At 67.3% G+C, this 112,522-nt stretch carries 104 protein-coding genes (2 of these 104 cut by a window edge); 54 read left to right on the plus strand and 50 right to left on the minus strand.

Features of this window, described 5'->3' with window-relative positions:
- The 3 genes in view from MAY35_RS07245 to MAY35_RS07255 are tightly spaced (at most 42 nt apart) and all read left to right on the plus strand, a layout consistent with a single transcriptional unit that may run on beyond the window.
- Window positions 1–859 carry the 3' portion of a glycosyltransferase family 87 protein gene (locus MAY35_RS07245; RefSeq protein ID WP_238420252.1) on the plus strand. It extends 788 nt beyond the left edge of the window, so only the last 859 of its 1,647 coding nucleotides appear in the window; its start codon lies beyond the left edge, outside the window; the stop codon is at window positions 857–859.
- A gap of 42 nt (window positions 860–901) precedes the next feature.
- Window positions 902–1,846 (plus strand): hypothetical protein, encoded by a 945-nt coding sequence (locus MAY35_RS07250; protein WP_238420254.1) that lies wholly within the window; start codon window positions 902–904, stop codon window positions 1,844–1,846.
- Window positions 1,847–1,882: 36 nt separating this feature from the next.
- The gene (locus tag MAY35_RS07255; RefSeq protein ID WP_238420256.1) at window positions 1,883–2,302 is read left to right on the plus strand and encodes a hypothetical protein; all 420 of its coding nucleotides are present in this window, start codon (window positions 1,883–1,885) and stop codon (window positions 2,300–2,302) included.
- On the opposite strand, the gene MAY35_RS07260 is transcribed toward MAY35_RS07255, so the two are convergent.
- Together MAY35_RS07260 and MAY35_RS07265 are read right to left on the minus strand one after the other, a co-directional pair.
- Complete coding sequence (locus tag MAY35_RS07260) at window positions 2,299–2,880, minus strand: GNAT family N-acetyltransferase (RefSeq protein WP_238420258.1); 582 nt, start codon at window positions 2,878–2,880, stop codon at window positions 2,299–2,301. The genes MAY35_RS07255 and MAY35_RS07260 overlap by 4 nt on opposite strands.
- On the minus strand, window positions 2,877–4,388 hold the full coding sequence (locus tag MAY35_RS07265; RefSeq protein ID WP_238420259.1) for a hypothetical protein: 1,512 nt from the start codon (window positions 4,386–4,388) through the stop codon (window positions 2,877–2,879). Before MAY35_RS07265 ends, MAY35_RS07260 begins: the two co-directional genes overlap by 4 nt.
- Before the next feature lie 167 nt (window positions 4,389–4,555).
- Between MAY35_RS07265 and rpsF the strand changes: the two genes are divergently transcribed.
- The 4 genes from rpsF (at window position 4,556) to rplI (ending at window position 6,293) form a co-directional block, all read left to right on the plus strand.
- The gene (gene rpsF / locus MAY35_RS07270; RefSeq protein WP_058252882.1) at window positions 4,556–4,837 is read left to right on the plus strand and encodes a 30S ribosomal protein S6; all 282 of its coding nucleotides are present in this window, start codon (window positions 4,556–4,558) and stop codon (window positions 4,835–4,837) included.
- Between the two features lie 115 nt (window positions 4,838–4,952).
- A complete protein-coding gene (locus tag MAY35_RS07275; RefSeq protein WP_238420260.1) occupies window positions 4,953–5,477 on the plus strand; it encodes a single-stranded DNA-binding protein in 525 nt (174 codons plus the stop codon).
- Between the two features lie 83 nt (window positions 5,478–5,560).
- Window positions 5,561–5,818, plus strand: a complete 258-nt coding sequence (gene rpsR, locus MAY35_RS07280) for a 30S ribosomal protein S18 (protein WP_004020662.1) — start codon at window positions 5,561–5,563, stop codon at window positions 5,816–5,818.
- 19 nt (window positions 5,819–5,837) lie between these two features.
- Window positions 5,838–6,293: a 50S ribosomal protein L9 gene (gene rplI, locus MAY35_RS07285; RefSeq protein WP_238420261.1), complete on the plus strand. Its 456-nt coding sequence runs from the start codon at window positions 5,838–5,840 to the stop codon at window positions 6,291–6,293.
- Window positions 6,294–6,375: 82 nt separating this feature from the next.
- On the opposite strand, the gene MAY35_RS07290 is transcribed toward rplI, so the two are convergent.
- Window positions 6,376–7,053, minus strand: coding sequence for a hypothetical protein (locus MAY35_RS07290; RefSeq protein WP_238420262.1), 678 nt, complete (start codon window positions 7,051–7,053; stop codon window positions 6,376–6,378).
- Between the two features lie 567 nt (window positions 7,054–7,620).
- Between MAY35_RS07290 and dnaB the strand changes: the two genes are divergently transcribed.
- The 3 genes from dnaB to MAY35_RS07305 all read left to right on the plus strand — a co-directional run bounded on the left by dnaB (window position 7,621) and on the right by MAY35_RS07305 (window position 12,500).
- The gene (gene dnaB / locus MAY35_RS07295) at window positions 7,621–9,852 is read left to right on the plus strand and encodes a replicative DNA helicase (RefSeq protein WP_238420263.1); all 2,232 of its coding nucleotides are present in this window, start codon (window positions 7,621–7,623) and stop codon (window positions 9,850–9,852) included.
- A gap of 166 nt (window positions 9,853–10,018) precedes the next feature.
- A complete protein-coding gene (locus MAY35_RS07300; protein ID WP_238420264.1) occupies window positions 10,019–11,050 on the plus strand; it encodes a hypothetical protein in 1,032 nt (343 codons plus the stop codon).
- A 148-nt stretch (window positions 11,051–11,198) separates the two neighbouring features.
- A complete protein-coding gene (locus tag MAY35_RS07305) occupies window positions 11,199–12,500 on the plus strand; it encodes a nitrate/nitrite transporter (RefSeq protein ID WP_238420265.1) in 1,302 nt (433 codons plus the stop codon).
- 52 nt (window positions 12,501–12,552) lie between these two features.
- Here MAY35_RS07305 and MAY35_RS07310 read toward each other — a convergent pair whose 3' ends face one another.
- The 5 genes from MAY35_RS07310 to MAY35_RS07330 form a co-directional block, all read right to left on the minus strand.
- A complete protein-coding gene (locus tag MAY35_RS07310) occupies window positions 12,553–12,774 on the minus strand; it encodes a hypothetical protein (protein WP_238420267.1) in 222 nt (73 codons plus the stop codon).
- 234 nt (window positions 12,775–13,008) lie between these two features.
- A complete protein-coding gene (locus tag MAY35_RS07315) occupies window positions 13,009–14,403 on the minus strand; it encodes an SRPBCC family protein (protein WP_238420268.1) in 1,395 nt (464 codons plus the stop codon).
- On the minus strand, window positions 14,400–14,705 hold the full coding sequence (locus MAY35_RS07320; protein WP_004020683.1) for a hypothetical protein: 306 nt from the start codon (window positions 14,703–14,705) through the stop codon (window positions 14,400–14,402). Before MAY35_RS07320 ends, MAY35_RS07315 begins: the two co-directional genes overlap by 4 nt.
- Window positions 14,706–14,817: 112 nt before the next feature.
- Window positions 14,818–15,564 carry a ThuA domain-containing protein gene (locus tag MAY35_RS07325; protein WP_238420269.1) on the minus strand — a complete coding sequence of 249 codons (747 nt, stop codon included), beginning with the start codon at window positions 15,562–15,564 and terminating at the stop codon, window positions 14,818–14,820.
- A gap of 70 nt (window positions 15,565–15,634) precedes the next feature.
- Window positions 15,635–16,495, minus strand: coding sequence for a TetR/AcrR family transcriptional regulator (locus MAY35_RS07330; RefSeq protein ID WP_238420270.1), 861 nt, complete (start codon window positions 16,493–16,495; stop codon window positions 15,635–15,637).
- A gap of 292 nt (window positions 16,496–16,787) precedes the next feature.
- Here MAY35_RS07330 and MAY35_RS07335 point away from each other — a divergent pair, with 292 nt between their 5' ends.
- From MAY35_RS07335 to MAY35_RS07355, 5 genes are all read left to right on the plus strand, one after another.
- Window positions 16,788–17,318 (plus strand): TetR/AcrR family transcriptional regulator, encoded by a 531-nt coding sequence (locus tag MAY35_RS07335; RefSeq protein ID WP_281063109.1) that lies wholly within the window; start codon window positions 16,788–16,790, stop codon window positions 17,316–17,318.
- Window positions 17,319–17,422: 104 nt separating this feature from the next.
- Window positions 17,423–18,130, plus strand: coding sequence for a histidine phosphatase family protein (locus MAY35_RS07340; protein WP_238420272.1), 708 nt, complete (start codon window positions 17,423–17,425; stop codon window positions 18,128–18,130).
- A gap of 54 nt (window positions 18,131–18,184) precedes the next feature.
- Window positions 18,185–18,946: an SDR family NAD(P)-dependent oxidoreductase gene (locus tag MAY35_RS07345; protein WP_238420273.1), complete on the plus strand. Its 762-nt coding sequence runs from the start codon at window positions 18,185–18,187 to the stop codon at window positions 18,944–18,946.
- Between the two features lies 1 nt (window position 18,947).
- The gene (gene lpdA / locus MAY35_RS07350) at window positions 18,948–20,363 is read left to right on the plus strand and encodes a dihydrolipoyl dehydrogenase (RefSeq protein ID WP_238420274.1); all 1,416 of its coding nucleotides are present in this window, start codon (window positions 18,948–18,950) and stop codon (window positions 20,361–20,363) included.
- Window positions 20,364–20,380: 17 nt separating this feature from the next.
- Entirely contained in the window at window positions 20,381–21,148 is a 768-nt protein-coding gene (locus MAY35_RS07355; protein WP_238420275.1) for a ThuA domain-containing protein, read from the plus strand.
- 235 nt (window positions 21,149–21,383) lie between these two features.
- On the opposite strand, the gene MAY35_RS07360 is transcribed toward MAY35_RS07355, so the two are convergent.
- Window positions 21,384–22,160 carry an SDR family NAD(P)-dependent oxidoreductase gene (locus MAY35_RS07360; RefSeq protein WP_238420276.1) on the minus strand — a complete coding sequence of 259 codons (777 nt, stop codon included), beginning with the start codon at window positions 22,158–22,160 and terminating at the stop codon, window positions 21,384–21,386.
- A gap of 159 nt (window positions 22,161–22,319) precedes the next feature.
- Between MAY35_RS07360 and MAY35_RS07365 the strand changes: the two genes are divergently transcribed.
- Window positions 22,320–24,044 (plus strand): PEP-utilizing enzyme, encoded by a 1,725-nt coding sequence (locus MAY35_RS07365; RefSeq protein ID WP_238420277.1) that lies wholly within the window; start codon window positions 22,320–22,322, stop codon window positions 24,042–24,044.
- A complete protein-coding gene (locus MAY35_RS07370) occupies window positions 24,041–25,054 on the plus strand; it encodes an NADP-dependent oxidoreductase (protein ID WP_238420278.1) in 1,014 nt (337 codons plus the stop codon). The genes MAY35_RS07365 and MAY35_RS07370 overlap by 4 nt, the downstream gene beginning before the upstream one ends.
- A gap of 78 nt (window positions 25,055–25,132) precedes the next feature.
- Here MAY35_RS07370 and MAY35_RS07375 read toward each other — a convergent pair whose 3' ends face one another.
- From MAY35_RS07375 to MAY35_RS07390, 4 genes are all read right to left on the minus strand, one after another.
- On the minus strand, window positions 25,133–25,912 hold the full coding sequence (locus tag MAY35_RS07375; RefSeq protein ID WP_238420279.1) for a maleylpyruvate isomerase family mycothiol-dependent enzyme: 780 nt from the start codon (window positions 25,910–25,912) through the stop codon (window positions 25,133–25,135).
- A 104-nt stretch (window positions 25,913–26,016) separates the two neighbouring features.
- The gene (locus MAY35_RS07380; protein WP_238420280.1) at window positions 26,017–26,694 is read right to left on the minus strand and encodes a histidine phosphatase family protein; all 678 of its coding nucleotides are present in this window, start codon (window positions 26,692–26,694) and stop codon (window positions 26,017–26,019) included.
- A gap of 5 nt (window positions 26,695–26,699) precedes the next feature.
- Window positions 26,700–27,350, minus strand: a complete 651-nt coding sequence (locus tag MAY35_RS07385; RefSeq protein WP_238420282.1) for a histidine phosphatase family protein — start codon at window positions 27,348–27,350, stop codon at window positions 26,700–26,702.
- Between the two features lie 23 nt (window positions 27,351–27,373).
- Window positions 27,374–28,933: an AMP-binding protein gene (locus tag MAY35_RS07390; RefSeq protein ID WP_238420284.1), complete on the minus strand. Its 1,560-nt coding sequence runs from the start codon at window positions 28,931–28,933 to the stop codon at window positions 27,374–27,376.
- A 227-nt stretch (window positions 28,934–29,160) separates the two neighbouring features.
- On the opposite strand from MAY35_RS07390, the gene MAY35_RS07395 reads away from it, so the two are divergent.
- The 6 genes from MAY35_RS07395 to MAY35_RS07420 are packed head-to-tail and all read left to right on the plus strand — an operon-like array spanning window position 29,161 to window position 35,540.
- Window positions 29,161–30,198: a thiamine pyrophosphate-dependent dehydrogenase E1 component subunit alpha gene (locus MAY35_RS07395; protein ID WP_238420285.1), complete on the plus strand. Its 1,038-nt coding sequence runs from the start codon at window positions 29,161–29,163 to the stop codon at window positions 30,196–30,198.
- A gap of 18 nt (window positions 30,199–30,216) precedes the next feature.
- A complete protein-coding gene (locus MAY35_RS07400; protein WP_281063102.1) occupies window positions 30,217–31,272 on the plus strand; it encodes an alpha-ketoacid dehydrogenase subunit beta in 1,056 nt (351 codons plus the stop codon).
- 2 nt (window positions 31,273–31,274) lie between these two features.
- Window positions 31,275–32,720, plus strand: coding sequence for a 2-oxo acid dehydrogenase subunit E2 (locus MAY35_RS07405; protein ID WP_238420287.1), 1,446 nt, complete (start codon window positions 31,275–31,277; stop codon window positions 32,718–32,720).
- 5 nt (window positions 32,721–32,725) lie between these two features.
- A complete protein-coding gene (locus MAY35_RS07410) occupies window positions 32,726–33,106 on the plus strand; it encodes a Zn-ribbon domain-containing OB-fold protein (RefSeq protein ID WP_238420623.1) in 381 nt (126 codons plus the stop codon).
- A complete protein-coding gene (locus MAY35_RS07415; protein ID WP_238420288.1) occupies window positions 33,103–34,266 on the plus strand; it encodes a thiolase family protein in 1,164 nt (387 codons plus the stop codon). Before MAY35_RS07410 ends, MAY35_RS07415 begins: the two co-directional genes overlap by 4 nt.
- Before the next feature lie 11 nt (window positions 34,267–34,277).
- Complete coding sequence (locus MAY35_RS07420) at window positions 34,278–35,540, plus strand: acyl-CoA dehydrogenase family protein (protein ID WP_238420289.1); 1,263 nt, start codon at window positions 34,278–34,280, stop codon at window positions 35,538–35,540.
- A 17-nt stretch (window positions 35,541–35,557) separates the two neighbouring features.
- Here the strand turns inward: MAY35_RS07420 and MAY35_RS07425 are convergent, their stop codons facing one another.
- The 3 genes from MAY35_RS07425 to MAY35_RS07435 are packed head-to-tail and all read right to left on the minus strand — an operon-like array spanning window position 35,558 to window position 39,805.
- Window positions 35,558–36,628, minus strand: coding sequence for an acyl-CoA dehydrogenase family protein (locus MAY35_RS07425; protein ID WP_238420290.1), 1,071 nt, complete (start codon window positions 36,626–36,628; stop codon window positions 35,558–35,560).
- A gap of 10 nt (window positions 36,629–36,638) precedes the next feature.
- Window positions 36,639–39,182: a putative PEP-binding protein gene (locus tag MAY35_RS07430; RefSeq protein WP_238420291.1), complete on the minus strand. Its 2,544-nt coding sequence runs from the start codon at window positions 39,180–39,182 to the stop codon at window positions 36,639–36,641.
- Window positions 39,179–39,805 (minus strand): hypothetical protein, encoded by a 627-nt coding sequence (locus MAY35_RS07435; RefSeq protein ID WP_238420292.1) that lies wholly within the window; start codon window positions 39,803–39,805, stop codon window positions 39,179–39,181. The genes MAY35_RS07430 and MAY35_RS07435 overlap by 4 nt, the downstream gene beginning before the upstream one ends.
- A gap of 263 nt (window positions 39,806–40,068) precedes the next feature.
- Here MAY35_RS07435 and MAY35_RS07440 point away from each other — a divergent pair, with 263 nt between their 5' ends.
- On the plus strand, window positions 40,069–41,529 hold the full coding sequence (locus tag MAY35_RS07440) for an aldehyde dehydrogenase family protein (RefSeq protein ID WP_238420293.1): 1,461 nt from the start codon (window positions 40,069–40,071) through the stop codon (window positions 41,527–41,529).
- Between the two features lie 29 nt (window positions 41,530–41,558).
- A complete protein-coding gene (locus MAY35_RS07445; RefSeq protein WP_238420294.1) occupies window positions 41,559–42,047 on the plus strand; it encodes a nuclear transport factor 2 family protein in 489 nt (162 codons plus the stop codon).
- A 10-nt stretch (window positions 42,048–42,057) separates the two neighbouring features.
- Here MAY35_RS07445 and MAY35_RS07450 read toward each other — a convergent pair whose 3' ends face one another.
- Window positions 42,058–42,576, minus strand: coding sequence for a VOC family protein (locus MAY35_RS07450; protein ID WP_238420296.1), 519 nt, complete (start codon window positions 42,574–42,576; stop codon window positions 42,058–42,060).
- Between the two features lie 92 nt (window positions 42,577–42,668).
- On the opposite strand from MAY35_RS07450, the gene MAY35_RS07455 reads away from it, so the two are divergent.
- The 3 genes from MAY35_RS07455 to MAY35_RS07465 are packed head-to-tail and all read left to right on the plus strand — an operon-like array spanning window position 42,669 to window position 45,588.
- Window positions 42,669–43,556 carry a sugar phosphate isomerase/epimerase gene (locus tag MAY35_RS07455; protein ID WP_238420297.1) on the plus strand — a complete coding sequence of 296 codons (888 nt, stop codon included), beginning with the start codon at window positions 42,669–42,671 and terminating at the stop codon, window positions 43,554–43,556.
- On the plus strand, window positions 43,553–44,530 hold the full coding sequence (locus tag MAY35_RS07460; protein ID WP_238420298.1) for a TIGR03621 family F420-dependent LLM class oxidoreductase: 978 nt from the start codon (window positions 43,553–43,555) through the stop codon (window positions 44,528–44,530). The genes MAY35_RS07455 and MAY35_RS07460 overlap by 4 nt, the downstream gene beginning before the upstream one ends.
- Window positions 44,531–44,538: 8 nt before the next feature.
- Complete coding sequence (locus MAY35_RS07465) at window positions 44,539–45,588, plus strand: zinc-binding dehydrogenase (protein WP_238420299.1); 1,050 nt, start codon at window positions 44,539–44,541, stop codon at window positions 45,586–45,588.
- 26 nt (window positions 45,589–45,614) lie between these two features.
- Here the strand turns inward: MAY35_RS07465 and MAY35_RS07470 are convergent, their stop codons facing one another.
- The gene (locus MAY35_RS07470) at window positions 45,615–46,295 is read right to left on the minus strand and encodes a TetR/AcrR family transcriptional regulator (protein ID WP_238420300.1); all 681 of its coding nucleotides are present in this window, start codon (window positions 46,293–46,295) and stop codon (window positions 45,615–45,617) included.
- Window positions 46,296–46,358: 63 nt separating this feature from the next.
- Between MAY35_RS07470 and MAY35_RS07475 the strand changes: the two genes are divergently transcribed.
- Both MAY35_RS07475 and MAY35_RS07480 read left to right on the plus strand, forming a co-directional pair.
- Window positions 46,359–47,513 (plus strand): Rieske 2Fe-2S domain-containing protein, encoded by a 1,155-nt coding sequence (locus MAY35_RS07475; protein ID WP_238420301.1) that lies wholly within the window; start codon window positions 46,359–46,361, stop codon window positions 47,511–47,513.
- Complete coding sequence (locus MAY35_RS07480) at window positions 47,513–48,253, plus strand: SDR family NAD(P)-dependent oxidoreductase (RefSeq protein ID WP_238420302.1); 741 nt, start codon at window positions 47,513–47,515, stop codon at window positions 48,251–48,253. The genes MAY35_RS07475 and MAY35_RS07480 overlap by 1 nt, the downstream gene beginning before the upstream one ends.
- Before the next feature lie 87 nt (window positions 48,254–48,340).
- On the opposite strand, the gene MAY35_RS07485 is transcribed toward MAY35_RS07480, so the two are convergent.
- The 4 genes from MAY35_RS07485 to MAY35_RS07500 are packed head-to-tail and all read right to left on the minus strand — an operon-like array spanning window position 48,341 to window position 52,915.
- Entirely contained in the window at window positions 48,341–49,111 is a 771-nt protein-coding gene (locus MAY35_RS07485; RefSeq protein WP_238420303.1) for an SDR family NAD(P)-dependent oxidoreductase, read from the minus strand.
- Window positions 49,108–50,211 carry a zinc-binding dehydrogenase gene (locus MAY35_RS07490; protein WP_238420304.1) on the minus strand — a complete coding sequence of 368 codons (1,104 nt, stop codon included), beginning with the start codon at window positions 50,209–50,211 and terminating at the stop codon, window positions 49,108–49,110. Before MAY35_RS07490 ends, MAY35_RS07485 begins: the two co-directional genes overlap by 4 nt.
- Window positions 50,208–51,164, minus strand: coding sequence for a TIGR03619 family F420-dependent LLM class oxidoreductase (locus tag MAY35_RS07495; RefSeq protein WP_101819940.1), 957 nt, complete (start codon window positions 51,162–51,164; stop codon window positions 50,208–50,210). Before MAY35_RS07495 ends, MAY35_RS07490 begins: the two co-directional genes overlap by 4 nt.
- Window positions 51,164–52,915 carry a PEP-utilizing enzyme gene (locus MAY35_RS07500; RefSeq protein WP_238420305.1) on the minus strand — a complete coding sequence of 584 codons (1,752 nt, stop codon included), beginning with the start codon at window positions 52,913–52,915 and terminating at the stop codon, window positions 51,164–51,166. The genes MAY35_RS07495 and MAY35_RS07500 overlap by 1 nt, the downstream gene beginning before the upstream one ends.
- A gap of 254 nt (window positions 52,916–53,169) precedes the next feature.
- Between MAY35_RS07500 and MAY35_RS07505 the strand changes: the two genes are divergently transcribed.
- Window positions 53,170–56,559, plus strand: a complete 3,390-nt coding sequence (locus MAY35_RS07505; RefSeq protein ID WP_238420306.1) for a pyruvate carboxylase — start codon at window positions 53,170–53,172, stop codon at window positions 56,557–56,559.
- Window positions 56,560–56,622: 63 nt separating this feature from the next.
- Here the strand turns inward: MAY35_RS07505 and MAY35_RS07510 are convergent, their stop codons facing one another.
- A complete protein-coding gene (locus MAY35_RS07510; RefSeq protein WP_238420307.1) occupies window positions 56,623–57,123 on the minus strand; it encodes a nuclear transport factor 2 family protein in 501 nt (166 codons plus the stop codon).
- A gap of 146 nt (window positions 57,124–57,269) precedes the next feature.
- On the opposite strand from MAY35_RS07510, the gene MAY35_RS07515 reads away from it, so the two are divergent.
- Entirely contained in the window at window positions 57,270–57,860 is a 591-nt protein-coding gene (locus MAY35_RS07515) for a TetR/AcrR family transcriptional regulator (RefSeq protein ID WP_238420308.1), read from the plus strand.
- Window positions 57,861–57,927: 67 nt separating this feature from the next.
- On the opposite strand, the gene MAY35_RS07520 is transcribed toward MAY35_RS07515, so the two are convergent.
- From MAY35_RS07520 to MAY35_RS07535, 4 genes are all read right to left on the minus strand, one after another.
- Window positions 57,928–58,587, minus strand: a complete 660-nt coding sequence (locus MAY35_RS07520; protein ID WP_238420309.1) for a GntR family transcriptional regulator — start codon at window positions 58,585–58,587, stop codon at window positions 57,928–57,930.
- Between the two features lie 95 nt (window positions 58,588–58,682).
- Window positions 58,683–59,669 (minus strand): transketolase family protein, encoded by a 987-nt coding sequence (locus MAY35_RS07525; protein WP_238420310.1) that lies wholly within the window; start codon window positions 59,667–59,669, stop codon window positions 58,683–58,685.
- Window position 59,670: 1 nt separating this feature from the next.
- Window positions 59,671–60,567: a transketolase gene (locus MAY35_RS07530; RefSeq protein ID WP_374237932.1), complete on the minus strand. Its 897-nt coding sequence runs from the start codon at window positions 60,565–60,567 to the stop codon at window positions 59,671–59,673.
- On the minus strand, window positions 60,564–61,943 hold the full coding sequence (locus MAY35_RS07535; protein ID WP_004020485.1) for an MFS transporter: 1,380 nt from the start codon (window positions 61,941–61,943) through the stop codon (window positions 60,564–60,566). Before MAY35_RS07535 ends, MAY35_RS07530 begins: the two co-directional genes overlap by 4 nt.
- 168 nt (window positions 61,944–62,111) lie before the next feature.
- Here MAY35_RS07535 and MAY35_RS07540 point away from each other — a divergent pair, with 168 nt between their 5' ends.
- From MAY35_RS07540 to MAY35_RS07550, 3 genes are all read left to right on the plus strand, one after another.
- The gene (locus MAY35_RS07540) at window positions 62,112–62,993 is read left to right on the plus strand and encodes a sugar phosphate isomerase/epimerase (protein WP_238420311.1); all 882 of its coding nucleotides are present in this window, start codon (window positions 62,112–62,114) and stop codon (window positions 62,991–62,993) included.
- A 26-nt stretch (window positions 62,994–63,019) separates the two neighbouring features.
- Window positions 63,020–63,790 (plus strand): SDR family NAD(P)-dependent oxidoreductase, encoded by a 771-nt coding sequence (locus MAY35_RS07545; RefSeq protein ID WP_238420312.1) that lies wholly within the window; start codon window positions 63,020–63,022, stop codon window positions 63,788–63,790.
- Window positions 63,791–63,888: 98 nt separating this feature from the next.
- On the plus strand, window positions 63,889–64,467 hold the full coding sequence (locus MAY35_RS07550) for a sigma-70 family RNA polymerase sigma factor (RefSeq protein WP_238420313.1): 579 nt from the start codon (window positions 63,889–63,891) through the stop codon (window positions 64,465–64,467).
- Between the two features lie 43 nt (window positions 64,468–64,510).
- Here MAY35_RS07550 and MAY35_RS07555 read toward each other — a convergent pair whose 3' ends face one another.
- Genes MAY35_RS07555 through MAY35_RS07565 form a run of 3 tightly spaced genes read right to left on the minus strand, consistent with a single transcriptional unit; the run spans window position 64,511 to window position 67,576 of the window.
- Window positions 64,511–65,578, minus strand: a complete 1,068-nt coding sequence (locus MAY35_RS07555; protein ID WP_238420314.1) for an acyl-CoA dehydrogenase family protein — start codon at window positions 65,576–65,578, stop codon at window positions 64,511–64,513.
- A 7-nt stretch (window positions 65,579–65,585) separates the two neighbouring features.
- Complete coding sequence (locus tag MAY35_RS07560; protein WP_238420315.1) at window positions 65,586–66,800, minus strand: acyl-CoA dehydrogenase family protein; 1,215 nt, start codon at window positions 66,798–66,800, stop codon at window positions 65,586–65,588.
- A gap of 5 nt (window positions 66,801–66,805) precedes the next feature.
- Window positions 66,806–67,576 carry an enoyl-CoA hydratase-related protein gene (locus tag MAY35_RS07565; protein ID WP_238420316.1) on the minus strand — a complete coding sequence of 257 codons (771 nt, stop codon included), beginning with the start codon at window positions 67,574–67,576 and terminating at the stop codon, window positions 66,806–66,808.
- Window positions 67,577–67,814: 238 nt separating this feature from the next.
- Between MAY35_RS07565 and MAY35_RS07570 the strand changes: the two genes are divergently transcribed.
- A complete protein-coding gene (locus MAY35_RS07570) occupies window positions 67,815–68,564 on the plus strand; it encodes a FadR/GntR family transcriptional regulator (RefSeq protein ID WP_238420317.1) in 750 nt (249 codons plus the stop codon).
- Between the two features lie 4 nt (window positions 68,565–68,568).
- On the opposite strand, the gene MAY35_RS07575 is transcribed toward MAY35_RS07570, so the two are convergent.
- The 4 genes from MAY35_RS07575 to MAY35_RS07590 all read right to left on the minus strand — a co-directional run bounded on the left by MAY35_RS07575 (window position 68,569) and on the right by MAY35_RS07590 (window position 74,322).
- Window positions 68,569–69,957 (minus strand): wax ester/triacylglycerol synthase domain-containing protein, encoded by a 1,389-nt coding sequence (locus tag MAY35_RS07575; protein ID WP_245403809.1) that lies wholly within the window; start codon window positions 69,955–69,957, stop codon window positions 68,569–68,571.
- A 59-nt stretch (window positions 69,958–70,016) separates the two neighbouring features.
- Window positions 70,017–71,510, minus strand: coding sequence for an HAD-IB family hydrolase (locus tag MAY35_RS07580; protein WP_238420319.1), 1,494 nt, complete (start codon window positions 71,508–71,510; stop codon window positions 70,017–70,019).
- A complete protein-coding gene (locus MAY35_RS07585) occupies window positions 71,507–73,861 on the minus strand; it encodes a 1-acyl-sn-glycerol-3-phosphate acyltransferase (RefSeq protein ID WP_238420320.1) in 2,355 nt (784 codons plus the stop codon). The genes MAY35_RS07580 and MAY35_RS07585 overlap by 4 nt, the downstream gene beginning before the upstream one ends.
- 257 nt (window positions 73,862–74,118) lie before the next feature.
- Window positions 74,119–74,322, minus strand: a complete 204-nt coding sequence (locus tag MAY35_RS07590; RefSeq protein WP_004020476.1) for a cold-shock protein — start codon at window positions 74,320–74,322, stop codon at window positions 74,119–74,121.
- A gap of 287 nt (window positions 74,323–74,609) precedes the next feature.
- On the opposite strand from MAY35_RS07590, the gene MAY35_RS07595 reads away from it, so the two are divergent.
- Complete coding sequence (locus tag MAY35_RS07595) at window positions 74,610–75,443, plus strand: aldo/keto reductase (RefSeq protein ID WP_238420321.1); 834 nt, start codon at window positions 74,610–74,612, stop codon at window positions 75,441–75,443.
- Between the two features lie 296 nt (window positions 75,444–75,739).
- Here the strand turns inward: MAY35_RS07595 and MAY35_RS07600 are convergent, their stop codons facing one another.
- From MAY35_RS07600 to MAY35_RS07615, 4 genes are all read right to left on the minus strand, one after another.
- Window positions 75,740–76,516 carry a class I SAM-dependent methyltransferase gene (locus tag MAY35_RS07600; protein WP_238420322.1) on the minus strand — a complete coding sequence of 259 codons (777 nt, stop codon included), beginning with the start codon at window positions 76,514–76,516 and terminating at the stop codon, window positions 75,740–75,742.
- A gap of 74 nt (window positions 76,517–76,590) precedes the next feature.
- A complete protein-coding gene (gene xylB, locus MAY35_RS07605) occupies window positions 76,591–77,997 on the minus strand; it encodes a xylulokinase (protein ID WP_238420323.1) in 1,407 nt (468 codons plus the stop codon).
- A complete protein-coding gene (locus tag MAY35_RS07610; RefSeq protein ID WP_238420325.1) occupies window positions 77,994–79,469 on the minus strand; it encodes a mannitol dehydrogenase family protein in 1,476 nt (491 codons plus the stop codon). The genes xylB and MAY35_RS07610 overlap by 4 nt, the downstream gene beginning before the upstream one ends.
- Entirely contained in the window at window positions 79,466–80,530 is a 1,065-nt protein-coding gene (locus MAY35_RS07615) for an NAD(P)-dependent alcohol dehydrogenase (protein ID WP_238420627.1), read from the minus strand. The genes MAY35_RS07610 and MAY35_RS07615 overlap by 4 nt, the downstream gene beginning before the upstream one ends.
- A gap of 148 nt (window positions 80,531–80,678) precedes the next feature.
- On the opposite strand from MAY35_RS07615, the gene MAY35_RS07620 reads away from it, so the two are divergent.
- The 6 genes from MAY35_RS07620 (at window position 80,679) to MAY35_RS07645 (ending at window position 87,212) form a co-directional block, all read left to right on the plus strand.
- Complete coding sequence (locus MAY35_RS07620) at window positions 80,679–81,722, plus strand: sugar-binding transcriptional regulator (protein ID WP_238420327.1); 1,044 nt, start codon at window positions 80,679–80,681, stop codon at window positions 81,720–81,722.
- A complete protein-coding gene (locus MAY35_RS07625) occupies window positions 81,719–83,077 on the plus strand; it encodes a sugar ABC transporter substrate-binding protein (protein WP_238420329.1) in 1,359 nt (452 codons plus the stop codon). Before MAY35_RS07620 ends, MAY35_RS07625 begins: the two co-directional genes overlap by 4 nt.
- Window positions 83,078–83,079: 2 nt before the next feature.
- Window positions 83,080–84,033, plus strand: a complete 954-nt coding sequence (locus tag MAY35_RS07630; RefSeq protein ID WP_238420331.1) for a carbohydrate ABC transporter permease — start codon at window positions 83,080–83,082, stop codon at window positions 84,031–84,033.
- Window positions 84,033–84,920 (plus strand): carbohydrate ABC transporter permease, encoded by an 888-nt coding sequence (locus MAY35_RS07635; protein ID WP_238420333.1) that lies wholly within the window; start codon window positions 84,033–84,035, stop codon window positions 84,918–84,920. The genes MAY35_RS07630 and MAY35_RS07635 overlap by 1 nt, the downstream gene beginning before the upstream one ends.
- A gap of 106 nt (window positions 84,921–85,026) precedes the next feature.
- Window positions 85,027–86,133, plus strand: coding sequence for a sn-glycerol-3-phosphate ABC transporter ATP-binding protein UgpC (locus MAY35_RS07640; RefSeq protein ID WP_238420335.1), 1,107 nt, complete (start codon window positions 85,027–85,029; stop codon window positions 86,131–86,133).
- A 296-nt stretch (window positions 86,134–86,429) separates the two neighbouring features.
- The gene (locus tag MAY35_RS07645; protein WP_238420336.1) at window positions 86,430–87,212 is read left to right on the plus strand and encodes a sulfite exporter TauE/SafE family protein; all 783 of its coding nucleotides are present in this window, start codon (window positions 86,430–86,432) and stop codon (window positions 87,210–87,212) included.
- A gap of 197 nt (window positions 87,213–87,409) precedes the next feature.
- On the opposite strand, the gene MAY35_RS07650 is transcribed toward MAY35_RS07645, so the two are convergent.
- On the minus strand, window positions 87,410–88,363 hold the full coding sequence (locus tag MAY35_RS07650; RefSeq protein ID WP_238420339.1) for a DUF808 domain-containing protein: 954 nt from the start codon (window positions 88,361–88,363) through the stop codon (window positions 87,410–87,412).
- A 137-nt stretch (window positions 88,364–88,500) separates the two neighbouring features.
- A complete protein-coding gene (locus MAY35_RS07655) occupies window positions 88,501–89,811 on the minus strand; it encodes an MFS transporter (protein ID WP_238420341.1) in 1,311 nt (436 codons plus the stop codon).
- A gap of 120 nt (window positions 89,812–89,931) precedes the next feature.
- Here MAY35_RS07655 and MAY35_RS07660 point away from each other — a divergent pair, with 120 nt between their 5' ends.
- Together MAY35_RS07660 and MAY35_RS07665 are read left to right on the plus strand one after the other, a co-directional pair.
- A complete protein-coding gene (locus MAY35_RS07660; RefSeq protein ID WP_238420343.1) occupies window positions 89,932–91,611 on the plus strand; it encodes an AMP-binding protein in 1,680 nt (559 codons plus the stop codon).
- A gap of 295 nt (window positions 91,612–91,906) precedes the next feature.
- Complete coding sequence (locus MAY35_RS07665) at window positions 91,907–93,553, plus strand: acyl-CoA synthetase (protein ID WP_238420345.1); 1,647 nt, start codon at window positions 91,907–91,909, stop codon at window positions 93,551–93,553.
- A 112-nt stretch (window positions 93,554–93,665) separates the two neighbouring features.
- Here the strand turns inward: MAY35_RS07665 and MAY35_RS07670 are convergent, their stop codons facing one another.
- The 4 genes from MAY35_RS07670 to MAY35_RS07685 form a co-directional block, all read right to left on the minus strand.
- Window positions 93,666–94,940 carry a competence/damage-inducible protein A gene (locus MAY35_RS07670; RefSeq protein ID WP_238420347.1) on the minus strand — a complete coding sequence of 425 codons (1,275 nt, stop codon included), beginning with the start codon at window positions 94,938–94,940 and terminating at the stop codon, window positions 93,666–93,668.
- Window positions 94,941–95,045: 105 nt separating this feature from the next.
- Window positions 95,046–96,578: a catalase gene (locus tag MAY35_RS07675; protein WP_238420350.1), complete on the minus strand. Its 1,533-nt coding sequence runs from the start codon at window positions 96,576–96,578 to the stop codon at window positions 95,046–95,048.
- Window positions 96,579–96,651: 73 nt separating this feature from the next.
- On the minus strand, window positions 96,652–97,830 hold the full coding sequence (locus MAY35_RS07680) for a CaiB/BaiF CoA-transferase family protein (RefSeq protein ID WP_238420352.1): 1,179 nt from the start codon (window positions 97,828–97,830) through the stop codon (window positions 96,652–96,654).
- 32 nt (window positions 97,831–97,862) lie between these two features.
- Window positions 97,863–98,357, minus strand: a complete 495-nt coding sequence (locus MAY35_RS07685) for a MarR family winged helix-turn-helix transcriptional regulator (RefSeq protein WP_238420354.1) — start codon at window positions 98,355–98,357, stop codon at window positions 97,863–97,865.
- Between the two features lie 125 nt (window positions 98,358–98,482).
- Here MAY35_RS07685 and MAY35_RS07690 point away from each other — a divergent pair, with 125 nt between their 5' ends.
- Window positions 98,483–98,893, plus strand: a complete 411-nt coding sequence (locus MAY35_RS07690) for a DUF5313 domain-containing protein (protein WP_238420356.1) — start codon at window positions 98,483–98,485, stop codon at window positions 98,891–98,893.
- Between the two features lie 49 nt (window positions 98,894–98,942).
- Here the strand turns inward: MAY35_RS07690 and MAY35_RS07695 are convergent, their stop codons facing one another.
- Complete coding sequence (locus MAY35_RS07695; RefSeq protein ID WP_238420358.1) at window positions 98,943–99,779, minus strand: SDR family oxidoreductase; 837 nt, start codon at window positions 99,777–99,779, stop codon at window positions 98,943–98,945.
- A 159-nt stretch (window positions 99,780–99,938) separates the two neighbouring features.
- On the opposite strand from MAY35_RS07695, the gene MAY35_RS07700 reads away from it, so the two are divergent.
- A complete protein-coding gene (locus MAY35_RS07700; protein WP_238420360.1) occupies window positions 99,939–101,540 on the plus strand; it encodes a GMC oxidoreductase in 1,602 nt (533 codons plus the stop codon).
- 21 nt (window positions 101,541–101,561) lie between these two features.
- Here the strand turns inward: MAY35_RS07700 and MAY35_RS07705 are convergent, their stop codons facing one another.
- Window positions 101,562–102,206, minus strand: a complete 645-nt coding sequence (locus MAY35_RS07705; RefSeq protein ID WP_238420362.1) for a TetR/AcrR family transcriptional regulator — start codon at window positions 102,204–102,206, stop codon at window positions 101,562–101,564.
- Window positions 102,207–102,458: 252 nt separating this feature from the next.
- On the opposite strand from MAY35_RS07705, the gene MAY35_RS07710 reads away from it, so the two are divergent.
- Both MAY35_RS07710 and MAY35_RS07715 read left to right on the plus strand, forming a co-directional pair.
- Window positions 102,459–104,456 (plus strand): OPT family oligopeptide transporter, encoded by a 1,998-nt coding sequence (locus MAY35_RS07710; RefSeq protein ID WP_238420363.1) that lies wholly within the window; start codon window positions 102,459–102,461, stop codon window positions 104,454–104,456.
- Between the two features lie 3 nt (window positions 104,457–104,459).
- Window positions 104,460–105,071, plus strand: coding sequence for a maleylpyruvate isomerase family mycothiol-dependent enzyme (locus tag MAY35_RS07715; protein WP_238420366.1), 612 nt, complete (start codon window positions 104,460–104,462; stop codon window positions 105,069–105,071).
- Window positions 105,072–105,082: 11 nt separating this feature from the next.
- Here MAY35_RS07715 and MAY35_RS07720 read toward each other — a convergent pair whose 3' ends face one another.
- Window positions 105,083–105,652, minus strand: coding sequence for a type 1 glutamine amidotransferase domain-containing protein (locus MAY35_RS07720; RefSeq protein WP_238420368.1), 570 nt, complete (start codon window positions 105,650–105,652; stop codon window positions 105,083–105,085).
- A gap of 239 nt (window positions 105,653–105,891) precedes the next feature.
- Here MAY35_RS07720 and MAY35_RS07725 point away from each other — a divergent pair, with 239 nt between their 5' ends.
- Window positions 105,892–106,965 carry an alpha/beta hydrolase gene (locus MAY35_RS07725; protein ID WP_238420370.1) on the plus strand — a complete coding sequence of 358 codons (1,074 nt, stop codon included), beginning with the start codon at window positions 105,892–105,894 and terminating at the stop codon, window positions 106,963–106,965.
- On the opposite strand, the gene MAY35_RS07730 is transcribed toward MAY35_RS07725, so the two are convergent.
- Window positions 106,881–107,384 carry a hypothetical protein gene (locus MAY35_RS07730; protein ID WP_238420372.1) on the minus strand — a complete coding sequence of 168 codons (504 nt, stop codon included), beginning with the start codon at window positions 107,382–107,384 and terminating at the stop codon, window positions 106,881–106,883. The genes MAY35_RS07725 and MAY35_RS07730 overlap by 85 nt on opposite strands.
- Before the next feature lie 100 nt (window positions 107,385–107,484).
- On the opposite strand from MAY35_RS07730, the gene MAY35_RS07735 reads away from it, so the two are divergent.
- The 4 genes from MAY35_RS07735 to MAY35_RS07750 all read left to right on the plus strand — a co-directional run bounded on the left by MAY35_RS07735 (window position 107,485) and on the right by MAY35_RS07750 (window position 110,636).
- Window positions 107,485–107,907 (plus strand): helix-turn-helix domain-containing protein, encoded by a 423-nt coding sequence (locus tag MAY35_RS07735; RefSeq protein WP_238420374.1) that lies wholly within the window; start codon window positions 107,485–107,487, stop codon window positions 107,905–107,907.
- 95 nt (window positions 107,908–108,002) lie between these two features.
- Entirely contained in the window at window positions 108,003–108,422 is a 420-nt protein-coding gene (locus MAY35_RS07740) for a hypothetical protein (protein WP_238420376.1), read from the plus strand.
- Window positions 108,400–109,971 carry a cell wall metabolism sensor histidine kinase WalK gene (locus tag MAY35_RS07745; RefSeq protein ID WP_238420378.1) on the plus strand — a complete coding sequence of 524 codons (1,572 nt, stop codon included), beginning with the start codon at window positions 108,400–108,402 and terminating at the stop codon, window positions 109,969–109,971. Before MAY35_RS07740 ends, MAY35_RS07745 begins: the two co-directional genes overlap by 23 nt.
- Window positions 109,968–110,636, plus strand: a complete 669-nt coding sequence (locus tag MAY35_RS07750) for a response regulator transcription factor (protein ID WP_238420381.1) — start codon at window positions 109,968–109,970, stop codon at window positions 110,634–110,636. The genes MAY35_RS07745 and MAY35_RS07750 overlap by 4 nt, the downstream gene beginning before the upstream one ends.
- 26 nt (window positions 110,637–110,662) lie before the next feature.
- Here MAY35_RS07750 and MAY35_RS07755 read toward each other — a convergent pair whose 3' ends face one another.
- Together MAY35_RS07755 and MAY35_RS07760 are read right to left on the minus strand one after the other, a co-directional pair.
- Window positions 110,663–111,823, minus strand: a complete 1,161-nt coding sequence (locus tag MAY35_RS07755) for a hypothetical protein (protein WP_238420384.1) — start codon at window positions 111,821–111,823, stop codon at window positions 110,663–110,665.
- Between the two features lies 1 nt (window position 111,824).
- Window positions 111,825–112,522, minus strand: partial view of a phosphotransferase family protein gene (locus tag MAY35_RS07760; protein ID WP_238420386.1) — the 3' portion only. It continues 436 nt past the right edge of the window; the window shows 698 of its 1,134 coding nt (coding positions 437–1,134); the start codon falls outside the window, past its right edge; it ends in the stop codon at window positions 111,825–111,827.

Here is a 112,522-nt window from a genome sequence, read left to right on the forward strand (position 1 = left end):
CGCGACCGCCGCGGTCGCCGTGGCGCTGCTGGCCTGGTCGCGAGACCGGCCCTGGCTCACCGGGGTGTGTATCGGGCTGGGCGCCGCGGCGAAGCTGTATCCGGCTCTGTTGCTCGTCGTTCTGGGTGCCCTGTGCCTTCGCACCGGCAAGGTCCGGGAATTCGGCTGTGTCGCTGCGGCAGCGGTGGGTTCCTGGTTGGTGGTCAATCTGCCGGTCCTGATCCCGTACCCGACGGGTTGGTGGGAGTTCTTCCGCTTCAACGCCGATCGGTCGGCGGACCCCGACACGATCTACCGGATCGTCGCCGATGCCGCCGGTTTCACATGGAACATCGATCTACTGAACGCGCTCTCCGTCGGGTTGACGGTCGCGGTGATCGTCGCGGTGGCGGCCATCGGTATCTGGGCGCCGCGCCGTCCGCGGGTGGCGCAACTGGCATTCCTGGCGGTGGCCGGCTTCCTGCTGGTGAACAAGGTCTGGAGCCCGCAGTACTCGCTGTGGTTGGTTCCGCTTGCCGTGCTGGCGATTCCGCACACGCGTCTCCTGCTGGCCTGGATGACGGTCGACGCCCTGATCTGGATACCGCGGATGAGCCTGTTCCTCGACGCCGAACGCCGCTGGCTGCCCGACGAGTGGTTCACCGCGGGCGTCGTGGTACGCGGCCTTCTGGTCATCGCCCTGTGTGCGGTCGTCGTGTGGCAGATCTGGCATCCGCAGGACGACCTGATCCGGCAGGGAAACGACGGCCGCCGTTACGACGATCCGGCCGGTGGGGTTCTCGACGGCGCGCCGGACCGGATCGCCCGGCGGACACGACGGCACGACTCAGACCGACACGTCCCGGTCGGGGTCGGTTGATCTCGCGGGAACCGAACCCGCCTCCGGTGCGTCCAACGAACCATGACACCCACCGCAGTGGCCCTGCCCGAAGACCTGACCGCCTGGCTCGCGACGGGCGATCGCGCCGCCGAACTACGTGCTGATTCCGTCGCGGTCGACCACGAGTGGTGGACGTCTGCGCTCGACCAGTACGGACTGTCGGACCCCCTGTGCGGCAACACGATCAGCCGGGAGGACTTGTTCGCGCTGGGCGGCAGGGCGGTCGACTCGCCCGAGGGGGCGATCGCACTGCTGTGGAACGTCGTCGCCTTCTGCCTCGGCCGTCAGAACGCCGACGGCAAGAAACGGATCGCCGCGGTCGCCGCGGATCGCAAACGCCTCGGAGCGCTGCTGCGCGACGCCGCCCAGGCCAGTCGAGAGGACCCGGGCGCCGCCTACGCCATGCTTCGACCGGACAAGGGCAGCAACACCATCGACCGCCTGGGACCCGGCGGATTCACGTGGTTCCTGTACTTCGCCGGTGCCGGTGATCCGAGACATCCCAGCCCGGTGCTCGAGGCCAGGCCCGCCCGGACGCTGCGTCGCGCAGGGTGGCAGGACCTGCGTTCGACGACGTGGACCGCGGCCGACTACGTCGCCTACTCCCGACTCGTCGACCGCTGGCGCGTCGAGTCCGGGGCCGAGCGCAACGACGTCATCGTGCGCGGACTGTTCGCGATCGCGCCGCCGACCGGCTGGGATCACCCGTGGCAGGCGTGGGAGCGACAGACGTGGGAGCGGGAGAACTGGGTACGTGGTCCGCTCACGACCGACGACCTGAAGATCGTCCATCGCTGGTTGTCGACCCTGGCCTCGCTGACGCCGAGATCGGCAGCGGCACAGTCGGAGTTCCGCGACCTGGGGCACAAGATCAACACCGCGCTGGGCGGAGGCGTCGGCGAGATCTCCGCTGCCCGCTTCGGCGACGACCGGTACTCGCGATCTTATTTCGACGATCACTACTGAGGGTTGGACCCGACTTTTCGTGGGTACTGTCGGATCATGTCGGATACCGCACCACAGATCCCGGACAACACCGTCGATGCCGTCGGCAAAGTAGGGGAGGCGCTGGAGTACATCGAACGTGCCCGCGGCCACCTCTACGCTTTCCACCAACTCATCGGTCGGGGAGACCTTCTCCTCGGCGAAGCGGTCGACGAGTTGCGCGAGGCCGGTCATGCCGAGTTCGCCGACGAACTGTCCACCGACCTGGTCGGGCGCAACGTCCTCGACGGTCGGTGGACCTTCCAGGTGGTCGAAGAGTTCGACGACATCTACTGGGGACCCCTGCGCGAGTATGTGTCTCGAGTCCGATCGGACCTGACCGACGGGCAGCGGCACGTACACGAGGCGCGGATGAAAGAAGACCGCCGCACACACGGGCACGCCGAGCACACCAAAAAGCCCGGAACGGACGCCTAGCTCGAAAGACGCTGCAGCAGGTTCGCTTTCGCCGCCGGCCAGTCGTCGTCGGTCATGGCGTACAGGGCGGTGGTGCGCCAGCCGTCGTCGAAACGGCGATGCTTGCGCAGCAGCCCCTCGAAACTCGCACCGAGCTTGGTGATGGCCGCTCGCGACTGTTCGTTGCGCTCGTGCGTGTGCCAGGTGAGACGCACGGCGCCGCACTCCTCGAATGCGTGACGCATCAGCAGATATTTGGCGGTCGGGTTCACCGCTGTCCCCTGCACCCGTTCGCTGTAGAAGGTGTACCCGATGCACGCGGAGCGATGTGTCTCGTCGATCTCGTAGAAACTCGTCGATCCGAGCAGGGTGCCGTCGGTGTTGTCGACGACCGCGAACGCGACTCGTGACTCGAGGTCGGCGAGCGCCGCGTCGACGAAGCGTCGTGCGCTGCCGCTGTCGACCGGTATGCCGGGCACCCATCGGAATCGGTCCGGGTCACCGACGACCCGGTTGAGTGCGTCGATGTCACCGACGCCGAGGGGCCGCAGTGTGACCCGTTCGCCCACAAGGGGACCCGTTCCCAACCAGGTGCTCATGTCGACTCTCCCGCGCGTCGTCCGCCCCGGGCCGTCGGCACCCCGCTGTTCGGTCGAAGGTCGTCCGGACGGGGCTCGATCAGTTCGGGGTCGGACGCCTGGTGATGGAAGGGTTTGTGCGCATGCTTCCCGATCGAGGCGAGCGGCTCGCGCAGCGGGGTGCCGACGAAGGAGAAGATCAGGTAGGCAAGCAGCGCTGCGTGCACCCACACCGAACCGGCGACTCCGGTGAGAATCCACCACGGCAACGGGTCACCGGCGTCGCGGATGGGGAACAGCCGGAAGATGGTCAGGTCCAGGGCGACGTCGGCCAGCAGGTACGCCACGATCACCGGCCGGCGAACCTGCATCAGCACGAAGAACGGCAGGATCCACAGGGTGTACTGCGGGGAATGCACCTTGTGGAACAACATGAACCCGGCGAGCATCGCGGCGCTGACGCCGATCCACGGGAAGAACCCGAGCTGCTCGTAGCGTCGCCACCCGAGGTACATGGCGGTCGCGAACGCCGCCAGGATGAGCAGCGGCGACGCGACGCCGACGATGGAGTGATAGCTGTCGGTCGTCCCGGTGATGTACCGCAGACCCCAGTACCAGATCGAGTTGGTGTCGACGTCGGCGCGGCGTCGGCTCTGGAAGGACAGCGCCGCCTTCCACCCGTCGAACCCCAGCACCATGAAGGGCAGCTGGATCGCGACGACCGTGATGATCGCCGCGCCCGCCACCCACGCGGCCCCCACCCAGTCGAGACCGCGGCGCGCGACGCTGCGCGCGCCACCGAGACCGCCGGTGAGTACGTAAGCGGCCAGCGGCAGCACGAAGATCCCGGGATAGAGCTTGAGGCAGAACCCGATGGCGAGCAGGACCGCCGCCGCGACACCGGCCGTCCGGAGCTGGAGTCGATGCCGGCCCGTGACCGGGTCCGTGGACGCGCCCCAGGTCACCACGGCGATCGCGCCGACCGCGGTCGCCACGACCGGCAGCTCCCAGTTGTGAAACGAATAGAGCACCAGCGGCGGTGTCGCCGCCCACAGCAGTGCCCACCACCGCACCATCACCGCCAGGAGGATGGTGATCGCGATGCCGAACGGCGCGAGCAGCAGCGCCGACCGGACGAAGAACTCGGTGTCGTTGTCGGCGCCGGTCGCCCCGAAGAACATGAGGAGTCCCGAGAGCACCGGGTATTCGACGACGCCACCGAACAGTGTTCCGTCCGAGCCGATTCCGCCGTGGATGTACGGGAAGACGTGGTTGTTGATGTCGCGCCCGAGCCAGAGATACATCAAGTCCGAGTAGCAGGGGATCAGTGCCCCCGATTCGCCGGTCGGCCAGTTCTCACTGCGGCCGAGCGCGTCGAAAGGCGCACCGCCGCAGCGGAGCTTGGCCTGGAAGCTCCAGAACATCGTCACGGTGGTTGCCAACACCGACACGAGCACGATGAGCGCCGTCTCGCCACGGCCGGACAGCTGCGGAGACCTCCGGCGAGAGAACGTCCGCGGCTCCGACATGGCCAACAGACTAGGTGGTCGTGCGCCCCGCCGCCGAAGCGGCCCGTGACCGCGGATTTCTCTGCGAACGGCCAGGTCATGTATCTTGGACCGGTTGCCGACGCAGGCGACCCTCCTGCCACGGACAGTCCGTGGCCGACCTAGCCCATAGGAGGTGATGTGGTCTTATGCGTCACTACGAATTGATGGTCATCCTCGATCCGAATCTGGACGAGCGCACCGTCGCACCCTCACTCGATACTTTCCTCAATGTTGTCCGCAAGGATGGCGGCTCGGTGGATGGCGTCGACATCTGGGGCAAGCGCCGTCTTGCCTACGAGATCCTCAAGCACAACGAGGGCATCTACGCCGTGATCGATCTCAATGCCGAGCCCGCCACGGTCTCCGAGCTCGATCGTCAGCTCAAGCTGAACGAGTCGGTTCTGCGCACCAAGGTCCTGCGGAAGTAATCCACAGGGTTTCTTGATCGTCTGAACACGTCGGTACCGGGTTCTAGGGTTGGACCCAGAACACCCGGTGCATGTCGATCAGCGAGTGCCCACCAACGACCCAAGGGGAACACACATGGCAGGCGACACGGTCATCACCGTCATCGGCAATCTCACCGCCGACCCGGAATTGCGGTTCACGCCGTCCGGTGCAGCGGTTGCCAACTTCACGGTGGCTTCCACTCCGCGCACTTTCGACCGTCAGACCAATGAGTGGAAGGACGGCGAAGCGCTGTTCCTCCGCTGCAACATCTGGCGCGACGCCGCGGAGAACGTGACCGAAAGCCTGACCAAGGGTTCCCGGGTGATCGTGCAGGGACGGCTCAAGCAGCGGTCCTACGAAACCAAAGAAGGCGAACGACGCACGGTCGTGGAACTCGAGGTCGACGAGATCGGCCCCTCGCTGCGTTACGCAACCGCCAAGGTCAATCGGGCCTCGCGCGGCGGCGGCGGTGGCGGCGGCGGATTCGGTTCCGGTGGCGGCGGCGGTAGCCGCGGCGGCGGATCGAACCAGCAGGTTGCCGATGATCCCTGGGGCAGCGCGCCTGCCAGCAACAGCGGGGGATCGTTCGGCGGCGGGGACGACGAACCACCTTTCTGATATCGCTCGGGGCATGATCTCCGCCCCGAACAGCCCGGGAACGGTCCCGACCGTCCCGAAGCATTGACTGGAGCAACACACACATGGCAAAGGCAAAGCCGAGCCGGAAGCCTCGCGTCGAGAAGGTCACCAAGACCAAGGCGTGCAGCTTCTGCAAGGACAAGAAGGCCGTCATCGACTACAAGGACACGGCGCTGCTGCGTCGTTTCCTGTCCGACCGCGGCAAGATCCGGTCGCGTCGCGTGACCGGTAACTGCGTGCAGCATCAGCGCGACGTCGCTGTGGCAGTGAAGAACTCGCGTGAGGTGGCCCTGCTGCCCTTCACCTCGACCAGCCGATAAGCGGAAAGGATCAGTTGACATGAAGCTCATCCTCACCGCCGCTGTGGAGAACCTCGGCGAAGCCGGCGACATCGTCGTGGTCAAGGACGGCTACGGCCGCAACTACCTGCTGCCCCGCGGCCTGGCCATCAAGGCCACCCGTGGAGCCGAGAAGCAGGTCGAGGGCATCCGGCGTTCGCAGGAGGCCCGCGAGGTCCGCGGTCTCGAGCACGCCAACGAGCTGAAGCAGGCCCTCGAAGGCCTCGCCGACGTATCGCTGGACGTGAAGACCCACGACTCGGGCAAGCTGTTCGGTTCGGTCACCGCGGCAGACGTCGCCGGTGCCATCAAGACCGCGGGCGGCCCGACCGTCGACAAGCGCAGCGTCGAACTGCCCAAGGGGCACATCAAGGCCACCGGCAGCTACCCGGTCACCGTCAATCTGCATCCGCAGGTGTCGGCGACCGTCCAGCTCGCCGTCGTCGCCGCGAGCTGACCCACGCGTTCAACACACGAAGCCGGGTGGAGATCCTCCACCCGGCTTCGTGGTGTCTGCGGAAGTCCTACTCCGGGAATTCCTACTTGGGCGCCGGGGGAGTTGCCGGCAGCTGGTTCCAGTACTGGAGTCGCGGCGGCAGATACTGCGGTGCGGGGTTGGCGCTGTGGGCGACCGCGTTGTTCCCGGGCCCCAAGGTGTCCCAGGACGGGAAGAAGAACTTGTGCCAGGCAGGCGTGAAGATCAGCGCACGCTGACCGGTGCGGCACGCCACGGTGTCCCGCCTGGGCACTGTGCACGTGACGCCGGCGATGGTGACCCGTTTGCCCACTCCCAGCACGGGCGGGCGGAAGCCGGCGTTCGATCCGAATCGGTACGTCTGGGTGTTCCGTGCCCACCACGGCCCTTGCTGGTCGTCGGAGATGGCGGCGCCCAGGGCATCCGGAGGAGCGGTCGCGGGGCGACCCTGGCAGCCGACGTAGCGGTAGCCGGGGCCGACCTGACACATCCATCGTCCGGTTGTGAAGAAGGAGCGGCCGTTGTCGGCGTAGGCGAGCGAACGGAACAGCGTCGGGTCGACGGGTTGATACCGGGAGAGGTCGAACTCGACGGGCATGGACGGTCCGGGCGCGGCCACCGCGGGTGGCGCCGATGCGACGCCGGCCGCCACTGTCAGGGCAGCCAGCACGACGGTGACCCGTCGGCGCGCGACTCGTCGGATGACCCCGGAACCCAACCCCAACCTCGACACGCTCGACATTGCATCACACCGGACGCCGGGTTGTCGTCGATCAGCGGTAAGTCGGACGACTGATCAACTGGATCACCGCCTTGACGAGGTGTAACGCGGACCACACCGGATGTTCACCCGAATATTCGCCACGCGATGTTGAACACCGAGGCGCAACACGCCCGCAAGGCGACTCGCCGGAGAAATCCGAGCGATTTCCAATTAGTTGATTGTGGAAATTAGCCAGCGCGTTGACCTGCGTAAACAGGCTTGCTCACACCCGAATTCCTCAGGTTGTCCACAAAGGGTGCACAACGCGTCCCCGTGCGACTCACACTCCGTCCACAAGTGCTCCCCAGATTCATCAACAGGTCGGTTTGAGTCGCCGTCGCAGACGTCCTAGTGTCACGCTCCAGCGTCTCCGACCGTTTCTGCGCCCCGGCAATGTCGTATGCCGGTGCGACGATCGGCAGAGACTACCGAACACGACGTCGACACCGGGGACTCGCGACGTGGCCTACCGGGGCCGACACCACACTTCAAAGTCGTACTCATCGAAGTCGGGTGGGATCGAGCGTTGCGAGAGGTTTGACACGCGTGGCTGTTGTGGATGACCGCGGGCGCGGCCCCGCCGCCGGAGGCCGAGGCCGGGGAGACGACGAGCCCCCCGCCGAGGAGTTCGGTCGGCAGCCCCCGCAGGATCTGGCGGCCGAGCAGTCCGTGCTCGGCGGAATGTTGCTGTCCAAAGACGCGGTCGCCGACGTCGTCGAGAAGATCCGCACCGCCGACTTCTACCGACCGGCGCACCAAGCGGTCTTCGAGGCGATCCTGACCCTGTACTCCAAGGGCGAGCCCGCCGACGCCGTGACGGTCGCGGCCGAACTCGAGCGCGCGGGGGAGCTCAAGCGCATCGGCGGTGCGCCGTATCTGCACACCCTCATCTCCACGGTGCCGACGGCCGCCAACGCCGGTTACTACGCGGAGATCGTCGCCGAGAAGGCTCTTCTGCGTCGTCTCGTGGAGGCGGGCACCCGCATCGTCCAGTACGGCTATGCGGGCGCCGACGGCCAGGACGTGGCCGAGGTGGTCGACCGCGCCCAGGCGGAGGTCTACGAGGTCACCGAGAAGCGGACTGCCGAGGACTACGTCCCCCTCGAGGATCTGCTGCAGCCGACGATGGACGAGATCGACTCCATCGCGTCGCGGGGCGGTATCTCGCTCGGTGTCCCGACCGGGTTCGCCGACTTCGACAAGCTCACCAACGGGCTGCACCCGGGCCAGATGATCATCGTCGCGGCCCGCCCCGGTGTCGGCAAGGCGCTCGCCCTCGACACCCCGCTGCCGACCCCGTCCGGATGGACCACCATGGGCAAGGTCGCCGTGGGCGATCTCCTCCTCGACGCGCACGGCCGTCCGACGCGTGTCGTCGCCGCCACCGAGGTGATGACCGAACGTCCCTGCTACGAAGTCGAATTCAACGACGGCGCGATGATCGTCGCCGACGAACAGCACCAGTGGGCGGCGGAGATCGACGGCGAGCGTCAGGTGATCACAACCGCCGGGCTCCGCGCCCATGTGGGATGCGCCGTCGTGCGGAACACCGCGCCGCTCGAACTGCCGCGCAAGAGGTTCGCCTACGGCCCGTACACGGTGGCGGCGCTGGCCGGGATGGCCTTCGACGACCCGGAGATCGGCATGCGGATCGACGCGGAGGGGCCCGTCGACGTGATGACGTTGATGGCCGACCTCGGTGGACGCATCCCGTATGAGTACCTGCGGGGTTCGATCGCGCAGCGTCGGGCATTGCTCGCGGGGTTGCTCGACGCCCGCGCCACGGTCGACGACGACGGATGGATCACGGTGCCCGCGGCGACGCGGCACATGACCGCCGTCGTCGCCGACCTCGTGGCCGGACTCGGTTTCAACTACAAGCGCTCGGCGACCGGCTGGCTGCGGGTCGACGCCGACGACGACGTGTTCACCGTTCACCACAAAGCCATTCGGCACAAAGAACTTCGACGCAAGGCGGGTGTTCGACGGGTTGTCGCGGTCCGTCCGGTCGACCCGGTGCCCGTGCGTTGCGTCGAGGTCGACAACGACGAGCATCTCTACCTCGCCGGTGAGGCGATGGTCCCGACCCACAACTCGACCCTCGCCATGGACTTCCTGCGATCCGCGGCGATCGGGCACGGTCTCACCGCTGCCATGTTCTCGCTGGAGATGAGCAAGACCGAGATCGTCATGCGTCTGTTGTCGGCGGAGGCAAAGATCAAGCTCGCCGACATGCGTGCCGGCACGATGAGCGACGACGACTGGACTCGCCTCGCCCGCCGGATGGGGGAGATCTCGGAGGCGCCGTTCTTCATCGACGACTCGCCCAACCTCACGATGATGGAGATCCGTGCCAAGGCGCGGCGTCTCAAGCAGCGCCACGACCTGAAAGTCGTTGCGGTGGACTACATGCAGCTGATGACGTCGGGCAAAAAGGTCGAGTCCCGCCAGCAGGAGGTCTCGGAGTTCTCCCGCCAGCTGAAGCTGCTGGCCAAGGAACTCGAGGTGCCGGTCATCGCGATCAGCCAGCTCAACCGTGGCCCCGAGCAGCGCACGGACAAGAAGCCTCAGGTCTCGGACCTGCGTGAGTCGGGCTCGCTGGAGCAGGACGCCGACATGGTCATCCTGCTGCACCGACCCGACTCGATCGAGCGCGACGACCCGCGTGCCGGTGAGGCCGACATCATCGTCGGCAAGCACCGTAACGGCCCGACCGCCACGATCACCGTCGCGCACCAGCTGCACCTGAGCCGGTTCGTGGACATGGCGCGGGGGTAGTCCGGCCCTCTCCTGAGCGTGGGTTGAGAACTCACTGATAATCCCGCCACCTGCGCCTTCTCGATGAGGGATGTCGCCGGCCGGCCGGGTAGCGTGCGTCCGGGACGTGTCCACGAGGGTCGTGGCGGAGTTCGGATCGGTCGGCGTTGTGAGTGTGAAAAGCATTGTGAGCAAGCGTGTCCCGGCGTCGATGGTGCCGGTGGGTGCGCTTGCGGTGTTGTTGACGGCGCTGCTGGTCGGCGGGGCGGTCTACCTGGCCTTGCCCACGGGCACGGCAGACGCCGAGGACACCAGACCGCCCGCCGAGCAGATCGATGCCGCCAGTGACTCCGTGTCGTCGGCCAAGATGATGTTTCAGCTGATGTCGGCCGGCCTGAACAGCGCGACCGGCGGCATCGCGACAGCGACCGCGAGTGCACGCGACGTGTTCGACGCCGTCGACACCGCCGCCTCCGCATCGGATCAACTGGTGCGGGGTCTGGGCAACGCCCCGAATGTGTCGTCGGCGACCCGTCAGGTGAACGATGGTGCGCTTGCGGTGTCGTCGGTTCTCGGGCAGGTGTCCTCGCTGTCGAACTCGGTGACGCAACTCGATTCGCTCGTGACTCCGCTCATCGGCTATCTCGAGACGGCGCGGACTCCAGGATCGGCTGACGCCCTCGAACGGCTTCGTGCGCTGCAGGGGTCGAGTCGGGAGATCGGTGAGCAGCTCGGCTCCCTCGACTCGCTGCAAGGTGAGTTGGCGACGATGCGGAAGTCTCTCGACTCCTCCGCGAGCGGCATCGACTCCGCGATCACCCAGGCGCAGACCGCGGCCGGCCAGCTCTCGACGGGACTCAACCGTCTCGCGTCGGCGCGGGCGGACACCGTGAGCGCCACCGACAAGGTGAACGCCGGCGTGAAGCAACTCCAGGGCGTGCTCAACTCGATCAATGACGACCTCGACAACGCGTCGACCAATCTGACGCCCGCAACGTCCGACGCGGCCGCGCCCCCGGCGTCGAACGAGTCGGTCGGCAGCGTCGCCGAACGTGTGAGCTCGGCGGTCGTCGTCGGTTCGGGAGTGGGCGCGATCCTGTTGGCCCTGCTCCTGATTCGAGTGGCCCGGGCGCGGCACGACGGACCGGACGATGGTGCACTCGGCAACGAAGCCGATGACGCCGAACTGGTCGGGGCGTCGGCGGGCGCGGACCGCTGACAAGGCACTGCAGAGTGCGGGATCCGTCGCGGAATCCGGCATCGAGGCCGCACTCTGCGGGGCACTCGCAACGAAAGCGCACCGTGCCGGACAATAGTTAGGTGATCGAAAGAGTCTCTGCGATTCGGCCGCTCGGTGAGGCGCACCGATGACCTTGCCGTTCAATTCGCGGCAGGCGATGACCATCTGGGTCGTCGGCGTCGGGGTCTATTTCGTCGCAGTGCTGCAGCGCTCGTCATTGGCGGTCGCCGGCCTGTTGGCGGCCGAGCGTTTCGAGATCAGCGCCTCGCAACTGTCGACGTTCGTCGTGCTCCAGTTGCTGGTGTACGCGTTGATGCAGGTCCCGGTCGGTCTTCTCGTCGACCGATTCGGTCCGCGTCGGGTTCTTCTGACCGGCACGCTGATCCTCTCGATGGCTCAGCTGAGCTTCGCGTTCGCGGACAACTACACCTGGGCGCTGTCGTCTCGGTTCTTCGTGGGCGTCGGCGATGCCATGACGTTCGTGTGCGTGCTGCGCCTGGTCTCGAGTTGGTTCCCGGCCCGGCGTGTTCCGCTGATGACGCAGCTCACCGGCGTGCTCGGCCAGCTCGGCGCGGTCGCGGCCGCGATACCGATGACATGGGCGTTGTCCTCGTGGGGTTGGAGTCGCGCGTACACGGCAACTGCCGGGCTCGGCGTCGTCCTGCTCGTGGCCACCGTGTTCGTCGTGCGGGATTCTGCGACGGTCCGATCGATATCGGGCCCAGGGCTCGGGCCGGCCGGTATTCGGCGCAACCTCCGAGAGTCGTGGGAGCACCCGGGTACCCGACTGGGTTTCTGGATGCACTTCTCGACGCATTTCAGCGCGACCGTGCTGGGTCTGCTGTGGGGATATCCATTCTTCGTGGAGGGTCAGGGGGTGAGCTCCGCAGCGGCGGGATCGCTCCTGACGATCATGGTGTTCGCCATCATGGCCTTCGGACCGATCTTCGCGTGGCTGATCACCCGGTGGCCCTGGCACAGATCGACGGTGGTGTTGGCGGTGCTCGCTGGTATCGCGACCACGTGGACGGTGGTGTTGGCATGGCCCGGCGGTGCGCCGTTCTGGCTTCTCGTGCTCCTGGTGGTGGTCTGTGGGATGGGCGGCCCGGCGTCGATGATCGGATTCGATGTCGGCCGCACGTCCAATCCGGCCGCCCGCGCGGGCACTGCCACCGGGATCATCAATCAGGCGGGATTCATCGCGAGTCTGATCCTCGCGGGGCTCATCGGCCTCATCCTCGACTGGCGAACCCCCGACGGTGCTCAGGGGTATCCGCCCGAGGCCTTCACCTGGGCGATGTCGGCGCAATTCGTGCTCTGGGGACTCGGGGCCGCGCAGATCTATCGCTATCGACGCAAAGGGCGCGCACGTTTGGTGCGTGAGGATCCAGATCGATGGTCGAATCGCACGCGCAGAGTGCGGGACTAGTACTGGATTCCGTTACCCATCCCGCACTCTGCGATGGGCATCAGGTCTGGACTCAGCTCAGCAACAGCCATCCGAATCGCAGACAGAGCGCGGTGACACCGAAGCACGCGGTCGCGATCAGCCAGCGCCGCGCGAGTCGTTCAGCACGTACGTGATCGTCACCGGGCCGAAGGTAGACGTAGGCCGCCGTCATCGCGCACCCGGCAGCCGCCGCCCCGACGACCATCACCAGCGTCAACATCAACACATCACCCATCATGCCGAGGACCCACATGATGCGGAGTTGAGAACTGGACGTCCGCGACCCAGCGTGGCTGCACAGTCAACGAGTCAGACCGCACAGTCGACGGAATCGGACGCACGGTCGACGGAATCGGACGCACGGTCGACGGAAACAGCCGCACGGTCGACGGAAACTGCCGCACGGTCGACGGCGGAGGAACGAAATCGGCGCTGCGACCTCATCCGAAGTCGCAGCGCCGAGTCGAGACCATCGACGACGGGGGGATCAGTCGACGTCCTCGCCCACCCACTTCGCGAGCAGATGGTGCATGTGGCGGATCTTGAGTTCCTGGTAGCCCGCCAGCGGCAGGTACTTCTGCGTTGTCGTCTTCAGCCCGCGGTGCACCTTCGGCATGTTGTAGGCGTCCTGGTCGAAGACGCGGGCCGAGCTGCCGAGCACGGTCGCGTCGATCCAGGTCTGCTCCGGGGTCAGCCACTGGACCTTCGCCGCCGGCGGCCGCTCACCGGTGAACGGAGCGAGGAGGTAGACGTCCATGATGGAGGTGTCGTGGTCGTCGCCGTTGGGGCGGAACCGGTAGACGATCCGCTGATAGGCGCCCCACGGGTGGAAGTTCGGGAACACCGTGTAGTAGATGCTGTCCAGTGACTCGGCGTCGGACATGTTGTCCGCCTTGACATCACCGATGGTCTCACGAAGACCCTCACGGGCGAGCAGGCCGGACATCTCGCGAGCCGTGACGCCGTCGGGCAGTGTCACCATGGGGTCCTCGTCGATGCGCGCATCGACCATCGAGTCGAACATCTCCTGCTCGGTCGGGACGAACCTGATGTGCGGGCTCGGGACGCCGTTGGCGGTGATGCCGCGGTTGAAATTGCCCCAGGCGTCGTACTGACTGTTCGAATCACCCGTTCCCACAACGCGTTGCGGGTGGGTGGTCACGACGTGGAACGCCTCGGAGAATGCCTCCTGGGCGATCTTCCAATTCGCGTCGATCACCTTCGCCACGTGCGCCTGGATGTATCGGTCCTCCAGGGGCCAGGCCTCGAAGTGCTTGCCGAGGTCGCCGAGGAAGCTGGCGAGGGACTCCGATGCCGGGTCCATGTTGATGAAGACGAAACCGCCCCACGTGTCGACCTTGACCTGTGGGAGGTTCATGGTGCTCTTGTCGACGTGCGGGAAATCCCATTCGCACGTCATGGATTTCAGCGATCCGTCGAGATTCCAGCAGAAGCCGTGGAACGGGCACCGGAGGTCGTGTCCGGCGGGGCCGCTCTCCTCGCGGAGCGTGCGCCCGCGATGCAGGCACGAGTTGTAGAAGGCGCGGATCGACATGTCTTGTCCGCGTACGACCAGAATCGACTTCTCGCAGATCTCGTAGACGTGCGTGTCGCCGGGCTCGGGGATCTCCTCCTCGCGGCAAGCCATCTGCCAGACCTTGTACCACATACGATCTCGCTCGAGTTCGTGATACTTCCGGCTGATGTAGCGGGAGACCGGCACGAAGTTCTGGTCCTCGTAGAGGTCGTGGGTCTCCTCGCGCAGCACCTGGGGGACCGGGTGCGTGTCGGTGTCCAGCAGCCGCTGGTAGCTCTCGGCATAGTCGGACTGTTCATCCCGCGAAGCCGTCTGGTCGGCGGTACGAGTGTCGATCTCGGTCACAGTTTGCCTCCTTCGGCCAGGCGCGTGGCACGGGCTTCTTCGGCGAGTTTGTCCGCCTGCATCTTCTCGAGCAGCTTTGCGGCGCCCATGAATCGGCGGTTCTGGGTGATGGGCACGGGTTCGCGCGGCCCGAGGCCGACCCACCGGGCCATCTCCGGATCGACGGACTTCACCTCGCCGTGCAGGTAGCGGCCCTCCGGGTCGAAGGTGCCGGTCTTCCCGTCCTTGGTGGTGACGAGCACGTTGTAGTCCTCGTCGAATTCGTAGATGGCTCGACTCATCGGATGCCGGATCTGACGCATCGGGATCTCCTCGGTGGACTGGACTGTCGCCTCTTACTTGGCAACGTATGCACTTACTGTAGCACCGGGAGTGAGCAGCGACACATCGAACTGTATCGACTGTCAAAAAAGGTTAGCGTCGACGCGCGACCCAGGTCAGCGCGTTCGCGACCAGTGTGCGGTAGTGCGGGTCGCCGAGCGTTGCGGCGGTGTCGCCCGGTTGCAGGTAGACCAGTCGCGACCGTCCGTTGGTGCGGGACCATCCGACCAGCGACGAGCCGGGTTCGTGGTGCCAGCCCGCCCGCTCGTCACGCCGGCCGGACATGGCGAGTGCGGTGGAGAAGTGCACGTCCTCGGTCATCGGCGCATCAGTCCGCAGCAGCGGGGTCACCGAATCCTCGAACACCTCGCACAGATACGTCTCGTCGACGAGATCGAGATGAGTGGGCAGGCCGGCGACGACCGGGTGTTCGTCGTCGACGACGGAGATTCGCTGTGCCACAGCGTGCCGGTACCCCGAATCGGGGCGTTCTTCGCCGCGGACGGTCCCGGGCCAGTAGAGATAGCGTCCGCCGACGAACTCCGCCCACTCGTCCCAGGTCGCCCAGCTGGCGATGGCGTGGTGCAAGACCACATAACCGTGGCCGGTCCGGGGTGCGTCCCGCAGGCACGCGCGCAATGCATCCGGCGGTTCATGCGGCTCGGGCAGCGTCCCGGGCATGTCGTAGTGCAGGGATGCGTCGAAAACCGCGAGTCGATCCGGGCCGATCTCGGCATCGGGGTGTTCGAGCCAGGTGACCTCACCCGGCAGGGACTCGGCGAAGGCGGCGAAGGCCGTCCGGTCGAAGGAATGGCCGCCGGTGACCGCGAGGATGCGCATGAGGGACTCCAACCAGCATCGAAGTAACTGTGTCTTCGATCAAGTTACTGCAGTCCGGCTACCGGGGTGGTCAGCGTCCTTCGATCATCTTCGTGCAGACGTCGGTGGTCGCGGTGCGCAAGCTGGTCACGGGTATGTCCGACAACGGGCCGCCCTCGATACGCAGCGGCTGGATGGCGATGGTCATCGCGATCATGGTCCGGACCCGCAGCGTGCGGGCGGCGTGCTGGGCGGTTGCCGCGCGCCGGTTCGGCGGATCCTCACCGGCGGGGAAGTAGTCGAACGCACGCCGGATGTGGCGTTCCTCGTATTCCTTGGCCAGCAGTCGGGTGCCGGGTGTTGCACCGCCCGCCATCTGCAGGAACAGCATGCGTGCCGAATTCGGGTGCTCGGCGGTCCAGTCCCACACCGCGGAGACGACGTCCTTGAACGTGTCCGGGCCCGCCGACACATCATCGGGGCGGGCCGACTGGGCTGCCGCCGAACTCGCGTCCATGGCGTAACCCAGCGCGCTCTCGAACAGCTCCTCTTTGCTCGCGAAATGGTAGTAGACCGCGGTCGGCACCATCCCCGCCTCGGTGGCGATCTCCTGGATGGAGGCTTCGGCGAAGCCCTTTCGAGAGAAGACCCGCACGGCGGCCTTGACGATCAGATGCCGTCGCGACGGGCGATGTGCGGTCGTGCCGTTGCCGTTGCCGCCGCCGGTGGGCGCGGGTTCGGGGGAGGCTTCCGGCGGGGATGTCGACGATTCGTCAGCCGGCACCTCCCGGGCGGCGTCGGGCTCGACGCCATCGTCGAAGGCCACATCGTCGGCGGCCGGCGACGAGTCCCAGCCGAGCCAGTCCGCGTCCGGTCCGGTCGCGCCCGAATCCGGTGCCCCGGGGTCCGCCGCGCGGTCCGTCGTCGGATCGGTTCGCCTCGATCTCGCCACTCGTCCTCCTTCCCGTTACCTGGTGGTCGTCTGCCCGCGGTACGACCTCTGGCGTCGACAACGGGGTGCCAACAGGATGGCACAGCGGTTTGCAGGTCCCGATGCTGTCATGATCTATCGCATGGCGGGCAAGAATTCTTCAGGCCGAACTCCCTCTGGCCGGACTCCTTCTGGCCGGACTCCCTCTAGTCGCCGCGGCGCCGCAGGAACTCCGGCCGCGAGCGGGACGGGGACGGGCGCCAAGCGGGCAGCTCACCGCCCCTCCCGGCGCGACGTCGTGGTCGAAGCGGCCATGCACCTCTACTCCATGCGCTCGATCGAGGATGTGACCGTCGCCGACATCGCAGCCGAGGCGCAGATGACCTCGGCGGCGGTCTACTACCACTATCCGTCCAAGGAGGAAGTGCTGCTCGGGGGCCTGCGCCTGTTCGCCGAACAGATGCTGACCCAGCTCCGGACCGAGATCGATGGAGACCCGGACGCCACCCTCGGCGACGTCATCGTGTCCGTGCTCGAGTGGACCGACGCCCACCGCGCCGCCTCGCTGGTCTATTTCGTGCGGTCACCGGGTTGGAGTCTGTCGATCGAGGCGCTGCGTCGGGAGGTCCGGCTGGAGATGCTGGCGATCTTCTCCGCCGAACTGCGGGTGCGCGACCGGATCACGTCGAAGGCCAAGCAGGCCGCCGCGGCGACTGCCCTGTCGAGTCTCCTCGAGGTGTCCGCGTCCTCATGGCTCACCGAGGACATCGTGCTCGCGAATCTGGGCCGACGCCGCTTCTCCGACGAGGTGCGCGAACTCGCCACCGACATCGCGAGTGTGTGACCTCGCGGGTCGCCGCCTATAGCCCCACAGGCTTTTCGCTCCGATGAGCTGGGATATCAGCGGAGTATCTTTATAGCGGCCTCAGTTTATGGTTCACTGGGGGCGTGCCCAATCAGACCCGTGCGCGCTCGATCGACCTCGACAACCCGTTCGCCCCGCTGGACGGCCTGTGCGAGTTGGTGCTCATCCGGCACGGCGAGCAGGCCCTCAGCAAGGAACTGAGCGCGGCGCAGACCGTGGACCCGCCGCTCTCCGAGCTCGGACAACGTCAGGTCCGGGCGGTCGCCCAGCGGCTGGCGACCCATGCCGTCGACGCGATCTACAGCTCTCCACTGCGCCGGGCCCTCGACACCGGACGTGCGATCGCCGAGCATCACGGCATCGAGCCGGTCGTCCGTGAAGGGCTCACCGAATATGAACCGTGGCAGAGTTTCCCGGCAGATCAGTCGCCCTTCGAGACGCTGCCCCACGACGAGATCTCGCGAATCTTCCGCGACCACATCCGAACTCGCAAGTACGAGGCGTTCCCCTACGCCGAGGACCCGGTGGCGTTCCGCGAGCGGGTACTCGGTGAGGTCGGGCTCATCGTCGACGCCCATCTCGGCCAGCGGGTGGTCATCACCTGCCACAGCGGCGTCATCAACGCGGTACTCGCGGACGCGCTCGCGAGTGGTTTCGACATGCCCGTCCGCGTCCACCACACCTCGGTCAGCGTGCTCCGCGGCGCCGACACCCGACGTGCCGTCCAGTCGATCAACGACTTCGGCCACGTCCTCGACTTCCAGACCTCCGTCGGGGCGATGAATCTCTAGCCCCTCGACAGTCATCCACCGACCTGATCACCGACACGACAAGAAGGACCCGACATGGATCTCGACCTAAGCGGAAAGCGCGCCCTCATCAGCGGTGCGAGCAAGGGTATCGGCCTGGCCATCGCCAAGAGTCTCCTCGCCGAAGGTGCCTCGGTGGGCATCTGCGCCCGTGGCGAAGACCAGCTCAAGACCGTTGCCGACGAGCTGTCGGAAACCGGCACGGTGTTCTGGAAGGCCGTCGATGTCGGTGAGTCCGAAGCGGTGAGCTCCTTCGTCACCGAGGCTGCCGACGCACTCGGCGGCATCGACATCGTCATCGTCAACGCGTCTGCGATGACCGGCAAGGGACGTGAGGCGTGGGAGAACAGCTTCAACGTCGACCTCATGAGCCTCGTGAACTTCATCGAGGCCGCAACACCGCACCTGGAGCAGAGCTCCGCAGCCTCGGTCGTGACCATCAGCACGACCTCGGCCATCGAGGCCGGCCCCATCACCACCGCCAACAGCTACGGGGCACTGAAGGCCGCCGTGTTGCAACACTCGTCGGCGCAGGCTCGCGCCCTGGGGCCGAAAGGTATTCGGGTCAACGCGGTCTCGCCCGGCCCGGTGTATTTCGAAGGCGGCCCCTGGGACACCATCAAGGAACAGCGACCGCAGCTGTACGACGCGGCGATGTCTGCGGCGGCGCTCGGCAAGTTCGCCTCGGCCGAGGACGTCGCGAACGCCGTGACCTTCCTCGCGTCGCCGGCCGCCGGACACATCACGGGTACCAATGTCGTGATCGACGGCGGCTTCACCAACCGATTCGACTTCTGACATGAGCACGGACCCGGAGAAGACCGGCACGACCGAGACTGTGGACGTCGTCGTCCTGGGTGGCGGGTCGGGCGGTTACTCGTGTGCCCTGCGCGCAGCGCAACTCGGCATGTCGGTCGTCCTCGTGGAGTCCGACAAGCTCGGCGGCACATGTCTGCACAACGGGTGCATCCCGACCAAGGCGTTGCTCCATGCCGCCGGCATCGCCGAATCCGTGCGTCACGCCGCAGATTTCGGGATCAAGGCGTCTCTTGACGGCATCGACATCACCGCAGTCCATGCGTACAAGCAGAAGGTCGTCGACGGCCTGCACCGAGGGCTCGAGGGCCTCATCTCGTCGCGTCGGATCCGGGTGGTCCGCGGGTTCGGACGGGTATCCGGTGAGCGGACCGTCGAGGTCGAGCTCGCCGACGGCGGGACGACCCGTGTCCACGGTGAGGCCCTGGTCCTCGCGACCGGTTCCCAATCGCGGACCCTACCGGGCGTGGAGATCGGCGGCCCGATCATGACGAGCGACCTTGCGCTGGAGCTCGATTCGATCCCCGCGACCGCGATCGTCCTCGGCGGCGGCGTCATCGGGTGTGAGTTCGCCAGTCTGTGGGCGTCGCTCGGCGTGGAGGTCACGGTCGTGGAGGCCGCACCCCGGTTGTTGCCGACCGAGGACGAGTGGTCGTCGAAACAACTGACGCGAGCCTTCCGCAAGCGTGGCATCACCATTCGGACCGGGGCCATGGTGTCGTCCGCCGGCACCGCCGAGTCCGGGGTGGTCGTCGAGCTCGCCGGCGAGTCGGCGCAACTGCACGCGGACGTGATGCTGGTGGCCGTGGGTCGGGGACCGCGCACTGCCGGATTGGGTCTCGAAGAGGCCGGTGTGGGACTCGACCGCGGCTTCGTCGTGGTCGACGAGTGGTTGCAGACCGAGGTGCCCGGCGTCTACGCGATCGGCGACATCGTTCCGGGACCCCAACTCGCCCACCGCGGTTTCGGCAACGGCATCTTCGTCGCCGAACAGCTGGCCGGCCTCGACTGCGCGCCCGTGGCGGACTCCGGAATCCCGCGGGTGACGTATTCGCATCCGGAGGTGGCCTCCGTCGGCCTCACCGAGGCGGAGGCGGCGGAACGGTACGGCGAGATCACCACCGCCGTCTATGATCTCGGCGGCAACGGGAAGAGTCGGATATTGCAGACCGCGGGCGGGGTCAAGCTGATCCGGGCGGGCGCCGACGGTCCGGTGGTGGGCATCCACCTCGTCGGAGACCGTGTCGGTGAACTGATCGGCGAGGCGCAGCTCATCTACAACTGGGAAGCGAACGCGGACGACGTCGCGAACCTGGTGCACGCGCACCCGACCCAGGCCGAGGCGCTGGGCGAAGCCCATCTGGCCCTGGCCGGCAAGCCGCTCCACGCGCACGCCTGAGGACGGAGGAGCCCACGATGGCCGGACCGGCCGGCCGCCTCGATGCGGTCGTCATCTGCGGCGGGCAGTGGCACGACTTCGATCACGCCCGGTTGCAGATCCTCGGACTGCTCGGCGAGTACGAGACGGTGCGCACCCGGGTGTTCGAGGACTATGAGTGTGTATCCGCCCTCGACGCCGCGGACCTGCTGATCACCTACACCTGCAACCGGATTCCGGACGACGCCGCTCAGGATGCGTTGACGCGCTTCCTGGCGCGGGGTGGCCGCTGGCTGGCCCTGCACGCGACCAACTCGGCCATCGAACCCACCCCGCCGGGGTCGGCAAGCCGTTATGTGACACCGCGATCCATGGGGGTGTTGCCCGCGCTGGTCGGCAGTCAGTTCCTCGGTCATCCGCCGATTGCGCCCTACCGCGTCGAGATCTCCGACCGGGACCACCCGTTGGTGGCGGGCGTCGACGACTTCGACGCCGTCGACGAACTCTACGTGAGCGAGCTGTTCGAGCCGATCGAGGTGCTCGCACACACCCATTTCGTCGGAGAGTCAACCGGATTCGACGAGGGACACACCTCGACCGACGAACCCCGCCCGGTGCTCTACCTCAAGCACCACGACCCCGGGACCGTCTGCTACTTCACCCTCGGGCACTGCCGGGGCAGGTTCGACGTGCAGGACCTCGGCATCGACGACCTCGGCCGCGTCGACCGCGGCAGTTGGGACATCCCGGAGTTCCGCACGATCCTCGAGCGCTGCGTGGCCTGGGCGGTGCGCGGGACCGTCTGAGGGGTCAACCCCGAAGTGGCTGTTCCCCTGCTCCCTCTGGTGTGCGGAGCGAGCCCCCGTCCTGCTCCCTGAGGTGCGAGCGAGCCCCCGTCCTGCTCCCTGAGGTGCGAGCGAAGCGAGCCACGAAGGGCAGGCGAGATACCCACTCGCCCTTCGTGGCTCGTCGCTAACGCTCCTCACACCTCAGGGAGCGGGGGAGGGCGCGCTTCGCTCGCACCTCAGGGAGCAGTGGTGCTCAGTAGGAGGCGGTACCGCCGTCGACGCTGAGGATGGCACCGGTGATTCCCGCGCCGGCGTCCGACGCGAGAAGCATCGCCATGGCGGAGACCTCTTCGACGGTGTTGGGCCGCTTGATGGCGGACTCCTGGGCGAAGAGGTCCACCATCTCCTCGAAGCTCATGCCCATCGCCGCCGCGGTCTGCGGGCCGTTGTTCTTGATGATGTCGGTGATGACGAGCCCCGGGCAGATCGCATTGACCGTGATGCCCTGCGTACCCACCTCGCGCGCAATCGATTTGGTCATGCCGTTGATCGCGTGCTTTGCGGCGACGTAGGCCGTGAACACCGGCTTGCCCTGCTTGCCCTCGACCGAGGAGATGTTGATGATGCGCCCATACGACTGCGGGATCATGTGTTGGAGCGCGCGGCGGGTGGCCCAGAAGTTGGAGTTCAGGTTCCAGTTCATCACGAGGTTCCACTCCTCGTCGGAGAGCTGCGCCGTGGGCTGTAGGTCGTTCGCGCCACCGGCGTTGTTCACCAGGACGTCGATGCGTCCAAAGGTGTTCACGGTCTGCTCGATGAAGTCCTCGACGTCGGCCTGCAGGGTGACGTCGCCGGCGAAGAAGGCGGCGCGATCGCCCACCCCGAGATCGGCGAGAGCTTTATCCCCTTTCTCCTTCGACCGGCCGTTCAGGGCGACCTTCGCACCCTCCGCGAGTGCTGCCTCGGCGATCCCACGGCCGATTCCCTGCGTTCCGCCGGTGACGGCAACAACTTTGTCCTGCAACTTCATCGAACGTCTCCTTGCTTCCTGTACGAGAGACCGAGACGACTTACTTGCCAATGCCTACAGTCTTGCAGGTAGAGTGTCACACATCACAGCCCACGTGTATACCCTGTCAAGAAACTATGGCCGCTCATCCCATGCGGTCCCAGCAGAGACGAGAACGACATGTCCGAACAGCGCTGGTTGGTCGACACCGAACCGAGTGCACGTCTACCCATCTACACGCGGCTCAATGCCAGCGATGTGCTGTCCGATCCCATCACGCCGCTGGGCGCCGACCTCGGGTGGATTCAGAACATCCTGCCCGGATGGAACGCCGGTTACGCCTTCCACGGGAGCTACTCGCTCGTGGAGAAGCCGGACGTCGCCGCCTCGTCGGGAATCTTCTACGGGCATCTGTACATCAACCTGTCGATGTCGCGGCTCGTGGGAATCCGCGGCGGCCTGTCGGTCGAGCTCGTGGATCAGCTGTTCTACGGGGGCGATCCGGACATCCCCGAGTATGTCGGGCACCCCGACGACGAAAACGCCGACGCCAGTGCGCGCCTGGCCGCGCGCAACGCCTGGATTCTGTCCACCGAGACCTTCCCGGAACTCGACGAGGACCGCGTGCTGGCCGATCGGCTGCGCACCGAGCGTCCCGACCTGTCGAGCCTGACCCCGGTCGCACTCGTCGCGCGCGCACGGTCGGTCATGCCCCTCGAGCGGGCCGCATGGCGGGGTGAGGTGGCCGCGACGAACGGGGCGGCGGTCGGCCCGTCGGTACTCGGTCAACTTCTCGGAGCCGACAACCAGGACCTCATCGTCACGCTGGTGGGCTCGGCGGGCGACGTCGACTCGGCGCTGCCGTCGTTCGCGCTCTGGGAGCTGGGCCGGATGGTGCGCGCCGACGAGCGCCTGACCGAGGCATTCGACCAGGGGATCGACGGCATCGCCGCTCGGGTGCGCGGGATCGACCCCAAGTTCGACGCCTCCTTCGCCGACTTCATCGCCGAGTTCGGCTACCGGGGCCCCAACGAATGGGACCTCGGTTCGACATCGTGGGAGACCAAACCCGAACTGGTGCTCGGGCTCATCGACCGCCTGCGCTTGCAGGAGGATTCGGCGTCACCCACCGCGCGTCTCGCCGAGCATGCGGGGGACACCGACTCGGCCCTGGAACGGGCACGTGCGATCGTCGGCGACGACGCGGAGGGGCAGGCGACCCTCGACGCGGCGCTCGCCTCGGCACGACGCTTCGCGGCCTGGCGCGAACGTGCGAAGACGAACTGCATCAAGGTCTTGCACGAGGCGCGTGTGCCGCTGGCCGAGCTCGGGCGACGGCTGCACGAGCAGGGTCATCTCGCCGCTGCCGATCACGTCTTCATGGCCGTCGACGACGAGCTGGACCTCCTGGCCAGCGAGCCGGCCGCACTGACCGAGACGCTTGCCGAACGGCATCGGGCGTGGAAGGGCCTGTTCGGTCTGGATCTGCCGACCTTCCTCGACACCCGTGAGCCGCTTCCCCCGCTGTCGGGTCTGCGCCGCAAGGACCAGGTCGAGGTGGACGAGGTGACCGAGGGCGAGGTCCTGCACGGGTCCGGGGCATCCCCGGGAGTGGTCCGCGGACGCACCCGCACCATCACATCGATGGACGACCTCGACAGCTTCGAGGTGGACGAGGTTCTGGTGGCGCCGCAGACCGATCCGTCGTGGACGCCGCTGTTCATGGTGTCCTCGGCCGCCATCACCGACGTCGGAGCGATGGGTTCGCACGCGATGATCGTCAGCCGCGAGCTCGGGATACCCTGTGCCGCCGGTGTTCCCGCTGCCACCCGGAGAATCCCCGACGGCACGCTGGTCGAGGTCGACGGCTCCAAGGGCACGGTCACCATCCTGGAGCTGTCATGACGAGCGGGGTCGAGACGACCACACGAGCGGTGTTTCTGAAGCAGCGGCCCGCCGACGGGGTTCCGCGCACGGAGAACTTCGAGGTCCGGGAGGCCGAGCTGGGGCCCGTCCGCGACGACCAGATCGTCGTGGAGAACCGCTACATGAGCGTCGACCCCTCGATGCGCGGGCGCTTGAGCACCTCGGAGATGCACTACACCACGAGCTTCCAGGAGGATGCGCCGCTCGACGGCTCGGCGATCGGCATCGTCGTCCGCGGCAACTCGCGCATCCCCGACGGTGCGTGTGTGCGGCACCGGCTCGGCTGGCGGGAGTTGGCTGTCGTCGATGCCGACGCGGCCACTGTCATCGATCCGCGCGGTGTCGACCTGCACCACTGGCTCGGTGTGCTCGGACAGCCCGGGTTCACGGCCTACTGCGGACTGCTGCGTGCCGGTGGTCTGCGTCCGGGGGACGACGTTTTCGTCTCGGCCGCCGCGGGCGCGGTCGGCAGTGCGGCCGGACAGTTCGCGAAACTTCTCGGCGCCGGGCGCGTCATCGGTAGCGCGGGTGGACCGGCGAAGGTAGCGCTGCTGACCGAGCGTCTGGGCTTCGACGCGGCGATCGACTACCGCGCCGAGTCGGTGGCCGACGGGTTGCGCCGGGTCTCCGAAGGCATCGATCTCTATTTCGACAATGTCGGCGGGGAGCATCTCGTCGCCGCCCTGCATGATCTGCGCCTCAACGGACGCGTCGCGATGTGCGGGATGATCTCCGCCGGCGGTGGCGACGGACCGTCGGTGGACCACCTGATGCAGGCCATCCTCAAGCGGATCACGTTGACCGGATTCATTGTTCGTGACCATGAGGACCTGCGGGCCGAGTTCGAGGAACGTGTGCTCGGGTGGCTGTCCGCGGGTGAGATCGTCGCCGAGTCCACCATCCACACCGGTATCGACCACGCGGTGGAGGCGTTCCTGTCGATGCTCGGGGGTGGCAACGTCGGCAAGATGCTGGTCGCACTGAACTGACCTCGATCATCAGCAGAGCCCGGAACGCTTGTCGCGTTCCGGGCTCTGTTGTCGATCGCGGGTGGCGCGGCCGAACGCTCAGACGATGTCCATCGTGTCGAGAACTGTTGCCGCATAGGCCTCGTCGCCGTGGACCGACACGTGTTGCCGCCACGGTGACCGGGTCGTGCCCCACAGGACGAAATCGGCTGCCGAGGAATCGATCACGGTGTCGCTTCGATCGAGCCCGGTGTCCACGGTCAGCAGTCGTTCACCCGGCCGAAGGGTCCACTCGCCGCCGCCCGGGCCGGTCAGCCGCACCCCGAGTGCGCGACCGCCGAGTGCTGCGTTGACGTCGGGACACATCTGCGGCAGCCCGGCGAGCATCCATCCGATCGCGGCGCCGAGAACCGCGTCGTCCGGATCGCCGACCGGTCGCGACACCGGACCGCCGGGTGCGAGCAGGTCGACGTACATGTGACACCACATGTCGAAGGCAAATGCATCCGAGAGTTGGTGACTGTCATAGGTTCCGAGGTCGGTGAGGGTCATCGGGGCGGAACCGATCTCCGGCGCCTGCATCGCCGAGAGCACCTCCATGGCCGGTCCGACCGTGTTGAGGAACTCGTCGGCGACCCGGGTGGGGGCCCAGTCGCGGCGCTCGTCGACGAGACGCTCCTGCAGTTCCTCGGCGGTCGTCGGAGCCGGGACGTTCGGGTCGGGCTCGGGCGGGTTCACGATGGCTGCGAAGTTCGAGCCGGTGTGTGCCACAAGGTCTTTGACGGACCATCCGGCGCACCGGCTCGGGGCCGACCACTCGGGACCGGAGAGGCTGCGGACGATGGTCGAGTATTCATCGGCGAGTGTACGACTCGCCACGACGCCGGAATGGCTAATGGGATCTCCTCGAAACGAGCGAGTGTGTGTGTCACACATCACTGTTGAGAAGAACCCTAACAGGTATCAAAGTAAAGAAAGCCGTTTCAGCCGAGGTGCGCTGTCTCGTTCACCGACTGGATGACCATGCGGCCCGAACCCAGGACCGCGACCCGGCTCACCGATGTGTAGGCGGGATTGAAGAAGAACGGCGACGGTGCCTGCAGGATGTCGGTGAGGAGCGTGTTGATCGCCCCACCGTGGGAGACCAGCACCGACAGCTCACCGGGAGCCGAGCGCGCCGCGTCGAGGACCGCATCCCGCATCCGGGCCGCGGTGGCGTTCCGGTCGTAGTCGGGGATGAAGTCGTCGTAGCGGCCCTCGGCGAAGGCACGCCCTCGGTCGGTGGCAGCGATGGCTTCCGGAGTGGCATAGACCGCGCGGTCGCTCTCCCACTCGCGGAGACGTTCGTCGACCATGACCTCGAGACCGAGCGGCTCAGCCGCGTGACGTGCCGTCTCATAGGCGCGCGTGTACGAGCTCGCCACCACCTGCACAACCGGGAGGCCTTGCAGCCAGGTGCCGAGTCGGCGGGCCTGGCCGACGCCTTCGTCGCCGAGGCCGGGGTCCGGCCCGGCCGGCCCGCCGGGGAGGCCATGGCGGACGAGGATGATCTTGCTCGCGGTGGCGATCGTGTCTGGGACGATCGTGTCTGGGACGTCCGTGCGAGGGGCGTTCGTGTCGGGCACGGCATCGACGGTGGCCGTGGCATCGGATGTCGACATCGTGCTCATCGGGCGGGCTCGGCGTCGAATGCGGATTCGGTGCGGTGGCCCGGTTCGGGCGCGACCGGTACGCCGCGCAGGTGAGCCGTGTCGTTGACGGAATCGACCACGACGACCCCGGAGTCGAGTCGTCGCACGCGGGCGACGCTCGTGTAGGCGGGGTTGTGCCAGAACGTCTTCGGCATCTCCAGCACGTCCGCGAGGGTGGCGTTGATGATCCCGCCGTGAGCGACGGCGACGATCCGCCCACTCGGCCGGAGGGCGAACAGTTGCTCGAGCGCGGAGCGGGCTCGTCGGCGAAACCCGCTGAGGTCGAGGGAGGGGACGTACTCCTCGTAACGCCCGGAGCTGACCGCGAGCAATCGCGGATCGTCGGCCGCCATGTCCTCGATCGCGGTGTAGTCCTCCGCGGCGATGTCGTCGTCCCATTCGCGGAGGTCGTCGAGCACGAGGTCCACGTCGCGGGACAGCTCGGCAGCGACGACCTGCGCGGTCTGCAATGCGCGGGCGTACGGGCTCGCGACGACGAGGTCGATCTGTTCGCCGCGCAGCCAGGTGGCCAACCGCCGGGCGTCGTCGATCCCTGCGGGCGCGAGATCGGGATTGCGTATGCCGGAGACCGGTTGTCCGTGCCGGACGAACAGGATCTCGATCATGGGTGTGCCTTTCGGGTGGATGGTCAACCGGCGATGGTGCGCTCGGAGTCCCAATACGGTCGGCGCAGGGCCTTCTTGTCGAGCTTGCCCATGGCGTTGCGAGCCAATTCCGCGACGACGACATAGTGTTTCGGGCACTTGTAGGACGCCATGGACTCTCTGGCGAAGGCGCGCAGCGACTCGGTGTCGACGGTCGCGCCGGTCTCGGGGAGGACCAGGGCCAGCAGTGCCTCACCGAGATCGGTGTCGGGTACGCCGATGACCGCGACCTCGGCGACGTCGGGATGCCTGCGCAGCACTTGCTCGCTCTCGGCCGGGTAGAGGTTCACTCCGCCGGAGACCACCATGTCGGCCACCCGGTCGGTGATGAACACGAACCCGTCTTCGTCGACATGACCCACGTCGCCGAGGGTCGCGACGCCGGGAAGGATGTAGGCCTTGGCGGTCTTCTCCGGATCGCCGTGATAGACCACCTCGCGACCCGGGGGAGTGCGGAACCCCAGGATGCCGGTTTCGCCGGGGCCGAGAACTTCTCCGTCCGATCCGACCACCACCACCTCGAACGGCTCGACGACGCGGCCGACGGAACTCGGGTGGGCGAGCCACTCGTGGGAGTCGATCTTGCACACGGTGCCGATCTCGCTCCCGCCGTAGGACTCGATCAGAACAGGCCCGAACCAGTCGATCATCGCCCGCTTCACATCCGCCGGGCAGGCCGATCCCGTGTGGGCGACGTAGCGCAGGCCGGTGACGTCATAGCGGGCTCGGATCTGCGGCGGCAGCGCGAGTAGTCGCTGAAAGTGGGTCGGCACCATCAGGGTCGATGTGACCGAGTGGGCGTCGATGAGGTGGAGGACCCGCTCGGCGTCGAAGCGGCCGAGGATGACGACGGGCTCACCGGAGAGGAGGTGCCGGATGGAGGTGAGGGGGCCGTTGTGCTGCAACGGCCCGACGACCAGGTGAGCACCCGTCGGGTAGCCGGACCTCGCCGCCACGGCCGCCTGGAATTCGGCGGCATCCTGCGCGTGGCCGGGGAGCCAGCGAACCTCGGTGCCCCGGGCGCGCCCGGTGGTGCCGGAGGTGTAGACGAGCGGCGGTCGCGCCGGCCGGTCGGCGAGGTCACTCGGTGGGCTCGGCTCACCCGTGAGCAGACCGTCCCACGTCAGATGCTCCACTCGGCCGTCGAGCGGGACCGTTCCCTCGTGATTGTGGGTGATGACCGTCCGCAACGACGCCGTACCGGCCGCCTCACCTGCGGCGGCCAGGCCCGCCGGGCCCGTCACGACCGCGACGCATCCCGCGTCGACGAACTGGTCGGCCATCTCACCCGCGGTCAACTGGCGGGACACGGCCACGGTCCCGATCCCCGCTCCGATGGCCGCAACATGGGCGAGCAGGGTCTCCGCCCTGTTCTCACCGATCACGGCCACTCGATCGTCGGGACCCGGTGCGAGACGGCGCAGTGCAGACGCAAGGGCCGCGAGGGTCTCGGCGACGTGATCCCAAGTGAGGGATACGGAATCGTCGACGAGCGCGAGGCTCTGGGGATCGGCCTTCGCTCGATCGCGGATCCGGTCGAGCATCGGTCACCACTCCTTCGCACGGGTTGTCTGCGCACCCATCGTCGGGTTAACTGGAGAGCAAGTCAAGTAACAGTCCGAACTGGTCCACTTTCGATGACTAACTTGATAGTGATTCTACTAACAATCGTCTACAGTGGTGACACATACTGCAGAAGCGATCAACAAAGTCTGCGGTTCCGGCGGGGTTCACAGCGCCGCCACCTGCACAGTCATCCCAGAGAGGTGTCATGGTGACCACCACAGAGACCGGCGTCGCGCCGGTTGCTCCTGCCGGACAGGCGACGAAGACCGCAGAGCCGTTGCCGAGCCGAGAGGTCGTGCTCGACCTGCACCGGCGGATGGTGCGTATCCGCCAGTTCGAGACCGAGGCGGGCCGATTGATGGAGGGTGGCCGGCTTCCCGGGTTCCTGCACCTCTACGTCGGACAGGAAGCGGTCGCGGCCGGCGCGATGAGCAACCTCCGCGACGACGACCAGATCTCCTCGACACACCGCGGCCACGGCCACGCCGTCGCGAAGGGTGCCCAGTTCCGGCAGATGTTCGCCGAGTTGTTCGGCCGCGTCGACGGCTACTGCAAGGGGCGCGGCGGCTCGATGCACATCAACGACTTGTCGATCGGCATGCTCGGCGCCAACGGGATCGTCGGCGGTGGCATCCCGATCGCCGTGGGTGCGGCCTTCGCTGCGAAGTACCGCGGCGAGGACTCGGTGGCCATCCCGTTCTTCGGTGACGGCGCGAGTAACATCGGCGCCTTCCACGAGGCGGCCAACATGGCCGGCATCCTCGAACTCCCCGTCGTGTTCGTGTGCGAGAACAACGGTTACGCCGAGTTCACTGCCCTGCGCGACCACATGAAGCTCGAGAACGTCGCCGACCGCGCGGCCGCCTACGGGATGCCGAGTGAGATCTGCGACGGTATGGACGCCGTCGAGGTGCGCGCCGCGGTCGGGCGGGCCGTCGAACGCGCCCGCGCCGGCGGGGGACCCTCACTGGTCGAGGCGAAAACCTACCGCTACTACGACCACCAGGGCGTCAAGGGTCTCCGTAAGACCTACCGGACCCAGGAAGAGGTCGAGGCCTGGAAGGAGCGCGACGCGATCAAGCTGCTCGAGGCCCGGGCCGTCGCCGAAGGTCTGGCCACCGAGGCCGAGTTCGCCCAGATCTGGACCGAGGTCGACGCCGACATCGCCGAGTCCGTCGCCTTCGCCGAGAACAGCCCGTACCCCGACACCGCCGACATCGCGCTCAACGTCTACAGCGTCTGACCCGGAGAAGCCGAGAACATGTCCACAGCAACAGAATCCACAGCAACGGTCTCCGGAGCGGCAGAAAACGGTGCTGACAGCGCCGTGCCGGCCGTGCGGTCGACCACCTATGTGAAGGCCTTCAACGAAGGTGTCGCGCAGGTGATGCGCGCGGACGAAAACGTCTTCGTGATCGGCGAGGACGTGGCCGCATACGGCGGCGTCTTCCACATGTACGACGGTCTGCTCGCCGAGTTCGGCAAGCGCCGCATGGTCGACACGCCCATCGCCGAGATGGGTCTGATCGGCCTCGGTGTCGGTGCGGCGGCTCGTGGCCTGCGCCCGATCGTCGACATCATGTTCATGGACTTCCTCGCCGTCGCCCTCGACCAGGTCGTGAACCAGGCCGCCAAGATGAAGTTCATGTACGGCGGCGAGGTCAAGGTGCCCATGGTCATCGCCGTCGCCTACGGCGCCGGGGTGAGCGCGGGGGCGCAGCACTCGCAGAGCCTGGAGTCCTGGTTGGCCCACACCCCGGGACTCAAGGTCGTCATGCCGTCGAATGCACGAGATGCCAAGGGCCTCATCGTCTCCGCGGTGCGCGACGACAACCCCGTCGTCTTCATGCTGAACAAGGTGCTGCTCGGTTCGCGCGGGGAGGTGCCCGAGGAGGTCTACGAGATCCCGATCGGGGAGGCGGCTGTCGCCCGCACCGGTGACGACGTGACGATCGTCGCGTTCGGCCGGATGGTCGCCGAGGCGCTCAAGGCGGCCGATGCGTTGGCCGAGAAGGGGATCTCCGCCGAGGTCATCGACCCGCGGTCGGTGCAGCCGCTCGACACCGCGACGATCGTCGAATCGGCGCGCAAGACCAACCGCATCCTCGTGGTCCACGAGGCGGTCACGTTCGGCGGCATCGGCGCCGAGGTCGCGGCGCAGATCCAGGAGGAGGCGTTCGACCACCTCGACGCGCCCGTGCTGCGGATCGGTGCTCCGTTCACGCCCGTCCCGTTCAGCACGCCGCTCGAGAAGGCCTACGTGCCGGACGCGGACCGCATCGTCGCCGGTGCCCAGCGACTCCTGGAAAGGAACTGATCGTGGCCTTCCAGATCGTGCTGCCCAAACTGGGGCTCACCATGCAGGAAGGTGTCATCGGGGAGTGGGTCGCCCAACCCGGACAGCGGGTCGCGTTGGGCGACACCCTGTTCCGGGTCGAGACCGACAAGGTCGACGTCGACGTCGAGGCAGAGGCCGAAGGTGTGTTGGCCACCAATGCGGACAACGGTGCGGTGCTGCCGGTCGGGTCCGTGGTCGGTTGGCTCCTCGCCGACGGTGAATCTGCGCCCGACGGTGGATCAATCCCCACCGCACCCGATTCCAAGTCGACGGCCGCAGCCGAGAGCACACCGGAGGCGACACCGGCCGTCATCCCCTCGGAGGTGAACGCGCCCGGCGGCGCCCGGCTCAAGGCATCCCCGAACGCTCGCCGCGTCGCTTCCGAGGCCGGCGTCGACCTGCGCCGTCTCACCGGGACAGGGCCCGGTGGTCGGATCGTGTCCGAGGATGTCGAGGACTTCCTCGCGCGCCCGCAGGCAGAACAGTCCGTTCCGGAGGCTCCCGCGTCCGCAACATCGGAGGGCGGGGTTCCGGGGAGTGCCGCGACATTCGTGGGTCCGGTCGTCCGCAAACTCGCCGCCGAACTCGGGGTTGACCTCGCGACCGTGAGCGGCAGCGGGATCGGTGGCCGGGTCACCCGCGCCGACGTGGAACGCGCCGCCACGGGTCGATCCCGTTCCGCCGCAGACACTTCTGCTGCCGCGCCGGCTTCGGCGTCGGTCGGTCCGCAACCCGGTGATGTGATCCCGCTGCGTGGTATGCGCGGTGCCATCGCCCGGAACATGATGGACAGCCTGCACTCCATGGCGCAGCTCACCCACGGATACGAAGTCGATGTCACCGACCTCGTCGCGGTGCGCGCCGCGCTCAAGGAGGAGTCGGCCGCCGCCGGGCGTCGAGCGCCGAGTCTCAACGACTTCATCATCCGGGCCGCGGCACTTGCGCTTCGCCGGCACCCGTTGCTCAACGCCGGGATCGTCGACGACCAGATCGTGGTCGCCGAACGTGTCGACATCGGCGTCGCCGTCGCTGTCGACGGAGGTCTCGTGGTTCCGGTCGTCCGCGACGCCGATCAGCTGTCGGTCGGCGAGATCGCGGGCAACACCACCGAACTGGCCGCTGCTGCACGCAACGGAAAGCTCGGGCTCGCCGACCTCGAGCGCGCCACCTTCTCGGTCAGCACCCTCGGCTCCTACGGGGTGGACTTCTTCACCCCGGTCATCAACCCGGGCAACGTCGCGATACTGGGCGTGGGCCGGGTGAAGGACGGATTCCGTTGGGAGGGAGACACACCGGTGCGCACGCAGGTGCTCACGCTGAGTCTCACCTTCGATCACCGCGCGGTCGACGGTGCTCCCGCCGCGGAGTACCTGCGCACGGTCGGTGAGATCCTCGGCCGTCCACTCACCCTGCTCTCGGGGGCGTGACGGAGATGTCAGCGGTTGTCGACGACACACTGTTCGCGCAGCTCGACCCGCCGGTACTCGCCGGATCGGACTGCGCGGAGTGTGCAGTTGTCGCGTTCCCTGCTGTGACGCGTTGTCCCGGCTGTGCCGGCACATCGGTGTCGCGGGTCGCGCTACCGCAGCGCGGAACGGTGTGGACATGGACGGAGCAGGCCTTCGCTCCGAAACCCCCGTTCCGCGTTCCCGACTCGGGCTTCGAGCCCTTCGTCGTGGCCTACGTCGATCTGGGCGTCGTCCTGGTGGAGTCCCGCGTGACGTCGCCGGTCCGGATCGGCGACGAGGTCGAACTGCGACTGCTCGATCTCGGCGACTGCACCACTTTCGCGTTCGAGAAGGTCGCCGGATGAGCGTGAGTAGAAGGAATGCAGGCGTCCACATCGTCGGGGTCGGAATGCATGCCTTCGGCAGACACGGCGACGTCAGCGGCATGGATATGGGCGAGAGCGCGCTACGCGCGGCCCTCGCCGACGCCGGCCTCGACTGGTCCTCGATCGACGCGGCCGTCGGCGGCAGCAATGTCTCGGGCAAGCCGGACTCGCTCGTCTCGCGACTCGGACTCACGGGCATCCCCTTCGTCACCGTCAAGAACGGTTGCGCCACGGGCGGTGTTGCGCTGGCGACCGCAGCCGACATGATCACGTCCGGACGCGCAGACGTCGTGGCCGTCGTCGGATTCGACAAGCACGAACGCGGGGCCTTCGGTTCCGACCCGGCCGCGTACGGTCTCGGACCCTGGTATGCCCGGTCCGGGATGATGGTCACCACCCAGTACTTCGCGATGAAGACGCGCAGGTATTTTCACGTCCATGGGCTCGACGAGTCGTTGCTCGGAGCGGCCGCCGAGCGCGCATTCGCCAATGGCGCCGCGCACCCGATGGCGTGGCGTCGTAAACCCCTGACGGAGGCCGAGATCCTGGCGGCGGCGCCGGTGAACAGCCCGCTGACCCAGTACATGTTCTGCTCCCCCGGGGAGGGCGGTGTCGCCCTGATCCTCGCGTCCGGCGACCGCGCCGCGGACATGTGCGACAAGCCGGTCCGGCTCGCGGCCGCGGAAGTGCGGACACGACGCTTCGGTTCCTTCGAGGTGTTCTCGCCGTGGCTGACCACCGACCCGGTGCACAGCCCCAGCATCGATGCCGCGGCAGCTGCTTTCGCGACGGCGGGGGTCGGCCCGTCCGACGTCGACGTCGCACAGGTGCAGGACACCGACAGCGGTTCGGAGATCATCCATCTCGCCGAGACCGGGCTGTGTGGGCACGGCGAACAGGGTGAGCTGATCCGCTCGGGCGCAACCGATGTCGACGGAACCACACCGGTCAACACCGACGGCGGTTGTCTCGCCAACGGCGAGCCGATCGGCGCATCCGGCCTGCGCCAGGTACACGAGGTGGTTCGTCAGCTGCAGGGTCGTGCCGAGGGCAAACAGGTGCCGGGTGCACCGAAGGTCGGTTTCACCCATGTCTATGGCGCGCCGGGACTGTCGGCGTGCACGGTTCTGACTGTCTGAGGAGGTTGCCGATGTCGGCACCCGCATTGTCGACCACGGACCCGGACGGGTCGGACCTCGCGGTGTTCCGCACGGAGGTTCGCGAATGGCTCTCCGGGATCGCGGCACCCAAGTCGTCCACCCCGTCGGGGCCCGCCGATCTCGCGGTGTTCCGCAACCTGTCCGACGACGAGGAACGCCGGCTGCTCGACGCGGCGAGAGAGTACCGGCGCAAGCGCTACGACGCCGGGTACGGCGCACTGACACTCGCCGCCGAGCACGGGGGGCGGGGGTTGCCCGCGTCGTATGCGTCGGAGGTGGCCCGCGCCGAACTCGAGTTCGACGTGCCCCCGTCGACCGAACTGATCAGTGTCACCACCGGACTGGTCGGTCCCGCGGTCGCGATGTTCGGCACCGACGAACAGCGCGAGGCGTACGCGCGACCTCTGCTGCGGACCGATCTCCTGGCCTGTCAGCTGTTCAGCGAACCGGGAGCCGGTTCCGACCTGGCCTCCCTGTCCTGTCGGGCCGTCCGCGACGGCGACGGCTGGCGCATCGACGGTCAGAAGGTCTGGTCCTCGGGCGCACGCTTCGCGGATCTCGGTATGTTGCTCGCGCGGACCGACCCCGATCTGCCGAAACACAAGGGCATCACCGCGTTCCTGATCCCGTTGGACGCGCCCGGCGTCGAGATCCGACCGATTCGACAGATGAGCGGCGGGGCGTCGTTCAACGAGGTCTTCTTGAACGACGTCCGTATCCCGGACTCCGCCCGTCTCGGTGACATCGGCCAGGGGTGGAAGATCGCCGGTGCGACACTGTCTTTCGAACGGACCGCGTCCGGATCGGTCACCCGCAAGAAGGGCGGCTCGGTCGACGAACTGGTCGGACTGGCGCAACAGGTCGGGGCCGCCGGGGATCCGGTCGTCCGCCAGCAGCTCGCCGACGTCTACATCCGGGCCGAACTGCGTAAGGCCACCGCCGATCGGGTGGCGCGTGCCGCCGCCGCCGGCCGGTCACCCGGTCCCGCTGCTTCCGTCGGCAAGTTGATGGCGTCCGATGTTCTCGTGAAGATCGGTGAGATCGCCGCGGATCTGCTGGGCAACGACATCGCGGTGGCGACCGACCCGAGTCGGTTCGCGTGGACCGAACACCTGCTCGGCAGCCCCGGGTACCGACTCGCGGGTGGTACCGACCAGATCCAGCGCAACATCATCGGTGAACGGGTGCTCGGCCTGCCGCCGGAGCCCCGAGCGGACAAGGACCGCCCGTTCTCGGCCCGCGACCGGCGCTGAGGATCACCTCGGGGGGCTCACCAACCCAGCGTCAGGGCGAGCCGCTCCCGGTGAAAAGTGCTGGTACCGAACAACTGTGCGTCGGCACGGGCCCGGCGGAAGTACAGATGTGAGTCGTGTTCCCAGGTGAAGCCGATGCCGCCGTGCAGCTGGACGGCCTCGGCGGTGACCGTGCGGTAGCTGTCGGCACACCAGGCGCGGGCAAGGGAGGCAGCCTCGGCGAGGTCGGCGGAGTCGAGGGCGCGGGTGACAGCCGACCGGGACGACTCGACCAGCACCAGCAGGTCGGCGAGCGTGTGCTTCACGGCCTGGAAGCTGCCGATCGTGCGATCGAACTGCCTGCGCTCCTTCACGTAGTCGACCGTCCGGTCGAGGCTGCGCTGCGCCCCGCCGAGTTGCTCGGCTGCCAGGACCAGGCACGCGACGTCGAGAGCCCCTACGATCGCCGACTCCGGTGTGCCCGCCACCGGGAGTCGACGCGCAGGCACCCCGGACAGCGTCACCGCGGCGTGTGCCCGGGACAGATCGAGGGTGGGCAGCGGGGTGGTCGACACTCCGGGAACCGTTGCGTCGCACAGGAACAGTGCGTCACCGGTGTCGGTTCGTGCCGCCACGACCAGCCATGCCGCACCCGCAGCACCCAGCGCCGAGGTCGCGACACCACTGATCGTCTGCTCCCCGGAGCCCGCATCGACGGCGAATGCGATGTCGTCGGCATCGAACCAGCCGTGCCGGTCGAGGCCGACGAAGGCTGCCGGTGCACCTTCGGCGATCTGCGCCAGCGCGTCGTCGGCGCCACCGGACCGGATGAGCACCTGCGATGCCAGCACCGTCGACAGGAAGGGGACGGGCATCACGCCGGCGCCCAGTTCCTCGGCCACGACGAGGAGCTCGGGCAGACCACCGAGTCCACCGCACTCCTCGGGCAGTCCGAGGGCGGCGACACCGATCTGCTCGGCGAGGAGTGACCACGAACGTCCATCCCAGCCCGGGCCGTTCGGCGCCAGGTCACGACATACCGACGGTCCGCCCAGGGAATCGACGGCGTCGCGGACCGCCGATCTCAGGTCGTCGAGTTCGGTTGTCATGGTGAGCCTCTCAGTCAGCGGTCAGCACCGCACGGGCGGCGGCCAGACGGGCCACCGGGACCCGTCGAGGTGAGCACGACACGTAGTGCAGGCCGACCGAGTTCAGGAAGTCGATCGACGACGGGTCACCGCCGTGCTCACCGCACACCCCGAGTTTGATGTCGGGTTTGGTACTGCGGGCAAGCAGCACCGCCCGGGACACGAGGGCGCCGACCCCGTCGGGGTCGAGGACCGCGAACGGGCTGTCGGAGAGCAGGCCGTGCTCGAGATAGTGCGTCAGCATGGACTTCTCGACATCGTCGCGCGAGAAGCCGTAGGTGAGCTGGGTGAGGTCGTTGGTACCGAAGGAGAGGAAATCGGCGTCTTCGGCGAGTGAACCGGCGAGGAGCGCCGCGCGTGGCGTCTCGACCATGCTGCCCACCTTGTAGGGCACCATCACCCCGGTGTCGGCGGTCACCGCGGCCGCCGCCTCGTGCACCTGCGCGATCGCTCGCGAGAGCTCGCCGGGCAGCGACACCAGTGGGATCATCACCTCCAACTGCGGGGTCAATCCTTCGGCGTGCACGCTGACCCAGGCGCGGAACAGCGCCTCTGCCTGAGCGGGATACAGACGCTTCTGGACCATCGCGAACCGCACGCCGCGGAGACCGAGCATCGGATTGGACTCGTGTGCGTCGGCGGCACGTCGCGCCTGCGCCTCGTCGCGGTAGTCGCCGTCGGCGGGAAGGAACTCGTGGAGTGGCGCGTCGAGCAGCCGGACGGTGATGGGCCGGTCTCCGACGACGCGCAGCAGCTCGGTGAAGTCGGCCTGCTGCGCGGCGGTCAGGGCGGCGATGGCGTCGAGTTCCTCGGCGTCGGATTCGGCGAGCACGAGTCGCTGGACGAGCGGCAATTGGTCGCCCAGGAATTGATGCTCGGTACGGCACAGGCCGATTCCTTCGGCGCCCAGGCGGAACGCCGTCGCCGCGTCCTCGGCGTTGTCGGCATTGGCGCGCACTCCGAGACGGCGGATGTCGTCGGCCCAGCCCAGCAGGCGGTCGAGCTCGGCCGAGGGTTCGGCGGGGCGGATGGTGACCGCGCCGCGGTAGACGTGACCGGTGCGTCCGTTGAGGGACACCACCTCACCCTCGGTGAGTGTCAGGTCACCGTTCGTCACCGTCCCGGTGGCACGATCGATGCGCAGGTCGGTGGCGCCGCAGACCGCCGGACGCCCGGCGCCTCGCGCGACGACGGCCGCATGCGACGCCAGTCCGCCGTTCGAGGTCAGGACCGCGGTGGCCGCGAGAAGTGCGGGGACGTCGGCCGGGCTGGTCTCGGAAGCCACCAGGATCACGTTGCGGCCCTGCGCAGCCCACTGCAGCGCGGTGTCGGCGCTGAGTGCGATCTCGCCGGTCGCCGCGCCCGGCGACGCGGGCAGGCCACGCGCGACGAGCTGTTCGCCACCGGTCAGCTTGATCTGCGGATGGAGGAGGTCCTGCATCAGGTCCGGGTCGAGCATCGCGACGGCCTCGCGACGGCCGATGGCATGGTCGTTGACGAGATCGACGGCGAGAGTGGTGATCGCCCGGGGTCCGGGGTGTTCGACAGCACCTGCACTGAGCAATGCCAGCTGGCGGTCGCGGACCTCGAACTCGACCTGCGCGACTCCGCGCAGATGAGGTTCGAGCGTGGCGAAGATCTGGTCGAGGATGGCCGTGCCACCGGGCATCGCGCCCAGCGGCTCACCGGGGCCGGGCTCGGGATCGGTGCGGCGCACGCCGAGATGGAACACCCCGCTCGGGGCGTACTTGCCGGTCTCGAGGTCACGGCTGACCGCCGATCCATAGCCCGACTCGTTCCATGAACCCAGACGAAGGGCGCGGAGGTGAAGCGCGATGCCGAGATCGTCGGGCAGCGACAAGGCCTTGCGTGCCCGCTGCCCGCGCGGCGACGCCCATCGGGTCAGCATCGCCTTGGCGGCGAGCCCGAGCTGTTCGGCCGGGTCGGCCGGGAAGGCGGCCCCCGTCGCGTCCACGATGAGATCGAGCAGAGCCGGAACGCGTGCGCGGCTGTCGGAATGATCGTCGACCACATCGTCGAGGTCGTCGGCGTCGACGCCGAGTGCGTTCTCCGCGATGAACCGGAGCGTCTCGGCCCACGAGTCGTAGATGTCGCGATCACGGCCGATCACGTCGACGAGGGCGTCGACGTTGCGCGGGGACAAGCCGATCACCGAGATGGCCGGCGGAAGAGCCGACACCGGCACCGCCGCACTGCATCTCAGGTGCATCAGCATGGGGCGCCGCTCGGTGCGGACCGCGGGCCAGATGCCGCGAACAGCGAGCTTCTCCAACAGATCGATGGCGACCCCGGCGGTCTCGCGGTTGGCGAGCTCTTCGCCCGCCCCGACCGGGATCGTCAGGCCGGGCACGACCGGAAGGCCGAGACCGACGAGGTTGTCCATCTCGACACCGTGGACGCCGAGATCCGCCGCGCCGAGGCCACGTGCCCGTCCCTGACCGTGGGGTACCGCGATCCGGGTGAGGGTGTGCACCGTGCTGTCGGAGAGGGTCATCCGGCCGCGCCCGCGACGAGCTCCTCTTCGAGGGCCTCGTCCTGTGCGCGGGTGAGGCCGAGCAGCATCAGCACGTGCTGATGCAGCCACATCCACACGGTGTGGTACCCGTCGGTGAGCGGAGAGGTGAGTGACGCGGTGTCCCCGTCGTCGAAGCGTTCGAGCGCGACGCGGAGACGGTCGCGGTGATCGAGCAGCTCGGGCGCGGCCTTGCCCGAACGGCGGAGGAGCTTGGAGACCTCCGTGTGGATGTCGTCGAGCTGGTCACGGATCCGGGCGTCGTACTGTGCGTCGGAGTGGTCGTTGGCCGTTCCGTCGGGCCGGCACTGCCATGCGGTGCAGAGCTCGCGCAGCCTGCGGTTGACCGGGAGGAACGCCCGCAGGAAGTCCATCATCGCCTGCTCCTGATCGCCGCCCTCGGGGAGTCGGACGAGCCGACCGGCCTCGGTGATGCCGGCGGGAGTCGGCATCACCATGGGCCCCTTCGCGACGGCATGACCGGAGTCGATGACCTCTTGCATCCGGGGATTCACCGGCCCCCGGTACATGCCCTTGATCACGAGCCCCACCAGCTCGTCCGTTGCGGTCGTCGGTGCCGAGAGGTTGATCGCCAGGTCGTTCATGATGCTCCTGCAGACGAAGATCGGGTCCCGGTCCGGGACGGGGCTGATACCGGTGCGCTGTGACAGGACGGCGCGACCGCCGGTGTTGTGACGCTGCTCATAAGTTACCCAAATAGTAGTTCATGTCAAGAAAGTTGGCCAAACTGTGAACAGAGTTAGATCGCTGGCGACTTACTTGACACCGCATACGCTTAGAGCGCTAGTGTCGTCGATGTGATCGCCACCACTGTCGAGAGTACGGGTGGCAGGAAGGGGTCCGGCGGATGACCAGCATGAACGAGGCCACGACGGTCGAGGACCGGGACGAGCTGTACATCGGCGGCAAGTGGGTGCCGTCGGTCTCGGAGGCGCGGATCGAGGTGCGCGAGGCCGCAACCGGCGCGACGCTGGCGCATGTGCCCGACGGCGACACCGCCGACTGTGACGACGCGGTGGAGGCGGCGACCGTCGCGTTCGACTCGTGGTCGACCGTTCCGGTCCCCGAACGAGCCGCGATTCTGCGCATGTTCGCCGACGAGCTCGCGGCACGCGAAGACCAGCTCGCGACGATGATGACGCGGGAGGTGGGCACACCCATCAGTCGTTCGCGGAGCGTGCAGGTGGGCCTCGGGGTCACTGTCTTCCGGACCATGGCCGACGCCCTCGAGGCGCTGCCCCTCGAAGAGCGCCGGGGCAACTCCCGGATTCTCCGTGTGCCGGCCGGGGTCGTCGGTGCGATCACCCCGTGGAACTACCCGCTCTATCAGCTCGCGGCCAAGGTCGCGCCAGCCCTTGCGGCCGGTTGCACGACGGTCGTCAAGCCGAGCAGCGTGGCACCGCTCGCAGCTTTCGTCGTCGCCGACATCGCCGACGCCATCGGTCTGCCGGCCGGCGTGCTGAACGTGGTGTCCGGTCCGGGGCGGACGGTCGGAGAGCGGCTGGCCACCAATCCCGGGGTCGACCTCGTGAGCCTGACCGGATCGACGGGTGCCGGGGCCAAGGTTGCGCAGCTGGCTGCATCCGGAATCAAGAAAGTCACCCTGGAGTTGGGCGGCAAGTCGGCGTTCATCGTGGCGCCGGGCGCCGATCTCGACACGGCTTTGACGGCCGCGGTCCGCGGCTGCTTCGTCAACAACGGACAGACGTGTGCCGCCACGACCCGATTGATCGTCGCCCGCGAGGACGTGACAGCGGTCGAGGAGCGCCTCGCCGAGCTCGTCGGCGCGATGACCGTCGGCGACCCCCTCGACCCGTCGATCGACGTCGGACCGATGGCGTCGGCTGCGCAGCAACGGGTCGTCCTCGGATTCCTCGACTCGCTGCCCAACGGTGCGCGGGTTCTGGTCGGCGGACCGGGTGAGGTCCCGGGTCTCGACGACACCCTGTCCGGCGGCTACTTCGTGCGGCCGACCGTGGTGAGCGGCGTCGACAATTCCGCGGACATCGCCCGCGAGGAGGTCTTCGGCCCGGTGTTGACCGTGCTCGAGTACTCGGACGTGAACGAGGCGGTGGCGATCGCGAACGACTCCGACTACGGGCTGTCGGGTGCGGTGTTCGCGGCCGACGACGACGCGGCCGTGTCGATCGCGCGCCGGCTTCGGACCGGGCAGGTGGCGATCAACGGAGGTCGATTCAACCCGATGGCTCCGTTCGGGGGCATGAAGAAGTCGGGCATCGGCCGTGAGCTCGGGCCCGACGGCCTCGAGGAGTACTTCGAGAAGATCTCGCTGCAGATGCCCGCCTAGTGCGCACACCACCGGAAAAGGACTGACCCATGACCTCTGATCACGAGGCGCTGACGTCTCTGCTGGCGCGTTTCGCGCGTGGCATCGACCTGCGCGACTGGTCGCTGTACCGCTCGGTGTTCACCGACGAGATCGACATCGACTATTCCAGTTACCGGGCGGGCAACGCCGGCCACTTCCGCGCCGACGACTGGGTTCAGCGGGGCCGCATGCTGTTCCCCGGTCTCGCCGCGTCCCAGCACTTCCTGTCCAACTTCGACATCGATGTCGATCCGGCCGCCGGCAGCGGCCGGGTGGTGACCTATGTCCGTGCCGAACATGTGCTGCCGAACACCGCGGGTGACGCCGTGTTCACGATCGGCGGCTACTACACCGACGATGTGGTCCGGGTGGACGGCGAGTGGCGGATCTGTGTCAAACGCCTGACCGTGCTGTGGAACTCGGGCAATCCGCAGGTGTTGACCATGGCCCGCGAACGCGCGGCCGAACTGCTCGAGGTCGAGGCCGCGGTTTTCTGAGCGCGGTCTCCTAGAAGTCTCGCAGGGGTCGACGCCCGTCCCACCCGTTCGCGGCCGCGGCGACCTTCGCGTACAGCGCGACGATCGACGCCGCCGGCTCGTAGATCTCCACGAGATGGCCGAACTCGGCGCGAGTGTCGTGGAATGCGAACGAGTTTCCGCTGGGCGTCGTCGCGGTCAGCAGTGCGGGGTGCCCGAGTGCGGTGAGCCGCGCCTGCTCCTCGTCGAATGAGGGCACCAGTGTTGCCACGTGATGCACCCGCCCTCGTCCGGAGGTGGTGGCCGCGAACTCTGCCGGTGCCGCCGAGTGGACTTCGACGAGCTCGACCTGAACGGCGCCCCACTGGCCGTAGGCGGACGAATGATCGAACTCGCCTCCCTCGCCTGCGGGCCCGTGGGCGACCTCGATGATGTTGCGACGCAGGAAGAACGGGCCGGCGCCGGTCCGTGCCGAAAAGCGCTGGGCAGCGGTGGCGACGTCGTCGACCACGTAGGCGATCTGTGCGATCGCGCCGAGGGTGGGGGACATGAGGACTCCTCGTCGAGGTGGACAGCAGATCGGCGAACGCTAGTATGATCCATGTAACACTAGTCAAAATAAAGTAACTCGGAGGTGCCGCGATGAGCGTGAACCCGGTCGTCTCGCTCGCGTCGTTGTCGGCGCTCGCGGTCCCGCCGCCGAGGTTCGTCGAGTACGCCGCGGCCGGCGGATTCGACGCGGTCGGTGTGCGGGTGTCCGACCGGTCGGGCGGACGAGGACACCAGCTCGCCGAGGGGTCGCGCCTCCTCGCCGACACTCTGCTCGCACTCGACGATCACGGTCTCGGGGTGCTCGATGTCGAGGTGGTCAAGCTGCATCCGGGATCGTCCCGAAGTGACTGGGGGCCGGTCTTGTTCGCGGGCGCGACTCTGGGAGCACGCTTCGTGATCGCCACCGTGCTCGACGATGATCGCAACCGGGCCGCGGACAATCTCGCCGCGCTGTCCGCCGCGGCTGCCGACCACGGTCTGCGCTGTTGTCTCGAACCCATGGTCTTCACCGCGGTACGCGATCTCCGTGCCGGCCGGAAGATGATCGAGCAGACCTCGGCGAGGTCGTCGGCCGGGCTCCTCCTCGATGCGCTGCACTGGTCGCGTGCGGGTGGCGATGTGACCGAACTCGAGGCCGGCGTCCGCGACGGGCGGATTCCCTACTGGCAGTTGTGCGATGCCCGCGTCACCGGGCCGGCGCGTAACGACAATGCCGCCATCGCCGAAGCGCGTGGGAACCGGCTGGCACCTGGTGCGGGCGCGTTGCCGCTGCTGCGACTCGCAAGCATCCTCGGACCCGACACGCCGGTCAGCGTGGAGGTCCCGTCCGCACGCGGCGACGCGGATCCCCGCCGGTGGGCGATGGAGCTCGGTTCGGCGACGCGCCGCCTGCTCTCCCGGGTGCCGACGAGCACACCCCTGACGACAACAGCACCATCCGCAGTCGCCGACCCTGACGATACGAGAGTTCCCTCATGACAACGCATGTGAAGAAGCCCTTCCGCTTTGCCGCGCAGGTGTACCGATCGGGCACCGGTGCCCAATGGCGTGAGACCGCCAAGAAGGCCGAGGCGCTCGGATACTCGGCCCTCCACGTCTCGGACCATTACATCGGCCCGGGTCCCGCGCTCGATCCCACGGCGCACCGTCCGGTCACCCTCGCTCCGATCGCGAGCATGGCCATCGCGGCGGAGGTGACCGACGACCTGGTGATCGGGTGCCGGATGTTCTGCACCAGCTACCACGAACCGGTGGTCCTCGCGAAAGAGGCTGCGACCCTGGCGATGTTCGCTCCGGGGCGGATCGAGGTGGGCCTCGGTGCGGGATGGTTGGGCGCCGAGTACGAGGCGATGGGTGTGCCGTTCCCGTCTGCCGGTGAGCGGATCGACCGGCTCGCCGCAACCGTCGAACTGTGTCGGCAGCAGTTCGCCGGCGAGACCATCGACGTCGACCGGGGCGGTGTGCGGGCCACCGGATTCGAGCCGCTGCCGGTGCCGGAGACGGTGCCGCCCATCATGATCGGTGGTGGTGCTCGGCGGGTCCTGACCCTGGCGGGGGCGACCGCCGACATCGTCAGCATCAACTTCAACAACCGTTCCGGAAAGCTCGGTTCGGACAGTGTGGCGACGTCCACGGTCGACGAGACCCACAAGAAGCTCGAATGGGTCCGGGCCGGGGCGGGCGACCGGATGCCACTGATCGAGCTGGAGACCGGCGCCTACTTCGTGGCCATCGAGGGCGCCACGGACGTCACCGAGGAATCGTTGATCGAGCGCACCGGCTTCACCTCCACCGAACTGCGGTCGTTCCCGCACGCCCTCGTCGGATCGGTCGACGACATCTGCGAGCAGTTGGAACAACGCCGGGAGGAATTCGGTTTCTCCTATTTCACGATCGGTGATCGCGCGTTCGAGGAGTTCGCCCCGGTCGTCGAACGCATGACAGGAAAGTGAGACATCGAATGACGGTCACGGCAGGGTCTGCCCGCTACGTCCACGTGCCCGCGCCCGGAGTGCTCGAGACGACCCCGGAGACCGATGCGGAGCCCGGCGCAGGCGAGGTCATCGTCGACATCGGATTCTGCGGTATCTGCGCCACCGACACCCACGGCTACCAGTCGGCGGGCCTGCCGCCTGCGGTGTTCGGACACGAGTGGATGGGCACGGTGTCGGCGGTGGGTTCCGGTGTCACGCACCTGCGGCCCGGGCAACGGGTGATCGCCGGGGTCGGCCCCGCCTGCGGCATCTGTGCCCAGTGCCGTGCCGGGCATGCCGACAACTGCGATCTCGCGTTCGCTGAGGCCAACGGCATCTCGCCGGGCGCGGCGGCACACGGTGGGTTCGCCGATCGCCTGCGGGTCTCCGCGCGACGTGCGATCCCGGTACCCGACGCCCTGTCGGATGTCGAGGCCGCTCTGATGGAGCCGGCCACGGTCACCTATCACGCAGTGCGGAGGGCCCGGGTGCCGCTGGGTGCGACCGTGGTGATCCAGGGCGCGGGACCCATCGGTCTGCTCACCGCCCAGCACGCACGAGCTGCCGGCGCGGGCCGGATCATCGTGTCCGAACCGTCTCCCGCACGACGAGAGGCTGCGACCGCGCTCGGGTTCACCGACGTCCTGGCCCCGGAGAGCCTCGGCGACCGACTGACCGAGCTGACCGACGGTCTCAGTGCCGACATCGTCTTCGAATGCTCGGGCGTGGCGTCGCTGCTGCAGCCGAGTGCGGAACTCGTCCGACGCGGCGGGACGCTGGCGCTGCTCGGCTATCCGGGGACCGACTCCTCGGTGAGTTACGGGGATTGGCAGAGCCGCGAACTCACCGTGATCGGATCGCTCGCCTACACGCACTCGGACTTCATCGGTGCCATGACCCTGGTGGCGGAGGGGCGGATCGATCTGGCGTCGCTGCACACCGGCACCATCGGCATCGGCGACCTCGAATCGATGTTCACCGAACTCGATTCGGGCCGCAGCTCGCACACGAAGGTACTCGTCGATCCACGTCGTTGACCCCCGTCGGGTGCCGCCGACAGTCGTCAGAAGACCGAGATGTCGAGACCTCGGCGACCCGTGACCGTGTCGAAGACCGCATCGCGACGCGGCGCGACAGTCGGTTGGCTCAGCATGCCGACCGTCATCGCCGTGATCGTGGCCTGTGACGGCCGCGGCGAAACTTTTCGTGGTCGTGCCGCGGCATGGGATTCGTGATCTGCGATCAGTGCGAACAACGCGCTGCTGGTTGCCGACAGCCTCTCGACGCGCTCGTCCTCGGGAAGATGGGTGAGGGTGTCGGACAGCATCGACACCAACATCCGAGTCGCCGGCCAGTGGTCGAGATTGCGTGCTGTCGATACGTCGGGGTGGGTACGTACCCGGTCCAGGAAACGGGCGTAATGGGTTGAACCCTGTTCGTAGGGAACCGTGAACATCGGTGCCACCAATACCTCGACAAGGTCGGCCAACCGGTCGTCGGTTCGGCTGGGGTCGGGGAGGTCGGCGAGCATCGCCATGCGGGCACGATCCATGCCGTCCTGTCGGCGTTGGACGATGGCGACGATGAGATTTTCGCGGGAACCGAAGTGGTAGTGCACCGCCGAGTTGTTGCGCTGTCCGGCTGCCACCGCGATGTCGCGCAACGGGGCGTCCGGGCCACGCTCGGCCACAAGGCGTTCCCCGGCCAGCAAGAGCCGTTCCCGGCCGCCGGTGTCCACTGTCACGCCGCCAGCGTACCGATAAGCAGAGTCATTTACAGAATTAATCACGTGTGCTTACATGAGTAGATGCAGGTGACCGACGACGTGCGGCAGATCGACACCGGCGCAGACTTCGAGCGGTTCGCGCGGGGGTGGCACTGCCTCGGCCTGGCCGACTCGTTCCGCGACGGCCGCCCGCATCCCGTCGACGCCTTCGGCACTCGCCTCGTCGTGTTCGAGGATGGTTCGGGCGCCATCAGGGTGCTCGATGCCTACTGCCGTCACATGGGCGCCGACCTCGGGATGGGATCTGTTCGAGATGGGCTCCTGGCGTGCCCTTTCCACGGTTGGCGATGGGACGGCGCCACAGGGCGCTGTGCTGAAGTCCCCTATGCCAAGAGGCGACCCAAGTTGGCGCGAACACGCCGCTGGCTGACAGCTGAGGTCAACGGGCAACTACTCGTGTGGCATGACGTCGAGAACCAGCCGCCCGATCCGGCATGGCTTCCACCTGCGATCGCGGGTTTCGACGAGGGGGAGTGGAGCGGATGGGCCTGGCGCAGTGAGCTGATCGAGGGATCGCATTGCCGGGAGATCGTCGACAACAACGTCGACATGGCTCACTTCTTCTACATCCATCACGCCTATCCCACATACTTTGCCAATGTGATCGACGGACACACAGCCAGCCAGCTGATGCACTCGAAGTCGCGCGAGGACATCTTCGGCGACTCGAAGTATTATCACCCGGACTCACTATTACGTTCGGAGGCAACATATTTCGGCCCCGCCTACATGATCAACTGGTTGCACAACGACATCGGCGAGGGCGGGACGATCGAGGTCGTGCTGACCAATGCGCACTATCCGGTGACCCAGGACTCGTTCGTGCTTCAGTGGGGGGTGGCGGTCCAGCGAGTGCCCGGGCTGACCGAAGATCAGACGGCTCGGATGGCAGAGGCGTTCTCCACCAAGTTCTCCGAGGGATTCCTCGAGGACGTCGCGGTCTGGCGGCACAAGACCCGGATCGACAATCCGTTGCTGACAGAAGAGGACGGGCCGGTCTATCAACAGCGCCGGTGGTATGAGCAGTTCTATGTGGACAGGGCCGAGGTCACCTCCGACATGACCGATCGCTATGAGTGTGAGGTCGATGTCACCCACGCGCGCAACGAATGGGACGAGGAGATCCGCCGCAACTTGGCGGAACGGCGACGCCATTCATCTCTCGGGACGCACTGATGGGTGACCTCGACGGCAAGATCGCGGTCGTCACAGGTGCATCGTCGGGGCTCGGCGCCGCCACGGCCCGACTGCTCGCGGAGCGCGGCGCGACGGTCGTCGGGGTGGCCCGCGACAGAGATCGACTCGCCGAGGTTTTCGACGAGATTCAGTCCGGCGTGTACACGATCGCAGATGTCGCGGACCCGAACGCATGTCGTGGTGCGATCGACTACGCGCTCGACACATGTGGCGGTATCGACGCACTCGTCAACGTGGCCGGTACGCACACCATGCGACGCACCGAGACACTCAGCGACGAGGAGTGGTCTCACGACCTCGCCGTGAATCTCGACGGTCCGTTCTTCCTCTGTCGTGCGGCGCTCCCACACCTCCTCGCGCGCGGTGGCAGCATCGTGAACGTCGCCTCGATCGCCGGTGTCGAAGGGCAGGCGTACTCCGCCGGGTACTGCGCCGCCAAGCACGGGCTGATCGGACTCACGCGAGCGTTGGCGGTGGAGTTCACCGCGGATCGGTTGCGCGTGAATGCGGTGTGTCCCGGCGGTATGGACACCCCGCAGGTCCGAGAGTTCGACGCCCCCGAGGGTGCGGACTTCGACCTCATTCTCCGGGCGGCGTCGCCACGAGGTCTGATGGACCCGCGACAGGTGGCGACGCTGATCGCATACCTGGTCGGTGACGATGCGGCCGCAGTTCACGGTGCGGTGTACCGCGTCGACAATGGCAAGGGCGCCGGATGACCGGGACGATCTCGGATGTGCGCCGGTTGTCGTCGAAGGCAACGGCCCGGCGGTGCGCCGCTCTGCGGCTCGTGTGAATCGGGGAGTTCAGACGGGCACGTCCACGCGCGGGGGGACCGTCTGACCGCTTCCGCAGGTGGCTCCGCCGTCCACCGGGATCGTCGTACCGGTGACGAACGAGGCCAGGGGAGAGGCGAGGAACGCGATGACCTCGGCGACCTCGTCGGCGGTTCCCCACCGTTGCAGGGGCACCATGCGTCGTAATGACTCGTAACGCTCGGGGGTGTTCACCGCGATCCGCCGTGTCATGCCGGTCTCGATGGGGCCGGGGCACACGGTGTTGACGCGGATGCGGTCGCCGGCGAGGTCGATGGCCAGGGACCTCGCGAGGTTCACCACGCCGGCCTTGGCCGCCGCGTAGGGCCACCGGTTCGGTTCACCACCGAGAGCGGTCGCCGACGCCGTCACCACGACTGAGCCTCCCCCGCTCCGGCGGAAGGCCGGAATCGACTCTCGCACTCCGAGAACCACCGACCGCAGGTTCACGTCGATGGATCGGTCGAAGACGTCGAGGTCGAGGGTTTCGATCGACCCGGAGGCCGGCACCCCGGCGTTGAGGATGAGCGCGTCGAGACGGCCGAACCTCTGCTCGGCGGTCTCGACGGCATGCCGGTTGTCGTCGGCAGACGTGACGTCCCCGACGAGAGGGGCGACCTGCGGATGGTCGTCGAACCGGGCGAGGGCCTCCGCGGAGGTGTCCACCGCCACGACGGAACCGCCGCGTTCGACGAGCAGTTCGGTCACGGCCCGTCCGATACCCGATCCGGCGCCGGTGACGACCGCGACGGAGCCGGTCACTCGGAGCCCATCTCGATGATCGCGCGGCCGACGATCTCGCCGCGGGCCAACGCCTGGTAGGCCTCGTCCACCTGGTCGAGGCGGTAACGACGGGTGATCACCCGCTCGGGTTCGACGATCCCGCCGGCCACCATGCGCAGCAGGGCGGGCATGTCCCGGCGAGCCTTGGCGCCGTATGAACCGCGGATCTGCAGGCTGCGCCGGACGAGCCGGGCCAGGTCGATCTCGCCCGGCGAACCGGCGGGTGCGATGCCGACGACGACGGCGCGACCGCCGTCGTCGAGGATGTCGAGTGCGGTCGCGAACGTGCTCGGGTGTCCGAGTGCCTCGAACGCGACGTCCACGCCGTGGCCGTCGGTCAGCGTGCGGACCTCCTCGACGACGTCGGTGTCGCGCGAGTTGACCGTGTGGGTGGCACCGAGCGCCGCCACGGCCTTCAGCTTGTCGTCGTTGACGTCGATCGCGATGATCTGCGCGACGCCCGCGGCGGCGGCGAACTGCACGATCGAGGAACCCACACCGCCGGCCGCCACGACGGCGATCCGGTCGGCCAGATGGAGTTCGGCGTTGTTGACCGCACCGAGTGCGGTGAACGAACTGCACCCGAGGATCGACACCTCACCGAGTCCGACGCCGTCGGGGACGACGAAGGCGTCCGAGGCGGGGACCACGCAGTACTCGGCCAGCCCACCCATCGAGTACATCGCCAGCGGGCTGCCGTCGTCGCGCTGGAGGCGGGTCTCGCCGTCGTAGAGCGTTCCGTTGAGACGGTTGTGCGCGAAGAACTTCTCGCAGAGGTCGTCCATTCCGCGCGCACAGTGCCGACATTCTCCGCACGGCATGATGAAGCTGCAGACGACGCGATCGCCGACGGCCAGCGTGTCGACGCCGTCGCCGAGTGCTTCGACGACACCGGACACCTCGTGCCCGAGAACCGCCGGGGCCGGGAACTTCACCTCGGACTTCAGCACGTGCAGGTCGGTGTGGCAGACCCCGCATGCGGTGACCTTGAGCAGGATCTCACCGCGGCGCGGCGTCGGACGCGGGATCTCCTCGACGGTCAGTGTCGGCGAATCGCCCTCGAAGACGGCGGCTTTCATGATGCGTTCTCCTTCTGCTCCCGGGCGGCCGGGCCGGTCGCGTCGTTCGCGAGCCGGATCAGCGGCGCGAGTCGTTCGGGCATCGCGGCCCAGTCGTCCGACGACCGGATGTCGTCGGAGAAATTGCATTCGATGATGAAGTGGTCGGCACCCACCGCGACCGCGGTCTCGAGGTCGGCGGCGACACCATCGAGTCCCTGGCCTCCCGAACCCACCGGATCGGTGGGGCGCTGGAGGTAGGAACGCAGGTACAACCGCACCGGCGCCCGGTCGGCCGGGCGCTGTGCGGCCATGGCGTCGAGCTGCTCGCGCAGTGCGTCGGCCGTTCCGCTGCTGGGGTTCCAGATGTCGAAAAGCGCTGCCGTGCGGGCGAGACCACGTTCCGAGCGTAACCCGGACAGCAGCGGCGGGTGGGGAGTCTGGATCGGTTTCGGGCGCACCGTCGACCTCGGGATCTCGAAGAAGTCACCGGAGAACTCCACCGGGTCGGGACCCCAGCACGCCTGGACGGCGCGCACCAGCTCGTCCATCCGACGCCCCCGGGTCCGGGGATCGACGTCCATGAGGCGATGCTCCTCGTCGGACCAGCCGACGCCGAGCCCCGCGACGAGGCGTCCGCCGGAGAGCACGTCGAGGGTGGCCAACCGCTGGGCGAGTTCGACGGGCCGGTGATAACCGGCGACCAGGATGCTGCTGCCGATGAGGGCTCGCTCCGTGCACGCGGCGACGAAGGCCATCAGTTCGGTGGCCCCGAGCACCGACCGGTAGGCCGGGTGCACCGACGTGGTGTGGCGTCCGCCGTACACAGAGCTGTTCTGCTCGGAGTAGAAGAGGTGTTCCTGAGCCCACAGGCCGGTGAAGCCGAGTTCCTCGGCGGCCACCGCGAAGTCGCGCACCGCCGCGACGTCGACGTGTTCACCCAGTTGGGGGAGTGCGAGGCCGACGGTCGCCATCAGAGGATCGTGACCTGGCCGGTGGTGCCGTCGACCTCGATCATCGCGCCGTCCGGGATGCGGGCGGTGGCGTCCTGCACCGACACGGCACAGGGGATTCCGAGTTCGCGGCACACGATGGAGGAGTGCGTGATGGTGGCGCCGACGTTGACGACGACCCCGCCCGCGAACACGAACAGCGGAGTCCACGCCGGGTCTGTCTGCGGCGCGACCAGGATGTCGCCTTCCTCCAGCTGTTCGGCCTCATAGGGGTCGTGCAGGATGCGGGCGCGTCCACGCGCCACCCCGGGAGCGCCGCCGACGCCGGTGAGGACGTCGCCGGGAACCGCCGGCTCCACCCGCTGCCCGGTGCGGCGGGGCCACTGCGACAGCGGGAGCGGTTCGAACAGGAAGAACGGGGGTTGCAGATCGAACAGCGCGAGGTACTGATCGCGACGCGCTTTGATGGTGGCGGCGAAGGACTCCGGGTCGGCGACGAACTGCTCGAGTTCGTCGTCGACGATCATCGTGATGTCGTGGTGGTCGTCCATCACGCCGCGCTCGACCATCCGTGAGCCGAGTTCGTAGAGCGCGCCGCGCATCTCGCCCATGATCTTGACGCAGGCGGTCTTGGTCCGCTCGCGCCAGGGCATGAACTTGGTGATGGACTTCGCCGCGTTCAGGAACGCCGTCTTCGTCTCCGCATCGGGCATCTTCTCGGCGAGCTCGGCCGTGAGTGCGACGCGCTTCTCCTGATTACGGCGGAGGATGAGTTCGGGATCGGCCTCGGCCGGGCTGTTGCGCATTCCATTGATCGCCATCAGGGCGAGAACGGGTTTCGTCTCCCAGCTGTCGGAACGGATGTCCCATTCGTTGGGTGCGCGGGACCCGTACCGGTGGAGGAAGTCGTCGAACTGGTCCCGGAACTCCTGGGCGTCGGCGGACTCGCTGGACGCGATGGTCTCGAGCACCGACGACAGCCCGGCGTCGAAGATCTCGGTCAGTTCGGCCGAGCCCGCAACGAGGCGTCCGAGCTTCCACATCGCGTACGACGGTGCGGCCGAGTCGACACCGCCCAGCCCGCTGAGCAGGTCACCCAGCTTGTCGGCCTCGCCGATGCTCGCGAGCAGTTCGCCGGCGACGGCCGGGCCCATCGTCGACAGCGTCGTGGTGACGGGGTGGTAGGCGTAGCAGTAGATGAGGTCCGGCAGCAGCGACCTCGCGTGCTCGACGAGTTCGGCGTCGGACAGGGAAGCGAAGTCGGGGCGCTGCTCACGTGCGGCGTCGGCGCGGCGCTTGGCCTCCTCCGCCTCCGGGTAGGTGTCGGTGGTGAGCGCCCAGGCGGTCTTCTCGGCGAGGCCCGCGGTCAGTTCGGCGTTCTCGTCGCCGGGCTTGGGCTGGTACTCGGGGATGTCGGGGTGATCGCCGACCCACAGGCTGTTCCACACGGGCACAGTCAGCCCCGGGAGGCGGGCGCCGTTCAGTTCGGTCATCGAGAAGTTCGTGTAGTGATAGCCGCCGAAGTTGCCGATGATCTCCGGCATGACCTCGTCGATCTCCTCCGGCAGGTGCGTGCCGAGGTGCTTGGTGTAACCCTCGCGCCACCCGATGTTGAGGCCCTTGTTCCAGACCATCGTGACGTTCAGGGGACTCGACGGGTCCGGAAGGACCTCGCCCGCATTGGCCCGGGTGTAGACGGGGTAGCGGCTGCTGAACTCCCAGTCGGTGATCCAGCGGTCGATGTCGATCGGTCCCGCAGACTGATCACTCATGGTTCCTCCTCGATCGAGGTGACGAGATGTATGTCAAGTCACACTATAGAAAGCTGTCGCTGATGGAAACATGTACAGAGATATTTCGCAGCAGTTTGGACGCATGAGTCGCGCGTAGACGCTCGATCAGTAACTTGACGCTGTATCTAGTATGGTGCGTGCAGACCCCGGAGATCTGGGTCACAGACTTCCCGGCGCCGCCCGTCCTTCCACGTGGTTCTCCCCGGCGCATCCGGTGACAGAAAGGAAAACCCATGTTCGAGAAGGTGCTGGTGGCGAATCGGGGCGAGATCGCGGTGCGGGCGTTCCGTGCGGCGGTCGAACTCGGCGCGACGACTGTCGCCGTCTACCCCCACGAGGATCGCAACTCGGTGCACCGGGCGAAGGCGTTCGAATCCTACGAGATCGGTGAGCGCGGACATCCCGTACGCGCCTACCTCTCGGTCGACGAGGTGGTCCGCACCGCGGTCGCAGCCGGCGCCGACGCCGTCTACCCGGGGTACGGCTTCCTGTCGGAGAATCCCGCTCTGGCGCGCGCGTGTGCGGCTCAGGGGATCACGTTCGTCGGGCCGTCCGCCGACGTGCTGGAGCTGGCGGGCGACAAGTCGCGGGCCGTGGCCGCCGCCGCGGAGGCGGGCCTGCCGGTGCTGGCCTCCTCGGCGCCGTCGAGTGATGTGGACCAGTTGATGGGCGCGGGCGAGGAAATCGGGTTCCCCCTGTTCGTCAAGGCGGTGGCCGGCGGGGGTGGTCGGGGCATGCGCCGGGTCGACCGGCCCGAGGGTCTCCGCGCGGCGATCGAGGCCGCATCGCGGGAGGCGACAACGGCCTTCGGCGACGGAACGGTGTTCCTGGAGCGCGCGGTGGTCGACGCCCGGCACATCGAGGTGCAGATCCTGGCCGACGCCGCGGGCGAGGTCATCCACCTGTACGAGCGGGACTGCTCGCTACAGCGGCGCCATCAGAAGGTCGTCGAGGTGGCGCCGGCGCCCCGGCTCGACCCGGAAATCCGGGACCGGATCTGCTCCGACGCGGTCGCTTTCGCCCGTCACATCGGCTACACCTGCGCCGGCACGGTGGAATTCCTGCTCGGTGCCGACGGCCGCCACGTCTTCATCGAGATGAACCCGCGAATCCAGGTGGAGCACACGATCACCGAGGAGATCACCGACGTCGACCTCGTTGCGGCCCAGATGCAGATCGCATCGGGCGCGACTCTCGCGGACCTCGGGCTCGCCCAGGAGTCGATCGAGATCCGCGGAGCCGCCGTGCAGTGCCGGATCACCACCGAGGATGTCACCGACGGATTCCGGCCCGACACCGGCCGGATCACCGCCTACCGCACCCCGGGCGGCTCGGGGGTGCGACTCGACGGCAGCGTCGGACTCGGCTCCGAGATCGGTTCGCACTTCGACTCGATGCTGGTGAAGTTGACTTGTCGCGGGCGGGATCTCGCCACGGCCAGGGCGCGCGCCCAACGGGCTATCGCTGAGTTCCGGGTGCGCGGGGTCGCCACCAACATCCCGTTCCTGCAGGCGGTTCTGGCCGACGAGGACTTCGGCGAGTGGCGGGTCACCACCTCGTTCATCGAGTCCCGGCCCGACCTCCTTGACCAGCATGCGTCGGCCGACCGCGGCACCCGGATTCTCCGGTACCTCGCCGACATCACGGTGAACCGGCCCAACGGCGAGCGGCCGTCGGCGGTGTATCCCTCGGACAAGCTGCCGGTCGTCGATCTGTCGATCGCCCCGCCGGAAGGGTCGCGCGACCGCCTGCGCCGACTGGGCCCCGAGGCCTTCGCCGCGGACCTGCGGGCGTCGAACGCTCTGGCGTTGACCGACACCACCTTTCGGGACGCCCACCAATCCTTGCTGGCCACCCGCGTTCGCACCCGGGACCTGCTGACGGTCGCACCGCACGTCGCCCGGATGACCCCACAGCTGTGGTCGGTCGAGGCGTGGGGCGGCGCGACCTTCGACGTCGCGCTGCGGTTCCTCAAGGAGGACCCCTGGGAGCGTCTGGCCGCCCTCCGGGAGGAGATGCCCAACATCTGTCTGCAGATGCTGCTGCGCGGCAAGAACACGGTGGGCTACACGCCCTATCCCCAGCAGGTCAGCGACGCGTTCGTCCGAGAGGCGGCAGCCACCGGCGTCGACGTCTTCCGGATCTTCGACGCCCTGAACAACGTCGACGCGATGCGCCCGGCGATCGACGCGGTACGCGAGACGGGGACCGGCGTGGCAGAGGTCGCGATGTCCTACACGGGCGATCTCGGTGATCCGGGCGAGACCCTGTACACGCTGGACTACTACCTCGCCCTGGCCGAGCGGATCGTCGAGGCGGGTGCCCATGTGCTGGCCATCAAAGACATGGCCGGCCTGCTACGCCCCGCCGCTGCGGCAACGCTGGTGCGCGCGTTGCGGTCTCGATTCGATCTACCGGTGCACCTGCACACGCACGACACCGCGGGCGGCCAGCTCGCCACGTACCTCGCGGCGTGGGAAGCCGGCGTCGACGCCGTGGACGGGGCCAGCGCCCCCCTCGCCGGGACGACCAGTCAGCCTCCGCTGTCGGCGATCGTCGCCGCGACCAGGCACACCGACCGCGACACCGGGATCGACCTCGATGCAACGTGCGCGCTGGAACCGTACTGGGCAGCGGTCCGGGCCGCATACGCGCCGTTCGACACCGGGCTCCCCGCGCCCACCGGCCGGGTCTACGCGCACGAGATCCCCGGCGGTCAGCTCTCCAACCTGCGGCAGCAGGCACTGTCCCTGGGGCTGGCGGACAGGTTCGAGGACATCGAGGCCGCCTATGCCGGTGCCGACGCCGCCCTGGGCCGGCTCATCAAGGTGACGCCCTCGTCGAAGGTGGTGGGCGACCTCGCGCTCGCGCTCGTCGGGGCCGGCGCGAGCGCCGCGGAGTTCGCCGCCGACCCCACGGCCTACGACATCCCGGACTCGGTACTCGAGTTCCTGCGCGGAGACCTGGGCGAACCGGCGGGCGGTTGGCCGGAGCCGCTGCGCACGCGCGCGTTGGAGGGCCGGGCGGACCCGCGCCCGGCTGAAAAACTCTCCGACGACGACCTCCGGGCTCTCGCCGGGACGTCGGCGCAACGTCGCAGCGCCCTCAACCGGTTGCTCTTTCCGGCGCCCGATCGTGAGTACCTGGAACACCGACGGACTTTCGGTGACACATCGCGCCTGTCGACGAATCAATTCTTCTACGGACTCCGCCAGGACGAGGAGCACCGCGTCGAACTGGAGAAGGGCGTGGAGTTGCTCATCGGGCTCGAGGCGATCTCCGATGCGGACGAATCGGGGATGCGCAACGTGCTGTGCATCCTCAACGGACAGCTTCGGCCGGTGCGGGTTCGGGATCGGTCTGTGGAATCGACGACGCGGGCGGCGGAGAGGGCCGACCGCAGCGATCCGGGACACCTCGCCGCGCCCTTCGCGGGCGTGGTGACGCTCGCGGTGAAGGAAGGCGACGAGCTACGACGCGGCGAGCCGGTCGGGACCATCGAGGCCATGAAGATGGAGGCGACGATCACCGCACCGTGTTCCGGTGTGGTGCAACGGGTCTCGGTGTCGGGCTCGGCCGAGGTCGAGGGTGGTGACCTGCTTCTGACACTGGCCTCCTCCTGATACCCGCCCCGCGCTGAACGCGAATCCGGGCCCGCACCAGCACCCCTGGTGCGGGCCCGGTGGTCAGAGACCGAGGTCGGACAAGCTCGGATGGTCGGCGGGGCGCGGCGCATTGCGGTCCCAGAAGAACTTTCGCTCATCGGCGTCGATGCGCACGTCGTTGATGCTGGCGTGACGGTGGGTCATCAGTCCATGCTCGTTGTACAGCCAGTTCTCGTTGCCGTAGGCGCGAAACCACTGACCCGAATCGTCGTGGTACTCGTACGCGAAGCGAACGGCGATGCGCTCGTCGCTGTGCGCCCACAGTTCTTTGATGAGTCGGTACTCGTGCTCGCGGTCCCACTTGTCGCTCAGGAACTCGATGATCTGATCGCGGCCGGTCACGAAGACCGAGCGGTTACGCCAGACGCTGTCGATGGAGTATCCCTGCGCCACGATCTGCGGATCTCGGCTGTTCCAGGCGTCCTCGGCGAGCCGGGCCTTCGTGGCGGCCGACTCGTCGGTGAACGGTGGAACCGGGGGCTTGGTGGCGGTTGTCGTTTCGGGGGAGATGGGCGAGGCCATGGTCGTTTCCTGTCGATGACTGTGTCGGGGGAGGTGTCCTGCTCATGTAGACGAACCTGTCTACATGGACAAGACCGTAGGCCATGTAGACAGACTTGTCCACCTGGGTGCTGGAGACTGTGGACAGATCTGTCTACGATGGTGGCGTGAGCATCGCCGACACCCTCGATCCGGACACCGATGTGCCGACCCTCCCGGCTCGGGAACGGATACTGGCCACCGCGTACCGGCTCTTCTATCGCGACGGCATCCGGGCGACCGGAATCGACAAGGTGATCGCCGAGGCAGGCGTCACCAAGGTGACCTTCTATCGACACTTTCCGAGTAAGGATGCGCTGATCCTGGCGTTCCTGGATCTGCGACATCGGCGCTGGATGGAGTGGTTCGTCGGCGCGCTCGACCGCCATGCTGCCGGCAATCGTCGCCGCCCCGCGGTGGTGTCGGCGATCGAGGAGTGGCTCACCGCGGACTCTTTCCGCGGTTGCGCTTTCATCAACAGCGTCAACGAGATCGGGGCCGATCTACCCGAGGTGTATGCCGTCACCGCTCGACACAAGGCAGATATGGTCGCGGCCATCAAAGCGACTCTTCCGCCAGGTGCGAACCGCAACCGGACAGCACAAGCCCTCGGAGTGGCGGTCGACGGCGCGGTCGTGCAAGCGCAGTGGCACCGCGACGCCACCGCCGCGGTGAAAGGCCTGGCGACGATCGCCTCGACGCTGCTGCAGCCGGCGTGATCGGCTGAGGGGCGCGATGCGCCTCAGGATCTCGAGGTAGGGCTGACGGTCGGCACCGGTGGCCCGGTCACCGCACCAGGTTGTCCGCCGCCCAGTTCATGTGATCGGCAACGGTCTGTCGGGCCGCCGCCGTGTCTCCGCTGTCGATCGCGTCGACCACCGCCATGTGGCGATCGGTGTCCATGTTGCCGAGCGCTCGATCAGTCCCGGCGTACATGATCGACATCCGGATCGAACCCTCGAGCGAGGTCCACGAGTGCACGAGCGTCTCGTTGCCGGTGAGGCGGCACATCGTGCGGTGGAAGTCGAGGTCGGCCTCGATTCGCTCGTCGAGATTGTCGGCTCCCGCACTGGCCATGCGCGACAGGGTTTCTCGCAGTTCTTCTGCGACGAGACCGCGATCGGACCGGGCGGCGAGCTGGACGGCTGCGAGTTCCTCGAGCGCGGCGCGGACCGCGAAGATGTCGCGGATCTCTTTCTGATCGAGGCTGCGCACGGAGAGCCGGCCGCGCGGGCCCGACACCACCAGGCCCTCCTGTTGTAGCTGACGCATCGCCTCGCGCAGCGTCCCGCGACTGATACCCAGGCGCTCGGACAACTCGGTCTCGACGAGGGAGCTGCGGGGCCGGAGCTCCCCCCTGGTGATGGCGGTGCGCAGAGCTGCGACGGCCTGCTCCCGTAGATTGGTCCGCTGCAGACCCAGCAGGGCGCCCTTCTGGTCTGCCATCACCGTCCTCCTGTCGACAACAAGGGTGTTGACTGCTGTTTGTTGACATGAGTGTACGTGCATGGCGTGCCCAGAAGGGCGATGGCGGTCGTCGGTCAGAGTTCGGCGAGAACGCGTGCCTCGATGCTGGCGGTGGACAGGCCGTACCGGTGGTGCAGGGTCGGCAGCGCGCCGGCGTCGAGGAACTCGTCGGGCAACGCGATGGCCCCGACCTGGACGCCCAGTCCGCGCTCGACGATCGCCGAGGCGACGGTCTCGAACAACCCACCCACGCGCGTGTGGTTCTCCAGCGTGTAGGCGCGGCGACCCTTCGCCAGTTCCCCGAGCACGGTCTCGGAGTCGAACGGTTTGATGGTCGGCGTGTGGACGACGCTCACGTCCACGTTGTGCCGTTCGAGCTGTTCGGCGGCTTGCAATGCACGCATGGTCATCAACCCCGAGGAGACGAACACGACGTCGTTGCCGGGACGAAGCACCTTGGCCTTGCCGAGCTCGAAGGTGTAGTCGTACTCGTCGAGAACCGTCGCCACCTTGCCGCGCAGCAGGCGGAGATACGACGGCCCGGGCGCCGCCGCCAGTTGCGGCACAGCCTGTTCCAGGTCGACCGAGTCACACGGGTCGACGATCGTCAGGTTCGGCATGCCGCGGAAGATCGCCATGTCCTCGGTGGCCTGATGACTCGGACCGTAACCCGTTGTGAGGCCGGGCAATCCGCCTACGATGTTGACGTTCAGGTTCGGCTCGGCGATGTCCAAGCACAGGAAGTCGTAGGCGCGGCGCGCGGCGAAGACCGAGTAGGTCGACGCGAACGGGATGAGGCCTGTCTCGGCCATACCGGCCGCGGCGCCGAACAGGAGTTGCTCGGCCATGCCCATCTGGAAGAAGCGGTCCGGCATCGCCTGGGCGAGGATGTGCATGTCGGTGTACTTGGCGAGGTCGGCACTGAGGCCGACGATCCGCGGGTCGGACTCCGCGGCGCGGACGAGCGCATGGCCGAACGGCGCCGTGACGGTGCGCTGGCCGGGGTCGACGAACGAGGCGATCATCGCCGAGGTCTTGAGTTTCGGTGCGGTGGTGGTCATTTCAGGCCTTTGTGATGTTCGATGAGAAGCGTTCGGTCAGTTGGTCTCGGCAGATCTGCCACTCGTGCTCCTCGATCCGCATGAAGTGCGCCTTCTCGCGATCCTCGAGGATTGTCGCGCCGTAGCCGACCTTGGTGTCGCAGATGACGATCGACGGTGTCCCGCGCGGGGTGGCCCGGGATGCCACGTCGTCGAACGCGTCGAGAAGTGCGACCGGATCGTTGCCGTTGACCCGGCGTACGTACCAGCCGGCAGCTTCCCATTTCTGTTCGACCGGTTCGATGTTCAGAATCCCGGCCGTCGGGCCGTCGGCCTGCAGCGCGTTCATGTCGACCATCGCGATGAGGTTGCCCAGCTGATGGTGATGGGCGCCCATCGCGGCCTCCCACGTCGACCCTTCGTCGAGTTCGCCGTCGGACAGGAAGTTGAAGATGCGGGATTCCGAGTTCTGGTGGCGCAAGCCGAGGGCCATGCCGACCGCCACGGTCAGTCCGTGGCCCAGCGAGCCCCCGGAGATCTCCATTCCCGGTGTGTACGAGGCCATCCCGGACATGGGAAGACGGGAGTCGTCGGCGGCGTAGGTGAGGAGTTCGTCGGTCTCGATGATCCCCGCCGCGGCGAGTGCGGCATAGAGGCCGATGGCGTAATGCCCGGTGGACAGCAGGAAGCGGTCGCGTTCGGTCCAGTGGGGGTCGGTCGGGCGGTGTCGGAGCTGGCTCGCATAGACGGTCGCGAGGATGTCGGCGGCGCCGAGCGCCTGGCCGACATATCCCTGCCCCTGGACCTCACCCATGTCGATGACATGGTGGCGCATCCGGTAGGCGAAGTCGGTGACCTCGGCGAGGCGGTCGGTGGGGTCGATCTCGATGTCGACGGCGGTGTGGGAGGTGACAGTCACAGCAGTTCCTTGGTGGGATGGGAGACAGAAGGGCGTTCGTCGACATGGTCGTGTTCAGCTGCATTGCGGTGCGCGTCGGCGACCAGGCGGCGCTGTTCGGGGCCCCACGTCTCGCGGGTCATCAGCGCGGCGACGAGCCCGATCGCGGCGTAGGAGGCGAACAACAGGGCGGGTCCGACCCACCCGAGCCAGATGAAGAGCAGGGTCGTGATGAAGGGCGTGAAGCCGGAGACCATGGCCGAGATCTGGTAGGCGAGGGAGGCTCCCGAGGCGCGGCGCGCGGCGTCGAACAGTTCGGGGAACCACGCGCCCTGCGCACCGGCAAGAGCGTTCTGGCAGACCGCATAGGACAGGACGATCGTCGCCGCGATGAACAAGATCAAGCCTGTGTTGACCAGCAGGAACATCGGGATCGCGAAGAGTACGGCGAACGCGCAGACGCCGATGTAGACGGGACGCCGACCGACCTTGTCGGTCAGTGTCGCCCACCCGACGGTGGCCCCCACACCGATCGCAGAGGCGATACACAGAGACGTCAGGGTCTCGCTCTTGGTGGCGAGTTCCTCGCTGTGCAGGTACGAGATCATGTAGGTGATCGACACCGCGTAACCGGCGGTTTCGGCGACGCGAAGTCCGATGCCGCGCAGGATGTCTCGCCAATCGTGCTTGATGGACTCGATGACCGGGGACTTCTCGACCCGGCCGGAGTCCTTGACCTCCTCGAACACCGGGGATTCGGGGACCTTGGCCCGGATGATCAGCCCGACCGCGACCAGCACGATGCTGGCCAGGAACGGCACCCGCCAGGCCCAGTCGCCACCGAGGTGGACGCTGCCGAGGAACACCAGATTGGCCAGCAGCAATCCCACGGGGAACCCGGCCTGCACGATACCGGTGTATTTGCCCTTCGAGCGCCACGGCGCGTGTTCGTAACTCATCAGAATCGCGCCACCCCATTCGGCGCCGAAGGCGAGGCCCTGCACGATCCGCACGATGACCAGGAGGATCGGGGCGATCACGCCGACCTGGGCGTAGGTCGGGAGCAGGCCGATGACGAAGGTCGCCAGGCCCATCACGATCAGCGAGGCGACGAGGACGGGTTTACGCCCGACGCGGTCACCGAGGTGCCCGCCGATGATGCCGCCGATGGGGCGGGCGGCGAACCCGACGCCGAGTGTGGCAAATGCCGCGAGCGTGCCGGCCACCGAACTCTGTCCGGGGAAGAACGCAGTGCCGAAGTACAGCGCTGCAGCCGTACCGAAGCCGATGAAGTCGTAGGTCTCGATCACGGCGCCGACCGAGGAGCCGACGGCGACGCGTTTTGCGTCCGGCGTGCCCTCGATCGGGCCGCGCATCTGGAGTGCCGCTGTCGTCATCGCGCACCCCTCCTTCGAGTAGATGGGTCAAGTTTCTCAGTGAGCGTTGGGCCGCAACAACCACGAGTGTGACCCGACACACTTTCATTGTCAACAGTCAACGGTTGGCGGTTGACTGTTAGTTGGTCAACGATTAATGTGGTCCGCATCACGACAAGGAGACAGGCGATGCGCCATCCACGACTCGGCTGTTCGACGATCACGTTTCGTCGACTCGACCTCCATCGAGCCCTCGAGACGATTGCCGGTAGAGGCTTTCGAGAGGTCGACCTGGGTTCACTGCCTGCCGTGTGCGAGCACGTCCCGCTCGCGCTCGACGAACAGGCGCGATCTCGAGTTGCCCGGACAGTCCGGGACAGTGGACTCGCGGTGCGCTCGATCAATGCCGACATCGGTGACCTGAACCGTCCGGTCTCCGCGAGCGAACTGGACGCCTCCCGCGCGCACCTTCATGAACTGTTGACCCTCGCCGCCGCGGTGGGAGCGACTGCCCTGGTCCTGCCGAACGGGGCGTTGTCGCATGAACCGGTCGAAACGCTCACCGCCGATCTCGACCGGGTGGCCGGCCGGCTGGCCGAGGCCGCCGAGACCGCCGAGGACTACGGGATCGGGTTGTGGACCGAGTCCCTGCACGTCCACCGGTTGTGCTGTACGGCCGAACGCGCATTGGCCCTCGTCGCCCGACTCGATGGCAGCCCGGTCCGTCACGTCGTGGATTTCAGCCACGTCGTCGCCTCCGGAACGGGGCTGACCGAGACGATCGACGCGTACGGTGACCGCACCGCCCACGTCCATCTCCGCGACGCGACCCGAGGCCTCGTCTCCGATCTGCCCGACCCCCTGATGCCAGGCAACATCAATCTCAGTATCGGGCGGGGCGAGGTCGACTTCGAGCAGGGTCTGATCGCGTTGCAACGCAATGCCTTCGACGGTCATTTCACCCTCGAATTGGAGACGCACGACGTGCCCGAGGGTGCGCGCGCATCAGCAACCGCCGCGGCGGCCGACACCATCGAATCGCTATTGAACCTGCATCCCGCCAACACCTGAACATCGCTACAGCAAGGAGATTGACCATGACCATCACGCGCACCGCCGTCATCACCGGCGCCGCATCCGAGTCCGGACTGGGTCGCGCGACTGCCGCGCGCTACGCCGAGGACGGCTGGGCCATCGTCGTTCTCGATCTCGACGGCGAGAGCTCGGCCAAGGTCGCCGCCGAGATCGGCAACGCCTACGACGTTCCCGCATTCGGCGCCGCCATCGACGTCGCCGACGAGTCTTCGGTCGCACGAGCCCACGAGGCCATCGCGACCGAGGTCGCCTCGGGCGCACTGCCACCGGTCGGCGCGCTCGCCAACATCGCCGGCATCACCTCACCCGTTCCGTTCCTGGAGACCACGGTCGACCTGTGGAACAAGGTGATGGCCGTCAACGCCACCGGCACCTACCTCGTCACGAAGGCATTCCTGCCGGACATGATCGAGAACCGGTGGGGCCGGATCGTCAACATGTCGTCGGTGTCCGCGGAACGTGGCGGCGGCGTGTTCGGCAAGGTTCCCTATTCGTCGGCCAAGGCCGCAGTCCTCGGTTTCACCAAGAGCCTCGCGCGCGAACTCGGCGATTGCGGAGTCACCGTAAACGCGGTCGCACCGGGCGCAGCAGACACCGCCATCCGGGTCGGTAGCACCTCCGAGCAGGAGGCGGCCATTGCCGCGAGCATCCCGCTGGGCCGCGTCGCCACGACTCGCGAGGTCGCCTCGGTCATCACCTTCCTCAGCTCCGAGGACGCCGCCTACCTCACCGGCACCACCATCGACATCAACGGCGGAAGCCACATGCACTGACGCACGGCAGCGCGTCGACTCGTCGCCGGTAACGGCGTATGGACCCGAGTCCACCCACGGGTCTCGTCCCGTTCATCCGAGCCCCGCATTGTGCTGACATGAACCGTGTGAGTGGGGACGGTCAGCTGCTTCGTGAACTCGTCGCGGCCGTCGCTGCGGGTGATCGGATTGCGTTCACCGAGCTGTATGACCTGACCAGTTCCCGCATCTATGGGTTGGCCGTGCGGATCGTGCGCGACCGGCACTACGCCGAAGAAATCGTGCAGGAAGCCTTCCTGCAGTACTGGCTGAACGCCGGCGACTACTCCCCTGCTCGCGGATCGGTGATCACCTGGATGATGACCATCGCGCACCGCCGTGCTGTCGATCGGGTCCGCGTCGAATCCATGCAGGCCGAACGCATCTCCGAGTACGGGGTGCAGTCTGTCGAGCCTGAGGAGCCCCGCAACCTTCCCCTCGAGGCTGTGATGGCCGCCGATGAGGTGGTGGCTCTGCATTCCTGCCTCGAACGGCTCACCGACCTGCAACGCGGGTGTATCGAGATGTCGTACTTCCGCGGTCTGACCTACCCGCAGGTCGCCGAACGCCTCGGCACACCACTACCCACAGCGAAGTCCCGAATCCGCGACGGGTTGCGCACTCTGCGGGCGTGCATGACCGCAGATGACCACACGTGATGCGCCGGCGAGTCTTGCGGCTTCACCGTCGCCTCCGCCACGCTCAGCCGGCGACAGAGCCGTCCACGAGTGCGGCCGCGACCGTCTCGATGTGCTGTTCGACGTCGCCCCACAGCAACTGGTTCGTCTTCGCACGCCGGAAGTAGTGGTGCAACGGGTGTTCCCAGGTGAAGCCGATGCCGCCATGTACCTGGATCGACTCCTCGGCCGCGAACATCGCCGCGCGGGAGGCCAGGACACGCGCGGTGGCCGCGGCGACCGCGAGTTCCCCGTCGTCCCGTACGTCGGCCGTGGACGCGTCGAGCATGGCGGCCTCCGCGAGCTCGATCGCCACGAGCATGTCGACCAACCGGTGCTTGATCGACTGGAACGACCCGATGATGCGGTCGAACTGGGTGCGGTGCTTGCAGTAGTCCGCCGACATGTCCAGGCACGCACGCGCGGCCCCGACCTGTTCGGCCGCCACCGCGATCATGGCGATCGACCGGACGCGCGCCAGCTCGGTCTCGACGCTCGGACCGGAGACGCGTCGTGCCACAACGCCGTCGAACTCGACGCGTGCGAGTTCTCGTGTCAGATCCAGGGTTTCGAGCTCGGTCCGACGCAACCCGGCGGTATCGGCGGTCAGCACCCCCAGCACGGTTCCCGATTCGGTTGCCGCCACCACCACGAGCACGTCGGCGCGCGCGCCGTCGACGACGGCGTGCTGAGCACCGTCGAGAACCAGTGTGTCGTCGTTCCGTACGACGGCGCGCACGTCAGAGGTGGTGATACCGGGGCCGCTCACCAGCGCTGCGACACGGTCACCGGAAGCGATGTCACCCAGCACGTCTCGTGCGGCATCGGAACCGGCGAGCAACAGGGCGTGGCCGGCGAGCACCACCGACGACAGGTACGGCGCCGTGGCCATCGTCCGGCCGAGCTCGGACATCACGACGGCGACGTCCTTGAGACCGGACTCGGCGCCACCGACGTCCTCGGGGAACGGAATCCCGGTGAGCCCCATCGCCCTGAGCGACTCCCATACGTCGGTGCCCGGGGCGGTGTCGTCCCACGCATCCGCGAGGGCATCGCGCAGATCCCGCTGTTCGACCGTCAATTCGAGAGGCATGGTGCTCCTAGCGGGGTTCTCGCGGCAATCCGAGGCCGCGTTCGCCGATGATGTTGCGCTGGATCTCGTCCGAACCGCCGGCGATTCGGTAACCCGGCGCGCCGAGAAGGTGTTCGGTCCAGGCGAAGGTGCCGGGTTCACCGGTGTCGGCCAGGATTCGGGTTCCGAGGAACGACGCGGCCGCGTCGCCGACCCGTTTGAGGTTCTGGGTCCACACGAGCTTGCCGATCGACCCCTCGACCCCGGGGACCGCGCCGGCCTGTTCGCGTTCGGCGTTGCGCGCCACCAACAGTGCCGACGCCCGCTCGTAGATCGCGGCGTCGCCGAGACGTTGCCGCACCAGGGGATCGTCGGTGATGCCCAGTGCTCGGGCCAGACGGACGAGGTCGGCGCTGTTGCCGCCTGCGCTGACGATCCCGGCACTCGAGCTGCGTTCGAACCCGAGGACGGTGAGCGCGACCTTCCAGCCGTCGCCCTCCGCGCCGATCCGCATCTCGTCCGGGATCTCGACGTCGTTGAGGAAGACCTCGTTGAATGTGGAGCCGCCCGACATCTGGCGGATGGGCCGCACGTCGACGCCCGGAGCGTCCATCGGCACCATGAACGCCGTCATGCCCTTGTGCTTGGGGACGGAGGTGTCCGACCGGGCGATCAGCAGTCCCCATTCGGAGAACTGCGCGCCCGAACTCCACACCTTCTGACCGTTCACGCGCCAGGTGTCCCCGGTCCGCACCGCCTTGGTCCGCAGACCGGCGAGATCGGAACCCGCGCCGGGTTCGGAGAAGAGCTGGCAGCACAGCTCATCGGTGCGCAGAAAGGACCGGACGAAGCGCTGCTGCTGTTCCGGTGTCCCGAGGACGTGCAGCGTCGGCGCGACGAGATCCACGGTCACAAGGACGTTCTCATGCCGATCGGGCGTCTGGTACTCGCGTTCCATGGTGACGTACACGCGCTCATGACTGGCACTCAGTCCGGGGCCGCCCCATTCGGGAGTCCAGGTGATCGCACCGAACCCGGCGTCGACGCGACGCGCCTGCCACGCGCGCGCGGCATCGATGAGGGCGCGCTCCTCGTCGTGGGTGCGGTCGTGGAAGATCGCGTAGTTCGGCTCGTCGGTGGCGTCGGTGCGCGGCGGCAGGTTGGCGTCGAGCCAGGCCCGGCACTCCCGGGCGTACTCGTCGGGTGTCGAGGTCGAGGTGCTCGACACGGCGGTCGATGTCATCGTGATCAGCCCCTCGCCAGGCCGGCGACCTGTGCTTCGACGGCCGCCTTCGAATCCGGGTGTTCGGAGAGTCGTACCGTGAACGACTGTTCGAGCTCGTAGCCGCGCCGGATGTCGAGGTCCTCGCATCCGTTCAATGACTGCTTGGCCAGCACGATGGCGTGCCGGCTCTTCGCCGCGATCGAACGGGCTCGCGCCACGGCGATCTCCATCAGCTCCTCGTGCGCGACGACCTCGATCGGTGCGCCCCAACGTGCCAGTGTCGTCGCGTCGGCGGGTTCGGCCGTCAGGAACATCCGGCGCATCGCCTGCTGGGGCAGCATCCGCGCGGTGAAGCGGCCGCCACCGAGCACGCCGACATTCATCTCCGGAAGTCCGAACGTGGCCCGCTCGGAGGCGACGACGAGATCCGACAGGGCGACGAAGCCGAATCCGCTGCCGAGGGCGGGGCCGTTGACCGCCGCGATGACGGGCAGATGGCAGTCGCGGATGCTGAACAGTGCGCGCCGGGCACGTCGCATGGCGATGTCACCGCTGATCGTGGACATCGTGCGGAACTCGTTGATGTCGTTGCCCGCACAGAAGATGCGGCCGCGCCCGGTCAAGACGATCGCGCGAACCTCCTGATCGTCGGACAGGGCGTCGAAGGTGGTGGCGATGTCGTCGTACATCTGGCCGTCCACGGCGTTGACCTTGCCCCTGGCCAACTCGACACATGCGACACCGGGCTCGGCCATCGTGACCGAGAGATGCTCTGATGCACTGGTTGTCGTCATCTCGTGTGCCTACCTCTCATGCGCCGCGCCGATCCCATCGCTCACTCGCGGCGGTGGTGCGCGCGAGCGGCGGGCGCGAACAGATCGTGATGGGCTTCACGGTATCGGAGCAAGATAAATATGTACAGAGTTTGACGGAAGAAGCTGCGGTCCGTGTAACCGGCTTGTTCGCGAACCACCGGACGTCGAGGTCGGTAAGGTATCGACACCGACCGACCTGCGCACACACGGGAGACCCATGACCGTCGCCGACGAGCCCGACACCCGTCAGCCTCGTGGACAGAAGATGTCCGCGAAGGTGGCCAACATGGTGGCCGACGAGATTCTCGGTGGGGGCATCGTCGAGGGCCAACGGTTGCCCACCGAGAAGGAGATGGTCACCGAGTACGGGGTGGCCCGGACGACGGTGCGCGAGGCGCTTCGCCTGCTCGAGAGCCGCGACCTGGTGACGATCAAGGCCGGGATCGGTGGTGGGCCCATCGCCAAGCGGCCCGAGCTCGATTCACTCGGCAACATCATGAAGCTCTTCCTGCAGATCAACGGCGCGAACATCAGTGATGTCATCGATGTCCGGCTGATGCTCGAACCGATGGTCGCGCGCGCCGCGGCGGAGAACGTCACCGACGAGCAACTCGATGCGATGCAGGCCGCGCTGGACCGGATGCGCGAGCATCCCGAGGACCACGACAACTTCCAGGAGAACAACGCGGCCTTTCAGCGCGGCGTCTACGAGGCGGCGGGCAATCCCGCCCTGCGGGTCGTGATGGAGACCCTGTGGCTGCTCGTCCGCGACGCCGAACCCGACGAGCACCCGATCGCGACGCGCCTGGCGGCTTTCGAGCTGCAGCAGGACATCCTCGACGCCATGCGGGCCCGCGATGTCGAGGCCACCGCGGCGGCGATGGACGTCTTCAATCAGGAGTCGGCCCGGTACTACCGTCGTCGGTTGCGCGAGATCATCTCCCGGCCGGTGCGCTGGCAGATCTGAGCGGTCACACCACCCGTCGTAGAACACCCGGGACGGCGTCGTCGTCGGCGGCGAGAGCGAGGACCTCGCCGAATCCGGCCACCAGGCAATCGGCGAACAATTCGAGGTCGGCGATCGCCGCACCGTCGGAATTGATGCCGAGACAGGCTATCCCGTTGTGGGTGATCATCGTCGCCATCATCGCGCAACCCGGCAGCGGGCCGAAGGGGAACATGCGCTCCACCTTCGCGCCGGCCACGTAGGTGTCCCAGGGGATCCCGGGGACGTTGCTGGCCTGCAGGTCGTTCTGACTGGTGGTCCCGCTGAACTGCATCAGCACCGACCCGGGCAGCCACGCCATCACCGAACCCAGCGTGTTGAAGATGTCGACCGCGGGTTCGTGGCGGGCCACGCGCACCTGCTCGCGGATGGTGAGGACCCGTTCGAACGGATCGGTGATGCCGACCGGTCCGGCCAGGCGTCCGACGGCGATGCGGTTGCCGCCCGCGGGATCCTCCGGGCGACGGACGGAGATGGGGATCGCGACCGGCATCGTCTCCACCGGTGAGCCCATCTTCTCGTGGTAGAGGCGGAAACCGCCGACGAGCCCGGCGAGGTACACGTCGTTGATCGAGGCGTTCGTCGCCGCTGCCGCCGCCTTGAGGTCGGCGAACGGAACCTCGAAGGCGCTGAACCGCCATGACAGCGAGCGATGTGCGAGCAGCGGCGACCCGGGCGGGCTGACGAGCCCGGCGACCCTGGGCACCGAACGTCCGTACCGTAACGCGGTGCTGAGGGCGCGGCGCGGATGGGCCAGCGCCCGGACGCCTTTGACGGTGGTGTCCACCCGATGCGGGATACGCCGGACCTCTTCGCCGAACTGGCGACGGAGGAGATCCAGCGTGCCGATGTTGACCGGTTCGGGGCTCGGCGGCTGCGGCTTGCGTGGATTGTGTTCGCGTGTGGGCGAATGCAGCTGTGCGAGACCGATGATCGCGCCGAGGCCATCGGTGAGCGCGTGGTGCGCCTTCAGGAAGTAGGCGGCCTTGCCGTCGGGGAGCCCCTCGATCAGGATGCCCTCCCAGGGCGGCCGGGCGGCGTCGAGTGCCGTCATCGCCAGTTGTTCACAGGTGACGAGCAGCTCGCGCATGCTGCCGTCGCCGCCGAGCCGAATCCGACGCAGATGGTAGTGCAGATCGAAGTCGGGATCGACTGCCCAGCTGGGGGTTCCGGTACCGAACGGTGAGTCGACGACGCGCTGGCGGAACCGGGGCGCCATCCGGCTGGCCCACTCGTGCGCGGCGACCAGCCGGTCCCAGTCCGGGTCGCAGTCCCAGATCTCCAGCATGCAGATGGTCCCGCGCATGCGCCGGTCGGTGTCGCCGCGCCACATGATGGTGTCCACCGAGCTCATGTGGGGTTCGCTGGCCCAGTCGAGCGGGCGGTCGTCGTCCTGTGTCGGTTCGGTGTCGCTCACACTTCCCTCTCCTCGGGTACCTCCGCCGGTGGTTCCGCCGTATCGTCGGCGAACCTCCCGAGTGGCCAGTCGGCGAGGGCGGTGACGTACATCTGCCGCACCTCTTCTGCTCGCGCCCCGATCTCGTCGGCGCGCCAGTCGTCGGTGGGGACCGGCGGCAGAACCATCACCTCGACGGTCCCCGGTCTGATGAGTTGCGAACCCCGCCACATCAACTCACCGGTGTTGCGCAACACGACGGGCACGACGGGGACGCCGGCCTGCATCGCGATGTGGAACGGGCCCTTCTTGAACCGGCCGATCCGGGGGGTCGGCGAGCGGGTGCCCTCGGGTGCGACGACCAATGACATCCCCTCCTCTCGCAGAGCCTTCACCGCCGGTGCCAGTTGTTCGATGGCTCGGCCCGGATCGGCCCGGTCGATGAACACCAGGCCCGCCTGCTGGAGGATCTGTCCGATCACCGGGACCCGCTGCACCTCCTTCTTGGCGACACCCGTCGCCTCCGACCGGACGAGGTTGATCATCACCGGGAGGTCGAGTTTCGACTGATGGTTGAACAGGAACACACACGGGCGGGCCGAGGTGAGATGCTCGCCGCCGTCGAGGACCTGGACGCGGACACCGGCGAGGGCGAGTCCCACATCGGTCCCCGCGGGCAGTGCCTCGACGAGAGCGGCGGGATCCCGGCGCAGCAAACCGGTCGTGACACCCACGGCCGCCGAGGCGAGGAACGATCCGTAGAAGGCGCCGGTGCGGGCCAGCATCCCCGCCCGGTTGTAGGTCGGATTCTTGAGGTCGATGATCGGCCAGCCACGGGACTCGGCCTCGGCCCGCAGGATTCGACGCGGCGAGACCGCCGCCGGGTAGCCCACCGACTCCAGGTAGGGGATGTCCTCGTTGCCGTCGCTGTAGGCGAAGGACGCCGCGAGGTCGATACCGTTGGCCCGCGCGAGGGTTCGGACCGCCGCCGCCTTCCCGGGCCCCCAGAGGGGACGCCCCCGGATGTTGCCGGTGACCACCCCGTCGATCACCTCGACGTCGGTGGCCAGGGCGAAGTCGGCGTCGATCTCGCGTGCGATCGGTTCGATCTGGAACCTCGTGGCCGACGACGCGATGACGATGGTGTGGCCCATCTCCCGGTGCGCGCGCAGGATCTGCCACATCTGCGGCCGGAGCTTGGCCGCGGTCTCGTACTTGAAGAGATGTTCGCCGAACTCGATGAGCTCCGCGTAGGTCTTCCCCGCGAAGGTCGGGCGGGTCGCGTCGAGCACCTCCGCGTAGTCCTGTTCGGAGACGACGCCGCGCAGTCCGATGAAGAGGAAGTCCGCGAGCTCGCCGAACCCGAACTCCATGCTGCGCAATCGCGCTCGCATGATGGCCGCGGCGGAGAATCCCTCGATGAGCGTGCCGTCGTAGTCGAAGAGGGCGGCCACCTTCTTCCCGGTGGGTGCGGCCCGGATGGCCCGCATGCGATCGGTGAACGCGCTCACCGGGCGACCTCGGACCACACCGCGGGCTGGATCTCCTCGATGGATGCGATGCGCGCCAGGCGTTGACGCATCGACTCCACCTCGTCGAGCCAGCTGTGCCGGGCGGCACCGACGTCGTCGTGGTCCTCACCATGGATCAGGCCGCGGTTGTCGGCGAGTTGGTAGCAACCGTCGTAGAGATCCTTCGACACCGAATCCTTGCTCCGCACAACCCCTTGCAGGGCCAATTGACGGCCGAGTCCGAGGCAGTCGGCGATCAGGTCGTCCTTCTCGCGGGCGTTGCTCCCGAGTTCGACGAGCCTGGTCGCGAACACGAGTTGGGCATCGAAGAACGGCTGCAGGGTGCGACGTGCGAGCAGACCGCCGGTGTGCCCGTGCAGGACCTCATACGTCCACTCCTGGGTGGGGGTGACCGCGCGCCAACCCGGTGCGAGGAAGTCGAGTTCGAGGCCGAGCCGGTGCAGGAACTCGGTTTTCGGTGGGAAGAAGAACTCGAACTTCAGCAGATCGCGGATGCGGAGTGCTTCTCGCTGAGACGCGGCGAGCAGTCCCTCGTCGACGACCGATGACCCGCTCTCGGCACCTGCGGCGGCCGAAGCCGTCTCGGTGGCGTTCTCGGCCGGGCCGTCGTGTTCAGTCGTCGGATGGAGGCCCGCCCGGACCTCACCTTCGGCGACCGCGAGCATCGCGACCTCGACGATCGCGCGGTCGACGAAGTGGTGCAGTGCGCCGTTCCGGTAGTACGCGGCAACCGCATGGTTGTCCGCCACGATCGACCAGACCGGTTCGGAGCCGCCGTCGTAGCAGCTCACCACGCCGTTGCCGGCCAAGACCCGCAGGGTCTGAGCGAGTCCGGTACCACGACACAGCGCCGGGTCGGGCCCGGGTAGGTCCCGGCGGTCGATGTAGTCGAGCAGCGGCGCGAGGATCGCCTCGATCTCGGCGAGCGTATAGGCACGGTCCTGCGCGCCCAGGAGGGCGAAACCGGCGAGCGAGGTCGCCGAGATCGGTGTGGCCGAATTGATCTCGTCCATCACGCGGAACGCGACCTTCTCGAGCCGCGCGCGGCCTTCACCCGCGTCGTCGAGCGCGGCACGCATCGAGATGGGGGTGCCGAACCGTACCCGCGCCTCGCCCAGGTAATTTCGCTGCGCTTTGGCGTAGCGCAGCAACCACCCCACGCCCTCCGGCTTCTTGGTACCACCGGCATCCTCGGCGGCCATCGCGCCGATCTCCTGCAGCTGGTCGTAGACGATCGACGTCGGCACGATCGTCACATCGGCTTCCTCGAGTTGACCGACCGCGTCGACGACGTAGGTGAGCAGGCCCAGTTTCGGTTTGCGGAGCTTGCCGGTGCGGCTGCGACCGCCCTCGATGTACCACTCCAGGTTGAAGCGCTTCTCGACGATGTACGCGAGGTAGGAACGCATCGCGAACTTGTAGACGGGATCGGCGCCGAACTTGCGTCGGATGAAGATCATCCCGGCCCGCCGCGCCACCGGACCGACCGGCCAGAACGACAGATTGTTGCCACCGAGCACCAGATTGGGCGGGAAGTCGTTGTCGCGCAACACGGTCGCGAGCACCAGTGGATCGACGTAGGACCGGTGCGATGGCAGGAACACGAGGCCGGTCGACTTGTTCAGCGTGCGCAAGGTGTTCAGGTTGTCGACGTCGACGGTGACGTTCCAGGCGCGTTCGTGCAGTCGGTTGAACGTGGCCGAGAAGATGTCGTCCATCAGTCGGCTCTGTGTCGCAACGAATGTCGACAGTTTGTCGGTGGCCTCGGCGACCACCGCGTCGGTCGGTCTGCCGAGTTCTGCGGCGAGCTTGGCTGCCGACGTCTGGAACCGCGACGAGCTGCTGATCTGTTCGGCGACCAAGCGGGGCACCTTGTAACGGTCGCCGACGATCTGGCGTTCGGCGCGTTCGGCTGACATGGATGCCTGGAACACGACGAACTCGGCGAACGGCGCGCCCTCGGCCTGGTGCTGCGAATAGCGTTCGCGCAGTTCGGCGATGGTCGCGGGTGCACCGGCGACGACGCGGAGACTGTCGGGCCGACGCTTGCGGATGATCGGCTGCACGATGCCGAGCGGGCGCCGCGGATTCGACAGGACCAGTACATCGCCTAGCGTGACCCGTCGCTGCCCTTGCCGGACCGCGGGCAGCCATACCGCGCGCACGGGCACGAGCAGAGTGTCCGGCGACAGCTCGTCGAAGTCGATGTCGACCGGTGGGCCGACGATGCGCGCCTGCGGATAGTTGGCCGACGTCCAGTCGGTCACCGCCCGGATCTCACACGCTGTTCGGGCCTTGGTCAGGACCACCACCGGATCGGTCACTCGCATCACCCTCACGTTCCATCGGTCCCGTGCCGACCTCCGCGAGTGCCGTGGCCGGCGTCGCGGGGGAGAGGCACCACGCCTCATTGTGACGCGGCTGACTTCGGGCGGGGACTGTTTCGGTGAGGACGGAGTAGCACCGGGGTGAGTCCGTCGGCATCGGCGCGACCGACGCCGGATCGGGCGGGGGAGGAATTGCCCACATACGACGAATCGCCCCGTCCGACCGAGGTCAGAGGGGGCGACTCGCGAAAGTCAGGAGCTCAGAGCGCGCTGACGTTGGTAGCCTGGGGGCCCTTGGCGCCCTGCTCGACGTCGAATTCGACGCGCTGGTTTTCCTCGAGGTTGCGGAAGCCGCTACCGGTGATCGAGGAGTAGTGGACGAAGACATCTGCGCCCTGGTCGTCGGGTGCGATGAAGCCGAAGCCCTTTTCGCCGTTGAACCACTTGACGGTTCCCTGTGCCATACTGCTGTACTTCTTTCTTCAGTTCAGCGACCATCGAGACCGACAGCCGCCTCTCAACTCTTTCACACATATCGGCCGTTGGTAAACCCCAGGGCGAAAATTGCCGGTTGTGCAGGGTGTTTTCGCCATGACCGGGCTGGTCGTCCGCCACCGGACGGAATACCGAGTGGGCCGAGATCCTTGAACTCCCACAGGGCCGCGTGACAGGCGGCCGACGATGACGACGCTCCGGCAACCGTCGACACCACGACGGCGAAGTCGCCGGGCACGGAGAAAGGACACACCCTATGGCAGTCCCCAACATCACACTCAACAACGGAATCACCATCCCGCAGTTGGGATTCGGAGTCTTCCAGGTGCCGCCGGAGGACACCCGCGAGGCAACTCTCACCGCATTCGAGGTGGGTTACCGGCACATCGACACCGCCGAGATGTACGGCAACGAGAAGGGCGTCGGCGAAGCGGTCCGCGATTCCGGACTCGCCCGCGACGACATCTTCGTGACCAGCAAGCTGAACAACGGTTTCCACGACTACGACGATGCGCTCAAGGCACTCGACGGCACCTTGTCCGACCTGGGCCTCGAGCAGATCGACCTGTTCCTCATCCACTGGCCGCTGCCCGAGGTCGGTGACTACGTGCAGACGTGGAAGGCACTCGAGAAGGCCTACGCGGACGGCAAGGCGCGGGCCATCGGCGTCTCCAACTTCCAGCAGGCTCACCTGCAACGACTGTTCGACGAGACCGACGTCGTCCCCGCCGTGAACCAGATCGAGGTGCATCCGTACCTCACGCAGAACTCCCTGCGCGCATTCAACGCCGAACACGGGATCGCCACCGAGGCGTGGTCGCCGATCGCGCAGGGCAAGGTGGTGGACGACCCGGTGATCACCGAGATCGCCGAGTCGAAGGACCGTTCGGCCGCGCAGGTCACCCTGCGTTGGCACATCCAGCGCGGTGACATCGTGTTCCCCAAGTCCGTCACACGCGCACGCGTCGAGGAGAACTTCGCGCTGTTCGACTTCGAACTGTCCGACGACGAGGTCGCCAAGATCGACGCCCTCAACGCCGACGAGCGCATCGGGCCCGACCCGGACACGTTCAACTACGTGCCCGAGTGACCTCACGCTCCGTCGACCGGGCGCCCATTTCCGTCGACCGTGCAGCGTTTCCCGTCGACCGTGCGTCGGTTCCCGTCGACCGTGCGTCGGTTCTCGTCGACCGTGCGTCGTTTCGCATCGACTGTGCACCGTCTTTCGATGACTGTGCACGTCATTAGTGCGAGCGGGGGCCTGGTCCCTGGGACGCGAGCGAAGTGAGGCTCGTCGCTGTCGCTCCTCGCACCTCAGGGGGCGGCATAGCTGTCGCTCCTCGCACCTCAGGGCCGCGTCGCACGCACACCTCGCGGCACAGGAGATCAGCAGTGTGTGGTCAGCGAGGCCCGCAACTGGCTGAACCGGAACAGCGCGGGCTCACCGACGACGTCGGTGTAGCGATCGATGACGGCTTCGACGAAGTCGTCGACCGCGTTTTCCGGTAGCCGGCTCGTCCAATCCGACGCCCCGACCGCGAACCAGGCACGGAAGTCGGCAACCGAGTCGAACTGCCAGCGCAAATCCTTCACCGACAGATCGTCGACGACGAATCCGGCATCGGTGGCCAGCTCTCCGAAGTGGATCGGGTCGATATGGACGTACGGCGCGTCGAAGCCGTCGAAGTGGGGCTGCCACGCCGGTTGCGCCGCGACTTTCATGGCGACGTCTTCGATGCTGGGTCGGTCGGTCGCGCAGACCATCTGCAGCACGGCCCGACCGCCGTCGACGAGGCTTCGGGCGATTCCGCGTAGCGCGGCGCCCTGGTCGTGGACCCAGTGGAGGGCGTTGAACGACACCGCGATGTCGAAGTCGTCGTCGAACGGCAGGGCGAGGACGTCGTCGACGTGGAACTGGACTCGCAGGTTGTCGGCCGGCACACGGTCCAAAGCGCGTTCGATCATCCGCCGCGAAGCGTCGACGCCCACAACACTTCCCGACGGAAGCCGATCGGCCAGCAGCATCGTGATGAAGCCGTCGCCACATCCGACATCCAGGAGCCGTTCGGTGCCGGTGAGTTCCAGATCCCCGATGGACTCCTCGGCGACCATGCGCTGCAGCTCACTCACGTCCGCGTATCGCTCGCCGTCCCAATCGACCATCGCGCACCCCTCGGTTGTCCGACCTGCGGGTCATTGTCCCCCGATGCGTCCGTCCGTCGCGTGGCTTCGGCGTATCAGCCGGACGACTCGTGCGCGTGCGCGACCATCTGCGAGGCCTCGCGGTACCGGGCGTACACCCCGGGAGTGGGTGGCCCGGTGAGCGTGTGGGTCGGGGTCTCCCAGACGGGGAGTTCGCCGGTCAGCGCCCAGGCTGCTTGACGCGCCGCACCGAGCGCCACGTGTTCGCCGTCGGTGGGTACGACGACCTCGCCGCCGAACAAGCACGGCGCGATCTCGCGGACCGCCGCCGATTTCGCGCCGCCTCCGGTCAGCAACACTCGATGGACCCCGACGCCCTGACGCTCGATCTGCTCGCGGCAGAAGACCAGCGAAGAGACGAGACCCTCGACGGCTGCTCGCGCGATCGAGGCGGGCGTGAAATTGGCGGGGGTCAGGCCCGTCAGTGTGCCGGTCGCCTGGGGAAGGTTCGGTGACCGTTCGCCTGCGAGGTACGGCACCATCGTGACGCCGCCCGCGCCTGGCTCGGCCGACATCGCCAACCGCGCGAACTCGGCCAGGTCTACGCCGAGCATCGTCGCGGTCGCCGACAGCACCGGGGCGCCGTTCAGCGTGCAGACCAACGGCAGGTGACGCCCCGTCGCGTCGGCGAACCCGGCCACCAGACCTGACGGGTCATCCGGCGCCACGTCGCCGACGGCACTGACGACACCCGACGTCCCGAGGGACACGACCGCATCTCCGGGTCCGGCATGCAATCCCAGTGCGGCTGAGGCGTTGTCACCGGCACCCGCACCCACGACGGTCCCCGACGGGGTGGTCCCGGCGCGCTCTCCGGGGCCGAGTACGCGGGGGAGCAGCGGCCGTCGCCCCCGAAACGCCCTCTCCAGCAGATCGACTCGGTACTCACCAGTCGCCGCGCTGAAGTAGCCGGTTCCCGAGGCGTCGCTTCGGTCGGTGATCAGTTCACCGATGTCGGTGCTCCGGCGCAGGCGCCAGGTGAGCCAGTCATGCGGCAGGCAGACCGCCGCGGTGGCGTCGGCGTGCTCGGGCTCGTGGTCTGCCAGCCAGCGGAGCTTGGTCGCGGTGATCGATGCCACCGGCACCACACCGACCGAGCGTGCCCAGGATTGCGGGCCGTCCAGTTCGGCGACGAGGGCCGTCGCGTCAGGTGCGGAGCGGGTGTCGTTCCACAGCAAGGCGTCTCGGACGACGTGGCCCGCCTTGTCCAGACACACCATGCCGTGTTGCTGACCCGCCACCGACACCGCCGCAACGTCCTCGAGCCCACCGGCTTGGCTCGCCGCCGAACACAGTGCGTCCCACCAGTGATCCGGGTGCACCTCGGTCCCGGGAGGATGTGGTGCCTGTCCGGTGCGCACCACCCGTCCGGTGGTGGCATCGCATACGACGACCTTGCAGGACTGGGTCGACGAATCGATTCCGGCAACCAGCGTCGTCATGCGAGCAGACCGGTGAGTGTGGCGCGGGCACCCTTGCTGCGCAACGACTCCAGCGCGGAGAGGTACGGTTCCGTGAACAACGGCTTCTCCGCGAGAGTGCCGAACAGTTCGGGATCGGCGACGAAGGCCAGGGGGTCGGTTCGTGAGCGCTGTGCTCGCGGAACGAGTTCGGTCGCAAGGGGATCGACGACGTCGATCGGGTCGCCTGCCTCGTCGACGCCCTCGGCATACCGGGTCCAGCTCGCCACGACCGCGGCGGCCAGGTCGCTTCGCTGATCCTGCTCGAGGCGCTCGCGGATGACCGGAACCAACCACTTCGGGATGCGGTCGGACGAGTCCTGGCAGAGCCGGGCGATGGTGTCGGCGATCGCGGGGTTCGCGAATCGCTCGAGCAGGGTCTCGATGTAGGTGTCGACGTCCACGCCGGGAAGGGGACGGAGTGTGGTCGCTCCTTCCTCGGTCATGTAGCGACGCAGCAGACTACGGATGTCGGGGTCGGATGCGGCGTCGTGGACGTAGCGGTACCCGAGCAGATAACCGAAGTAGCACAGTGCCTGGTGGCCGGCGTTGAGGAGTCGCAGTTTCATCAGCTCGTAGGGGGTCACGTCGTCGACGACCTGGACCCCCACCTTCTCCAGCGCCGGACGCCCCATCGCGAAGTCGTCCTCGAGTACCCATTGGGTGAACGGTTCGGCGACGACCGGCCAGTTGTCGACGATGCCGGTGCGATCCTCGACCTCGTCAGCCAGGTCGGGCGGCGTCGCCGGGGTGATCCGATCGACCATCGAGTTCGGGAAGCGCGTGTTGGCCTCGATCCACCCCGCGAGTTCCGGGTCGCGCAACCGGGCGTAGGCGAGAAAGGTCGAACGGGCCATGTGGCCGTTGCCCTCGATGTTGTCGCAGGACATCACCGTGAACGACGGTGTCCCGCGTTCGCGGCGTCGAGCCAGCGCTTCGGTCACCAGTCCGAACACGGTGCGCGGCGGCGCACTCGCCTCGAGGTCGGCGACGATATCCGGGTTCGTGGCGTCGAACTCGCCGGTCGACGGTGAGAAGTTGTAGCCGCCCTCGGTGACGGTCAGTGAGACGATCCGGGTCGCCGGGTCACTCAGCCGGTCGATCACTTTCTCGGGATCGTCCGGTGCGTACAGATAGTCGACGATCGAGCCGACGACCGAGGTCTCCACGGCGCCATCGGGATGCTTGAGGGTGAGGGTGAACAATCCGTCCTGCGGGACGAGGGCGTCCCGCATGGCGGCGTCGGCGGTGCGGACACCGACCCCGCAGATGCCCCAGTCGTTCGCCGAGGGGTCGGCGGCGAGGAGGCGGTCGAGGTACATCGCCTGGTGCGCGCGATGAAACGCGCCGACACCGAAGTGGACGATCCCCGGGGTCACCGCCGCGCGATCGAACGCGGGCGTGTCGACGCCATCGAGCCGCGGCAACGTCTCGTTGGTCAGCGATGTGCTCATCGGCGGGTTCCCTCCGGCCGGGTCGTGACGGTCTCGGCGTCGTCGTCCGAGTTCTGTTCGTAGCGCGAGATGGCCGGGTAGACCACCGCTTTGATGTTCCCGGGAACGCGATCGGCGTTGAGTGCGTCCGTCAGTTCGTCGAGGCCGTACCGCGCGGTCACCATGGCATCGAGATCCACCGCTCCCGTCCGGGCGAGGGCCAGTGCGGTCGGCCACGTGTTGGCGTAGCGGAACACCCCGGTCACCACCAACTCGCGATTCTGGATGAGTGAGATCGGGAGTTCCATGGTGTCGGCGCCCATGCCGACCAGGATCACACGTCCGCCGGGGCGGACCCCCGACAGGCCTTCCCGGACCGCGCCGGCGACTCCGCTCGCGTCGACGAACGCATCCACCCGCTCGATCTCTGTGCCGGGTGTGATCACCGCCGTGGCGCCGAACTCCCTTGCGCGGAGCCGTCGTTGCTCGTCCGGCTCGCTCACGACGATGCGCGCGAGACCGGACGCCCGCGCGACCTGGGCGACCATCAGGCCGATCGGTCCGGCGCCGGCGATCAGCACGGAGCCACCGGCTGCGACCTCGGCCTTGCGCATGGCGGCAATGCCCACCGAGAGGGGCTCGAACAGCGCTGCCGCCTCGTCCGAGACCTCAGGAGGTACCGGATGGGCGAAATCGGCTCCGATGGTGACGAATTCGGCGAAAGCGCCGTCGACCGGGGGTGTCGCATAAAACCGCATCCGGGGGCACAGGTGGTAGTCACCGCGCTTGCTCTCCGGCGTGGTCGGGTCGGGGCGCTGGGGCTCGATCGACACCCGCTCGCCGATCCGGGCCCGGTCGACGCCGTCGCCGACGGCGACGACGACCCCGGCGGCCTCATGGCCGAGGACGAGCGGATCGCGGACCACGTACTCGCCGATCCGTCCGTGGCGGAGGTAGTGGGTGTCCGAGCCGCACACGCCCACCGCGCGGACGGCCACCGTCACGTCACCCGCCCCCGGTTCCGGTGACCTCCGGGTTTCCGTGGTCACCGTCAGATCGGGATGCAGGACGCCGGCGCGCATGGCGTCCGGTACACGCGGTATACGCAGATCGGTTGTTGCGTGGGTCACACCTGAATGCTAGCTTATTGAGCACATTGACCGCCAGTGAGCAGATGCTCACGGCCGCGCCTCGGCGGCGACGGCGAATGGACGCGAAGGGGCACCCCGGATGGCACCTCGGAAGTCGGCGATCGGCACGGACGGCGAAACGCCCGTCGCGCCGGCACGTGGGGCCGCACCGCGCGGTGGCGACTCCGGCCAGGACCTGCGACTCCTCGTTCGAGCCGCGACCATGTATCACCTCGAAGGACTCACCCAGGCCGAGATCGCGGGCCGACTCGGGGTGTCGCGCCCGACGGCCGGCCGGCTCGTGGCGCGCGCGCGGGCGCAGGGTCTCGTACAGGTGTCGGTGTCGGCCCCGGCGCATCTGTCGGCGTCCATCCACACCGATCTCGAACGCGCCGTCGAGGAGACCCTGGGACTCGACGAGGTGCTCGTCATCGACGAGGTCGCCGACGGCACCACCACCGGCAACGCCGCGCTCGGTCGGGCGGGAGCGTCGGTGCTGACCCGACGGATTCAACCGACGGACACCTTCGGATTCACTTGGGGCCCGGAGCAAGTGGCCGTTGCCGACGCCATGGCTGCGTCCACCTCGTGTCAGCGGGTCGTGCAGATGGACGGCTCGATGACCTCCGTCGAGTACCACACCGGCGTCGACCACGCGCTCTCGCGCTTCTCCGAACGGCTCCATGCCCGACCGCTGCGGCTGGTCGCACCGCTCTACGTCGACCCGGAGACGGTCACTGCAGTGAACCGCGATTCGATTCTCTCGCAGGCACTCTCGGCGGCTCGCGGTGCACAGGTGATGTTGTTCGGTGTCGGCTCGGTGTCGACCTCGACGACTCTGTTCGAGGGCTCGTTCATCGACGCGGTCGTCCTCGACGAGCTGCTCGACCTCGGCGCGGTCGGGGAGATCGGCGGACGCTTCTACGACGCGAACGGCGGCGCCGTCCCCTCCAGCCTCGTCGACCGGACCGTCTCGGTGTCACTCGACGCGGTCCGTGCCTGCCCGACCTCGATCCTCGTGTCCGGTGGGACACACCGTCGCGAATCCATCCTCGGCGCGTTGCGCGGCGGCTACGCCACCATCCTGGTCACCGACGTGGCGACCGCCGAATGGCTTGTGATGCAAGAGAAAGGCGAACAATGACGTTCTCCCGACACCGAGTGCGATGGGCGCTGGGTGCGATGATCGCGACCGTGGGGCTGGTGCTCACCGGCTGCTCCGGCGCGGGTTCACTCACCGGCGGCGGAGGTCGCGAGATCACCGTCGCGATGGTCTCCAACTCGCAGATGCAGGACGCGGTGAAGCTGTCCACACAGTTCGAGGAGCAGAATCCCGGCGTCACGGTGCGGTTCGTGACCCTCTCCGAGAACGAGGCGCGCGCCAAGATCACCGCATCGGTGGCCACCGGCGGCGGTGAGTTCGATGTCGTGATGATCAGCAACTACGAGACCCCGATGTGGGGCGAGTACGGCTGGCTGGTGAACCTGACCCCGTACATGGACGCCGATCCCGACTACGACGCCGACGACTTCATCCCGACGCTGAAGACGGCTCTGTCCCACGACGGTTCGATGTACTCGGCGCCGTTCTACGGTGAGTCGTCGTTCCTGATGTACAACAAGAAGCTGTTCGCCGAGGCCGGGGTGTCCTTGCCGCCTCAGCCGACGTGGCCCCAGGTCGCCGAAGCGGCGGCGAAACTCGACAACGAACGTACGGCGGGAATCTGCCTGCGCGGCAAGCCCGGCTGGGGCGAGGTGCTCGCCCCGCTGAACACCGTGATCAACGCCTTCGGCGGACGCTGGTACGACGAGGACTGGAATGCGCAGCTGGACAGTCCCGAGGTGGCCGCAGCGGTGAAGTTCTACGTCGACACGGTCCGGAACCACGGTGAGGCCGGCGCGGCGTCGTCCGGGTTCCAGGAATGCGGAAACCTGTTGTCGCAGGGACAGGTTGCGATGTGGTACGACGCGACATCCGCGGTGTCGGTGCTGGAGAGTCCGGACACCTCGTCGATCGCGGGTGACGTCGGCTATCTGCCCGCCCCGAGCATGGCCAAGGGCGACAACGGCTGGCTCTACACCTGGTCACTGGGCATCCCCACCAGCAGCAAGCACCAGGACGAGGCGTGGAAGTTCATCCGGTGGATGACCAGCAAGAGCTACATCGAGTACGTCTCGGAGACCCTGGGTCCCAGTCACGTACCGCCGGGCAGCCGCCTGTCCACGTACGAGCTACCGGCCTACAAGGAACTCGCCGCCCCGTTCGCCGAGCAGACGCTGAGCGCCATGCGTGCGGCGAACCAGCTGAAGCCGACCCTGGAGCCGGTGCCCTACACCGGCGTCCAGTTCCTCGCGATCCCCGAGTTCCAGGATCTCGGAACCCGGGTGAGCCAGCAGATCTCGGCAGCGATCGCCGGCCAGATCAGCGTCGACGACGCGCTCGCGCAGGCGCAGGAGTACGCCCAGGTCGTCGGCAAGTCCTACCAGAGGGAGCAGTGATCATGGCCACCGCAGTCTCCACTCCACCACCCGACACTACGTCGAAGGCGCCGCTGAAGTCCTCGCGCGATCACGTCACGCGTGCCGAGGGATGGCGCCGTCGCGGGCCGCTCCTGCCGGCACTGATCTTCCTGATCGTGGTCACGCAGATCCCGTTCGTGTTCACGCTGTACTACTCCACGCAGTCGTGGAACCTGGTGCGCCCGGATTCGCGCGCGTTCGTCGGTCTCGACAACTACATCGCGGTGTTCGGCGACAGCCAGTTCTGGCGGGTGACGGTCAACACCATCTTGCTGATCGTGGGCACCGTCCTCATCTCGGTACTCCTCGGTCTGATGTTCGCGCTGCTGCTCGACCGCAAGTTCCTCGGCCGCGGGGTGGTCCGCACTTTGCTGATCACTCCGTTCCTTGTCACCCCGGTGGCGGCCGCGCTGCTGTGGAAGACCAGCCTGCTGTCGCCGACCAACGGTCTCGTCAACTGGGCCCTGAGTCCGTTCGGCATCGAGACCGACTGGTTGTCGGAGTTCCCGCTGATGAGCGTGATGGCCGAACTGGTCTGGCAGTGGACGCCTTTCATGATGCTGCTGATCCTGGCGGGTCTGCAGTCGATGCCCCGTGACATCCAGGAGGCGGCGCGTGTCGACGGCGCCACCAGCTTCCGGCTCTTCCGGGAACTGACGCTGCCGCATCTGCGTCGCTTCATCGAACTCGGTGCGGTGCTCGGCGCGATCTACCTGGTCAACACGTTCGACGCGGTGTACATGATGACCTCCGGCGGCCCGGGAGTGTCCAGTTCGAATCTGTCGTACTACATCTACCAGCGCGCGTTCCTCGGCTTCGACATCGGCCAGGCCGCGGCGATGGGCGTGGTCACCGTGATCGGCACGATCGTCGTCGCCACGCTCGCTCTACGCCTGATCTTCAAATCATTCACCGGGACAGAGGAGCCGGCCTGATGACCACCGACATCCGCTCCGACCGTACGTCGGCCGGGCAACCAGACGGGAAGCCCGGCACCGAGATCCGACGTCGGCGCCGGCCACGTCAAGCGGCGCTGACCGCAGTGACCTGGATCCTCGCGATCGGCTTCTTCTTCCCGGTGCTGTGGATGGTGCTGACCGCGTTCAAGCAGGAGAGCGACGCGGCGACGAACCCGCCGACCTTTTTCTTCGAGCCGACACTGCAGCAGTTCCGGGACGTCTTCGATGCGGGAATCGGTACACCGCTGTTGAACTCGGTGTTCGCGACCATCGTCTCGACGATCCTGGTGCTGTTGCTCGGCGTGCCCGCGGCGTTCGCGCTGTCACTCCGGCCGGTACGCAAGACCAAGGACGCGCTGTTCTTCTTCATCAGCACCAAGATGCTGCCGATCGTCGCGGCGATCATCCCCCTCTACGTGATCGTCGGCGAGATCGGGATGCTCGACAACATTTGGACCCTGATCATCTTGTACACGGCCATGAATCTCCCGATCGCCGTGTGGATGATGCGCTCGTTCTTCCTCGAGGTGCCCGGGGAACTACTCGAGGCCGCCAGTATCGACGGTGCGAGCCTGTGGACCTCGGTGCGCGAGGTGATCCTGCCGCTGATCTCGCCGGGGATCGCAGCAACAGCGCTGATCTGTGTGATCTTCTCGTGGAACGAGTTCTTCTTCGCAGTCAACATGACCGCGGTCAACGCGCAGACGATGCCGGTGTTCCTGACCGGCTTCATGTCCGGACAGGGCCTGTACTGGGCGCAGCTGTCCGCGGCATCCGTGCTCGCCGCGCTCCCGGTTGTCATCTGCGGCTGGATCGCCCAGAACAAGCTCGTCCGCGGTCTGTCGTTCGGCGCGATCAAGTGACAGCTCAGTTCGGTATCGCGCCCTCGGTCCCAGCTCGGCGCCATCAAGTGACCCGTCCCCTCTGACACGCACTCGCACAACAACTTTGTAGAAACCGGAGAACATCATGGCTTCCATCACCTACGACAAGGCCTGCTGCGTCTACCCCGGCGCGGACAAGCTCGCCGTCGACTCGCTGGACCTGGACATCGCCGACGGTGAGTTCGTGGTCCTCGTCGGTCCGTCCGGTTCCGGAAAGTCGACGGCCCTGCGGATGCTGGCCGGCCTCGAGGAGATCGATTCCGGCCAGATCCGGATCGGCGGGGACAACATGGTCGGCGTCGCCCCCAAGGACCGCGACATCGCGATGGTGTTCCAGAACTACGCGCTGTACCCGAACAAGACCGTCGGCGAGAACATGGGCTTCGCGCTCAAGATGCGCGGTGTGCCAGCCGAGGAGCGCAAGCGCAAGGTCGCCGAGGCGGCGCGGTTGCTGGATCTGACCGACTTCCTGGATCGCAAGCCCGCCAAACTCTCTGGCGGACAACGGCAGCGCGTCGCGATGGGCCGCGCCATCGTTCGCGAACCCCAGGTATTCTGCATGGACGAGCCGCTGTCGAACCTCGACGCCAAGCTTCGTGTCCAGACCCGTACCCAGATCGCTGCGCTGCAACGACGCCTGGGCACCACGACGGTCTATGTGACACATGACCAGGTCGAGGCGATGACGATGGGCGACCGCGTGGCGGTGCTCAAGAACGGTGTCCTCCAGCAGTTCTCCACACCGACAGAGCTCTATGACCGGCCGGTGAACTCGTTCGTGGCGGGATTCATCGGATCTCCGGGCATGAACCTCTTCGTCGCACCGGTCGTCGACGGCGTGATCACCGTCTCGGGTGCTGCCGTGGACATCGACGCCGAAGCGCAAGCGGCCCTGCGTCGTTCCGGGCTCGACTCGGTCGTCGTGGGAATCCGTCCCGAGCACCTCACGCTGTCGGACAACGGCACCGGCCTCAACGCCGACGTCGCTCTCCTGGAGGAACTCGGCAGCGAGAGCTACATCTACGCCAACCTCGCCGACGACTCGGTGCGCAACCTCGACGGCGACCCGATGGTGATGGTCGCGCGGTCGGCCGAGCGAGCACCCGCCAAGCGGGGCGAGGGCATCCGCCTGCGCCAATCCGACAGCGCGGTACACCTGTTCGACCCGTCCAGTGGCGACCGCCTCAACTGACAGGAAGCTCCGCACTGCGGGACGCCCAGCGCCCGATCCGTCGACCGTGCGTCTTTTCCCGTCGACTGGGCGCCCGATCCCGTTGACTGTGCGTCGGATCGCGTCGAGCGTGCGTCGGATCGCGTCGAGTGTGCGCCCGATCCCGTCGAGTGTGCGTCGGATCGCGTCGACCGTGCGCCGCCTTCGGCGAGTTGCGTGCACTTTTCCGTCGGAAGCCGCGTTCGTCACTGGGGTGAGCCGCGTCGAGCCCACCCCGGTGCACCCGCCGGATATCTCGGAGGGCACCCTCGGAGACTGTGACCATCTGGGAACTAGTCGCCGTGCTCGCCGCCGGCGTCGGGGCGGGAGCCATCAACGCCCTCGTCGGCAGCGGGACGCTCATCACGTTTCCGACGCTGGTCGCTTTCGGGGTCCCGCCTGTCACCGCGACCATGTCCAATGCGATCGGACTGGTGGCCGGCGGGGTGTCGGGTACGTGGGGTTACCGGCGCGAGCTCGAGGGGCAGTGGGCGCGTCTCCGCTGGCAGATGCCGGCGTCGTTCACCGGCGCGATCATCGGCTGCTGGCTCCTGCTCCACCTGCCCGAGACCGTGTTCGAGACCGTCGTCCCGGTTCTGCTCGTCGCCGCGCTGATTCTCGTTGTCGCCCAGCCCTACATTCAGAAATGGGTAGGTGGTCGCTCCACTCGCAGCGGTGATCTCACACCCCCGCATCTCGGTCCCGCGCGGATTGCCGCGATGACCGTGGGGACATTCGCCGTCGGCGTCTACGGCGGGTACTTCACAGCTGCGCAGGGCATCCTCCTCATGGGCATTCTCGGGGTCATCGTCCCCGACCACCTCCAGCGGATGAACGCTGCGAAAAACCTGCTGAGCCTGGTGGTCAATGTCGTCGCCGCAGTCACGTACACCCTTGTCGCGTTCGACCGGATCAACTGGTGGGCGGCCGCGGCCATAGCAATCGGCTCGCTGGCCGGTGGCTTCCTCGGGGCCAGATACGGACGTCGCCTCTCCCCGCGGGCACTTCGCGGGGTGATCGTCGTCGTCGGACTGATCGGTTTGTGGCGACTGCTCGCGTGACCGGCGGTGCAGTCAACAGGAGCGGCGCACGCCCACCGCAACGACGCACAGTCGACGCAAAACGACGCACAGTCGACGGAAAACGACGCACGGTCGACGACGAACGACGCACGGTCGACGGGAAACGACGCACGGTCGACGCAAAACGACGCCCGGTCGACGGGAAACGACGCACGGTCGACGAAGCGGGGCGGGGATCAGTGCGCGGGTGCGGCGTCCTTCTTGCGACGCGGGATCACATGGAGGACGGCCACGATGATGGCGCCGACGACGAGTCCGACGACGGCGGAGAGCACCGTTCCGGCGGTCCAGGACAGCACGGAGCCGAACCCGCCGTGGACGAGATGGCCGAACCAGTGCTCGACGTCGTGGAGGCGGTCGGCGGGCCAGTGGAATCCGGCTTCACCGACGTTGACCAGCAGGATGTGTCCGCCCACCCACAGCATCGCGGCGATGCCGACGACGGTGAGGGTCGACATGATCTTGGGCATGGCGATGACCAGGGAGCGACCGAATCTCTGGACCAACGGCGACTCGCGCTGAGCGAGCGCGAGTCCGACGTCGTCCATCTTCACGATCACCGCGACGACGCCGTAGACCAGGGCGGTGATGAGCACTGCGACGACGACGAGGACTCCCAGCCGTGTCCAGAACGGCTCGGATTCCACTGACGACAGCGAGATCACCATGATCTCGGCGGACAGGATCAGGTCGGTGCGGATCGCGCCGCTGACCATCGTCTTCTCGAACTCGGGGCCGCCCCGGGCTCCGGTCTGCTCTTCTGCGTGGTGGCCGCCGCCGAGCGCCTCCCACACCTTCTCGGCACCCTCGAAGCACAGGAACAGGCCGCCGGCGATGAGCAGGTAGGGCAGTGCCTGCGGGAAGAACTGACTCAGGATCATCGCCACCGGCAGGATGATCAGCAGCTTGTTGCGGATCGAACCGATGGCGATCTTCCGCACGATCGGCAGTTCCCGATCCGGGGTGAATCCGTCGACGTAGCGGGGGGTCACCGCGGTGTCGTCGACGACGACGCCGGCTGCCTTGACGCTGGCCTTGCCGGCGGCCGCGCCGATGTCGTCGAGCGATGCGGCGGCGGCCTTGGTGAGGGTCACGATGTCGTCGAGCAGGGCGACGAGACCACTGGCCACGGGAACCTCCGAGTCGAAGAGCTGAGTCCCCGAACTGTATGCCGAAACGGGCACGGACGGGAGAGGCGACCCTTGTCTGCGTCCGGTTTGTCGCTTCCGGCGGGGTCGGTGAGGACCCCGCCGGAAGCGCATGCAATTCAGCGGCCGGTGGGCGCCGCGATCGGTTCGTCGGTCGGATCGCCGAGCTGCCGCACCTTTCGTCGAATGGTCGCCAGCGTGATCAGGCCGATCGCACTGGAACCGATGAGGAAGTACGCGGGTGCGAGCGAGTTGCCGGTCCGGTCGATGAGCCAGGTGGCGATGTAGGCGGCGGTTCCGCCGGCGAGCACCGTCGACAAGTTGAAGCCGAGAGCGACACCGGTGAGGCGGACCTTGGTGTCGAACAGTGAGGGGAACAACGGTGCGGTACCCACCTGGATCAGCGGCGTGCAGAGGGCGAACAGGGCGAATGCGATCGCGGCCACCGCCAACCCGTGGCCGGTCATCAGCGCCATCGCCGGGTAGGCCAGCACCGCCGCGGTCAGCAGGCCGGCGATGACAACGGGCCGACTACCGAAGCGGTCCACCAGGATTCCCGCCAACGGCATGGTCGCGGCGATGAACACGATGACACCGGCTGCGGTCCAGGTGACCGCGGTCTGGCTGTAGCCACCCTCACGCACCAGGTGGATTCCCATGTAGGTGAGCACCATGTACCCGGTCGCGTTCTGCGCGATCCCCAGGCCGAAGACCTGCAGCACCTGGAAGGGCTGGTTGCGCAGCAGGTCTCGAAGCGGAGTCTTGGGCAGCTCGCTTCGGGCGGCGGTCTCGGTGAACTCCGGGGAGTCCTCGATCCGGGTCCGGAGCCAGAGGCACAGCACCAGCAACGGCAGTCCGGCGACGAACGGGATGCGCCAGCCCCAGCTCTCCATCTGGGTGTCCGAGGTCAACGCCGAGGTCGTGGCCACCACGATCGCGGCCAGTGCGAAGCCGCTGTTGGAACCGAGTGCGACGATGGACCCGCCGAGTCCCCGGCGCCTGGGTCCGACGATCTCGTAGACGTAGGTCAGTGCGCCGCCGAGTTCCCCGCCCGCCGAGAAGCCTTGTAGGAGTCGAGCTACCACCAACAGGGTGGGCGCCAGGACGCCGACGGCGGCGTACGTGGGGAGGAGCGCCATCAGCGTGGTGCCGACGCCCATCAGGATCACCGAGACGAGCAGGGCGCGCTTGCGGCCGAAGCGGTCGCCGAGGCGTCCGAAGAAGATCCCGCCGATCGGTCGCATGAGATAGGCCGACGCGAAGACCGCCAGGCTCGAGAGCAGTGATGCGGTGGGGTCGTCGCTCGGGAAGAACAGCGGGCTGACCACGACCGCCAGGTATGCGTACACCGTGAGGTCGTAGTACTCGACGACCGTTCCGATTCCGGCGGCGACGACTGCTCGCCGACTCCGTTGATCCTGCGTTGCCATGAAGTCTCTTTCCGGGAGGGGCGCCGACTGCGGGCGGCTTAATATGTACATATTTAGTGAGACGTGCGTTACTCTAGAACGCGTCACGAGAATTCGGCAAGAGTCTCCAGAGGAATCACCATGCGTCCCACGCACTCTCCCCGCCCCGACCTCGCTGCGCAGTACCGCACCGCCGGATATTGGCAGGGTCGAACGCTCGACTTCTTCGTCGAACGCGCAGCGGCGCTGTGTCCCGATGCCGTCGCGGTCGTCGACGAAACCCGGCGACTCACCTTCGCCGACGTCGAACGCGACTCGCTCCGACTGGCTGCGGCGCTGTCGGCCCGTGGTGTCGGACCGGGCGACGTCGTTTCGTTCCAGCTCCCCAACTCCGCCGATGCCGTGCTCGTCTTCCACGCCATCCACCGGCTCCGCGCGGTGGCGAACCCGATCGTGCCCATCTACCGCGAGCGGGAGGTCGGGTTCATCCTCGAACAGGCCGGGACCAAGGTCGCGTTCGTGCCCGGAACGCACCGGGGATTCGACCATGTCGCCATGTATGCGTCTCTGCGACAACGACTCACCGAACTCGACCTCGTGGTGACGACGGGCGGGGGAGCGAACCCCGGAGACAGCACGATCGGCCTCGACGAACTCGTCGCCTCGGTGACGCCGGACATGATCGAGAAGGTTCGCTCGCTACCTCGCGCGGACCCCGACGACATCTGTCTGCTCTTGTACACCTCGGGAACCACCGCTGATCCGAAAGGTGCTCTGCACAGCCACAACACGCTGGTCTTCGAGAACAGTTCGATGATCGAGACCTTCGAGCTCAACGAGCGCGACGTCATCTTCAACCCGTCGCCGGTGACGCACGTGACCGGGGTGAATTGTGCCCTGACGCTGCCGTTCCTCCTCGGCGCCCCCGTGGTGCTGCAGGACGTGTGGGATCCAGAAGCGGCGCTGGACAACGTGCTCTCCGAGAAGGCGAGCTTCATGATCTTCGCGACGCCGTTCCTGCGCGGTCTGCTCGATGCGGCCACGGCACGCGGTGTACGGACACCGTCGGTGCGCTACATCATCTGCGGCGGCGCCGACATCCCCGATTCCCTGATGACCGGAGCTTCGGAGGTGCTGGGCACCGTCACGAGGATGTACGGCGCGACGGAGGGCCCATCGGTGACGTCGTCGAACCGCTGGGACGGTCCGCGACTGCGAACCGGAACGGACGGACGTGTCCTGGCGCCCACCGAGGTGATCGTGTCCGACGGCGCCGGGGGTACGGCCGGTGCCGGCGCGGTGGGCGAGGTGCTGTGGCGCGGGCCCGACACGTTTCTCGGATACCTGGATGCGTCCCTCAACGCGGAGGCGTTCACCGACGACGGATTCTTCCGCAGCGGCGACCTCGCGTACTTCGATGCTGACGGTGGCATCCACATCGTCGGGCGGATCAAGGACATCATCAACCGGTCGGGGGAGAAGATCAGCGCCCACGACGTCGAGAACGAGATGAGTGAACACCCGGCGGTCACCGAGGTCGCCGTCGTCGCCGGACCCGACCCCCGCACCGGCGAACGGGGTTGCGCCTTCGTGGTGACCCGCGACGGTGCCGATCTCACCCTCGACGAGGTGCGGGAGTTCCTGTCCGGGCGCGGCGTGGCGATGCAGAAGGTTCCCGAGAGCGTGTTCGTCGTGGACTCGTTGCCGAAGACGGCGAGTGGCAAGATCCAGAAGTTCGCACTGCGGGACTGGACGCGCGACCGCGGCACCACCCCGCCGCAGATGCGATCGGTGACCATCTCCGCGTCCCACGAGCGATAGGCGACACTGCTGCGGCTGCGGATCTGAGGACGCGGGTTGTCAGACTTGATAGCCTGTCGCCACGAGCTCGCCGCACGGTCGACACGTATCAGGTCGCGGCGGTGGCTCGGTGCACATGCAGTGAACAGCGCAGCGCGAACGCCGATTTGGGTGAAACGGACATCAGCCGACTGGCTCGGCAATATCCTGCACCTGTGTCGCGGCTGGTGACCAACGGTGACCAGAGGTGCGTCGAGCGCGCAGCCGGACCCGGAGAGAACGACGACGCGGCCCAGCCGCGAAAGGTGGGGTGGACATGGTCTCGGTGCCCGGTGCGGTCGGCACGGTGGTGGAATCGGCTCAGGATGCGTTCGGGGCGTTCAAGGTCCTGCGGCGGTCGGGTCTGGTGGACCCGACCCGACCCAAGGAACTGCTGACCACGGTCAAGCGCGCCAAGATCATCGGCCCGTGTGCGGCAGCGGTGGCCCACGGCGCCGACGAATACCCCGAGGCCGGAGCGGTCGCCGACGAACACGGCGAGCTCACGTTCGGTGAACTGAACGCTCACGCCGACGCGCTCGCGAACCACCTGCTGTCGTCGGGGATCAAGCCGGGAGCGGTCATCGGTGTCATCGCCCGCGACCACCGCGGTCTCCTGACCACCATGAGCGCCGCGGGCAAGGCCGGGTTCCGCCTGGCGATGATGAACACCGGCTTCGGCAAGACCCAGTTCGCCGAGGTGGCCGAACGCGAGAAGATCGTCGCGATGCTCTACGACGAGGAGTTCACCGACCTCGCCGACTCCCTGCCCGCCGACACGCTGCGCATCGTCACCTGGATCGATGGCAACCGCCCGATCGGCGACGGCGTCCGGACCCTCGAGGACATCGTGGCCGACGGCGACACGTCCACTCCGCCCGAGCCGGCCGAATGGGGCGGGCTGGTCATCCTCACCAGCGGCACCACGGGCCTGCCCAAGGGCGCCCAGCGGTCCAAGATGTCACCGTTCGCCAGCGCTCTTCTGCTGGACCGTATTCCGATCCCGCAACGCAGTTCCATGGTGATCGTGTCGCCGATCTTCCACTCGACCGGATTCGCCCTGTGGGGTGTGGGTACCGCGCTGGGCAACAAGACCGTGGTGATGCGTCGGTTCGACGCCGAGAAGACGCTCGCGGCGATCGCCGAACACAAGGCGGAGGTCCTGGTGGCGGTCCCGACCATGCTGCACCGCATGGTCGCGCTCGGGCCCGAGGTCATCGGCAAGTACGACGTGTCGTCGCTGAAGATCATCGTGCTCGCGGGTTCTGCACTGTCGCCGACACTTTCGGAGGCGGTGCAGGACACGTTCGGCGACGTGCTCTACAACCTGTACGGCTCGACCGAGGTGGCGATCGCGACGGTCGCGCAGCCGAAGGAGCTACGCCTGGCGCCGGGCACGGTGGGCCGCGCGCCGGTCACCAGCCGACTGGCGCTCTTCGACGACGAGGGCAAGCGGGTCTCCGGAACCAACGTGCGCGGAAGGTTGTTCGTCCGCAACGGTGCCCCGTTCGAGGGGTACACCGACGGACGCAACAAGGAGATCATCGACGGCTACATGTCCACCGGCGACATGGCCCGGTTCGACGAGCACGGCCTGCTCCACATCGACGGCCGTGACGACGACATGATCGTGTCCGGCGGCGAGAACGTGTATCCGCTCGAGGTCGAGAACCTCCTCGGCCGCCATCCCGACATCGACGACGTCGCGGTCATCGGTGTCGACGACGACGAGTACGGAAAACGCCTGCGCGCCTTCATCATCGCCGCGCCGAACGCGAACCCGACTCCAGAGGACATCAAGGCGCACGTGAAGGCTCACCTTGCCCGGTACAAGGTGCCGAGGGACGTCGTCTTCGTCGACGAGCTGCCGCGTAACCCGACCGGCAAGCTGGTGCGCAGGCACCTGCCGACCGGGCCGCTCTGACCCTTCGAGGCTCGCGAGCTCGCACCTCAGGGGGCGGGGGGAGGCTCGCGAAGGGCAAGGTCCATGCTCCCTGAGGTGTGAGGAGCGTTAGCGACGAGCCACGAAGGGCCCCTCAGTCGGCGTTGAGCTCGCGCACCACGAGATGTAGTGCGGCCGTGGTGGTCAGCGAACGCACACGTTCGCGATCGCCGGGGAATCTCCGCGTCACGGTCACCGTGGGGCGTCCGGGTATCGCGATGCCGAAGCACACCGTCCCGACCGGCTTGGCCTCGGTGCCACCGCCCGGCCCGGCCACCCCGGTCGTCGAGACCGCGACATCCGAGCCGAATCGTTCGAGCGCGCCCTCGGCCATCGCCGCGGCCACCTCGACACTGACGGCCCCGTGCTTCTCGATGAGCGTTGCCGGCACGCCGAGCAGGTTCGTCTTCGCGTCGTTGGAGTAGGAGACCACGCCGCCGGCGACGTAGGCCGACGATCCCGGGCGGTCGGTGAGTCGCGCGGCGATCAGACCGCCGGTGCAGCTCTCGGCGGTCGCGATGAACCGACCGCCGAGAGCGGCCACGAGATGGTCGTCGATGGTCGACTCGTTCGTCGAGAAGATCTGTCGCCCATGATGTTCGACGAGCAGCTCGAGAAGTGAGTCGTACACCGGTGCGTCGTCGGCGGCGAACCTGGTCACCATGTCGAGTTCCCCGCGGCGTAGGCAGGTGGTGATCTCGAGGCTGCTGAATTCTGGGATGGCCGTCTCGGCGGTCCGCAGGGTCTCGGCGAGCTCGGCCTCGAGCAGTCCATAGGCGCGGAGGGTCGCCTGCCGGAGGTCGTCGGCACGGGCCAGGACCTCGGCGACGGCGGGCGAGGCGATCGCCGCGGGCCACATCTCCTGCAGTTCGCCGGGAGGACCCGGCAACACGACGACGGTCGGTAGGCCGCCGGCTGCCGGAACGACCACACCCGGTGCGGTACCGGTCGGCGGAATCGCGACGGCCCCCTCCGGCACATGTGCCTGCTTGCGGATGCCGGTGCGGGCAGGGCCGGCGTCGACGTCGAACGACGCCCCGCGCCAGCGCTGGATGATCCCGGCGATGTGCTCCTCGAGGTCCGCGTCGAGGAGGAGCTCGCGCCCGGAGAACTCGGCCACGGTCGCAACGGTCAGGTCGTCGGCCGTGGGTCCGAGCCCGCCGGTGGTGACGATGAGGTCCACGCCCTGTTCGCTGAGGAATCGGAGCTGCGCGGTGAGATCCGGTGTGCGGTCTCCACATACCGTGATGTGAGCGACGTCCACACCGAGCCCGAGGAGTTGTTCGGACACCCACGGTCCGTTCTGGTCGGCGATCCTGCCGGTCAAGACCTCGGTTCCGGTGACCACGATGCCTGCGCGCACACTCACGGAATCGAGACTAGTGGGCGCCGACGCAGAACGCGCCCTCCGGAGCGGAGGGCGCGTTCGACGGGTTCGGTGATGACCGGACCGGTGACACCGGGATCGGAGAGATCAGGCCTTCTCTGCCTTGGCCTTCTCCTGTGCGGACGACCGCGCGGGATTGGCCTGGTCGTCGGCCTTCGGATCCGACTCGTCCTGCTTCTCGGTCACGCCGGACTTGATCCGGGCCCCGATGTCGGGGTCGACGCGGTGCCAGTACTCGAAAGCACGCTGCAGGATCGGTTCGGACACCCCGTTCAGCAGATGGCCGACCACGTTGTCGACGAACCGTTCGCGCTGCTCGTCGTCGAACACCTCACGGACCATCGTCCCGGCCTGGCCCCAGTCGTCGTCCTCGGGATGGTCGACATAGGCGCTGCGCAGGATCTCACCGTTCGCGGCCCACTGGGGTTCGCCCTGACCGGGATACAGCGCCGACGGTCCGCCCTTGGAGTTGGGTGCATAGACGGGGTCGGGAACGTTGTGGATGCGCATCGCGCCGTCCTTCGAGTACGAGTGGACCTCGTTGCGCGGCGCGTTCACCGGGATCTGCTTGTAATTGCCGCCGATGCGGTGACGGTGGGCGTCGGCGTAGGAGAAGACGCGCGCCAGCAGCATCCGGTCGGGACTGAAACCGATACCGGGCACGACGTTGTTGGGCTCGAAGGCCGCCTGCTCGATCTGTGTGTGGTGATCGACCGGGTTGGTGTGCAGGGTCATCTTGCCGACCTCGATCAGCGGGTAGTCGCCGTGCGGCCACACCTTGGTCAGGTCGAACGGGTTGAACCGGTAACTCACCGCGTCATCGAACGGCATGAGCTGCACCTTCAGCGTCCAGCTCGGATGGTTGCCCGCCGCGATGTTCTCGAACAGGTCACGCGTGTGGAAATCGGTGTCCGCCGAGGCCATCTGGTCGGCCTCGTGCTGCGTGAGGTTCTCGACGCCCTGGTCGGACTTGAAGTGGTACTTCACCCAGTGCTTCACGCCCTCGGCGTTGACCCACAGGTAGGTGTGGGAGCTGTAGCCGTTCATGTGTCGCCAGGTCTTCGGGATACCCCGATCACCCATCAGCCAGGTGACCTGATGCGCGGACTCCGGCGAGAGTGTCCAGAAGTCCCACTGCATGTCGTGGTCGCGAAGGTTGTTGTCCTGACGCCGTTTCTGCGACCGGATGAAGTGCTGGAACTTCATCGGATCCTTGACGAAGAAGACCGGCGTGTTGTTGCCGACCATGTCGTAGATGCCTTCGGACGTATAGAACTTCAGTGCGAAGCCGCGCGGGTCGCGCCAGGTGTCGGGGCTGCCGCGTTCGCCTGCCACGGTCGAGAAGCGCGCCACCATCTCGGTTTTCACACCCGGCTGGAACAGGGCGGCACTGGTGTAGGCCGAGATGTCCTGGGTGGTCTCGAAAGTGCCGAACGCGCCGCTGCCCTTGGCATGCGGCTGACGCTCGGGGATGCGCTCGCGGTTGAACTGCGCCATCTGCTCGATCAGGTAGTGATCGTGCAGGACGATCGGTCCTCCGGCGCCTACGGTCAGGGAGTGCTCGTCACTTCCCGCCGGTGCACCGGAATCGCGCGTGGTGAACAGAGAATCGTCGGACATATCGCCTCCGAGAGGTCGTCGTATCCGTGCATGAGGAAGAAGACCCGAGGGCTGCAGGTCTACCCCGACGATCCTACGCCGACGGGCCCTCCAGAACGTCGATGCCGAATTCCCGCAGGACGGCGTCGGTGTGCTGACCGAGCGCGGGAACCGGCCCCATCGCCGACTCGACGTCGTCGAAAGTCCATGGTGGCAGCACGGCTTTGACCGGGCCGACCTCGGTGTCCACCTCGCGCCATCGGTCCCGCTCGCTGAGCTGGGGATGTGTGACAACGCCTTCGAGATCACGGACCTCGGCGGCCGGAACGCCGGCCTTCGCGAGACGGACGTCGAGTTCGGCGGTCGTGAAGCGCTTGGTCTCGGTGCCGACGAGGTCGTCGACCTCCGCGCGCCTGGAGACGCGGTCGATGTTGGTGCGGAATCGAGGGTCGTCGGCGAGGTCTGGACGCTCCAGGACGACTCGGGCGAGCGCGTCCCAGCCGCGATCGTTCTGGACGCCGATGAGGATCGTTCCGTCCTGGGTGGGGTATTTGTCGTATGGCACGATCGCGGCGTGCCCGAGGCCGGCGCGCGCGATCTGTCGCCCGCCGTAGAGCCGCATGTACATCGGGTGCCCCATCCACTCGACCGTCGCGTCGAACATCGACACCGACACCCGTGCGCCGACCCCGGTGGTGGCACGCCGCAGCAGTGCCGAGAGCACGGAGGTGAGCGCGTACATCCCCGCGGCGATGTCCGACGTCGGAATCCCGGTCTTCGATGTCTCTTCGGGTGTGCCGGTGACCGAGATGAGTCCGGCCTCGGCCTGGACGAGCATGTCGTAGGCCTTGCGGTCGCGGAAGGGACCCGCGTCGCCGTACCCCGACATGTCGACGACGACGAGTTCGGGGTGATCGGCGCGCAGGTCGTCGGCGGCCAGGCCGAGTCGGGCGGCGGCGCCGGGCGCGAGGTTCTGCAGGAACACATCGGCTCCGGCGATCAGTGTCTTGATCGCGTCGCGTCCGGCGTCGGTCTTGAGGTCGAGGGCCACCGATTCCTTGCCCCGGTTGAGCCACACGAAATGAGTTGCCATACCGCCACGGACCGCGGCGTCGTACTGACGCGCGAAGTCGCCGTCGCCGACTCGTTCCACCTTGATGACCCGGGCGCCGAGATCGGCCAGGTGGCGTGTGGCGAGGGGAGCGGCAACGGCCTGTTCGAGAGCGACGACGGTGATGCCCTCGAGCGGCAGCGGGCCCTGGTCCGGATTCACCGGCCCAGGATCACCCGGTATGTCGCCTCTCGTCAACGCGGTGTGCGTGTGTCGTCTGCGTCGCTGGTTGCTTCGCCGAGTCGGTGCAGGAGCTCGGTGAGCTTCCGGATGTCGTCGGGATCCCACTGCGCCAGCCGGGCGCGCCACTCGGTGATCGCCGAGGCGAGCACCGCGCCGATGCGCTCGCGTCCGTGATCGGTGAGGGTCACGACCCGTGCGCGTGCGTCCTGCGGGTCCGGGTGCCGCTCGGCCAACCCGAGCCGGACGATCGCGTCGATCTGGCGGGTGACCGTCGACTTCTCCATGCCGACGGCGGTGACGAGATCGGACATCGGCATGGAGTCGTGCCGGGCCAGCACGGTGATGAGTGGATAGCACGACGGATCCAGGCGCGAGTCGATGGCGCGCGCACGCAGTCGGGTCCGGACGCGCCCGCGCCGCCAGAAATCGGTGAGTTCGGCTTCGAGTCCGCTGATCGGGTCGGCCTCGGATGCGTCGTCCGGCGTCGCGCTGATGTCCGAACCCATGCGATCGCGGGTCCTCTCGTGTGATGGCAGACCGAGTCACCTCGGCGGGTTGCCGGTCAGATTACCGAGTTCGTGTGGGGTGGGCGACGTTGGATAACCCGCGGCCTGTGGTGCACGATCGAGAAGTGACCACCACACCGCGCACCACGCCGAACGCCCGGGAGTACGTCAAGTACGCCTATTGGGCGCGCCTGCCCAGGCCGATGCTGGACTGGGTGGCCAACGACCTCGCCGGGCCCGGCGCTTCGGTCCGCATGGTGGTCCGGTGGGCGGTGCCCTGCATTCTCGTGCTGGTCCCGATGCTCTTCGTGCCCGCCGATTGGGGTGTGCGCATCACGATGACGCTGCCGATCCTGCTCGCATACCTCTTCTTCTCGATCGCCCTGAACCGCGTGTACCGGCGACACCGGCTGGCCCAGCACGGGCTGAACCCTGAGCTGGTCAACAAGCTGGAGCGGGAGAAGAACGCCGATCTCTACGACGAATACCACCGCAAATACCGTGGCGAGCGTCGGCAACCAGGCAACTTCGGTTAGATCCCCGGGTCGGCCGGACCGTCGGCGAGAGGCCCGGTGAGTCGAGCGGTCAATACAGGTAGTCCTCGCCGCTCGCCCGCACCGTCACGTCGGAAAGGCTTATCCCCCAGGGCTGATCGATGACATGAACGACGGCGCGGGCCAGGTCCTCCGGGGTGATGAGCCAATACTCCACGGAATCGACGTCGGTCAGCTCGGCCGGCAGAGCGTCCTGCATCAACTCGGTGATGTGCTCGCGGTACGACGCCGCCCGCTGCCCGACGATCCCGCGGATGGCCCGGTCGTTGACGATCCAACTGGCGAGGTTGGTTCCGGCCACGCCGGTGGGTTTGACGGTGGTGACCTTGATCTTGCCCTTGGCCTCGATGCGCAGTGAGTCCGACAGCATGGTGACCGCCGCCTTGGTGGCGCTGTACACGCCCGAACCCTCGAAGCCGCCGTTGCCGTAGATCGACGAGATGTTGACGACCTGGCCGCGCCCCTGGGCGATCATCTGGTCGTAGACCGCCGAGATCCCGTTGACGACACCCTTGATGTTGATGTCGATCGCCTTGTGCCACTTCTCCCATGCGCGTTCATGATCGGCGAAGAAGGCCAGAGGCATGACGCCGGCGTTGTTGACGATCACGTCGATCGCACCGAACCGGTCCACGGCCAGGGCGGCCGCGGCTCTCATCTGGCCCATGTCGGTGACGTCGGCGACGTGGGCGACTGCGGAGCCGCCGGACTCCGCGATGCCGTCGACGACACGAGCGAGGCCCTCGCCGTCGATGTCCACGCCCACCACATGCGCGCCTGCGGCGGCGCACATCTCGGCGATCAGCTTGCCGAAACCACCACCCGCCCCGGTGATGATGATGGTCTTGCCCTGCAGATGATCAGACATGGAGCTCCCCGGCCGCCGAATTGGTCGCGTCATCGTAGCAACACCGAGATCCCAGATTTTCTTATCTTTCAGTCACATGACTGAAAGTGTGCCACGCTGTTCACCGGTTGACATGACCGAACGCCGAGAACAACTCTCGCGTCGACGAACAGGAGATCAATGACCGGCGCGTTCCAGACCAGACGCTCTTTCCTCAAGGCGGCAGGTGCGGTGACCGCCGCAGGTGCGGCAGTCACGGCCGGAAGCGCCTCCGTCGCATCGGCGTCGCCGCGACGGCGTGTGCGTCGAACCCGCGAGGAACATCGGGTGGTGATCGTCGGCTCGGGATTCGGCGGCGGGGTCGCCGCACTTCGTCTCGCGCAGGCCGGTGTGCCGGTGCTGCTGCTCGAGCGTGGCAAACGGTGGCCGACAGGGCCGAACTCGGAGACCTTCCCGCGCGCCTCGAGTCCCGACAAGCGGATGCTCTGGCACGAGTCGACGCCGAACCTGTTCGGGAAACCGTTGAGCGTCGAACCCTATGTGGGGCTGTTCGAATCGGTCGCCGGTGCGAACATGACCGCGCTGTGTCCGGCGGGTCTCGGCGGCGGTTCACTGGTCTATCAGGGCATGACCCTGCAACCGAGTGAGGCGGTGTTCGCCGAACACTTCCCGAACGCGCTCGACTGGCAGCTCATGAACCGGGTGCACTACCCGCGGGTCGCTCGCATGCTGGGGGCGTCGGTGGCCCCGGACTCCGTGGTGCGTTCACCGCAGTATCTGGCGCCCCGACAGTTCGCGAAAAGAGTTCGCGCCGAGGGGCTCCCGTTGCAGAAGATCCCCATGCCCATCGACTGGGGATACGCCGAGGCCGAACTGCGTGGCGAGATGAAACCCGCGTACACCAACGGCGACGGGGCGATCGGAGTCAACAACGGCGGCAAACACAGCGTGGACGTCACCTACATCCGCGAGGCCGAGGCGACCGGGCTCGTGCAGGTTCGTACGTTGCACACCGTGCGTCAGGTCGGACGTCGCCCCGACGGCAAGTGGGCACTCGAGGTGGAACGCACCGACCAGTTCGGAAACGTGCTGGAGCACAACGAGTTGATCACGCCGACGGTCTTCATGGCCGCGGGCAGCGTGAACACCACCAAACTTCTGGTGAAGGCGCAGGCTGCCGGAACCATCCGGGATCTGCCCGACGGGCTCGGCCACGGCTGGGGAACCAACGCCGACCGGATCTACACCTGGACCAGCCCGAGTATCGACTTCGGTGCGGTGCAGGGTGGTCCGGTGGTGTTCGGCAGCCCCAACTGGAGCGATCCGAAGAGCGCGTTCACGATCATCCAGGCGTCGTTGCCGCCACTGCCGGTCTACGTGGGCACGACGATGATGGTCGGCTTCGGTGTCAGCTCGGGACGTGGGGCGATCACGTACGACTCCGCCGTCGGTGACGCGGTGATCCGCTGGCCGCACGAGGGTGATTCGGAGATCCAGACCAAGCACATCGATCGCACGGTTCGTCGAATCGCCGGCCCGGACGCGATTCTCACCGACACCAACGCAGTCTTCCCGTCGACCTGGCACGCGCTCGGTGGCGCCAACATGGGCACTGTCTGCGACCTGGAAGGGCGGGTGAAGGGGCAGCGCGGTCTGTACGTGGTCGACGGTGCCCTCATGCCGGGCAACACCGCTGCTTGTAATCCGTCGATGACCATCGCCGCGGTCGCCGAGCGGGCCCTCGACCGCATCGTGGCCGACGACGTGGGCGTGGTGATCTGAGCGGCTCAGCTGCGTTCGGGGTCAGGTGGATTGTTCTGATGTGACCGGCGCGAGCCACATGCCCGCGAGTGCGTCGACGACGAGGTCGCACTGGTGCTGCCATGACGCGGCGGGTCCGCCTGTCTCGGCGGCGCGCTCGATGTCGGCGAGCGTGTTGACGATCAGGTGGCGGGTCATGTTGTTACGGACCTCGAGCACGTCGTCGGGAAGCGCCGGCAGGGTGCCGTAGAAGCGGTCGAGGATCTGTGTGAGAACGGTCGAGCCGGCCAGTTGTTCGTAGAGCAGAGCGGTGGCCGCCGGGTCGCTGGACACCTGGGCGAAGAACCGCGCGAAGTAGGTGGGGGCGCCGAGCTGGGCGAGATATTCGATCTCCGGCCCGACGAGGCACCGAAGCCAGTCGCGCACCCCGGGTTCGGGTCCCACGGCCTGCATGCATTTCGCACGCAACCGTTCGATGGGGATGTTGTGCGTGACGAGGGTGGCCCGGACGAGGTCGTCCTTGGAGCCGAAGTGGTGGCCGACCGCGTAGTTGTTGCCCTGGCCCGCAGCCTTGCTGATCTGTCGGTTCGACACCGCCGACACGCCATGCAGAGCCATCAACCGCTCGGCCGTGCTGATCAGCAGTTGACGCGTCCGGGCAGACTGCTCCGTCTTCCCCTCGCTCATGGGTCGATGATGCCCTAACGTCTGGGGCCCGCGGCGTGGGATCGGGGGTCGTCACCCGCCGGCGAGCATGGAGAATCCGACATTACCGGCAGCGCGCTGGGTTCCGGGCGCGACGACGCGCGAGCCGACCACCCGCTACGCAGCAAGTTGGTGCGCACCGGGGTGCCCGGACCTAAGGTGAATCGACGATGATCGAGTGATCGCATCGACCGATGGGGGCGGTCAGCGGTCACGACTGTGTGAGGGGACTCGATGGCGACTGCGCCCACGGCCACCGCGAGCTTGCGGGAACTGACGCTACGAGGGACCCTCCTCGGTGGTGTCATCACGCTTGTGTTCACCGCCGCGAACGTCTATCTCGGCCTCAAGGTCGGACTGACGTTCGCCACGGCGATCCCGGCAGCGGTGATCTCGATGAGCATCCTGCGGTATTTCGCCAACCACTCGGTGGTGGAGAACAACATCGTCCAGACGATCGCGTCTGCGGCCGGAACACTGTCGGCGATCATCTTCGTGATCCCCGGCCTGGTGATCGTCGGGTGGTGGACGGGATTCCCGTACTGGATCACGGTGGCGGTGTGCGCGATCGGCGGCGTCCTGGGCGTCATGTACTCCATCCCGCTGCGCCGCGCGCTGGTAACCGGATCCGACCTGCCGTACCCCGAAGGCGTTGCGGCAGCCGAGGTCCTGAAGGTGGGCGACTCGTCCGGCGGTGCCGCCGAGAACAAGGCCGGACTGCGCACGATCGTCATCGGTTCGGTGGCGTCGGCCGCCTTCGCGTTGCTCACCAAACTCAAGGTGCTCAGTGACTCGATCTCGACGACGATCAAGATAGGCACGGGCGGAACGCTGTTCAGCGCCGGGTTGTCGATGTCGCTGATCGGCATCGGACATCTCGTCGGGGTGACCGTCGGCATCGCCATGCTCGTCGGGGTGGTGATCTCCTACGTCGTACTGCTCCCCATCGAGACCCAGAACCGGACGGCCGGTGAGGACTTCGCCGATGCGGTCGGTTCGATCTTCGCCAACGACGTGCGGCTCATCGGTGCCGGCGCGATCGCCATCGCAGCAATCTGGACCCTGATCAAGGTCGTCGGCCCGATCGTGCGTGGCATCCGGGCGGCGATGGTCTCGACGCGATCCCGTCGTGAAGGGGTCACGGTCGACATCACCGAGCGGGACATGCCGATCAACATCGTCGGCGGCAGCATCCTCGTACTGCTGATCCCGATCGGAATCCTGCTGTGGGACTTCGTTCATGACACGGTATTGCAGGGCAGCGCGACCGGCATCATCGCGGTCAGCATCGTCTTCGTCTTCGTCATCGGGCTGGCCGTCGCGTCGGTGTGCGGTTACATGGCGGGACTCATCGGGTCGTCGAACAGCCCGATCTCCGGCGTCGGCATCCTGGTGGTGCTTCTCGCCGCACTGCTCGTCAAGCTGACCTTCGGGCCCGCGGACGCCTCGCAGACCGACGCACTCATCGCCTACACACTGTTCACCGCCGCAGTGGTGTTCGGCGTCGCCACCATTTCCAACGACAATCTGCAGGACCTCAAGACGGGTCAGCTCGTCGGGGCGACGCCGTGGAAGCAGCAGGTCGCCCTGATCATCGGTGTGCTGTTCGGGTCGGCGGTCATCCCGCCGATCCTGCAGCTGATGTACGAGGCCTTCGGGTTCGTGGGCGCTCCGGGAGCGACCGACGACGCGCTCGCGGCGCCGCAGGCCGGACTGCTGTCGACCCTCGCCCAAGGGGTGTTGGGAGCCGATCTCAACTGGGGGCTCATCGGTATCGGCGCGCTGATCGGTGCAGCCGTGATCGTGATCGACGAACTCCTCGGCCGCGCCGGACGATTCCGGTTGCCGCCGCTCGCCGTCGGTATGGGCATGTACCTGCCGATGTCGGTCGTCCTGGTCATCCCCATCGGAGCCTTCATCGGCCATTACTACAACCGGTGGGCCGAACGCAGCGGCGGCGCAGTCGAACACAAGAAGCGAATGGGTGTCCTGTTGGCCACCGGTCTGATCGTCGGCGAGGCGCTGTTCGGGGTGGTCTTCGCCGGGATCGTGGCTGCCACCAGCGACGATTCGGCACTGGCGATCGTGGGCGACGGGTTCGAGCGATGGGCGCAGATCCTCGGCGTCATCGTCTTCGCCGCCACCATCGCCTTCCTCTACGACCGGATTCGCAAGATTGCGACGGCGAGCGGCAGCGTGTCCGACGCGACAACCGGTACCTCGAAGGACTGAGTCGTGGACGATTCGTCGCTATCGCAGACCATCGCCGACTTTCGTTCCGGGGCAGACCATTTCGTGCGCCTCGTCGACATGATCGACGACAACCGATGGGACGGTCCCGGACTCGGCGACTGGTCGCTGCGCTCGCTGGTCGGCCACACCGGAAGATCACTGACCACGGTCGTCACCTACCTCGCCGAGTCCGCGTCGACGATCGACCTCGACTCCACCGCGGCGTACTACGCGTCCATCCAGGGATACGGTGACCCGGCGTCGGTTCTGCAGCGTGGAGTCGATGCCGGGCTCGCCCTCGGCGACGATCCCCGGTCGAGCGTGAAAGCCTTGCGCGCACGGGCTCTCGACGAGCTCGACGGAGTCGACGATCGACCGCTCGCCACGCCGTTCGGCGGCATCATGCTGTCGCACTACCTGCCGACCCGGACGTTCGAACTCGCCGTACACGGCCTCGACATCAGCCGCGCAATCGGCGCCGACGTTGCGCTGCCGGCGTCAGTCCTGGCTTCGGCACTGTCGACGGCGGCTGCGACGGCCGCGCGCACCGGTCAGGGCGAGCAGGCGCTGCTCACCCTCACCGGGCGTTCGTCGGAGCCGATCTCGGTCGTCTGAACGAGCCGGGCTCAGCCCGGGACACCGGCGTGGGCGAATTCCGCGACGATGGTCGCGTTGAAGGCGGCCAGATCGTCGGGCTTGCGGCTCGTGATGAGGACGTTGTCGCCGTCGCGGCAGACAACCACTTCCTCGTCGACCCAGGTGCCGCCCGCATTGATGACATCGGTGCTCACGCTCGGGAACGACGTGAGCGTCCGCCCGCGCACCACGTCGGCCTCGATCAGCGTCCACGGCGCGTGGCAGATCGCCGCCACCGGCTTGCCGGCCTCGAAGAAGCTGCGGACAAAGCGCACTGCGGGTGCGGAGGCACGCAGGAAATCGGGGTTCGCGACACCGCCCGGTAGAACGAGGGCGTCGTAGTCGAGGACGCGCGCGTCCTCCAGCGCGACATCGACGGGGAAGGTGTCGGCCCGGTCCAGATGATCGAACGCCTGGATCGTGCCCGACTCGATGGACACCAGCACCGGCTTGCCGCCGCACGCCTGGATCGACTTCCACGGTTCGGTGAGTTCGACCTGCTCGGTGCCTTCTTGGGCGACCAGGAATGCGACGGTGATGTCGTTGAGTTCTTCGGCCATGTCTGCTGTGCCTCCTCGGGTGCACTACGCCCGGCCGGGGGATCGAACCGGGTTTCGGTGATCGTTCCGGCCGGGGGGTCGTGGTGCGCCAGTCGTGGGTCCGACCGCGTCTTGATCGTCGGCGCGGATCAACCGGCGCCTGTACTGGGGTTCGTACCCTCCGGGCTCGAACCCCAAACTGCACCGCCGTCTCGAGGCCGTGTTGAATGTCCTCCGGCGATGCGGATGAGGAGGGGCCCGTGGGCGGTCTGAACGCGGTGGCGACGCTGGTGCACCTGGCGCGCGGTGGGGAAGTCGGTGAGTCACATGAGACCCCGTACACCGTGATCGAGAACGCACCACATCGTGTGCTCCGCCGCTACGGTTCCGACGACGAGGTCGTCGCCGCACTCGGGTCAGGGCACCCACCGGTGCTGCTCGTCCCGCCGCTCGCGGTGTCCACCATGTGCTACGACCTGGCCCCCGACCTGTCGATGGTGCAGTTTCTGCTCTCGACCGGCCGCATTCCGTATGTGGTCGACTTCGGTGAGATGACGCGGGCCGATCGGCGCCTGGGGTTCGCGGACTTCTTCGACGACATCATCCCGACTGCGATCGCCGGTGTCGTCGCCGACTTCGCCGGCTCGACCTCGGCCGGAGACGTGGGCGTCGACCTGATCGCGTGGAGCATCGGCGGCACCCTCAGCCTGCTCACCGTGGCCGCGGACCCGAACCTGCCGGTGCGGTCGGTGACGGCGGTCGGAACGCCCCTCGATTATTCGAAGGTGCCGCCCTATCCGTTGGTGAAGACGCTCATGCGGCCGGTGGGACCCACGCCGGTGACCCTCGCGCTGAAGGCCCTCGGCGGGATTCCGGCTCCGCTGGTCCGGGTGGCGTACCGGGGAACCGCCTGGCAGCGGGAGTTGAAAAAGCCCGGATACATCATGCGCAACGCGGACGACACCGAGGCGCTTGCGCGCATGAAGGCCATCGACCGGTTCCAGGAGACCATGCCCGGTTATCCCGGCAAGGTGTCCGAGCAGATGTGGGAGAACTTCATCATGCGCGGCGAGCTCGGCCGCGGAGTTCTGGACTTCGACGGCCGCACGGTCGATCTCTCACGTGTCACCGTCCCGGTTGCGCTCTTCGGCAGCCATCGTGACGCGATCGTGAGCTGGGCCGCCGCCCATCACGGCGTCGAGTTGCTCAGCGGATCGCCGCAGGTGGAGTTCACGACGGTCGAGACCAGTCACCTCGGTCTCATCGCGGGGTCGGCCGCCGTCGAGGAGACCTGGCCGGCGATCGACGACTTTCTCTCCGGCCTGAACGGATAGTCGTCGGTTCCCGGCGGGCGCTTGGCTGCTCTCGGTAGCTCGGCGACGTATACGGCAACCGCCACGGCACCCACGAACACCAACCACGTGGCGCCGCGCCCGGCACTAGCCGCGAGGCAGCCGGCGACCAGGGATGTCACGCAGATGACGACCGCCAGTGCGGCGGGTAGCCATCGTCCGTCCCGCAGGATCAGGACTGCTGCCTGCAGTTGCAGACCGATGACGGCCAACGCCATCCCCGCTGCCGCGCCGCTCGTCGCGATCACGCCGGGTAGACCCGCGGAGCCGTGAAGGAACGCCACGGCGACGGTCGTGCCCAGCGCGGTCAGTCCGAGAGCCGCGCCGGTCGTCGGCGAGGTGACCCGCGCGAACCCGCTCTCACCTGCCAGGTTGTCGACGCCCGATACAGAAGTGGTCATGACTCTCTGTCTAGCCCACTTGGGTCATCGCGGGTAGTATGCACATTCTCGTCCATATGGACGAAAATGTGCCCACGGACGAAGGATCACGGTGTCACGGGTGGACGAGCAGACCCTGCTGGACGAGCAGACCCAGCTGGACGAGCAGGCCCTGCGGGACCCGGTGCGGCGCGCCTACGAGGTGTGCCCGGTCGAGGTGGCCGTCGCAGTCCTCGGCGGCTCCTGGAAGATGACCATCGTCAAGAACCTCCTCGACGGTCCGATGCGATACGGCGCTCTGGGACGCGCCGTCGGCCCGGTGACGCCGCGGGTTCTCACCCGACAGCTGCGTGAACTCGAATGCGACGGCATCGTCACGCGAGCGGCGTTCGCGGAAGTGCCGCCCCGGGTGGAGTATTCGCTGACCCAGCAAGGTCAGGCGCTGGCTCCGTTCGTGTCCGCGCTGAACGAATGGGGTAAGAGCTACGCCCGCAGCGTGATCGAACCCAGGTACACACCAGTCGACGAACCGGCCCATCGCTGAGTCCGTACGATCCCCGCCCGGCCGGGGGGCGCAGATGAAAAAACCTTCATCTTCGACTCATGGACGACTCACCGGCGTCGGACATCGTTACCGACATGAAGATCTCACGAGTACTCGCCACCCTCGCCCTCGGTGCGCTCGCCGTCGCCGTGATCGCCGCCAGTTTCTTCCTCATCCGATCTCCAGAACCCAGCCTGGCCTCCGATGCGGTGTCCGTCGATGTCGCGGGGGAGGCGTCGAAGACCCACACGCAGGCGCAGCCGATGGTGCCGCCTGCCCCGGCGGGAGCCCCGATTCCGCGCGCCGTGGCTCCCAACCTGTACGTCGACGACGACGACTGGTGCGACAACCGGCCCGGCGTGCGTGACGACGACTGTGACGACATCGACGACGAGCGGGATGACCGGGACGACCAGCGGGATGACCGGGACGACGGCGTCGACCACGACGACCATCATGACGATCAGCACGACGACTGGGACGATGGCGTCGATGACGACCGGTTCGACGACTGACAACTCGGCTCCTCGCGCGGGAGCCGACACCGGGAGCGCGGGTCCGCGACATCGGCCCGCGCTCCCGGCGCGATGGCGTATCACCGCCTGGATCATGCTCACCACGTTCCTGCTGCTCGCCGTGGTGTTCGTGATGACCCGCAATCTGTTGCTGCGCGACGTCGACAGTCGCGCGAACAACGACGTCTCCCAGGAAGCCAGCGAGTTCCGGAGGTTCGCGGCGGAGGGGGTCGACCCGACCACCTCCCAACCGTTCGATTCGGTGTCGAGGCTCCTGGAGGTGTTCCTGTCACGGCAGTCCGCCGGCCAGGGGGAGGTCATGGCCGGTGTGGTCGGCGACAACGAGATCCTCGAGCTGCCCGGCAATGCCTGGCCCGCGGCGGGCGAGGGCAGCCGGGTCCTGGCCGAGCTGCGCTCCCAGCCCGGCTCGGCCGGCGTCTTGCTGACCGCGCACGGTGAGATCCGCTGGGGGAAGGTCGACCTGGAACCCATCGGGGCCGGGTCACCCGGAACCACACCGGCGTCGTCGCGGCCGGGAACGTTCATCGTCGGGATCTACACCGATCCCGGCCGGGAACTCGTCGACCGGACGATGCGGGTCCTCGCCCTTGTCGGTCTCGCGGGCATGATCATCACCACCGGCGTCGCGTACCTGGTCGCCGGCCGCATCCTTGCCCCGGTACGCAGCGTGCGCACCGTCGCCGAGGAGATCGGGGAGAACGACCTGACCGCTCGCGTCCCGGTGCGCGGTCGCGACGACATCGCCGCGCTCGCACAGACCTTCAACGCGATGCTCGATCGCATCGAGAACGCTTACACCACGCAACGGCAGTTCGTCGACGACGCCGGTCATGAGCTGCGGACACCGATCACCGTGGTCCGGGGGCACCTCGAACTTCTGCCCGACGATCCCGACGAGCGACGCAAGACCCTCGACCTCGTCGACAGCGAGCTGGTGCGGATGGGGCGCATCGTGGGAGATCTGCTCGTGCTGGCCAAGTCCGAACAGCCGGACTTCGTCGTCACCAGGACCATCGACGCGGCGCAGCTGATGCTCGACATCGAGTCCAAGGTGCAGCCGCTCGGTGAGCGGGAGTGGTTGCTCATGGAGGTCGCCGAGGGGCCGTGCCCGCTGGATCCCGAACGGATCACCCAGGCGATGCTGCAGTTCGCGTCGAACGCGGTCCGTCACACGCGTGCGGGCTCCGTGATCCAGCTGGGTTCGCGCTTTGCCGGTTCGGGGGCGCAGCGCCGGCTTTCCATCTGGATCACCGACGACGGCCCCGGCGTCGAAGCGGAGGATGCGCCGAAGATCTTCGAACGGTTCCAGCGCGGGCGGACGAGTTCGGCCCCCGAACATTCGTCCGGTGCCGGGCTGGGACTCGCGATCGTGCGGGCCATCGCCGATGCGCATGCCGGCGTCGCCTGGGTGCGCAGTGTGCCCGGGCACGGCGCGACGTTCGGCATCGACGTGCCCGCACCCGACCTCCCGGCCGACCTGCCGTCCGTCGGCACACCGCCCGAAACAGAGAAGGGGATCCTCCGATGAGTCGCGTTCTCATCGCCGAGGACGACGCCAGGATCGCGTCGTTCATCGGAAACGGGCTGCGTGCAGCCGGTTACAGCACCGAGCACGTGTCCGACGGGCTCTCGGCGCTGGAAGCGGTGCGCAGCGGTTCCTTCGACATGGTCGTCCTCGACATCGGCCTCCCGGCGATGGACGGATTCGACGTCCTGTACTCGATGCGTGGGGAGGGGATCACGACGCCCGTCGTGGTCCTCACCGCGCGGGACAGCGTGAGCGACACCGTGAGCGGGCTCGAGGGCGGGGCCAACGACTACATGACCAAACCGTTCCAGTTCGCCGAACTGCTGGCGCGCATCCGACTCCGACTGGTCGACGATTCGGCCGTGTCGTCGGAGAATTCGTTGTCCGCCGGTGACCTTCGCCTCGATCTGAAGTCGCGTCGCGCGCGGGTCGGTGCGGAGACCGTCGACCTCACCGCTCGCGAGTTCGCCCTCCTCGAGGTGTTCCTGCGGCACCCCGACCAGGTGCTGTCCCGCGAGCAGATCCTCGGCCACGTGTGGGGATACGACTTCGACCCGGCGTCGAACGTCGTCGACGTCTATGTGCGCGCATTGCGCAACAAGATCGGATCCGATCGCCTGGAGACGGTGCGCGGCATGGGGTATCGCCTGCGGGCAGGCGACTGATCCTGGCCCCCGGACGGCCCGTACCCTCAGGGCGCGACGCTGAACCAGTCGTCGAACCCGGAGGGGTCGTGTCGCCCGAGCGCGCCGTGCTCGAACAGGCCCCAGCCGGTGCGGGCCGTCCCGTCGGCCTCGCGGCACACGGCACGCCCGACGTGGTCGATGACGCCGAACGCCATTCGGCCCGCGATGTCCGCGCTGGTCATGTCGTAGGTGAGGCGTTCGGTGAAACCCGCACCGCGCCAGGCTCCGTGGGTCCAGTCGGGATCACCGCCGTACCCGCCGCCGACGTGGATGGGCACGGGCATAAGCGATTCCACTTCGAGGGTCACCGCCGATCCGCCGACGCCGGTGGCGGTGATCGTCGCCCCGGTGGGTACGCGTGTCCCCGACGCGTAGTGCACCGTGATGGCGGGCCAGCCCAGCTGTTCGATCCGCCCGTCCTTCCACACCCGGGTGCAGTCGTTCAGTGTGCGGAACCCCGACGGGTCTTCTTGGACGATGAGGACGAGCTGGAAGTCGTCGAAGGCCATCGGTATGTAGAGCCACCACATACCCTCGAAGGGCGGATCCGCAGGGAGGCCTGCGGGTTCGGGCTCACCGACGGGTCGGATGCCCCACGAGCGGTCGCGGGTGCCGATCCAGGTCGCCGGGTCGACGGCGATCTCCTCGCCGTCGATGGTGATGGTGCCCCGCCAGGCCCCGACCTGGGCGAAACGCTGCGCGTCGAGCGTCACCTTCGCGCCCTGTCGCATCACGTGCGGTTGTTCGAGCACGGCGTCGAAGAGTCCCTCCCAGTGCAGATCCAGGGCGATACCCTCGGTGTCCGCCAGGGTGAGATGGAGTTCGCGCAGGGGATCGTCGACGCTCATCCGGTAGGCGCCGACATGCTGATCGAGCCGGTTGTCGTCGATCGCGTCACTCAGGTGGAGTGCGGTCTGTGTGTCGGAGCCGTCCTGCCCGCGGCGCCGGATGAGGACGAAGGCATCTTTGACCCCCAGGTTGGGGTAGTACCCGATGCCGGTGATGAGGAAGATGTCGCCGCTGCGATCGTGGGCGTTCAGGTAGGCGCGGTCGTAGAAGTTCCGGTCCGAGCTCCCCGGCCACGAGATCGGTTGCGGCAGCTGGTGGATCGGGAACTCATCCATCGGTCCCACCCCGGATCGGGTCGTGTCCCCGGATGCGGCCATCTCAGTTCTCCTCGAGGAGTCGTTCGAGCAACGGTCGGTGGTAGAAGAGGGTGCCGTCGACATCGTCGGGACGGTCGAGTTCGCCGAAGTGCACGCGTCGTGCGCCGGTCCGCATGAACACACAGCACCACTGGACGGCGGCGTAGACGTGGAACCAACGCAGATCCGCCAGTTCGACGCCGGTCCGTTCCCGGTAAGTGGCGCGCACGTCGGACTCGCGGAGCAGGTCGGGAAGTCCGGCAAGCCCGGCCATCGTCGCCAGTTCCTGAAACACCATGTGCGCGAATATCAGCCAGGCGACGTCGAGTTCGCGCGGCCCGATGCGGGCCATCTCCCAATCGAGTACGGCCGTCGGTGCGAAGTCGGCGAACATCATGTTGCCGAGGCGGGCGTCGCCCCAGGACAACACCGATTCGCCGCGCGCCACGTCCTCCGGGAAGTTCGCGGCGAGCCAGGTGAGGGCCCGTTCGACGAGGGGCGAACGCCCTATCCCCTCGACCGACAGGTCGTACCAGTCCCGTAGCCATGCGAGGAGCCGTGCCAGGTTGTTCTCGCCCGGCGGGAGGTCGTCGGCGAGGAAGCCGAAATGGGTTGTTGCGTCGGGGATGGAGTGGAGGTCGGCGATCACGCCGATGATCGATTCCTGCATGGCCTGTTGCCGTGCCGGTGGGGCATCGCCGAACCAGTTGTCGCCGAACG

The sequence above is a fragment of the Gordonia sp. 'Campus' genome (genome assembly GCF_022206305.1).
Taxonomy (GTDB): domain Bacteria; phylum Actinomycetota; class Actinomycetes; order Mycobacteriales; family Mycobacteriaceae; genus Gordonia.

What these genes read in the sequence shown, in the direction of transcription:
- MAY35_RS07250 (WP_238420254.1), top strand. Translation starts at nt 902, where the DNA reads ATGACACCCACCGCAGTGGCCCTGCCCGAAGACCTGACCGCCTGGCTC.
- MAY35_RS07255 (WP_238420256.1), top strand. Translation starts at nt 1,883, where the DNA reads ATGTCGGATACCGCACCACAGATCCCGGACAACACCGTCGATGCCGTC.
- MAY35_RS07260 (WP_238420258.1), bottom strand. Translation starts at nt 2,880, where the DNA reads ATGAGCACCTGGTTGGGAACGGGTCCCCTTGTGGGCGAACGGGTCACA.
- MAY35_RS07265 (WP_238420259.1), bottom strand. Translation starts at nt 4,388, where the DNA reads ATGTCGGAGCCGCGGACGTTCTCTCGCCGGAGGTCTCCGCAGCTGTCC.
- rpsF (WP_058252882.1), top strand. Translation starts at nt 4,556, where the DNA reads ATGCGTCACTACGAATTGATGGTCATCCTCGATCCGAATCTGGACGAG.
- MAY35_RS07275 (WP_238420260.1), top strand. Translation starts at nt 4,953, where the DNA reads ATGGCAGGCGACACGGTCATCACCGTCATCGGCAATCTCACCGCCGAC.
- rpsR (WP_004020662.1), top strand. Translation starts at nt 5,561, where the DNA reads ATGGCAAAGGCAAAGCCGAGCCGGAAGCCTCGCGTCGAGAAGGTCACC.
- rplI (WP_238420261.1), top strand. Translation starts at nt 5,838, where the DNA reads ATGAAGCTCATCCTCACCGCCGCTGTGGAGAACCTCGGCGAAGCCGGC.
- MAY35_RS07290 (WP_238420262.1), bottom strand. Translation starts at nt 7,053, where the DNA reads ATGTCGAGCGTGTCGAGGTTGGGGTTGGGTTCCGGGGTCATCCGACGA.
- MAY35_RS07305 (WP_238420265.1), top strand. Translation starts at nt 11,199, where the DNA reads ATGACCTTGCCGTTCAATTCGCGGCAGGCGATGACCATCTGGGTCGTC.
- MAY35_RS07310 (WP_238420267.1), bottom strand. Translation starts at nt 12,774, where the DNA reads ATGTGGGTCCTCGGCATGATGGGTGATGTGTTGATGTTGACGCTGGTG.
- MAY35_RS07320 (WP_004020683.1), bottom strand. Translation starts at nt 14,705, where the DNA reads ATGCGTCAGATCCGGCATCCGATGAGTCGAGCCATCTACGAATTCGAC.
- MAY35_RS07325 (WP_238420269.1), bottom strand. Translation starts at nt 15,564, where the DNA reads ATGCGCATCCTCGCGGTCACCGGCGGCCATTCCTTCGACCGGACGGCC.
- MAY35_RS07335 (WP_281063109.1), top strand. Translation starts at nt 16,788, where the DNA reads ATGCACCTCTACTCCATGCGCTCGATCGAGGATGTGACCGTCGCCGAC.
- MAY35_RS07345 (WP_238420273.1), top strand. Translation starts at nt 18,185, where the DNA reads ATGGATCTCGACCTAAGCGGAAAGCGCGCCCTCATCAGCGGTGCGAGC.
- lpdA (WP_238420274.1), top strand. Translation starts at nt 18,948, where the DNA reads ATGAGCACGGACCCGGAGAAGACCGGCACGACCGAGACTGTGGACGTC.
- MAY35_RS07355 (WP_238420275.1), top strand. Translation starts at nt 20,381, where the DNA reads ATGGCCGGACCGGCCGGCCGCCTCGATGCGGTCGTCATCTGCGGCGGG.
- MAY35_RS07360 (WP_238420276.1), bottom strand. Translation starts at nt 22,160, where the DNA reads ATGAAGTTGCAGGACAAAGTTGTTGCCGTCACCGGCGGAACGCAGGGA.
- MAY35_RS07365 (WP_238420277.1), top strand. Translation starts at nt 22,320, where the DNA reads ATGTCCGAACAGCGCTGGTTGGTCGACACCGAACCGAGTGCACGTCTA.
- MAY35_RS07370 (WP_238420278.1), top strand. Translation starts at nt 24,041, where the DNA reads ATGACGAGCGGGGTCGAGACGACCACACGAGCGGTGTTTCTGAAGCAG.
- MAY35_RS07380 (WP_238420280.1), bottom strand. Translation starts at nt 26,694, where the DNA reads ATGTCGACATCCGATGCCACGGCCACCGTCGATGCCGTGCCCGACACG.
- MAY35_RS07385 (WP_238420282.1), bottom strand. Translation starts at nt 27,350, where the DNA reads ATGATCGAGATCCTGTTCGTCCGGCACGGACAACCGGTCTCCGGCATA.
- MAY35_RS07390 (WP_238420284.1), bottom strand. Translation starts at nt 28,933, where the DNA reads ATGCTCGACCGGATCCGCGATCGAGCGAAGGCCGATCCCCAGAGCCTC.
- MAY35_RS07395 (WP_238420285.1), top strand. Translation starts at nt 29,161, where the DNA reads ATGGTGACCACCACAGAGACCGGCGTCGCGCCGGTTGCTCCTGCCGGA.
- MAY35_RS07400 (WP_281063102.1), top strand. Translation starts at nt 30,217, where the DNA reads ATGTCCACAGCAACAGAATCCACAGCAACGGTCTCCGGAGCGGCAGAA.
- MAY35_RS07410 (WP_238420623.1), top strand. Translation starts at nt 32,726, where the DNA reads ATGTCAGCGGTTGTCGACGACACACTGTTCGCGCAGCTCGACCCGCCG.
- MAY35_RS07415 (WP_238420288.1), top strand. Translation starts at nt 33,103, where the DNA reads ATGAGCGTGAGTAGAAGGAATGCAGGCGTCCACATCGTCGGGGTCGGA.
- MAY35_RS07420 (WP_238420289.1), top strand. Translation starts at nt 34,278, where the DNA reads ATGTCGGCACCCGCATTGTCGACCACGGACCCGGACGGGTCGGACCTC.
- MAY35_RS07425 (WP_238420290.1), bottom strand. Translation starts at nt 36,628, where the DNA reads ATGACAACCGAACTCGACGACCTGAGATCGGCGGTCCGCGACGCCGTC.
- MAY35_RS07430 (WP_238420291.1), bottom strand. Translation starts at nt 39,182, where the DNA reads ATGACCCTCTCCGACAGCACGGTGCACACCCTCACCCGGATCGCGGTA.
- MAY35_RS07435 (WP_238420292.1), bottom strand. Translation starts at nt 39,805, where the DNA reads ATGAACGACCTGGCGATCAACCTCTCGGCACCGACGACCGCAACGGAC.
- MAY35_RS07440 (WP_238420293.1), top strand. Translation starts at nt 40,069, where the DNA reads ATGACCAGCATGAACGAGGCCACGACGGTCGAGGACCGGGACGAGCTG.
- MAY35_RS07445 (WP_238420294.1), top strand. Translation starts at nt 41,559, where the DNA reads ATGACCTCTGATCACGAGGCGCTGACGTCTCTGCTGGCGCGTTTCGCG.
- MAY35_RS07450 (WP_238420296.1), bottom strand. Translation starts at nt 42,576, where the DNA reads ATGTCCCCCACCCTCGGCGCGATCGCACAGATCGCCTACGTGGTCGAC.
- MAY35_RS07455 (WP_238420297.1), top strand. Translation starts at nt 42,669, where the DNA reads ATGAGCGTGAACCCGGTCGTCTCGCTCGCGTCGTTGTCGGCGCTCGCG.
- MAY35_RS07460 (WP_238420298.1), top strand. Translation starts at nt 43,553, where the DNA reads ATGACAACGCATGTGAAGAAGCCCTTCCGCTTTGCCGCGCAGGTGTAC.
- MAY35_RS07465 (WP_238420299.1), top strand. Translation starts at nt 44,539, where the DNA reads ATGACGGTCACGGCAGGGTCTGCCCGCTACGTCCACGTGCCCGCGCCC.
- MAY35_RS07475 (WP_238420301.1), top strand. Translation starts at nt 46,359, where the DNA reads ATGCAGGTGACCGACGACGTGCGGCAGATCGACACCGGCGCAGACTTC.
- MAY35_RS07480 (WP_238420302.1), top strand. Translation starts at nt 47,513, where the DNA reads ATGGGTGACCTCGACGGCAAGATCGCGGTCGTCACAGGTGCATCGTCG.
- MAY35_RS07490 (WP_238420304.1), bottom strand. Translation starts at nt 50,211, where the DNA reads ATGAAAGCCGCCGTCTTCGAGGGCGATTCGCCGACACTGACCGTCGAG.
- MAY35_RS07495 (WP_101819940.1), bottom strand. Translation starts at nt 51,164, where the DNA reads ATGGCGACCGTCGGCCTCGCACTCCCCCAACTGGGTGAACACGTCGAC.
- MAY35_RS07500 (WP_238420305.1), bottom strand. Translation starts at nt 52,915, where the DNA reads ATGAGTGATCAGTCTGCGGGACCGATCGACATCGACCGCTGGATCACC.
- MAY35_RS07505 (WP_238420306.1), top strand. Translation starts at nt 53,170, where the DNA reads ATGTTCGAGAAGGTGCTGGTGGCGAATCGGGGCGAGATCGCGGTGCGG.
- MAY35_RS07510 (WP_238420307.1), bottom strand. Translation starts at nt 57,123, where the DNA reads ATGGCCTCGCCCATCTCCCCCGAAACGACAACCGCCACCAAGCCCCCG.
- MAY35_RS07520 (WP_238420309.1), bottom strand. Translation starts at nt 58,587, where the DNA reads ATGGCAGACCAGAAGGGCGCCCTGCTGGGTCTGCAGCGGACCAATCTA.
- MAY35_RS07525 (WP_238420310.1), bottom strand. Translation starts at nt 59,669, where the DNA reads ATGACCACCACCGCACCGAAACTCAAGACCTCGGCGATGATCGCCTCG.
- MAY35_RS07535 (WP_004020485.1), bottom strand. Translation starts at nt 61,943, where the DNA reads ATGACGACAGCGGCACTCCAGATGCGCGGCCCGATCGAGGGCACGCCG.
- MAY35_RS07540 (WP_238420311.1), top strand. Translation starts at nt 62,112, where the DNA reads ATGCGCCATCCACGACTCGGCTGTTCGACGATCACGTTTCGTCGACTC.
- MAY35_RS07545 (WP_238420312.1), top strand. Translation starts at nt 63,020, where the DNA reads ATGACCATCACGCGCACCGCCGTCATCACCGGCGCCGCATCCGAGTCC.
- MAY35_RS07550 (WP_238420313.1), top strand. Translation starts at nt 63,889, where the DNA reads ATGAACCGTGTGAGTGGGGACGGTCAGCTGCTTCGTGAACTCGTCGCG.
- MAY35_RS07555 (WP_238420314.1), bottom strand. Translation starts at nt 65,578, where the DNA reads ATGCCTCTCGAATTGACGGTCGAACAGCGGGATCTGCGCGATGCCCTC.
- MAY35_RS07560 (WP_238420315.1), bottom strand. Translation starts at nt 66,800, where the DNA reads ATGACATCGACCGCCGTGTCGAGCACCTCGACCTCGACACCCGACGAG.
- MAY35_RS07565 (WP_238420316.1), bottom strand. Translation starts at nt 67,576, where the DNA reads ATGACGACAACCAGTGCATCAGAGCATCTCTCGGTCACGATGGCCGAG.
- MAY35_RS07570 (WP_238420317.1), top strand. Translation starts at nt 67,815, where the DNA reads ATGACCGTCGCCGACGAGCCCGACACCCGTCAGCCTCGTGGACAGAAG.
- MAY35_RS07575 (WP_245403809.1), bottom strand. Translation starts at nt 69,957, where the DNA reads ATGAGCTCGGTGGACACCATCATGTGGCGCGGCGACACCGACCGGCGC.
- MAY35_RS07585 (WP_238420320.1), bottom strand. Translation starts at nt 73,861, where the DNA reads ATGCGAGTGACCGATCCGGTGGTGGTCCTGACCAAGGCCCGAACAGCG.
- MAY35_RS07590 (WP_004020476.1), bottom strand. Translation starts at nt 74,322, where the DNA reads ATGGCACAGGGAACCGTCAAGTGGTTCAACGGCGAAAAGGGCTTCGGC.
- MAY35_RS07595 (WP_238420321.1), top strand. Translation starts at nt 74,610, where the DNA reads ATGGCAGTCCCCAACATCACACTCAACAACGGAATCACCATCCCGCAG.
- MAY35_RS07600 (WP_238420322.1), bottom strand. Translation starts at nt 76,516, where the DNA reads ATGGTCGATTGGGACGGCGAGCGATACGCGGACGTGAGTGAGCTGCAG.
- xylB (WP_238420323.1), bottom strand. Translation starts at nt 77,997, where the DNA reads ATGACGACGCTGGTTGCCGGAATCGATTCGTCGACCCAGTCCTGCAAG.
- MAY35_RS07610 (WP_238420325.1), bottom strand. Translation starts at nt 79,469, where the DNA reads ATGAGCACATCGCTGACCAACGAGACGTTGCCGCGGCTCGATGGCGTC.
- MAY35_RS07615 (WP_238420627.1), bottom strand. Translation starts at nt 80,530, where the DNA reads ATGCGCGCCGGCGTCCTGCATCCCGATCTGACGGTGACCACGGAAACC.
- MAY35_RS07620 (WP_238420327.1), top strand. Translation starts at nt 80,679, where the DNA reads ATGGCACCTCGGAAGTCGGCGATCGGCACGGACGGCGAAACGCCCGTC.
- MAY35_RS07625 (WP_238420329.1), top strand. Translation starts at nt 81,719, where the DNA reads ATGACGTTCTCCCGACACCGAGTGCGATGGGCGCTGGGTGCGATGATC.
- MAY35_RS07630 (WP_238420331.1), top strand. Translation starts at nt 83,080, where the DNA reads ATGGCCACCGCAGTCTCCACTCCACCACCCGACACTACGTCGAAGGCG.
- MAY35_RS07635 (WP_238420333.1), top strand. Translation starts at nt 84,033, where the DNA reads ATGACCACCGACATCCGCTCCGACCGTACGTCGGCCGGGCAACCAGAC.
- MAY35_RS07640 (WP_238420335.1), top strand. Translation starts at nt 85,027, where the DNA reads ATGGCTTCCATCACCTACGACAAGGCCTGCTGCGTCTACCCCGGCGCG.
- MAY35_RS07655 (WP_238420341.1), bottom strand. Translation starts at nt 89,811, where the DNA reads ATGGCAACGCAGGATCAACGGAGTCGGCGAGCAGTCGTCGCCGCCGGA.
- MAY35_RS07660 (WP_238420343.1), top strand. Translation starts at nt 89,932, where the DNA reads ATGCGTCCCACGCACTCTCCCCGCCCCGACCTCGCTGCGCAGTACCGC.
- MAY35_RS07665 (WP_238420345.1), top strand. Translation starts at nt 91,907, where the DNA reads ATGGTCTCGGTGCCCGGTGCGGTCGGCACGGTGGTGGAATCGGCTCAG.
- MAY35_RS07675 (WP_238420350.1), bottom strand. Translation starts at nt 96,578, where the DNA reads ATGTCCGACGATTCTCTGTTCACCACGCGCGATTCCGGTGCACCGGCG.
- MAY35_RS07685 (WP_238420354.1), bottom strand. Translation starts at nt 98,357, where the DNA reads ATGGGTTCGGACATCAGCGCGACGCCGGACGACGCATCCGAGGCCGAC.
- MAY35_RS07695 (WP_238420358.1), bottom strand. Translation starts at nt 99,779, where the DNA reads ATGTCTGATCATCTGCAGGGCAAGACCATCATCATCACCGGGGCGGGT.
- MAY35_RS07700 (WP_238420360.1), top strand. Translation starts at nt 99,939, where the DNA reads ATGACCGGCGCGTTCCAGACCAGACGCTCTTTCCTCAAGGCGGCAGGT.
- MAY35_RS07705 (WP_238420362.1), bottom strand. Translation starts at nt 102,206, where the DNA reads ATGAGCGAGGGGAAGACGGAGCAGTCTGCCCGGACGCGTCAACTGCTG.
- MAY35_RS07710 (WP_238420363.1), top strand. Translation starts at nt 102,459, where the DNA reads ATGGCGACTGCGCCCACGGCCACCGCGAGCTTGCGGGAACTGACGCTA.
- MAY35_RS07720 (WP_238420368.1), bottom strand. Translation starts at nt 105,652, where the DNA reads ATGGCCGAAGAACTCAACGACATCACCGTCGCATTCCTGGTCGCCCAA.
- MAY35_RS07730 (WP_238420372.1), bottom strand. Translation starts at nt 107,384, where the DNA reads ATGACCACTTCTGTATCGGGCGTCGACAACCTGGCAGGTGAGAGCGGG.
- MAY35_RS07740 (WP_238420376.1), top strand. Translation starts at nt 108,003, where the DNA reads ATGAAGATCTCACGAGTACTCGCCACCCTCGCCCTCGGTGCGCTCGCC.
- MAY35_RS07745 (WP_238420378.1), top strand. Translation starts at nt 108,400, where the DNA reads ATGACGACCGGTTCGACGACTGACAACTCGGCTCCTCGCGCGGGAGCC.
- MAY35_RS07750 (WP_238420381.1), top strand. Translation starts at nt 109,968, where the DNA reads ATGAGTCGCGTTCTCATCGCCGAGGACGACGCCAGGATCGCGTCGTTC.
- MAY35_RS07755 (WP_238420384.1), bottom strand. Translation starts at nt 111,823, where the DNA reads ATGGCCGCATCCGGGGACACGACCCGATCCGGGGTGGGACCGATGGAT.